Source organism: Nocardiopsis sinuspersici, assembly GCF_001998325.1.
Taxonomy (GTDB): Bacteria; Actinomycetota; Actinomycetes; order Streptosporangiales; family Streptosporangiaceae; genus Nocardiopsis; species Nocardiopsis sinuspersici.
This window is the reverse complement of sequence record NZ_MCOK01000001.1, coordinates 3207246-3322588: the sequence shown is the minus strand read 5'-3', so window position 1 is coordinate 3322588 and position 115343 is coordinate 3207246. Positions and strand designations below refer to the sequence as shown.

The window sequence follows — 115343 nt, the reverse complement described above, 5'->3', positions numbered from 1 at the left end:
AGGCCCTGGAAACGGCCGGGCGGCGGGTGATCGGGCCTGATCTGCGGGGCCACGGCACCAGCGACAAGCCGACCGACAGCGCTCTCTACCTGCCCGAACACTTCGTCGCCGACCTTCTCGCCATGCTCGACGAATCGGGTGTGGACAAGGTCGACGTGGTCGGTTACTCGATGGGGTCGCGTCTGGCCTGGGAGCTGGCGTCGACCGCGCCCGAGCGGGTCAGACGTGTGGTTCTCGGCGGTTTCGGGACGAAAAACGCCTTCGCCGGAACGGACCTGTCCGACCCCGGTTCCGGGGACACCCCCTTCGACACCGTCTACCGCACGGTGGCGGCCCTGCCCGGCAACGACGCCGCCGCGCTGGCCGCCTGCGCGCGCGGCCAGGCCGCACGCCCCTTCGAGGCGGAGCCGCCGCTCACGGGGATCCCCCTGATGGTGGTATCGGGCGCCAGGGACGCGCTCGCCGAGGGCGCGGCCGAGCTCGCCGAGCGCTGCGGAGGCACCCACGTGGAGATCCCCGGCCGCGACCACGCCAACGCCGTCTCCTCCCGGGCCTTCCGGCAGGCCGTGCTGGACTTCCTCGCGGGCTGAGTCCGCCGCCCGCCGCCCGACACGGCCGGTCCGGTCTAGACCGGCTGGCCCCCACGTGCTGGTGTGACAACGTGTGAGCGCGTGTGAACCACACGTGGTAATGCCGTGTCGGCGCGGCGGAGGCGGGGCGAAGAACGCAATCCCGAAACGGGGCCGACCGCCTCGGGCGCGCGTTTGCCGACTTCCGGGTAAGGCCCCGTGTCGCTCCGCTCTCGCCTTCATAACAACTCCGCCCGTTGGTTCGATGTACTTTCGGCCACCGGATATCGTCCGGCTGCAGAACTCAGTTCGGTCGCGCGAGAATGCTGGCCGCTGAGAGTGCGTAAGGGGAGTGAAAGTGAAGCGCAGCAACGCAGTCAGGTTCGCCGCGGTCGCGGCGGCCGGTGTGCTCGCCCTCACCGCGTGTGACAGCGCGGCGGAGGAAGGCGGCGACGGCGGCGGCGAGGAGTCCGCCTCCGCCCTGCAGGTCGGTCTGGCCTACGACGTCGGCGGTCGCGGTGACCGCTCCTTCAACGACTCGGCCTATCGGGGACTGTCCCAGGCGGCCGAGGAACTCGGTGTCGAGACCACCGACTTCGAACCCAGTGACGGCGAGGCCGACTCCGCCAAGGAGCAGCGCCTGGCCACCATGGCCGAGGAGGGCTTCGACGTCGTCATCGCCGTCGGCTTCGCCTACGCCGAGCCGCTCCAGACGGTCGCCGCCGAGTACCCGGACGTCCACTTCGCCATCGTGGACTCCGAGATCGAGGGCATGGACAACGTCACCAGCCTGGTCTTCGCCGAGGAGCAGGCCTCCTTCCTGGCCGGTGCCGCCGCGGCGCTGACCACCGAGGAGGACCACGTCGGCTTCATCGGCGGTGTCGAGACCCCGCTGATCCACAAGTTCGAGGCCGGGTACGTCGCGGGCGCCGAGCACGTGAACGAGGACGTCGACGTCGAGATCGACTACCTCAGCCAGCCGCCGGACATGAGCGGCTTCAGCGACCCGGCCAAGGGCCGCGAGCTCGCGCAGGCCCAGTACGACCGCGGCGCGGACGTCATCTACCACGCCGCCGGCGCCTCGGGCAACGGCGTCCTGGAAGCGGCCGTCACCAACGACTTCACCTTCATCGGCGTCGACAGCGACCAGTACGAGAACGCCGAGGAGAACCAGAAGCCGCACGTGCTCACCTCCGCCATCAAGCAGGTGGACGTGGCCGTGTTCGAGCTGATCAAGGCCGCCTCCGAGGGAGGGGTCGAGGGCGGCATCCAGCGCTTCGACCTCGCCGACGGCGGCGTGGACTACACCCAGTCCAACGAAGAGGCGATCAGCCCGATCCAGGACGAGCTGGAAGAGATCAAGCAGCAGATCATCGACGGCGAGATCGAGGTCCCGACCAAGCCGTAGACAGTGTTTCTTCGGACCCGCGCTTCGCTCTGGTCCCAGGAAGCACAGCCGCCGCGGGGCGGGACCCGCGGCGGCCGCATCCACGGGCGGTACCGGACCGGGTGACCCCGGACCGGTACCGCCCCGGTTGCCGTTTCGCGACGGGGGCGTCCGGCAGCGGCCGCAATCCGGCCCCTCCGGCCCGCACCACGCCGCAAGTTCACGAGGAGACAGATGAGCAGCACGCCATCGGGCGACGGGGCCCTGGCGCCCCCCGCCGTTGAGCTGCGCGGGATCACCAAGCGTTTTCCCGGAGTCGTGGCCAACCACGACATCGACATCACCGTGGCTCCCGGTACCGTGCACGCCATCGTCGGCGAGAACGGTGCGGGCAAGTCCACGCTGATGAAGACCCTGTACGGCATGCACCGGCCGGACGAGGGCCACATCCACGTCAGGGGCCGGGAGGTGCGCTTCCACTCGCCCTCCGACGCCATCCGCAGCGGCATCGGCATGGTGCACCAGCACTTCATGCTCGCCGACAACCTGACCGTGCTGGAGAACGTGGTCCTGGGAGCGGAACGCCGTTTCGGCATCGGCAACCGCGCCCGCACGCGGATCCGGACGCTGTCCGACCAGTACGGGCTCGGGGTCGACCCCGACCGCCTGACGGCGGACCTGGGCGTCGGCGAGCGCCAGCGCGTGGAGATCCTCAAGGTCCTCTACCGCGGCGCGCAGACCATCATCCTCGACGAGCCCACCGCCGTCCTGGTCCCGCAGGAGGTCGACGAGCTGTTCGACAACCTGCGCGAGCTCAAGCGCGAGGGCCTGACCGTCATCTTCATCTCCCACAAGCTGGACGAGGTGCTCTCGGTCGCCGACGAGATCACCGTGATCCGCCGCGGCACCACCGTGGCCACCGCGGACCCGGGCACCACCACCGCCCAGGACCTGGCCACGCTGATGGTCGGCGGCGAACTGCCCGTGCCCGAGCTGCGCGAGTCCACCGTCACCGACCACGTCGTGCTGTCCCTGGACGGGGTCACCGTGCAGTCCCCCGACGGCCGGGCCGTCGTGGACGGGGTCAGCGTGGACATCCACCGGGGCGAGATCGTCGGTATCGCCGGCGTGGAGGGCAACGGCCAGTCCGAGCTGATCGAGGCCATCATGGGCATGCGCCCGCTGGCCTCGGGGCGCGTCTTCCTGGAGGAGCACGACGTCACCGGCTGGTCCACGCTGCGGATCCGCGAGGCGGGTGTGGGCTACATCCCCGAGGACCGGCACCGGCACGGCATGCTGCTGGAGTCCCCGCTGTGGGAGAACCGCATCCTGGGCCACCAGACCAAGGAGCCCAGCGTGCGCGGCCCCTGGATCAACAGGACCGGTGCGCGCACCGACTCCGAGCGCATCGTCGCCGAGTACGACGTGCGCACCCCGAACATCGACGTGGTCGCCGACGCACTGTCCGGCGGCAACCAGCAGAAGTTCATCATCGGCAGGGAGATGAGCGGATCCCCGCGCTTCCTGGTCGCGGCGCATCCCACCCGCGGTGTGGACGTGGGCGCCCAGGCGGCCATCTGGGAGCAGCTGCGCGACGCCCGCGCCGCCGGCCTGGCGGTGCTGCTGGTCTCCGCCGACCTGGACGAACTGATCGGCATGTCCGACACCCTGCACGTGATCCTGCGCGGCCGCCTGGTCGCCCAGGCCGACCCGACCACCGTCACGCCCGAACAGCTGGGCTCGGCCATGACCGGTGCCGGACTGGGCGGCGCCGACGAGAGCACGGAAGGCGAGGGCGGCACGCATGAGTAGGATCCCCCGTCCCAACACGAGCCTGCCCGCACCCGCGGCGCTGGGCGCCTCCCTGGTACTGGGAACGCTGCTGACCGTCGCCCTGGACACGGGGCTGCTGTGGTGGGTGGCGCTGGTCGTCGGCGTCGTGGCGGCCTTCGCCGCCGTGGCCTGGAGCGGACCCCTGGTGCCCGGCGGGCGCGGAACGGGCGCCGACGGCACCCGCGAGGAGAGCACGGTCCTGAACACCACCCTGGTCGTCCCGACGGCCCTGGTGCTGTCGGTGGCCTCGGGCCTGCTGACCGCCTGGTTCCTGGACCTGTCCCTGATCGAGCCGGTCGCCGCCGCCCTGGGCGCCCTGGTCGGCTCCGCCATGGCGTTCCTGCTGTTCCACCGGCTGTCGACGATGCTGGCGCTGTCCTTCGCCGCGGTCCTGGCCGCCGGCGTCATCGCCGTCGCGGTCACCGCGGCCGTGCTGTACTTCAGCGACATCCCGCCGCTGGCCACGTTCGAGCGGATGATCGAGTACGGCACCAGGCCCGACAGCCTGGTGCGGATCATCAACGACGGCACCACCTACTACCTGGCCGCCGTCGCCGTGGCGATCGGCTTCAAGATGAAGCTGTTCAACATCGGCGTGGACGGCCAGTACCGGCTCGCCGCGCTGCTGGCGGCCGCCGTGGGCGGCTACCTCGTGCTGCCTCCGGTCCTCAGCCAGATCGTCATCGTCGTCACGGCCGTGGCCGTCGGCGGAGCGTGGGCCGGTATCGCCGGCTACCTCAAGGTGACCCGGGGCGTGTCCGAGGTGATCTCCACGATCATGCTCAACTCGATCGCCACCGGCATCACCGCCTACCTGCTGAGCACCGACCGCCTCGCGGTGGAGATCAGCACCAACAACATCGGTACCCCGCCCATCCCCGAGTCGTCCTGGGTGCCGGGCATCTCCGCGGCCTTCCTCGGCTCCGACCACAAGATCTTCGGCTTCGTGTTCCTGGCCGTCGCGGTCGGCGTCGGCTACTGGGTGATGCTCAACCGGACCCGCTTCGGCTTCGAGCTGCGGGCCACCGGTGAGTCGCAGACGGCGGCCGAGGCCAGCGGCGTGGACGTCAAGAAGATGGTGTTCCTGTCCATGCTCTTCTCGGGCATGGTCGCCGGACTGGTGGGCCTGCCCCAGTTGCTGGGCAGCTCCCACTACTACGCCCTGGACTTCCCGACCGGTATCGGCTTCATCGGTATCGCCATCGCCCTGCTGGGCCGCAACCACCCGGTGGGCATCGTCTTCGCCTCCCTGTTCTGGGCCTTCCTGAGCCAGGCGTCGGGCATCCTGCCCTTCGACGGCGTTCCGCAGGAGATCGCGGTCATCTCGCAGGCCACCATCGTGCTCACCGTCGTGGTGGTCTACGAGGTCGTGCACCGCTGGGGCCGCCGCTACCAGCAGCAGCAGATCGGCAAACAGCTCGGCGCCACCGCCGGGACCAGTACACAGGACACGGAGACCGCGCCCCCAGCACCCGGGGGCGGGACCGCCGACGGCGGGGGCACCGTTCCCGGATCCGACGGCAAGCGCGGCGGGGAGGCCCAGTGACTCAGGAAATCTACGTGGCGGAGCCGGTGAAGGCCCCGCTCCGGCCCCGGGGGTGGGCGCTCTGGCGCCTCCTCAGCCTGTCCGGTGCGGTGCTGGTGTCCCTGGCGGGGCTGCGTGTCATCACCGGCCACGACATGCTCACCGACTCGGGCACCATCAACACCACCATCACCTTCGCGGTGCCCATCGGACTGGCCGGCCTGGGCGGACTGTGGTCCGAGCGGGCGGGCGTCATCAACATCGGCCTGGAAGGCATGATGATCCTGGGCACCTGGTTCGGTGCCTACTTCGCCTGGTCCACGGACAACCCGTGGATCGGCCTGCTGGCGGGCGTGCTCGCCGGTATGGCGGGCGGTCTCCTGCACGCCGTGGCCACGGTGACCTTCGCGGTGGACCACATCGTCTCCGGCGTGGCGATCAACATCCTCATGCTCGGCGCCATGCGCTACCTGTCGATCCTGGTCTACTCCGACGTGCCCGGAGCGGGCGCGGCCCAGTCGCCGATGGCGCCGTCGTTCCCGGTGTGGGACCTGCCCTTCGTCGCGGACGTGCTCGGGCCGGTGGCCGACAGCGGAGTCTTCCTGGTCGCCGACCTGGCCTCGCTGGTGGTCGGCGTGACCACGCACATGCCCGCGCTGACGGTCGTCGCGATCCTGATGGTCCCGCTGACCTACCTGTTGCTGTGGCGGACCACCTTCGGCCTGCGGCTGCGCTCGGTGGGCGAGAACCCCGACGCCGCCGAGTCCCTCGGTGTGCCGGTGTACAGCCTCAAGTACGTCGCGGTGACCGTCTCCGGCGGCCTGGCCGGTATGGGCGGCGTGTTCCTGGCCATCGTGGCCTCGCAGATCTACCAGGAGGGGCAGACCGGCGGCCGCGGCTTCATCGGTCTGGCCGCGATGATCTTCGGGAACTGGCGCCCGGGCGGAGTGGCCATGGGCGCGGGCCTGTTCGGCTACACCGACGCGCTCCAGGTACGCGGCGGCGGTGCGGCGGTCCACGCCCTGCTGCTGCTCCTGGGGGTGACCCTGCTGGCCGTGGCCCTGTGGCAGGTGCGCAGGGACCGCAAGGGACTGGCCGTCTTCGGCGCGCTCGTCGCGGTCCTGCTGCTCGCCTGGTACTTCTCCACCGACTCGCTCCCGCGCGAGCTGGCCACCTACAGCCCGCACATCACCACCCTGCTGGTGCTCTCGCTGGCCTCCCAGAGGCTGCGGCCACCCGCGGGTATCGGCAAGCAGTGGAGGGCGAGCCGGTCATGACGGACGGACCCATGGACCCCGAGGCCGTGGACTGGGCGGCGCTGCGGACCGCGGCCCGCCAGGCCATGGCCCGGGCCTACGCGCCCTACTCGAACTATCCGGTGGGCGCGGCGGCCCTGGTCGACGACGGCCGGGTGGTCAGCGGCTGCAACGTGGAGAACGCCTCCTACGGGGTGGGCCTGTGCGCCGAGTGCGGCCTGGTCAGCGCCCTGTACGCCTCCGGCGGAGGCCGCCTGAGGGCGTTCAGCTGTGTGGACGGACGGGGGGAGGCCCTCATGCCGTGCGGACGCTGCCGGCAGCTCCTGTTCGAACACGGAGGACCGCACATGCTGGTGGACACCCCCGAGGGGGTCCGGACCATGGACCAGGTCCTGCCGCAGGCGTTCGGCCCGGACAACCTCGCATGACCAGTGTTTCACCGGGGCTCCGCCCCGCGCCGTGCCCGCATCATCGGTAGAGCATCAGCACACCCGTCTCCCCGGCCGCCCCGCGGCGACCGGGGAGACGTGTTTTCCCGCCAGGAAGGACATGACATGGACGTCATCGAGGTCATCCGAGCCAAGCGCGACGGGGGCGAGCTCACCCCCGGGCAGATCGACTGGGTGATCGACGCCTACACCCGGGGCGAGGTGGCCGAGGAGCAGATGTCGGCGCTGGCCATGGCGATCTTCCTGCGCGGGATGAACCGGGCCGAGGTCAGCCGCTGGACCGAGGCGATGCTGGCCTCCGGGGAGCGCCTGGACTTCTCCGACCTGGACCGGCCCACCACCGACAAGCACTCCACGGGCGGGGTGGGCGACAAGATCACCCTGCCGCTCACCCCGACCGTCGCGGCGTGCGGCGCGGCCGTGCCGCAGCTGTCAGGGCGGGGGCTGGGCCACACCGGCGGGACCCTGGACAAGCTGGAGTCGATCCCCGGCTGGCGGGCGTCGCTGTCCACCGCGCAGATGCGGCGGGTGCTGGACTCCACCGGAGGGGTGATCTGCGCGGCCGGGGCCGGGCTGGCCCCGGCCGACCGGAAGCTGTACGCGCTGCGCGACGTGACCGGGACCGTGGAGTCCATCCCGCTGATCGCGGCCTCCATCATGAGCAAGAAGCTCGCCGAGGGCACCGGCTCGCTGGTGCTGGACGTCAAGGTGGGGTCGGGCGCGTTCATGAAGGACGCCGAATCCGCCCGCGAGCTGGCCCGCACGATGGTCGGCATCGGCAACGACCACGGGGTGCGCACGGTCGCCCTGCTCACCGACATGGCCACGCCCCTGGGCCGCCGGGTGGGCAACGCGCTGGAGGTCGCCGAGTCGGTGGAGGTCCTCGCCGGCGGCGGGCCCGCGGACGTGGTGGAGCTGACCGTGGCACTGGCCCGGGAGATGCTGGCCGCGGCCGGGCTGACCCCGGGGTCGAAGGGGGTCAAGGACCCCGCCGAGGCCCTGCGGGACGGCAGCGCCCTGGCCTCCTGGAAGCGGTTGGTCCGGGCCCAGGGCGGCGACCCGGAGGCACCGCTGCCGGTGGCGGCCGAGCACCGGGTGGTGCTCGCCCCGGCATCGGGCACGGTCACCCGGCTGGACGCCTACCAGGTGGGGCTGGCCGCGTGGCGGCTGGGCGCGGGCCGGGCCCGCAAGGAGGACGCGGTGTCCTTCGGGGCCGGAGTGACCCTGCACGCCAAACCGGGCGAGGAGGTCGCGGCGGGGGAGCCCCTGTTCACCCTGCACGCGGACGAGGAGGAGCGCTTCGAGCGGGCGGCGCAGGCGCTGGAGGGCGCCTTCGACATCGAGGCCGGGGCCCGCTACGAGCCCCGGCCGCTGGTGATCGACCGCATCGCCTGATCCCGGCCCCGGGCGTCCACGGCCGTGGGGCGGCCACCGGGAGACCGGTGGCCGTCCTCAGAACGGGGGCTGCTGCATCTCCGTGCCAGCAGGCATCAGGATGTACGTCACGACCGCCAGGAGTACCAGCAGCAGGCTCACGATCAGTGCCGTGGTGGCCACCCACCGCGCCCAGGGACGGGTCCCGGCACGGGTCATGAGGAGCGAGATCCCCGCCACCAGCGCCGCGACGGCGGCCGACAGGCCGCTGATGATCACCTGGATGGAGAACTGCGTCACCTGGTCCACGGGAACCGGCTGGTCGCCGATGAGGACCATGGTGGTGAAGAGCTGGAGCAGCTGGCCCGAGAACACGGTCACGGCGAGCAGGACCAGCGCGGTCAGGGCGAGGGTCTCCGCCGAGAGGGCGCCGCCCGGGCCGGGCTCGGTGGGAGCCTCCCCCTCCCCCCGCGGGGCGGCGGCCTCGGCTCCCGAGTCCTCCCGTGGCGCGAAAGAGGGTTCGGTCCCGGTGCCCTCCTGCGGCGTGAACGAGGGCTCGGCCCCGGTGGTCGGTGCGTCGTCGGCGGCTCGGGCGCCTTCGGCGTCGCGAGCGCGGTCGTTCGGTTCGCGGTCTTCCGGTGATGTGCTCACGTGGCCAACGTATCCGCGGAAGCACCAAGGGAAGTTCTGTGAAACGCCTATTCGGGTATGTGGTGTGGCAACGACGGGCAAGGGGCCTCCCCGCCGGCCGGCACCGCACCCCGGAGCCCGGGCCCGCCGACCGCGGCCGGAGGGCTCAGGGGGCCCCGGGCAGGCTCACGAAGACCAGGGCCGAGACCAGGAGCAGCAGGGCGCCCGTGATCACGGTCGCCGCGGCGGCCCAGCGGGCCCAGGCCCGGGTGGCGGCGTTGCCCCGGAACAGCGCCACGGCCCCGGCGAGCACGGCCAGGGCGCTCAGGCCGCCCGCCGCGGTCACCTCGCCCGTGTACATGCTAATCTCCCCCTGGTTGCGCACCGTCGGGATCCCGCCCACGAAGAACCAGCCGAAGAGCTGGAGGAGCCGGGTGTTGAGGGCGACCAGGGCGAACAGCATCAGTCCGATGACGCTGAAGGTCTCGGCGGAGAACAGCCCGCCCGTCGCGGGGGCCGTCCCCATCGGTGTGCCCGCGAGGAAGGCGTCGCCCGCCCCGGTGTCCGGGGAGGAGGCCTCGGTCGCGGTGTCCGTGGAGGGGGCCGCGGCGGACTCGTCCGCGGGGGAGGAGCGGTCGGCGGGGTTCTTGTCTTCTGGAGAGGTACTCACGGCGCCAAAAATACCGCGCGCGTATCCCGGTTCGGAGGGGAGATAACACACGCTCCGTGGCCACTTTCGGCCATATCGTGATCAGTCGCCCGTTCCGCTGCTCGAAGGGCGAAGCCGGGGCCCGGCTCCCGGAGGGCCGGGCCCCGTGCCCGGGCGGTCATCCCGTCGGCATCATGGGGGGCTGCTGCGCCACCCCGGCCGGTACCTGGAGATAGGTCAGGACCGCCACGACCACGAGCAGCAGGCCCGTGATCAGGACGGCCGAGGCGGTCCAGCGAGCCCAGTCCCGGGTCCCGGTACCGGAGAGGACGAGGGCGAGGGCGGCCGTGAGCGCGCTGGCCGCGGCCAGCGTGCCGCTGACGGTGATCTGCGTGTTGAGCTGGGCCACCTGCGCCACGGTCACGGGCTGGTCGCCGATGGAGCTCACGGTCGTGAGCAGCCCGATCAGCTGGCCGGAGAACATGGTGATGGCGAGAAGGAACAGGGCGACCAGGCCGAAGGTCTCCGTGGAGAGCACGCCCCCGGGTCGGGGGTCGGCCATGAAGGCGGACTCCTCGGCGGCCTCCGCCTCCGTGGCCTCGTCGTGTTCCACGGCCTCGCCGGGCTCGTCGGTCTCTGGGCTGTGGTCGGTCGGGCCGGTGTTTTCCAGTGAGGTGCTCAAGCGGCCAACGTACCCGTGGCCCGGCGTAAAGGGCACCTAAGGCTCTCTCCCGGCCGGCGCGCGCCCCTGGACGGTGGCCGCGGTCAGCCCCGAGCCGGCGTACCGGCCGCCCCGGAGGTTCGGACCGAAGCACACGCTGATCGCTTCCGGCGGCATCAGGGCCGGCCGCCTCCGGCGTCACGGCTGACTCGCGGGTCCGCGAGAAGGGAGCCGGGAGAGGAGGCGGGTGCGGCGCGCATACCGTGACCGCCCCCGGCCCCGCCGTGGCCGGCCGCCCGTTCCCATAAAACAATCACACGTGCTTGTTTTATCGTGTGGTCGGTGTCACGCTCGTGTCCATGACTGCGACACCGGTGCCCCCGCTGCGGGTCGGGAACGCCTCCGGCTTCTACGGAGACCGCTTCTCCGCCATCCACGAGATGCTCACCGAGGGACCCCTGGACGTCCTCACCGGTGACTACCTGGCCGAACTGACCATGGCCATCCTCGGCCGCGACCAGCTCGGCGACCCCGGCCGCGGCTACGCCCGCACCTTCCTGCGGCAGATGCGCGACAGCCTGGAACTGATCATGGAGCGCCGGATCCGCGTGGTCACCAACGCGGGCGGCCTCAACCCGCGCGGGCTCGCCGACAGGCTCACCGAGCTCGCCGAGGGACTCGGCCTCGAACCGCGCATCGCCTGTGTGACCGGCGACGACCTCATCGACCGGGCCGAGGAGCTGGGCCTCGGCTCCCCGCTGACCGCCAACGCCTACCTGGGCGCCTTCGGTATCGCCGCGTGCCTGGACGCGGGCGCCGACATCGTCGTCACCGGCCGTGTCACCGACGCCTCCCTGGCCGTGGGCCCCGCCGCCTCCCACTTCGGATGGTCCCCCGACGACCTGGACGCCCTGGCCGGGGCCACCGTCGCGGGACACGTCATCGAGTGCGGCACCCAGGCCACCGGCGGCAACTACGCCCCGCCGGCCGGGAAGCGGGACGAGGTGGGCGATCCGGACCGCCCCGGCTTCCCGCTCGCGGAGATCCACGCGGACGGCAGCGCGGTCATCACCAAGCACCCCGGCAGCGGCGGCGCCGTCACCACGGGGACCGTCACCGCCCAGCTCGTCTACGAGGTCTCCGGGCCCCGCTACGCCGGTCCCGACGTCACCGCCCGCCTGGACACCGTCCGCCTCACGCAGGAGGGGCCCGACCGCGTCCTGCTCAGCGGGGCGCGCGGAGAGGAGCCGCCCGCCGACCTCAAGGTGGGCCTGACCAACATCACCGGCTTCCGCAACGAGGTCGAGTTCCTTGTCCCCGGGCTGGACGCCGAGGCCAAGGCCGCACTGGCCGAGCGCCAGCTGCGCGCCGGGCTGGCCGCGCGCGAGCCGCAGGACCTGCGCTTCACGTTCGTGCCCGCCGAGGACCCCCACGGCCCGACCCAGGACGCGGCCACCGCCCGGCTGCGCGTGGTCGCCCGCGACCACGACCCCGCCGCCATCGGACGCTCCTTCGGCGCGGCCGCCGTGGAACTGGCCCTGGGCAGCTACGCCGGTTTCCACCTCACCGCGCCGCCGCGCGACGCCCGGCCCGACGGGGTCGCCGCCACCCACGTCCTCGTGCCCGCCACCGAGGTGGAGCACACCGCGATCCTCCCCGACGGCCGGCGGATGGCCATCGCACCCGCGCCCCGCACCCGCGACCTGGCCGAGGTCCCCGAACCCCCGCTGCCCGAGCCCCTGCCGGAGGGCCCCACCCGGTCCGCGCCCCTCGGCCTGGTCCTGGGCGCGCGCAGCGGCGACAAGGGCGCCGACGCCAACCTGGGCGTGTGGGCGGACACCGATCCGGCGTGGCGGTGGCTGGCCACCACCCTCACCGCCGACCTGCTGCGCGAGCTGCTCCCCGAGACCGCCGACCTGAGGGTCACCCGGTACCTGCTGCCCCACCTGCGCGCCGCCAACTTCTGGATCGAGGGCATGCTCGCCCCCGGCACCGCCCGACGCGAGGGAGCCGATCCGCAGGCCAAGGGGCTGGGGGAGTGGCTGCGCGCGCGGAGGGCGCCGGTCCCCGAGGCGCTGCTGCCGGAGGTGGAGCGGCCGTGAGCACCCTGGGAACCCGGCTCGACACCGCCTCGCCCGACTTCGCGCGGTCCCGCGAGGCCATGCTCGCCAAACTCGCCGAGATCGACGCCGAACACGCCAAGGCCATGGCCGGAGGCGGCGAGCGCTACGTGGAGCGCCACCGCGCCCGGGGCGGGCTGCTGGCCCGCGAGCGGATCGAACTCCTCCTGGACGAGGGCAGCCCCTTCCTGGAACTGTCGCCGCTCGCCGCGTGGGGCAGCGACTTCCACGTGGGCGCCGGCGTCGTCACCGGCGTGGGCGTCGTCTCCGGCGTGGAGTGCGTGCTGGTGGCCAACGACCCCACGGTGCGCGGCGGATCCAGCAACCCGTGGACCCTGAAGAAGTCCGCGCGGGCCGCGGAGATCGCCGAGCACAACCGGATGCCGCTGATCAGCCTGGTGGAGTCCGGCGGCGCCGACCTGCCCACCCAGAAGGAGATCTTCATCCCCGGGGGCCGCACCTTCCGCGACCTGACCCGCCTGTCCGCCGCCGGGATCCCCACGATCGCCCTGGTCTTCGGCAACTCCACGGCCGGAGGCGCCTACGTCCCCGGCATGAGCGACCACGTGGTCATGGTGCGCGATCGCTCCAAGGTGTTCCTGGGCGGTCCGCCGCTGGTCAGGGCCGCCACGGGGGAGGAGAGCGACGACGAGTCGCTGGGCGGCGCGCGCATGCACGCCGAGGTGTCCGGGCTCGCCGACCACCTGGCCGAGGACGAATGCGACGCGATCCGTATCGGTAGGCGCGTCGTCGCCCGGCTCAACCACCGCAAGGAGGGCCCCGGGCCGAAGGCGGGCGCCCGCGCGCCCCTCCACGACCCCGAGGACCTGCTCGGCGTCATGCCGCCCGACCTCAAGGTGCCCGTGGACCCGCGCGAGATCATCGCCCGGATCGTGGACGGCTCGGAGTTCGACGAGTTCAAGCCCTCCTACGGCGGCGGTCTGGTCACCGGCTGGGCGAACCTGCACGGCTACCCCGTCGGCGTCCTGGCCAACGGCAACGGCGTGCTGTTCAGCGCCGAGGCCCAGAAGGCCGCCCAGTTCATCCAGCTCGCCAACCGCGCCGACACCCCGCTGGTGTTCCTGCACAACACCACCGGCTACATGGTCGGCCGCGAGTACGAGCAGGGCGGCATCATCAAACACGGCTCGATGATGATCAACGCCGTCTCCAACAGCACCGTCCCGCACTTCTCGGTGCTCGTGGGCGCCTCCTACGGCGCCGGCCACTACGGGATGTGCGGGCGGGCCTACGACCCCCGCTTCCTGTTCGCCTGGCCCAGCGCGCGCTCCGCCGTCATGGGTCCCCGGCAGCTCGCCGAGGTCCTGTCCATCGTCGCCCGCCAGTCCGCGGCCAGGAAGGGACAGCCCTACGACGAGGAACAGGACGCCGCGGTCCGGGAGATGGTCGAGAACCAGATCGAGGCCGAGTCGCTGCCGCTGTTCCTGTCCGGGCGGGTCTACGACGACGGCGTCATCGACCCCCGCGACACCCGTACCGTCCTGGGGCTGTGCCTGTCCCACGCCCACAACGCGCCCGTCCGCGGCACCGACCGCTTCGGCGTCTTCCGGATGTGAGCGGAGAGGAAACCTTGAACGACGTGCCCTTCACCACGGGCCGGGAAGGGGGGCCGCCCGCCGCCCACCGGCCCGTCGCCTCCCTCCTGGTCGCCAACCGGGGCGAGATCGCCCGCCGGATCATGCGCACCTGCCGCCGCCTCGGCGTCACCACGGTCGCGGTCCACGCCCCCGGCGAGGAGGCCGCCGCGCACGTGGCCGAGGCCGACACCGCCGTGCGCCTGCCCGTCCCCGACGGGCGCGGACCCGTGGACGCCTACCTCGACCCCCGCGCCGTGGTCGGGGCCGCCCTCGCCGCCGGCGCCGACGCCGTCCACCCCGGCTACGGCTTCCTGTCCGAGAACCCCGGCCTGGCCCGCGCCGTCACCGGCGCCGGACTCACCTGGGTCGGCCCCGCCGCCGAGGCCGTCGAACGCATGGGGGCCAAGACCCGTGCCAAGCGGATCGCCCGCGAGGCCGGGGTGCCCGTCGCCGACGCCCTCGCCCCCGAGGACGTGCGCGCCGAACACCTGCCCGTGCTGGTCAAGGCCGTCTCCGGGGGAGGCGGGCGCGGCATGCGCGTGGTCCGCGACCTCGCCGACCTGCCCTCCGAGGCGGACGCCGCCCGCGCCGAGGCGGCCTCCGCCTTCGGCGACCCGGCCGTGTTCTGCGAGCCCTACGTCCCACGGGGCCGCCACGTCGAGGTGCAGGTCCTGGCCGACGCCCACGGCACCGTCTGGACACTGGGCGAGCGCGACTGCTCCGTCCAGCGCCGCCACCAGAAGGTCATCGAGGAGACCCCCGCCCCCGGCCTGCCCGACCCCCTGCGCCGGCGCCTGTACGAGGCCGCCCGCCGCATGGCCCGCGCCATCGACTACACCGGAGCCGGAACCGCCGAGTTCCTCGTGCCCGTCTCCGCTGGGGGCTTCGGTGATCCCGTCTTCCTGGAGATGAACACCCGCCTCCAGGTCGAGCACCCCGTCACCGAGTGCGTCACCGGGCTGGACCTGGTCGAGTGGCAGATCCGGATCGCCGAGGGAGAGCCCCTGCCCGAGGGCGGCCCGCCCGCGCCGCGCGGCCACGCCGTCGAGGCCCGCCTGTACGCCGAGGACCCCCGGGAGGAGTGGCGCCCCCGCACCGGCACCCTGCACGCCTTCGACGTCCCCGCCGCCACCGCCCGGTTCGCGCCCCTCACCGCTCCCGGGGTGCGCCTGGACAGCGGCGTCGAGCCCGGCGACACCGTCGGCACCGACTTCGACCCCCTGCTCGCCAAGGTCGTCGCCCACGGGCACGACCGCCGCGACGCGGTCCGCCGCCTGGCCTCCGCCCTGGCCACCGCGCGCGTCCACGGGGTGGGCACCAACCGCGACCTGCTCGTACGGACGCTGCGCGACCCCGCGTTCGGGGCGGCCCAGAGCCGTCCCGAGCAACTGCACACCGGCTACCTGGACGGCGGGCGGCGCACCGAACTGGCCCGGCCCCTGGCCGGCCCCGCCACCGAGCGCCTGGCCGCGCTGGCCGCGTCCCTGGCCGCCGCCGAGGACGCCCGTACCGGCGCCACCGTCCCCGCCGGCATCCCCGCCAACTGGCGCAACCTGGCCTCCCAGCCGCACGTGCGCCGGCACGTCGTCGCGGGGGGAGGGGAGGTCACCACCGCCTACCGCGCCCTCCGGGGCGCCTACCTGCCGGAACAGGACGGGGTCCGCGTGCTCTCGGCCGCGCCCGGGCTGGTGGTCCTGGAGGAGCACGGCCTGCGCCGCGCCTTCCACGTCCACCGCGGCGGCGGCGACGTCCACGTCGACTCGCCCCTGGGGCCGGTCACCCTCACCCCCGTCGACCCCCTCCCCGAACCCGAGGCCGCGGTCGACCCCGGCGCCCTGCCCGCGCCCATGCCGGGCACCGTCACCGCCGTGGACGTCGCCGTGGGGGACCGGGTCGCCGAGGGCCAGACCCTGCTGCGCATGGAAGCCATGAAGATGGAGCACCGCGTCACCGCCCCCGCCGCCGGTGCCGTCCGGGAGATCCCGGTCGCGGCGGGGCAGAGGGTGCCCGCCGGGGCACCCCTCGCCGTACTCGACTACGAAGGGGTCCGAACGTGACCGGTGCCATGACCTTCAACGAACCCGCCGAGCGCGTCGAACTGCGCGCCGCCGTGTCCGCGTTCGCCGCCGGGTACGGGCCCGACTACTACCGGGACAGGGCCCGGGAGGGCGCCTACCTCACCGACCTGTGGCGCGAGGCCGGCAAGCTCGGCTACCTGGGCGTCAACATCCCCGAGGAGTACGGCGGCGGGGGCGGCGGCATCGGCGACCTGGCCGCGGTCCTGGAGGAGCTCGGCGCCGCCGGGTGCCCCACCCTGATGATGGTGGTCTCACCGGCCATCTGCGGCACCGTCCTGTCGCGCTTCGGCACCCCCGACCAGCAGCGGCGCTGGCTGCCCGGACTGGCCACGGGCGAGACGATCATGGCCTTCGCCATCACCGAGCCCGACGCGGGCTCCAACGCGCACCGCATCACCACCACCGCGCGCCGCGACGGCGACGGCTGGGTCCTCAACGGCCGCAAGACCTTCATCTCGGGCGTGGACGTCGCCGACGCCGTCCTCGTCGTCGGCCGGGTGCAGGACGAGGACACCGGGCGCCTGTCCGCCGCGCTGTTCGTGGTGTCCACCGACACCCCCGGATTCGAGGCCCGCCGGATCGAGATGGACCTGGTCAGCCCCGACCACCAGTTCCAGCTCTTCATGGACGACGCGCGCCTGCCCGCCGACGCCCTGGTCGGCGACCCCGAGGCCGGGCTCCTCCAGCTCTTCGCGGGGCTCAACCCCGAGCGCGTCATGGCCGCGTCCCTGGCCACAGGCAGTGCCCGCTACGCCCTGGACAGGGCCGTCGCCTACGCCAAGGAGAGGAGGGTGTGGCGCGACACCCCCATCGGCGCCCACCAGGGGCTGGCCCACCCGCTGGCACAGGTCAAGATCGAGCTGGAGCAGGCCCGGCTGATGACCCAGCACGCGGCGCTCCGCTACGATTCCGGCGACGACGCGGGAGCCGGGGAGGCGGCCAACATGGCCAAGTACGCCGCCGCCGAGGCGTGCGTGCGCGCGGTCGACCAGGCCGTGCAGACCCTCGGGGGCAACGGCCTGGCCAGCGAGTACGGCCTGGGGTCGGCGATCGCCGCCGCCCGCCTGGCGCGCATCGCCCCGGTGAGCCGGGAGATGGTGCTCAACTACGTGGCGCAGCAGTCCCTCGGCCTGCCCAAGTCGTACTGACCGGAGGAACCCCGCCGCGGACGCCCGCAGGAGCGTCCGCGCGGTGTAGTGGGGAGAGGCGACACGTGGACACCGGGGCCGACCGCGAGCCGCGCCAGGAGCGCAGCCGCGCCACCCGCGCCCGACTGCTGGAGGCCGCCGTGGCCTGCCTGGCCGAACACGGCGCGGCCGGTGCCACCGTGGGCGCGGTGGCACGGCGGGCCGGGGTGTCCCGGGGCGCGGCCCAGCACCACTTCCCCACCCGTGAGGACCTGTTCCTGGCCGCGCTGCGGCACATGCTCGACAGCAGGGGAGAGGAGCTGCGGCGCGGTGCGGCCGCCGTCCCCGAGGGGCCGGGGCGCACCGAGGCGGTCGTGCAGATGGTCGTGGACGCGTTCACCGGCGTGGACTTTCGGGCCGCCCTCCAACTGTGGTCGGCGGCCGCGAGCGACCCGGTCCTGCGCGAGCGGATCATCCCCATGGAGGAGCGGATGGGCCGGGAGGTCCACCGGTCCGCCGTGGCGCTGCTGGACGTGGACGAGACGGTGCCCGGGGTCCGCGAGACCGTACAGGCGACCCTGGACCTGGCGCGCGGCCTGGGACTGGCCAACCTGCTCACCGACGACGAGCCCCGGCGGCGCCGGATCGTGCGCCAGTGGGCGCGCACACTCGACGAGCAGCTCGGGGAGCGGACCGGCTGAACCGGCTACCTAGACGGTACGGAGCGTGTCTATGATCGAAGCAGCGGGCGCGGGCCCGCCGAACGTGTCATCGGGGACGGAGAAGGCGGTGCGAGGGTGAGTGCGGATGCGGGCAGGGATCTCCCGGGCCTGGCCAAGCGGGCACTGGACGCCTTCGCGGAGAGCGCCTCGCGCCGCAGGGACCGCGACGCCCTGATGGACAACGCCTTCGCCGCGCTCTTCGACCTGTACCGTGCGACCTCCTCCGCCCACCGGCGCTCCCCGGGAGGGCGGAACTTCAGCGCCACCCTGGCCGAGCTGCTGACGAGCGGCAACAACCCCGACCGGCTCAGCCTGTACGTGATCCGCAGCCAGACCGCGGCCGAGAACGGCCGGCACGAGGCCTACCGACCCGCCTGCTGGCGCCGGTCCATGCTGGAGCTGCTCGGCGAGGAGTTCGTGCCCTGGCGGGACTTCCTGCGCCCCGGCGACCTGGAGGCCATCCAGCGCGTGGACGAGGCCCTCGTCGAGGTGGCGGGCAGCGCCCGTCCGGTCAACGAGGAGGAGATCCCCGCCTGGGTGCCCGAGTCGCACTGGTGGTGGTGGGAGCCCGCCCGCCAGCGCGGCGAGGAGGCGCCGGAGCGACACGGCAGCGGCTCCCTGGACGCGGTCGGCGACTGAGCGCCGGACCGGTGGGCGCCGGGCCCCAGGCACGGGCCCGGGGTCGGGCGACCGGGTACCGGCAGGGGTGGCACCCGCCTTCCTCCGGGGGCCGGGAGGAGTGTCAGGCCACGCCCCTGATCCGCCACACCAGCGCCCCGCCCAACAGGCTGAGCAGTCCGCACACGGCGTACAGGACCGGGTATCCGCCCAGGTGGACGACGATCGGACCGGCCAGGGCCGGGCCGATCACCTGGGGGCCGGCGCTGGCGATGTTGACGATCCCCAGGTCCTTGGCGCGGCCTCCGGCATCCGGCAGGACCTCGGTGACCAGGGCGTTGTCCACGGACAGGTAGACGCCGAAGCCGACCCCCAGCACCGCCGCGCACGCCAGGACCACCGTCCACGTGGGGAAGGCGGCGAGCAGGAACGCGGGTACGGCCGCCACCGCACCCGCCAGGCACACCATGCCCCGGCGGCGGCCGATGCGGTCCGAGACCAGCCCGGCGACCACGGTCGTGGCCACGACCGCCGCCGTGTAGACGGAGATGAGCACCAGGAGGCCGTCCGCGGCGGAGGACCCGGGGAACAACTCCTCGTAACCCACCTCGTCGGTCAGGAAGTAGAGCAGGTAGAGGGTGGCCATGGCGTTGCCCGTCTGCATGAGGAAACGGGTCAGCCACGCCCATCCGAAGTCGGGGTACCGGCGCGGGGACACCCACATGCCGCGCACGAACGCGCTCCAGGATGGGCGCGCCTCGCGGGGCAGCGGGGGATCGGGCGCCAGCAGCGCGAACGGCAGGGCGCAGGCGATGGTCAGCACGCCGACGAGGGCGTAGCCGGGGGCCGTGCCCGTGACCACCACGGTCACCAGCAGCACCGCGACCACCACTCCCGCCGACTGCGGTATGCCGATCCACCCGGAGACCACACCGCGCTGGCGGACGGGCACGCGGTCGGGCACGGCGGCGAGCAGGGTCGCGTTCAGGCAGGACAGTGCGGCCTGTACGAACGACCACCCCAGCAGCACGCCGAGGACGCCGTCCTGCCGGCCGAGGACCACCAGGCCCAGGCCGCCCAGGACCGCACCGGCCAGGATCCACGGGCGGCGCCGCCCGAACCGGCCGGTGGTGCGGTCCGACAGCGCCCCGGCCAGCGGGGTGGCCAGGGTGGCGCAGGCCGCGCCCACGCCGGTCACCCAGGCCAGGGTGGTCTCCTTGGAGCCCGGGTCGAGCAGGCCGACCTGCTCGGGCAGCAGGACCTGGAGGGGGCCGAAGAAGGCCACCCACATACCCAGGTTGGCCAGGCTGATCCCGGCCACCCACATGCGGCGGACGGGGCGTGTGGGCTCGGCGAGCGCCTCGGGGACGCCGGGCCGGTGCCGTGGCGGTGGGCCGGGGGAGGGCGGTGGCGCCGGGGGTGTGCGCACGTGTGACCTGCCTAACATGAATTTGTCTCATGTTAGGGCGATCGCGTGGACGGCGAAAGTCCCGCCGGGGGACGGCTCGCACGGTGCGGCGCGCCGCCGGGCCGGGGCGTGCCCGCGGGCGGAGCCGGCGCGCCCCTGCATGTAGTCAAGTTTGACCAGTGGTCGGGGAAGGGCCTACCCTCGCAGGTAATCAAACTTGACTAATAGGAGGCGCACGTGGCCGGAACGGACACCGCGCGAGCCGGCGGCGGAGCGGACGGGGCCGCCGGGCGGCGGGGGCCGGAGGCGGCCGGGACGCGGGCCAACGAGACGACCGTGCCCGTGCTGCCGTGCGTCTCGGCCGAGGCCACCCTGGAGTTCTACCGTGCGCTCGGCTTCGAGGTCACCCACGAGCAGACCAGGCCCTACCTGTACCTGGCGCTGCGCTGGAGCGGCTTCGACCTGCACTACGGCCGCACCCCGAAGGAGCTGGACCCCGCCCGGGAGAACAGCGGCGGCTGCCTGGTCATGGTCGACGCGGTCGCGCCCTACCACGCCGCCCTCACCCGGGCCATGCGCCGGGCCTACGGCAGGGTCCTGGCGAAGGGGCTGCCGCGCCTCACCCGGTACCGGCCCGGCGCCAGCCGCTTCACGCTGATGGACCCGTCGGGCAACTCGATCATCTTCATCCAGCGCGACGAGCCCGGGAAACCGGAGTACGGCGGTTCCAAGGGACTCGACGGGCTCGCCCGCGTCCTGGACGACGCACGGACCCTGCGCGACTTCAAGACCGACGACCCCGCCGCCTTCCGGCGGATCCGCTCCGGCCTGCGCAGGCACGGCGACACCGCCCCCGCCGCGGACCGGGCGCTGGCGCTGGTCATGCTGATCGAGCTCGCGGTCGCCCTCGGGGAGGACGACCGCGTCGGGGAGTGGCGGGCGGACCTGGACGCGATCGAGCTCACCGGACCGGAGCTGCGCAGGGTCGAGGGCGAACTGCGCAACGCCTCCGACCTGCGGCAGTGGCTCCGAGGGGAGGCCGGGGAGCCGGACGTGGACTGAGGTGGCCGCCGCCCGGCCGCCTCAGGGGGAGGGTGCCGCGCCCGGATGCTCCTCCGCGAGGACGCCCTCGTAGGGCCTGCCGCCCTCACCGGCGAAGGAGTAGGCGCCGCCCTCGATCCGCCGGATCAGCGCGCGTGTCCACTCCGCGTCCGCCTCCGCCGAGTGCACCCACATGTCCATGATCTCGCCGATGTGGCCCATCTGGCCGGGCCCCTCCTCCGGCGTGTAGTACCCGACCACCCCGCGGCGCCACTCCTCCAGGCCCTCGACGCGCCGCCCGAGCAGCTCGACCGCCTCCTCCCGGGACAGGTCGACGATGAAGCCGAGGCCCGCCGAGAGCACGTCCAGCCGCTCGCCGTACGAGGACACCGCCGCGCGCAGCAGGGCGAAGTACTCCCGAGTGCCCGCCTCGGTGACCTCGTACTCGGTCCGGGGCGGCCCTCCGGCGGTGGACGGCGCGACCTCGTGGGCGTGCAGCAGGCCCTGTCCGGCCATCTGCTTGAGCGCGTGGTAGATCGACCCCGGCTTGGCGCTGGACCACTCGTGCGCGCCCCACAGCTCCAGGTCGCCGCGTACCTGGTAGCCGTGCGCACGCCCGTGCAGGCGGACCGCTCCCAGGACCAGCAGCCGGATGGCCGACATCCGCAACCCCTCACGCGTGATCTCCGCTGTTGGACTGCGACGAGGATATCCCCGCGCGGAGGAGGCCGGCACGGGCCGTCAGCCTCGCCCGGGTGCCGGGTCGCCCTGGCGCGCGTGCTCGGCGCCCAGCGCGATCGGCGCCGACAGCCACTCGTCGCGCAGCCCGAACGCGTCCACCAGCTGCACGGCGTAGGGCCGCAGTCCCCGGCACAGGTCGTTCACCGCCTGCGTGACCGCCTTGGCCCTGTTCGTGGACAGGCGCTCGTGCTCCAGGAACCAGGCGCGGTCCTCCTCCACCACCGACATCACGTACAGGTCGCACAGCCGGTTGAGCAGCTTGGCCGTCGAGGTGTCGCCGCAGCGGTCGATCCCCGCCACGAACGCCTCCAGCACCACCCGGTCCATGTGCGCGCGGCCCGCGGTGAGCACGTGGTCCTGGGCGCGGTTGAACGTCTCGAAGGCGTCGTTGCCGTCCTTCCCGGACCTGCGCAGCCGTGCGGCCAGCCCCTCGACGACGTGCTTCTCGCGGTCCTCCAGCAGCTCCAGCTGCCAGCCCCGGTTGTACAGGCCGGCCTCTTCCCCGCGTCCCGGGGCGGCCGCGACGAGCCGGTCGATCAGCGGGATCGCGGCGGTGCGCTCGATGACCGTCTCGAAGACCTTGCCCGCCATGAAGCGGACCAGTCCCAACTGGTCCAGGTCGCCGAACGAGTCCTGGAAGTTGGTCAGCAGGCTCTTGGTGAGCTGCTGCATCAGGACCGTGTTGTCGCCCTCGAACGTGGTGAAGATGTCGGAGTCGGCCTTGAGCTGCGGAATGCGGTTCTCCGCCATGTACCCGGCGCCGCCGCACGCCTCGCGACACATCTGGATGGTCCTGGTGGCGTGCCAGGTGGCCACCGCCTTGAGCCCGGCCGCCCGCGACTCCAGCTCCCGCTGGGCGCGGTCGTCGTGCTCGGAGGACAGGGACAGGTCGTGCAGGCGGGTCACCAGCTCCTCCTGCGCGAAGTGCAGCGCGTAGGTGCGGGCCAGCGCGGGCAGCAGCTTGCGCTGGTGCGCCAGGTAGTCCAGGACGCGCACCTCGCGCTCGGGCTCCCCGTCGGTCCCGGGACGCCCGAACTGGCGGCGGGTGTCGCCGTAGCGCACCGCGATGGCCAGCGCGGCCTTGGTGGCGGTGCCCGAGCCGCCCGCGACGCTGATCCGGCCGCGGACGAGCGTGCCGAGCATGGTGAAGAAGCGCCGGTTCTTGCTCTCGATGGGGCTGGAGTAGGTGCCGTCGGGAGCCACGTCCCCGTACCGGTTGAGCAGGTTGGCGCGCGGCACCCGGACGTGGTCGAACTCCAGGCGGCCGTTGTCCACTCCGTTGAGCCCGGCCTTGACGCCGCAGTCCCCGATGCGCACGCCCGGCATGGGCTCGCCCCGCCCGTCGCGGATCGGGACCATCAGGGCGTGCACGCCGTGCTCCTCGCCGTCGGCGTTGAGCTGGGCGAAGACCACCGCCATGCGGCCGTCGCGCGCGGCGTTGCCGATGTAGTCCTTGCGCGCCGACTCGTCGGGCGTGTGGACCACGAACTCCTCGGCCCCGGGGTCGTAGGTGGCCGTGGTGCGCAGGCTCTGCACGTCCGAGCCGTGGCCGGTCTCGGTCATCGCGAAGCAGCCGGGCAGTTCCAGCGACATCACGTCGGGCAGGTACTCGGTGTGGTGGCGTTCTGTGCCCAGGGCGCTGATCGCCCCGCCGAACAGCCCCCACTGCACGCCCATCTTCACCATGAGGGACAGGTCGTTGACCATCATCTCGAAGCCGACCACGGAGGCTCCGACGTCGCCGCGGCCGCCCACCGACTCGGGAAAGCCGTAGGTGGGCAGGCCGCTCTTGGCCAGGGCCTCGAGCTGGGCGAGGGTGCGGGCGCGGTGCTCCTCCACCGACAGCCCGTGGACGGGGGCGAACAGCTCTCCCCGGAGGACGTCGCGGGCCTGCTCGCGCACGTGGGCCCAGCGTCCGTCGAGGAGGCCGCGCAGTTCGGCCTCGTCCAACCGCAGTGCCTGTTCGGTCATGTGGTCCCCCTGTTGGTCCTCGTCGGCGCGGCCCTGTCCCCGTGACTACCACCGCCGGCGGAGCGGAAACGGCGCGGACACGCCCGGGCCGCGGATACACGACCAACGGTAGGGGCAGGAGCGGCGAGGTCCCGATCCCCGCCGGACGGTTGAGCCGTCTCCACCTGAGGTAGTCCAGTCACCGGGCCTCCGTGTGAACGGAGCCGGGTACGCCGTAGTCGACGAAGCAAGGGGAGACCGTGGAACAGCGCACGCCCGAGGTGCCGGACGACCGGGCACGGGTGCTCCTGGCCGGATGGTTCTCGTTCGTGGACGGGGAGGCCACGGCGGGCGACGTCGGGGCGGTGGAGGCGGTCTCGGCCGCGCTGCGAAGGGACGGTGTCGTCCACGACGTCGCGTGGAGCCCCGGGTTCCGCTCTGAGGGGCCCTCCCTCGGCGAGGTGGACCCGTCCGCCTACTCGCACCTGGTCTTCGTGTGCGGCCCGGTCAGCGGACGCCAGGTCGAGGACCTCCACCGGACCTTCGCGTCCTGCCGGCGGATCGCGGTCGGCGTGTCCGTGACCGATCCCCGCTCCCCGGCCTTCCTCGGCTTCCACACCGTGCTGTCCCGCGACGGAGCGGGGGAGGAGTCGCGGCGCGACCTCGCCGCGGGCGCCCCCGCGGGCCCTTCGGTACCGGTCGTGGGAGTGGCCACCGCGCCGGGCCAGGGCGAGTACCGGGACCGGTCGGCCCACGCGGGTGTGCACCGGTCCCTGGAGAGGTGGCTGGTGACCAAGGACTGCGCGCGCGTGCCGGTCGACACCCGGCTGGACACGTCCGACTGGCTCCACTGCGCCGAACCGCACCAGTTCGACGCCCTGGTGCGCCGGATGGACCTGGTGGTGACCACCCGTCTGCACGGACTGGTGCTGGCCCTGCGCAACGGGGTTCCCGCCCTGGTGGTGGACCCCGTCGCGGGCGGTGCCAAGGTCGCGGCCCAGGGCCGGGTCTGGGACTGGCCGGTGGAGACGGTCCGCCACCCGGAGGAGGAGCTCGACCCCGGGCGCCTGGACCGGCTCTGGAAGTGGTGTCTGGGCTCCGGCCCCCAGGAGGCCCGGTCCCGGTCGGGCGACCTCGGCTCACCGCTGGTCGGCGCGTTGTCGGAGGCCCTGCGGGCACACCCGAACGGCCGTGGCCGCGCCTGACGGCGGCCACCGCACGGCTTCGGGCGCGCGGTCAGACCGCCAGCGGGGCGGGCACGGGTTCCCCCGCGGGAGCGTCGGCGCGCACACGGTGCAGGAGGTCGTCCAGGGACAGGCCGAGCGCGGTGGCGATCGACGCGACCGTGAAGAACGCCGGGGTGGGGATGCGCCCGCCCTCGATCTTGCGCAGGGTCTCGACCGAGATCCCGGCCCGGTGCGCGACGTCGACCATCGTGCGCTCCCCGCGGGCCTGCCGGAGCAGGCCCCCCAGGAGGCGGCCGCGCTCGATCTGCTCTGCGGTCAGCGGTTCTCGAACCATGGGGGGATTCTAGCCGCTCCGCGTCGGCGGCCCGTGGGAGTAGCGGTACGGCCCCCGGCGTGGGGCGCGGGACGCGCCGAGAGCGTCAGGGGCCGACGGGGTGGAACCCGGGACCTCTCCGGCGAGGCCGGGGCCACGCGCACGGCCGGGCGGGTGCCCACCGCCTCCCGGGCGGACCTCACGCCAGCCCCGGAACGGCCAGCTCCAGGCTGCCGTCGTCGGCGTCGAGCAGCGCCGGGACCCCCAGCGGCACGGTGAGCTGGGCCGAGCAGTGCCCGAACTCCAGACCCCACAGCACCGGCACCCCCAGCGGCTCCAGGCGGTCGCGCATCAGTGCGGCGATCATCCCCGGATCGGGCGGGCAGTCGGTCCACGTGCCCAGGGCCACCCCGGCCACCCCGTCCATCCATCCCGTGCGCAGCAGGTGGGTGAGCATCCGGTCGAGGCGGGCCACGTCCTCGCCGATGTCCTCCAGCAGCAGGATGCCCCCCGACGCCGACAGGCGGCTGTGCGGAGTGGCCAGGCCGTCGTTGAGCAGGCTCAGGTTCCCGCCGAAGGTCACGCCCTCGGCCCGGCCAGGCACCAGCGCGTGCGCGCCCGGCGAGGTCAGCAGGACCCGCCGCTCGGGGTGGAACAGCGTGGTGCGCAGTTCCTCCTGGGCCGCCGCGTCGCCCACGAAGTAGCGGGTGCCGACCACCGGCCCGTGCACCGTGGCCACCCCGAGCTCCACCGCGAACGCCTCGTGCACCGCGGTGACGTCGCTGAACCCGATCAGCGCCTTGGGGCCGGCCCCGCGCATCGCGTCGAAGTCCAGCAGGTCCAGTGTCCGGTGCGCCCCGTCGCCGCCGCGCACGCAGAACACCGCGTCCACGTTCGGATCGCACCAGGCCGCCTGCAGGTCGGCGGCCCGTGTGGCGTCCGCTCCGGCAAGGTAGGGCAGTCGCGGATGCCGCTCGCGCACGTGCGGGGCCGGTTCCACCTCCAGGCCCCAGCCGCGCAGTGCCTCCACCGCCGCGTCCAGCTGCTCCGCCGGGACCGGGCTGCACGGGGCGACCAGCCGTACCCGGTCGCCCTTCCGCAGCCGGGGCGGTCGGACCAGCTCCGGCACACCCCGCGGACGCGGAGCCCGAACCGCCGCGTCCGCCACCTCGGTCATCGCCTCTCCCACGCTGCGCCCTCCATGATCGTCCGCGTCGCCCGACACGGACACCGCCTTCGCGGCCCGGTCACCAGGACCGCCAGTTTCCCAGCCGAGCGGGGATCCGAGCGTTCAGGCGCGCAGGAACGTGTCCAGAACCCGCACGCCGAACCGCAGCCCTTCCAGCGGTACCCGCTCGTCCACGCCGTGCAGCAGGTTCGTGTAGTCCAGCCCCTCGGGCTGCGCCAGGGGGGAGAAGCCGTAGCACTCGATGCCGAGCCGGGCGAACACCTTGGCGTCCGTGCCCCCGGCCAGGCACACCGGCACCACGTGGGCGCCGGGGTCGTGGAACAGCAGGGCCTCGCTCAGAGCCGCGAAGGAGGGGGAGTCCACCGGCGCGACCACGGAGGGCGAACCGTGCGCGTACTCCCAGGTCACATGGTCGCCGGTGAGCTCGTCCATGGTGGCGGCGAACTGCTCCTCGCCACCGGGCAGCACCCGGCCGTCCACGCTCGCGACGGCCTCGCCGGGCACCACGTTCACCTTGTACCCGGCCGAGAGCATGGTGGGCGTCGCGCCGTTGCGGGTGGTCGGACCGATCAGCGGCGCGGCCGTCCCCAGCTTCTCCACCAGGGCGGCCACCGTCTCGTCGGTGTCGGTGTCGCCGGGCACGCGCTCGATCTCCAGGGCGGCGGCGATCGCGTCGATCGACGCCCGCGTGACGGGGGTCAGGTACAGCGGCCACTCGTGGCGGTTGATGCGGGCGACGGCCTCGGCCAGGGCACCGACCGCGTTGTCGCCCGGAGGCCGGGACCCGTGCCCGGCCGTGCCCCGGGCGCGCAGGGTCAGCCAGGCGCTGCCGCGCTCGGCCGCGCCCACCGGGTACAGGCGCACCGGCTTCCCGGAGGCGCTGTGGGCGTGGATGGTCTCCCCGCCGCCCTCGCCGATCGCGGTGGTGCAGCCCTCGAACAGCCCGGGATGCTCACGGACCAGGTAGTCGGCCCCGTAGGCGGCGCTGTCCTCCTCGTCGGCGACGAACGCCAGCACGATGTCGCGCCGGGGCCGCAGGCCGTGCCGCGCCCAGTGGCGCACCACGGCGGTGACCATGGCGATGGAGTTCTTCATGTCCACCGAACCGCGCCCCCACAGGGCGGGCACGCCGGTGACGGGGCAGTCGGCGATCTCCCCGGCGAAGGGCGGCACCGTCCAGTCGGCGGCGTCGGCGGGCACCACGTCCAGGTGGCCGTGCACCAGCAGCGCGGGCGCGGTGGGGTCGGTGCCGGGCACGCGGACGACCACGTTCGCGCGCCGGGGGGCCGACTCCAGGATCCGGGGATCCAGTCCGGCGTCGCCGAGCGCCTCCGCGACGTACTCGGCGGCGGCGCGTTCGTCGCCCCGGCCGCCCCCGTGGTTGGTGGAGTCGCGGCGGACGAGTCCGCGGGCCAGCCGGACGGCGTCCTCCCCGGCCGCCGCGAGGTCGTCGGTCCGACCGGGAAAGGAGGTGGCGGTGTGGCCCACGTGCGCGGCCTCGCTCTCGACTGCAGGATGTCAGGGAAGGAGGGGAGCGTGGTGACGCGCTGCTCCCCAGCATATTTCTACCAGTTCCGCACGGGGTGCCCGGGCATTGCGCGGGTGGCGGGCCGCCGTTCGGCGGACCGCCGCTCCCCGAGGGGCCGCCGCCCCGGGGAGACCTCAGCCGTAGTTCGCCTCCATGGCGTTGGAGATGAGCGTGGTGACCGCCTTGAAGCAGCGGATCATCTCGTAGGCGTCCGGGGAGACGTAGCGGACCCGCCGCACCCCCACACGCGTGACGCCGGGGACGATGGCGGCGGCCTGGGCGAGCTGGGCGGAGTCGACCTCGACCTCCACGGCCCTGGGAGCCGGCTCGGCGGGGTCCAGGCGCCCGGCCAGCATCATGGCGGCGCGGGCCCCGGCCCGGATGTCCCGTGCGGTCCTGAGCGGGGGACGGCAGCGGGCCGCGTACCGGCTGACGTGGTCCTTGACCGCGACCGTCCGCGCGAACGGGGCGTAGGAGGCGGCGTCCTCGCAGGCGCGGTCGTCCCCGGTCACCAGGATGACGGGGGTGCCGTACTCGGCGACCACGGCGGCGTTGAGGCGGCCCTCCCCGGCGGGCTCGCCGTCCAGCCACACGCCGGTCACCGCGTTGGGCAGGTAGGTGTGGGCGAGGACGCCCTCGTCCCCGGCGCCGCAGTGGTAGCCGAGGAACACCACGCCGTCGCAGTCGCCGGACTGGACGCCCTCGACCATGGACAGCTCCTTGTGCCGCCCGGTGATCATGGTGGCGTCGCCGTTCAGCTCCTCCAGCAGGAGGTTGCGCATGGTCGCGTGCGCCTCGTTGACCAGGACCTCGGTGGCGCCGCCCTCGAACAGTCCCTCGACGGCGGCGTTGACGTCGCTGGTGAACATGGACCGGCAGCGCTGCCACTGCTCGGTGCCGGGCTCGACGTCGGCGGGCCAGGTGACGCCCGTGGCGCCCTCCATGTCCGCGGAGATGAGGATCTTCACCCGCAAGACCCTACGCCCCGTGGCGGGCCGGTACACCTAGGCGGTGTTTCCCTGAGGCTCCGCCGCGCTTCGCCTCGTGCCCGGACGCCGGAGGTGGCCGGCGCCCCCGCCACCCCCGGCGGCACAGGACCGGGTCCACCGAACAGGACCTGGGGCATGTATGGCGGATACTCACCCTGCTGCGCGGCGCCCCAGCGGCACCCTCGCCGCGTTCTCATCAGTCAACAGCCGAACCAGGATGACTCCTTCTTCGGCCTTGCGAGGCCACCACCGGATACGCCGCTCGCGACGGGCGGCACCCACCACACACGCCCTAGGTGTACTGCCCTGAGAGGTTGGTGACGCGGGAGGCGGGAGGGCCACCGAGCGCGGTGTGGAACCGGTGGTGATTGTAGTGATGCAACCACCCCGGGAACGCCTCCCGCCGCTTGGCCTCTGACGCATAGGGGCGTGCGTAGGCCCACTCCTGGACCAGGGTCCGGTTGAAGCGTTCCACCTTGCCGTTGGTCTGGGGCCGGTAGGGACGGGTGCGCTTGTGCTTGACGCCCTGGTTACGGACCAGATCACGCCACAGACGCGAGCGGTAGCAGGACCCGTTGTCGGTCAGTACCCGCTCCACCGTGATCCCCACCGACGCGAAGTAGGCGTGCGCACGCTCCCAGAAGGAGACGGCGGTCTCCTTCTTCTCATCGGGAAGGATCTCGGAGTAGGCCAACCTGGTGTGGTCGTCCACGGCGTTGTGCAGGTAGGCATAGCCCGCACTGGAGCGGTGCTTGCGCCCCCGGGGGCGTCCCAGCGCCTTGTGGCCGCCGCCGTGGGGGATGTTGCCGAGCTTCTTGATGTCCACGTGCACCAGCTCCCCGGGGCGTTCGCGCTCGTAGCGGCGCACCACCTGACCGGTGGCCCGATCGGTGTGGGCCAGGCGGGCACACCCGTAGCGGGTCAGGATCCGGTGCACGGTCGAGGCGTGCATGCCCAGGTGGCCGCCGATACGGGCCGGGCCCCACCGGCGCAGGTGGCGCAGCTTGATCACGCGGCGCTCACGTCGGGGTGGGGTGCGCCGTGGTGAGCGGGCCGGGCGGCTGGAGGCATCGACCATCCCGGCCTGGCCCAGGTTGCGGTAGCGCTCGGCCCAGCGTTTGGCGGTGGTGGTGCTGGTCTGGAAACGTTCAGCGGCACGCCGCAGCGGCCACCCCTGGTCGATGACGCAGCGGGCCAACGCGAGGCGTCCTGCGGGAGTCAGACGAGCGTTGGCGTGGGTAGTGTGGGGCATCGAGGGCCTTCTGGTGAGTCGGGTAGATCTCGCAATCCACACCGATACCGAAGGCCCTCTTCGTGTGTGTCAGCCGGGGTGGGTGTTACCAACCTCCGTGATCAGTACACCTAGGGCAGGGTGAGGATCTCCGCGCCGGAGTCGGTGATGACCAGGGTGTGCTCGAACTGGGCGGTCCACCTGCGGTCGGCCGTCACGGCGGTCCAGCCGTCGTCCCACATGTCGTATTCCACGCCGCCGAGCGTGATCATCGGCTCGATCGTGAAGGTCATGCCCGGCTCCATGACGGTGTTCGCGCGCGGGTCGTCGTAGTGCGGCACGACCAGGCCCGAGTGGAACTCCAGGCCCACGCCGTGGCCGGTGAAGTCGCGGACCACGCCGTAGCCGAAGCGCTTGGCGTAGGACTCGATGACCCGGCCGACCACGTTGATCTGGCGGCCCGGACGGCACGCCTTGATCGCGCGCATGGTCGCCTCGTGGGTCCGCTCGACCAGGAGGCGGTGCTCCTCGGTGACGTTCCCGGCCATGAAGGTGGCGTTGGTGTCGCCGTGCACACCGTCCCTGTAGGCGGTGATGTCGATGTTGACGATGTCGCCGTCGGAGATCACCGTGTCGTCCGGGATGCCGTGGCAGATCACCTCGTTGAGCGAGGAGCACAGCGACTTCGGGTAGCCCTTGTAGCCCAGCGGACTGGGGTAGGCGCCGTGGTCCAGCAGGAACTCGTGGCCGACCCGGTCCAGCTCGTCCGTGGTCACCCCGGGCTCGACGTGCTTGCCGACCTCCTGTAGGGCCTGCGCCGCGATCCGTCCGACCACCCGCATCCGCTCGATGGTCTCGGGGGTCTGCACGTCGCCGAGGACGCCTTCCACGGGATGCTTCCGTCCGACGTACTCCGGCCGGACGATGTGGGAGGGAACCGAACGTTGTGGCGAGATTCGCCCAGGAACCAGCGGAGTAGTCATGGGCACTGATTGTAGTTCGTGGGCGGGCCCGACGGGCCTCGGCGGAGCCCTCCCCGGAGAGTGTGAGGAAGCACCCGGCCTGGGTAGGTCGCACGGCGGGAGAACACGTTCCCACCGCGGGCAGCGCCCCGGAGGAAGGGAGTGAGAGTGAGCGAGGACACACCGCAGGACGGCAAGTGGTGGTACTGCCTCAAGCACAACCGGGTGGAGCACGGAGCGGGCTGCCCCAACAAGGTGCGCATGGGCCCCTACCCGGACGAGGCCACGGCCGCCAGCGCGCTGACCATCGCGTCCGAGCGCAACGAGGCGTGGGACGCCTCCGACGAGGAGGAGGAGCTGTGACCCGCGCTCCCCGGTGGCCCGGCCCCCCGGGCCGGCCACCAGGGAGCGGGGGCGGGAGGCGCGGGGCCGTGGACGGGCCGGGGCCGGGGCCGCCTCCGCACCGGTGCCTCTGACAGGATCGACGCATGACTGAACAGAGCACACCCGAGGGCGTGGACACCGCCGAGCTGACCGTCGCCGTCCTGGGCGGGACCGGCGACCAGGGGCGCGGCCTGGCCCGCCGTCTCGCCCTGGCCGGGCACACCGTCATCCTCGGCTCCCGCAGCGCCGAGCGCGCGGAGAAGGCCGCCGAGGACCTGGTGCAGGGCGAGTCCGTCCCGATCGACGTGCGCGGCCTGGACAACGCCGGGGCCGCCGCCGGCGGCGACGTCGTCATCGTCGCCGTGCCCTGGGAGGGGCACAGGGAGCTGCTGGAGGGCCTGGCCGGACCGCTGGCGGGCAAGATCGTCGTGGACTGCGTGAACCCGCTCGGATTCGACAAGCGCGGCCCCTTCGCGCTCGACGTCGCCGAGGGCAGCGCCGCCGAGCAGGCCGCCGAGGTGCTGCCGGACAGCCGCGTCACGGCCGCCTTCCACCACGTGTCCGCGGTGGTCCTGCTGGACCCCGAGGTCGAGGAGGTGGACCTGGACGTCCTGGTCCTGGGTGAGGACCGCGCGGCCACCGACGTGGTGCGCGCCCTGGCCGACCGCATCCCCGGGGTGCGCGGCGTCTTCGGCGGGCGCCTGCGCAACGCCCACCAGGTCGAGGCCCTGACCGCCAACCTCATCGCGGTCAACCGCCGCTACAAGACCCACGCGGGCATCCGGATCACCGGTCTGTAGCCGGGCGCCCGCCTGTCGTGCGGCGCCGCCCGCCGGGAGGCCGCACGCCTCCTGAAGACGCGCGAGCCGGGAACGCGTGCGGCGCCGGTCCCCGCGCGGGGACCGGCGCCGCACGGGCGGGAGGCCGCGGTCAGCCGCAGTAGACCGAGCGCTCCTCGTCCGTCATCGGCCTCGTGGACTGGGTGACGGTGCTGCCCTGGTCCTCGGCGGGCCCCTCGGCGGTGAAGGGCGCGTACCAGACGTAGTGGCCCCACTCGCGGTCGGGGAAGTGCAGCTCGTAGGTGCCGTGCACGCGCTGCATCCGGGGCCCGTAGTACACGCGGGCCACCTCACCCGGCTGGGCGACGACCTGCGTGCGCTGGCTCTGGGTGTGCGACGAGCTCCACTCGTGGCCGTAGGAGACGCTGAAGCTCTGCTTGAAGACCGCGCCGAACGTCGCCGTCATGGACAGGTTCACGCTGTTGGACTCGCCCGTGGTCTCGGACCACTGCACCATGGACAGCTGTTCGTGGTCGGTGCAGTTGTAGACCGGTGAGCCGACCGGCTCGGAGGCGTTCTGGAAGTACTCCGGCTGGCCGGACGGGTGGAACTCGCACACATCGGTGCCCTCACCGCACCGCTCCAGCAGCTCCCGGACCGTCGGGTTGCGCTCGTGGTCGGCCGCGGCCGGTGCGGGGGTGAGCGCCAGGACGGCGGCCGCCAGGCCCGCCGCGGTGCCCGCTGCGAGGGTTCTCATCGCTCCTCCTTTCGTGGGGGGTCGGGGGATCACGGGCACGCGGCCCGCTCGGCGTCGGTCATCGGGCGCACGTTCTGCGTGACGACGTCGTCGGGGGAGCCGGGGACGGGTCCCTCCACCGTGAAGGGCGCGTACCAGACGTAGTGGCCCCACTCGCGGTCGGGGAAGTGCAGCTCGTAGGTGCCGTGCACGCGCTGCATCCGCGGCTGCCGCTCGACCCAGCCCACCTCGCCGGGAGCGGTGTTGACGTAGGTGGTCTGCGTCTCGGTGTGCGAGGTGGTCCAGGTGTGCTCGAACGACTGCTCGTAGGACACCGAGAAGACCTCGCCGAACCCGGCCTCGGTGGTCAGCGTCAGGCCGACGCTGTTGCTCTGGGACGTGGTGTCGGACCAGATCACCGCCATGTCCTGGCGGCCGGAGGTGCAGTTGAACACCTCCGAGCCCACCACGCGGCTCGGGGCGGCGAAGAGCTCGGGCTCGCCGCCGGGGTGGAACTCGCAGACGTCGGTCTCCACGCCGCACAGTTCCAGCAGTTCACGGATCGTGGGCGTGCCCTCGTGGTCGGCGTACGCGGCGGTCGGGGACACCGCGATCGTGCCCGCCGCGGTGACGGCGGCGGCGCACAGCACGGCGTACTTGCGTTTCATGTCGGTTTTCCCTTCGAGCGGGGGCAGGGGAAAAACGGGGTCGTTCAGCCCAGGGTGGTGGAGACGGCGCGGTCGTTCATGTAGTCGCCGACGTAGTTGGTGTTCTCGCGGTAGGGGCCGTCGCGGTCGCCGGTCCCGTCCGGCCCGGAGTGCAGCCACAGGGCGCAGGTGGCCCAGGGCTGGGCCGAGGAGATCAGGTTCTGCCAGTCGTCGGGGAAGGTGAACCAGAACTCGGTGTCGTCGCCTCCGGTGCACAGGTCGTCGCCGTACAGGGTGAACGTGGCCCCGCCGAAGTTCTCGTGCTCGAAGTACGTGCCGATGATGAGGCCCGCGCCGGCCGCCCTGAGGGAGGCACCGCTCCCGTCCAGAGCCCGTTCCTGCTCCTCCAGGGTCCGGCCGGTCTCCTTCTCCGCTGCCGCGATCGCCTCGTCGAAGGAGGCGAAGCAGCGCTCCTGGCCGGTGCCGGTGTCGCTGATGCAGTGCTGTCGGGTGTCGGCCGAAGCCGGGGCGGGTGCGGCGGCCGTCGTGGTCACCGAGGCCATCGCGGCGGCCGCGGTGACGAGGACCAGGGCGGCGGCCCTCGGCCGTCCGTGTGGTGAGGTCATGCGTTCTCCGTGCTCGTCTGGGGGTGAGACGTGACTTAACGCAGGTTAACGGAACTCTGAGGTCTTGTTTGGTGACTGTCCGTATATGACCCACCATGGGGTGGAAATTCGCCGCAGAAAGAATTTTTTCTTCCGTCCCGTGCCCTCCGGGGGAAGGTTTTCTCCTGCATCGGTCCGGTGATCGGTTGTTTACCGCATTGGGAGGCGCTCGTGCGAAAGGGGGTGCTCCGGCCTGCGGATCCGTGTCCTTCCGGCGCCGCGTCCGGGTCCGTTTCGGCCGAAAGGGGTCACGGGGGCCGGGCAGCCGGAGGATTCTTCCGGTGACATGCGTCACGGACCTGTGTTCGATCGCCTTCCGCGGTCCCGGGATTATTACTCTGAGTGCACGGAATCGGGAGGTGTCCGTGTGGGAAACACACTTCACCCTTCGAGTGAGGCCGGAGTGTCGCGGTCCAGTAGGAAGTGGTTCCCTGTTCCATTTTCCGGGAGTGCGGCCCGCGAAGCGGATGCTTGCGAGGGTTGGGAACACGGGTCTTTGTGTGTGTTCCTGTGGGGATCGGTCACTCCGCGTTCGCGGTCGGCGTTCCGGAGTCCCCGGGGCGGCTCCGCACGGGGGCGCGGAGCCGCCGACCCCTCCGGCGGGGGACGGGGGTGTGCTCGGCGGGCACGCCCTAGGACACCCAGTCCTTCACCTTCCCGATCAGCGCGGCCGGGTCCTCGCCCATGGGGATCACGTTGAGCTGGGTGACCCCCGCGTCGCGGAAGGCCTCCACCCGCTCGCGCACGTAGGACTCCGGGCCGACCATGTTGGTCAGCTCCACGAACTCCTCGGGAACGGCCGCCGCGGCCTCGTCCTTCTTGCCGTCCAGGTACAGGTCCTGGATCTTCTCCGCCGCCTCCTCGTAGCCGTAGCGGCGGGCGACCGTGTTGTAGAAGTTCTTGCCCTTGGCGCCCATGCCGCCGACGTACAGGGCGATCATCGGCCGCACGAAGTCGAGCAGCCTCTTGGTGTCCTCGCCCTCGCCGATGGCGAGCAGCCCGCCCGCGGAGACCTCCAGTTCGCCCAGGGAGGGATCCCGCCTGGCCCTGCCCTCGGCCAGCGCCTCGCCCCACACCGTGTCGGCCTTCTCCGGGATGAACAGGTGCGGCAGCCAGCCGTTGGCGATCTCGGCGGTCATCGCCACGTTCTTGACGCCCAGCGACGCCACGTAGATCGGGATGTCGGGGCGCACGGGGTGGTTGATGATCTTGAGCGGTTTGCCCAGGCCGGTGCCCCGCTCCGGGGGCAGGGGAAGCTGGAAGACGGTGCCGTCGTGGGTGAGGCGGTCCTCCCGGGCCCAGATCTTGCGGCAGATCTCGATGGTCTCGCGGGTGCGTGCGAGCGGCTTGACGTAGGGCACCCCGTGGAAGCCCTCGATGACCTGCGGGCCGCTGGCGCCCAGGCCGAGGATGGCGCGCCCGCCGGACAGGTCGTCCAGCCCGGCGGCGGTCATCGCGATGAGGGAGGGGGTGCGGCTGTACAGCGGCAGGATGGCCGAGCCGATCGCCACGGTCTCCGTGCGCGCGGCGATGAAGCCCATCAGGGTGGGGCTGTCGAACCCGTAGGCCTCGGCGACCCACACGGTGTCGAGTCCGGCCTGCTCCAGTTCGACCACCTGGTCGACGGCGGCCTTGGGGTCGCCCGCGTACTGGAGCGGCGTCGAGATGCGCATCTGTCCTCCCGGGAGGGCCGGACACCCGGCCCCTTAGGTGCTGGATACGGTGCGACTCTACTCCCGAGTACGGTTCGGCCCGCTGACCGGCCGCACGGGCGGTGCCCGTGTACATGGAACCGCCGGCCGGGGCGGGCCCCGACCGGCGGTCCGTGCGGTCCTCGGCCCCGGACGGGGGCCGCTCCGGCGGTCAGCCGGTGTAGGAGTGGCGCTCCTGCGGGAACGTCCCGCCGACGACCTCGTCGGCGTAGGCCGAGGCCGCCTCACGCAGCGTCTCGTTCAGGTTGGCGTAGGTCTTGACGAACTTGGCCACGCGCGGGCTCAGGCCCGCCATGTCCTGCCACACCAGCACCTGGGCGTCCGTGGACGGACCGGCGCCGATGCCCACGGTCGGGATGGCCAGCTGCTCGGTCACCTGTGCGGCCAGCTCGGCGGGCACGCACTCCAGCACCACCGAGAAGGCGCCCGCGCGCTCCATCTCCTTGGCGTCCTTGAGCAGCCCGGCCGCGGCCTCGCCGCGTCCCTGCACCCGGTAGCCGCCCAGGGTGTTCACCGACTGCGGGGTCAGGCCGAGGTGCGCCATCACCGGCACACCCGCCGACACCAGCAGTTCCACCTGGGGAGCCACCGCGTGGCCGCCCTCCAGCTTCACCGCCTGGGCCCGGCCCTCCTTCATGAAGCGGGACGCCGACTCCAGCGCCTGCTGGGGCGAGGCCTGGTAGGAACCGAACGGCAGGTCGGCCACGACCAGCGCCCGCTGGGTGGAGCGGGACACGGCCGCGGTCAGCGGAACCAGCTCGTCCACCGTGACCGGAAGGGTGGTGTCGTAGCCGTAGACGACGTTGGCCGCCGAGTCGCCGACCAGCAGGACCGGGATGCCGGCCTCGTCGAAGACCCGCGCGGTGAGCGCGTCGTAGGCGGTCAGCATCGGCCAGCGCTCGCCGCGCTCCTTGGCGGCGGCCAGGTCGCGGACGGTGACACGCCGGTTGGTGACCCCGCCGTACAGGGCGTTGCCGTTCGGGGCGGGGGGGTTGCCTGAGGTGTTCATGATGTACGTTCCTCCGTTGTCTCGAAGCACCTCGGGGGTGTCTCCGGACGTGTGGACGAATGATGGTGTCGCGCTCGCGCGCTGGGCGGCCGCGGGGGCCGCGGGCGGTCCGCGGGGGGACCGGACGTGTGCGGGGTGGAGCCCGGCGCCGGATGGCGAAGGACCGGCCGTCGCACGCGAGTATCATCGCACGCCCCCGCCCGTACCACTTCTTCGGGATACAACCGGATTGCACCTCCGGATGTTTCCGGGTAGCTGTGGTGAACACAAGGGCCATCGGGGGGAGGCCGGCGCACCACACGCACCACCGGGACCACACCGGCGGCGCCCGTGTGCCGCGGCCGCGCCCCGAACGTGTGCCCCGGCGACGGAGGTGGTTCGTGGACGCGCAGACGGCTTATCGGCGCAGGTGGGGCGGGCTCGCGGTACTGGTCATCTGTCTGCTGGTGATCGTCGCCGACAACACGATCCTCAACGTGGCGCTGCGGGTGTTGTCCGACCCCGGGCAGGGCCTGGGCGCCAGCCAGTCGCAGCTGGCCTGGGCGATCAACTCCTACACCCTGGTCTTCGCCGGACTGCTGTTCACCTTCGGCGTGCTCGGCGACCGGTGGGGCCGCCGCCGTCTGCTCATGCTGGGGCTGGCGGTGTTCGGCGCGGCGTCGGCGCTGTCGGCCTACTCGCAGAGCCCCGAACAGCTCATCGGGGCCCGAGCGGTGATGGGGCTGGGCGCCTCGATGGTGATGCCGCAGACCCTGTCGATCATCACGAACGTGTTCCCGGCCGAGCAGCGCGCACGCGCCATCGGGATCTGGGCGGGCTCGGTCGGGATGGCGATGGCCATCGGTCCGTGGGCGGGCGGCCTGCTGCTGGAGAACTTCTGGTGGGGCTCGATCTTCCTCATCAACGTGCCCTTCGTGGTGCTGGGCCTGGCGCTGATGCTCGTCCTGGTCCCGGACTCGCGGGACGAGGACCCGGGAAGACCGGACCTCCTGGGCGTGCTGCTGTCCGTCCCGGGCCTGGTGCTGCTCATCTACGGCATCATCACCGCCGGCGAGAGGGCCTCCCTGGCGGACTGGGACGTGTTCGGCGCCCTGGTCGGCGGTGCGGGCGTGATCGTGCTCTTCCTGGTGCACGAGTCGCGTACCCCGTTCCCCTCCCTGGACGTGCGCTTCTTCCGCGACCCGAGGTTCAGCGTCTCCATCGCCATCGTCATGGTGCTGTTCTTCAGCATGGCCGGGATCATCTTCTTCCTGAGCTTCTACTGGCAGAGCGTCCGGGAGTTCTCCCCGTTCGTGGCGGGGCTGCTGGTGCTGCCCGCCGCCCTGGGGCAGATGATCATGGCGCCGCTGAGCCCGACGCTCGTGCGCTGGGCGGGACCGCGCGTGGTCGCCACCGCCGGCGTGCTGGGCGTGTGCTCGTGCTTCCTGTTCTTCACCCGGCTGGAGGCGGACACGCCGCTGCCGCTCATCATCGGGTTCTTCTTCCTCCAGGCCGGCTCGATGGCGGTGGTCCTGACCCCCGCCACCAACGCGATCATGTCCTCGGTGCCGCCGGGCAGGGCCGGTTCCGCCTCCGCCGTGCAGAACACGGTCCGCCAGGTGGGGACGGCGATGGGCGTCGCGGTCCTGGGCGCGGTCATCTCCTTCCGGTACCGGGCCGAGGTCACCCCGGTCCTGCGGGAGGCGGCCGAGGAGGAGGGCGCCGGGGCCCCGAGCCCGGAGGAGCTGCGCTCGGCCGGTGAGTCGATCGAGGCGACCATGGCCCTCGCCCGCCGCATGGGGGAGGAGGGCCGGGCGCTGGTGGCTCCCGCCAAGGAGGCGTTCCTGTCCGGACTGCACACGGCGGCGACCGTGTCCCTGTGCTTCGGGCTGGTCGGGCTGGTCGTGATCCTCATCTGGATGCCGCGCGAGACCGGCCGCCACCGGCCCGCCGACGAGCCCGGCGGGCGCGGCCCGGAGGGGGCGGGCGGCGCCGAGGACACGGGCGGCCCAGGTGGGAGAGGGGAGTCCGGGAGAGAGGAGACCCCTCGGGGCGGAAGGCGGTCCCCGCGGGGCGGGGAGGGGCCTTCGGGGGACGGGGGCGCCCGCTGAGGCCTCGCCGGGCGCGGCCGTCGCGGGAGGCGGCCGCGGGGACCGGACCGGCCACACGAAGCGGTCACGGGAGTTGGTCGCCTAGGTTTGGTGCATGCGCCTGACCGCTTTCACCGATGTCTCACTGCGACTGGTCATGCGGCTCGCGGTCGCGGAGGACGGTGAACTCCTCACCACCAGGGCCGCCGCCGAGATGCTCTCCGTGCCCTACACGCACATGGCCAAGGCCGTGGCCCGCCTGTCCGACATGGGGCTGGTGGAGGCCCGGCGCGGCCGGAACGGCGGCCTGCGGCTGTCCGGGAGGGGAAGGCGGGCGTCGGTCGGGTCGATCGTGCGGGAGCTGGAGGGAGGGGAGGACCTCGCCGGGTGCGAGGACGATCCGCCCTGCCCGCTCCGTGCCGCCTGCCGGTTGCGCGGTGCTCTGCGCGAGGCGCGCGAGGCCTTCTACTCCTCGCTCGACGGCGTCACCGTGGAGTCCCTGGTGGCACAGCCCGCCCGGGACACCCTGACCCTGTTGCGCCCGGGGTAGGCGCGGCCGGGAGTACCGCCCCCCGCCTGCGGTCCGAGGGGAAGCGGACCCCGAACGGGGGGTTCCCGTGAGCAGATTTAATATGCATCTCAGATGACAATTTTGCTCCGGGACGGCCGTCCCGTGAAGGAGGACGCATGCTCTCGACCGAATCCGCCGCCACGATCCGGGCCACGATCCCCGTGGTGGCGGAAGCCCTGGACCCCATCACCGCCCGGTTCTACGACACGATGCTCGGTGAGCACCCCGAGCTCCTCGACGGCATGTTCAACCGGGGGAACCAGGCCTCCGGTGAGCAGCGCAGGGCCCTGGCCGGATCGATCGCCGCCTTCGCCGCCATGCTCCTCGAACGGCCGGACGAGCGCCCCGACGCGCTCCTCTCCCGCATCGCCCACAAGCACGTCTCCCTCGGCGTCACCGAGGACCAGTACGTGATCGTGCACAAGTACCTCTTCGACGCCATCGCCCACACCCTCGAAGACGCGGCCACCCCCGACGTCGTCCGGGCCTGGGACGAGGTCTACTGGCTCATGGCCGGGACCCTCATCGCGATGGAGGCCCGCCTGTACGCCGGTCACGGGCGCACGGGCCAGGAGGTGTGGCGCCCCTGGCGGGTCGCCGAGCGCCGTGAGCAGACCCCCGACACCGTCTCCCTCACCCTCGAACCCGAGGACGACGAGCCCGTTCCCGCCTTCCGGCCCGGCCAGTACGTCAGCGTCCGCATGCGTATGGCGGACGGTGTCCGCCAGGCCCGCCAGTACTCCCTGACCGGCGGGGAGGGCCGGCGCCGCCGCATCACCGTCAAGCGCCTGCGCGCCGGGAAGACCCCCGCGGGCGAGGTCTCCACCATGCTGTACGACACCGTCGTCCCCGGCGACACCGTCATGGTGTCCGTCCCGGCGGGCGACGTGGCCCTGGCCGAGGGCGGCCACCCCCTCGTGATGGCCTCGGCGGGTATCGGCTGCACACCGATGGTCGCCATGCTCGACCGGCTCGTCGAGAAGGGGAGCGAACGCGAGGTCCTCGTACTGCACGCCGACCGTAGCCCGGGGGACCACGCCCACCGGGACGAGGTCCAAAGCCTGGTCGAGGCGCTCCCCAACGCGACCTCGCGGTTCTGGTACGAGACCGGGGGCGACGGCGGCCGGGGGCGGATGGACCTGAACGGGGTGCGGGTCCCCGAGGGCGCCGAGGTCTACATGTGCGGGCCGCTGCCGTTCATGCGCGACGTGCGCGCCCAACTGCTCGGGGCCGGCGTGCCCGCCCGCCTCGTCCACTACGAGGTGTTCGGCCCCGACCTGTGGCTGGGCACCGACTGATCCGGTGTGCCATACGGGCGCGTCCTCCCTCCGGGCGCGCCCCGGGCCGTGGAACGGGTCCGCGGGCACCTCAGGGGGAGAGGCGCATGAGGGCCCCGGAGCCGTCCAGGGCGACCAGGACGATGGTGAAGCCGTTCATGACGAAGGAGTGGTGGGGCTCCTCCCCGTCCGGCGGCGGGAGGTGGCCCGAGAGCATGACGCCGGCACCGTGTCCGCTCACGCTCAGTCCCTCCTCGTCGACCGCGTCGACCACGAACCGGTCCACGCCGTAGGTGCCGTCCATGGCGAACTCGTCGCCCTCCTCCACCAGGACCTCGCAGTCGGCGTCGGCGCAGGCCTCCAGGTCGGTGCCGTCGGCCGCCTCGGGCGGGACCGGGCCGGTGTGCGGGGGCGAGGAGCGCGCGTCCTGGTCCGAGGGGCTCGCGTCGGCCTCGACGGGGTCCCGAACGGTCGGAGTGGCGGCGCAGCCGCCGAGCAGGAGGACCGCGGCGGCGGCCAGGGCGGGGGTGGAACGCGGAGGGGAGGTGCTCACGAATGCCTCGTCCGTGGTTCGGCCGCGCGTGGAGACGGGGAGTCCGCGCGACGGTGACCTTGCCGCCGAGGGTGTGACCCCGGCCGCGTACGACCCTATCCTCCGGAGCCGGTCCCGTCCCGGGATTCGTCCTCGTCCGCACGGACGCGCCGCGGGGCCCGGGCACCCGAGCGACTGTCAGCGTTCGGCCGTATGGACGACGGTGTGTACGTGGGCAACGCGGGCAGGGACGCGGCGCTGGACCGGGGGTGGCTCCTCGGCCACTTCAGGGACGCCGGCGATCCCCGCCACAGCGAGGACGTGGAGGTCAAGTGGGGCGTCCACCCGCGTGGAGACAGAAGAAGGCAGTGGGTGAGGGGCGAGCGGCGGACGGCTCTCCTGGTACTCGTCAGCGGCCGCTTCCGGGTCGAGCTCCCCGATCGCGACGTCGTCCTGGAACAGCAGGGTGACTACGTCGTGTGGGGCCGTGGGACCGACCACTCCTGGGTCGCGGAGGAGGAGTCGGTGGTGCTGACGGTCCGGTGGCCGTCCGTGCCCGGTTACTCGGTGCCGGACGGCCGGACGAGCAGGTCCGAGAGCCGTTCGGCCTGACGGTCCGCGGTACCGGGCGGGTTTCGCCGCTCCGACCTCTCGTCACGGCACAGCAGCAGCAACCAGACCAGGGCGAGGAGGCGTCGGCACTCGGAGAGCCGGAAGGACTCCGCCGGGGTGAGGTCGAATCCGCCCAGGAAGGCCGCCACGTCGAGGGGCGTCTCCACCCAGCTCCCGACGTGCTCGGTGATCTCCGCCAGTTCGAAGGCCCGGTCGCTCGACCCGGAGTCCTCGAAGTCGACGACTCGGACCCGGGTCCCGTCCCAGAGGTAGTTGGCGAGGTTGCCGTCTCCGGGGCCGAAGGCCGGTGGGACACGCGGCCTTGCGGCGTTCTCCAGGGTGGAGCGGGCCAACCATGACAGTCCCGCGTCCATGGCCCGGGCCACACGGTCGCCGGCCCCGGAACGGACCCACGGGGCCCAGGTGCGCACGAACGCGAGAACGCCCTGCTGCTGCTCGGGGCGTGGCGGAAGGTGGGCGAGTACGTCCGCGGGCACCGCGGTGTGGAGTTCGGCCACGGTCTCGGCCAAGGACGCGGTGCGCACGGTGTCCAGGACCTGGCCACGCAGCGGCTCGCCGTGCAGCCGGGACATCACCACCACGGGCTCGGTGGCCTCGAAGTCGACCGCCAGGGGTTCGGGGGCCATCCCCGGCGCATGCGTGGCGAGAAGTGTGAGCGCGCGCCACTCCCGCGCACACCGGCCGCGTGCCCCGGGACGGAACCGTTTGGTCACGATGTCCGGGCCGAATTCGACCGTGTGGGTGTTCCACGGGGCAGGTGCCATGAGCGGAGTCCTCCCTTCGAGGCGTGTTTCGCGGGTGCTTCCCACCGTCCGTCCCTTGTCCCCGACCCGGTGCCGGACGGTTGTCCACAGGCGTCAGCGGAACGGCCGGGAAAGTCGTAGGCTCAGGAGTTACCAACCGTCCACCGACCCTCATGGGGGCACCCCGGTCATGGCCGACTCCTTCGCCCATCTACACGTCCACACCGAGTACTCGATGCTCGACGGGGCAGCGAAGCTCAAGCCCCTGTTCAAGGAGGCGTCGAGGCTCGGCATGCCCGCGGTCGCCATGACCGACCACGGCAACATGTTCGGGGCCTACGAGTTCTACCAGCAGTCCAAGGGCTCGGGAGTCAAGCCGATCATCGGCATCGAGGCCTACGTCGCGCCCGAGTCGCGCTTCCACAAGAAGCGGGTCTTCTGGGGGCGGGCCAGCGGGTCCGACGACGCGGCGGCCGAGGGCGGCAAGGACATCTCCGGCGGCGGGCGCTACCTGCACATGACGATGCTGGCGCAGAACGAGACCGGTCTGCGCAACCTCTTCAAGATGTCCTCGCTGGCGTCCATCGAGGGCTACTACATGAAGCCCCGCATGGACCTGGACCTGATGGCCGAGAACAGCGAGGGCGTCATCGTCTCCACGGGCTGCCCCTCGGGCGGCGTGCAGACCCGCTTGCGCCTGGGCCAGGAGAAGGAGGCCATCGGGTACGCGTCCCAGCTCCAGGACATCTTCGGTAAGGACAACGTCTTCCTGGAGCTGATGGACCACGGCGTGCCCATCGAGAAGGAGGTCCGCGACGGCCTGCTCAGGGTCGGCCGCGAGCTGAACATCCCGCCGCTGGTCACCAACGACTCCCACTACGTCTACGAGAGCCAGGCCTCCGCGCACGACGCCCTGCTGGCGGTGGGTGTGGGCAAGAACCTGGACGACCCCACCCGGTTCCGGTTCAACGGCTCGGGCTACTACCTCAAGAGCGCCGACGAGATGCGCGGCATCCTCAACTTCGACGAGTGGGAGCAGGGGTGCAGGAACACCCTGCTCGTCGCCGAGCGCATCGACCCCGGGGCCTACGACGCGGTGTTCGCGCACCGCGACCTGATGCCCGTCTTCCCGGTGCCGGAGGGGGAGACCCAGGCCTCCTGGCTGGCCAAGGAGATCGAGCGGCTGCTCCCCACGCGCTACCCGGACGGAGCGGGTGACGAGGTCCGCAGGCGGGTCGAGTTCGAACTGGGCATCATCAACGAGATGGGCTTCCCCGCCTACTTCCTGGTGGTCGCCGATATCTGCCAGTACGCGCGCAAGGCGGGCATCGCCCTGGGCCCGGGCCGCGGCTCGGCGGCCGGATCGATGGTCGCCTACGTCCTGGGCATCACCGACCTGGACCCGCTGGAGCACGGCCTGCTGTTCGAGCGGTTCCTCAACCCCGAACGTGTGAGCATGCCCGATGTCGACCTGGACTTCGACGAGCGTCGGCGCGGGGAGATGATCGAGTACGTCACCAGGCTCTACGGCGACGAGCGCGTCGCGCAGATCCTCACCTTCGGCACCATCAAGGCCAAGGCCGCCGTCAAGGACTCCACCCGGATCCTCGGCATGCCCTACTCGGTGGGCGACCAGATCACCAAGGCCTTCCCCGCGGCGGTGGGCGGCAAGGAGATCCCGCTGGAGGCGGTCTCCAACCCCGACCACGAGCGCTACGGCGAGACCACGGAACTGCGCAACCTCGTCGAGAACGACCCGCAGGTCAACAAGGTCATGGAGACCGCCCGGGGTATCGAGGGCCTGACCCGCGGCACCGGCGTGCACGCCGCGGGCGTCATCCTGTCCAAGGAACCCCTGCTCGACGTCATCCCGCTGCACAAGCGCGACACCGACGGCGCCATCATCACCGGCTTTCCCTACCCTCAGTGCGAGGACATGGGACTGCTCAAGATGGACTTCCTGGGCCTGCGCAACCTGACGATCATGGACGACGCGGTCAAGAGCATCAAGGAGTCCGAGGGAATCGACATCGATCTGGGGAAGCTGTCCCTGGACGACAAGAAGACCTACCAGCTGCTCGCGCGCGGCGACACCCTGGGCGTGTTCCAGCTGGACGGCGGCGCCATGCGCAACCTGCTCAAGCGGATGGAGCCCAAGAAGTTCGGTGACATCGCGGCCGTGCTGTCTCTGTACCGGCCCGGCCCGATGGCCGCCAACGCGCACAACGACTACGCGGACCGCTCGAACGGGCGCCAGGAGGTCACCCCGATCCACCCGGAGCTCAAGGAGGCTCTGGACCCGATCCTGGGGGAGACGTACCACCTGATCGTCTACCAGGAGCAGATCATGGCCATCGCCCAGCAGTTGGCCGGGTACACGCTGGGCGGCGCGGACCTGATGCGCCGCGCGATGGGCAAGAAGAAGAAGGAGGCGCTGGAGGAGGAGGAGGCCAAGTTCTTCCCCGGCGCCATGGAGCGCGGCTTCTCCAAGGAGGCGGTCCAGGCCCTGTGGGACGTCATGCTCCCCTTCGCCGGGTACGCGTTCAACAAGTCGCACGCCGCCGGGTACGCGCTGGTCTCCTACTGGACCGCCTACCTCAAGGCCAACCACCCCGCCGCCTACATGGCCGCGCTGTTGACCTCGGTCAGCGACGACAAGGACAAGATGGCGGTCTACCTGGCCGAGTGCCGCACCCAGGGCATCAAGGTGCTGCCGCCGGACGTCAACGACTCGGGTCTGCGCTTCACCCCGGTCGGCCAGGACATCCGCTTCGGCATGGGCGCCGTCCGCAACGTCGGTGCCAACGTGGTCAACTCGATCATCAAGACCCGCACGGAGAAGGGCAGGTACACCTCCTTCACCGACTTCCTGTCCAAGATCGAACTGGCCGCCTGCAACAAGCGCGTCATCGAGTCGCTGATCAAGGCGGGCGCGTTCGACTCCCTGGGCCAGCCGCGCCGTGAGCTGTACCGCCACCACGAGACGGCGGTCGAGGGCATGATCAGCTCCAAGAAGCAGGAGGCGCACGGCCAGTTCGACCTGTTCGGCGGCGGCGACGAGGAGGACTCCGCCCCGATCGGCCTCAACATCAACTGGGGCGACGAGGAGTGGGACCGCAAGACCAAGCTGGCCTTCGAGCGGGAGATGCTGGGCCTGTACGTGTCCAGCCACCCGCTGGCCGGCGCCGAGCGCGTGCTGGCACGCTCGCGCGACACCTCCATCGCGCAGGTCGTCGCCGGCGAACTCAGCCGCGAACGCGGTGAGGTGCGCATCGCCGGCCTGATCTCCAAGGTGGACAAGCGCACCAACAAGGCGGGCAACCAGTGGGCGATCGCCACGGTGGAGGACCTGGACGCCAGCATGGAGGTCCTGTTCTTCCCCAAGACCTATCCGCTGTACGTGGACGCCCTGCTGGAGGACACCGCGGTCACCGTCAAGGGCCGGCTGAACGACCGGGACGGCACGTGGTCGATGTTCGCCTCCGAGATGTCGATCCTGGACATCTCGCACATCACCGAGGGCGAGCCGCCGGTGCTGCTGACCGTGGACGAGCGGAGGCTGACCCCCGAGCTGATCGGTGACCTGCGCCAGGTGCTGGCCACGCACAAGGGGGAGACCCCGGTGCGGATCCGGGTGGACAACCCGGTCCGGTCCAGGATCTACGCCGTGGACCGCTACTCGGTGCGCATCTCCCCGGAGTTCAGCGGTGAGATGAAGAGCCTGCTGGGGGCCTACGCGGTCGACTACTGACCGCTCCCGACCCAGGTCCCCGGGCGCCCCGCGAAGGGCGCCCGGGGACCTTTTTCGTGCCCGGGATTTGTCTTCGGAAAGTTAGCGATATATCTTTGAGCTATCGAAACACAGGATGACAGTCTCTGTGTGTCGCTATTTGCGAAGGAGAACACCATGAGCGCCATGGCACTTCCCGGCCCCTGGTCCTGGGACGCGCGCGGCCCGCGCCGTGCGCGCCGCCCCTGGGGCCGGCGCTCCGACACCGCCCGCTCCGGGCGTCCCGGGCGCCACGGAACCGGACACCGCGGAAACGGGCACGGCGGTGAGCGGGCCGAGTTCGGACCGGTCCCGCCCGAGCCCCCGACGCCGCCCGGGGTCCCGCCGTGGGGAGGCGGGCAGTTCGGGCCCGGCCACCCCTTCGGCGGCTTCGGCCCCGGCGGGGGTCTCGGCCCCGGCGGAGGACGCGGCGGGCGCGGCGGAGGTAGGCGCGGGGGCGGACACCGCGCCAAGCGGGGCGACGTGCGCACCGGCATCCTGCTGCTGCTCGCCGAGGAGCCGCGCAGCGGGTACGAGATCATCCGCGAGGGCCGCGACCGCAGCGGCGGCATGTGGCGGCCCAGCCCCGGCTCCGTCTACCCCATGCTCCAGCAGTTGGAGGACGAGGGCCTGGTAGCCCGGCAGAAGGGCGAGGGGCGGCGGCGCCCCTACGCGCTCACCGAGGAGGGCGCCGCCCACCTGGAGGAGCACGGCGCCGGCCTCACCCCGCCCTGGGATGCGGGCGCCGACGCCTACGCCGACAGCCGGTCCCGGTACGAGGAGGTCGGCGCGCTGGCCTACCAGCTCACCGCCGCCGCGGCACAGGTCGCCCAGGCGGGCAGCGCCGACCAGTTGGAGCGCGCCAAGCGCCTCCTCGCCGAGACCAGGCGGGGCCTGTACCTGATCCTCGCCGAGGAGGACGAGGACCCCGGGGGCGGGGACGACGACACCGGGCTCTGAACCGCACCAGTGGCGCCCGCGACGTACCCGTCCGCGGGCGCCGCGCCTGCTCCTCCGGGCGCTCCCGCTCCACGCTCCGCGCGCGGGAGCCGACACGTGTCAGGAGGTGTGCGGCACCTCGGCGTGCCGCATCCCGTGCACGGTGGTGGTCCGGTCGAGGAAGTCGGCAGCCGCCCGGCCCCCTGAGCACTCGTGCCGGTGGCCGGGCGCGGTGCGGCCTACTCGCCGGTGGTGCCGTCGGCGAGTTCGCGCAGGAGGTCCAGGTGGCCGTTGTGGCGGGCGGTCTCCTCGATCATGTGCAGCAGCACCCAGCGCAGCGTGGTGGGGTCCTCGTCCTGACGCGGTGAGGCCGCCACGGCGTCCAGCTCCAGCTTGGCGGTGATCTCGCGCGAGCGGGCGCACTGGTCCTCGTACTCGTCGAGCAGCCGGCCCAGGGGTACCTCCCCGCCCCTGCGCCACTCGGCGTCCGGGTCCTGCGGGGTGGCGTAGCCCTGATCGGGCAGCCCCATCAGGACCATCTCGAACCAGGCGTGCTCCACCCACCGCAGATGGGACACGACGGCGCCCACGCTCATCAGCGGCGACGTCGGCAGGGGCGTCGCCACGGCGTGCTCGGCGGACAGGTCCGCGCACTTGGCGTGGACCGTGGCCCGGTGCCACTCCAGCCACGTGGTGAGCATCGTGCGCTCGTCGGCCGACTTGGGCGGGGCCACGCGGCCGGGCACGGACGGGGATGCGTTCTCATCGCTCATTCGGGCATTCTCCCGTTCACAGGGTCCGGCATCCACCGGTTTCACGAATCTCGGCGGGCCGCTTCCGCCCGGAGGGCGACAAGGGCACCGGTGGAGCGCGGTCCGCGCCACCCGACGCCGTGGAGGACGGGCCTACTCGCCGGTGGTGCCGTCGGCGAGTTCGCGCAGGAGGTCCAGGTGGCCGTTGTGGCGGGCGGTCTCCTCGATCATGTGCAGCAGCACCCAGCGCAGGGTCGGTTGGGGGCGGGTCCGCCGCGCGCCCGAGCCCAGTTCCAGCTTGGCGGTGATCTCGCGCGAGCGGGCGCACTGGTCCCCGTACTCGTCGAGCAGCCGGCCCAGGGGCAGTTCCGCGCCCAGACGCCACTCGGCGTCCGGGTCCTCCTCGCTGTAGGGGGCCAGGTCCGGCTGGTTGAGCATCACGGCCTCGAACCAGAACGCCTCCACCCAGCGCAGGTGGCACACCACACCGCCCACCGTCATCAGGGGGGAGGTCGGCAGCGGCGCCCTCGAGGACAGGTCCGGGGACAGCCCGGCGCACTTGGCGTGGACCGTGGCGCGGTGCCAGTCCAGCCAACTGGTGAGCATGGTGCGCTCGTCGGCGGCCATGGGCGGGTCGACACGCTGGGGCGCGGGGGCGGCCGGGGGACTGCTCTCGTCACTCATGCCGGTATTCTCCGTTCCGGCCGTGCCCGTATCCACTGGTTTTTCTCACAGGCCGGGGCGGGGCGGAGAGAGTGGGGGAGATGGCGGACCAGAAGCGGTCGGGCACGTCGGCGGTGAAGCGCCAGTCGGCGGCGGGGGCGTGTGTCCTGGGGGCGCTGCTCCTGCTGGGCGCGCTCCTGGGCCCCCTGTGGTGGCAGATCGCGCCCCGGGCGGAGGGCGCCGCCCTGGGCGGAGGCGAGGTCTTCACCGGTACCACCGAGGCCGTCTTCGCGGGGGAGGGCTACTTCGTCCTCATCACCGGCCTGGCTGGCCTGGTCACCGGCTACACCGCCTACATGGCCCAGTTCCCTCTGGCCCGCCGCCGCTTCCAGGACCTGCGCATGGCCTGCCTGGTCGCGGGCTGCCTGGGCTCGCTGGGCGGGGCTCTGCTCACGTGGCGCACCGGCGTGGCCCTGGACGGCCCGGCGCACGCCGCCGTGGCCGCCGCCGAGCGCGGCGCCACCGTCCAGACCGGGCTCCAGCTCGACGCGACCGCCTTCCTCCTGGTCTGGCCGCTGCTGTTCGTCCTGCAGTACGGGCTGCTCGACGCGATCAGCTTCGTGCGCCGCGACCAGCCCGGTGTACCCGACCCCGTGCCCGGACCGGGCATGACGGAGCCGGAGCCGGAACCTGAGTCCGAGCCGGAACCGGAGACGGAGCCGGAGGCGGGTCCGGGACCGGAGCCGGGGGCGGACCCGCGAGGCACCGGTCCGCGCCCCGGCCAGGCACCGCCGGCCCGCCCGGTCCCGGCCGAGGACCGGGCGCGGCCGAAGGACCCTCCCCGCTGATCCCGCACCGCCTCACAGGGTCTGGACTGTGTCCTCGTACATGCCGTCGAGCAGCTCCCGGTACTTGTCCTCGACCGCCCGCCGCCGCATCTTGAGGCTGGGCGTGATCTCGCCCTCCTCCACCGTCAGGTCGTTGGGCAGGATCGCGAACCTCTTGACGGTCTCGTGCCGGGGCAGCTCCCGGTTGAGCTCGTCGACGGCCTCCTGCACCATCTCCCTGACCTTCGGCTCACGGGTCAGACCCGCGTAGTCGAGGCCGCCCAGGCCGTTGTCGGCCGCCCACGTGCCGATGGCCTCGGAGTCCAGGGCCACCAGCGCCACGCAGTAGGGGCGCCGGTCGCCGTGCACCACCAGGTTGCTCACGTAGGGGCACAGCGCCTTGAAGCGGCTCTCGATGCCCTGCGGCGCCACGTACTTTCCGCCGGAGGTCTTGATCAGCTCCTTCTTGCGGTCGGTGATGCGCAGGTGCCCGCCCTCCAGGACGCCGATGTCGCCGGTGGCGAACCAGCCGTCCTCGGTGAGCACCTCCTCGGTGGCGCCGGACAGGTTGTGGTAGCCGCGCATCACGCCGCCGCCGCGGATGAGGACCTCGCCGTCCTCGGCGATCCTGACCTCGGTGCCCGGCATGGGCAGTCCGACCGTGCCGAACCTGACGTCGCCGGGCCGGTTGACGAATGTTCCGGCACTGGTCTCGGTGAGCCCGTACCCCTCCAGGATGGTGATCCCGGCACCGTAGAAGAACCGCCCGATGTCGGGGGACAGCGGCGCGCTGCCGGAGATGAGGAACTTCAGACGCCCGCCGAAGAGCGCCCGCAGCCTGGCGAACACGAGCCTGTCGGCGAGCTTGTGCTGTAGGGCCAGCAGGCCGGAGGGCTCCCCGCCCGACTCCCTCCGGCGCGCGACGCGGTCTCCCACGCCCACGGCCCACCGGAAGACCCGGTACTTGGCCGCGCCGCCCTCCTTGGCCTGCAGGACCACCCGGTTGTAGACCTTCTCGAAGATGCGCGGGGCGGCGGCCATGAAGGTGGGACGCACGACGGCCAGGTTCTGCACGATCCTGTCGACCCGGCCGTCCACCGCGGTCTTGAACCCGATCCGCAGCTGGCTGACCTGCATGACCTTGCCGAAGACGTGCGCCAGCGGCAGCCACAGGTACTGCACGTCGTCGATGTTCATGAGGTCCCAGCCCTGCTGGCGCAGTTCGGTGTCCAGCTCCTCCATGGACCGGGCCTCGTAGAGCCAGTTCGCGTGGTCCAGGCGCACGCCCTTGGGCCTGCCGGTGGTACCGGAGGTGTAGATCAGCGTGGCCAGGTGGTCGGGCCGCACACCCGCCACCAGCTCCTCGAACAGGTCGGGCCGCTCGGCGTGCAGAGCGGCGCCCGTGGCCGCCAGCTCGTCGAGGGTCATCACCCAGTCGTCGTCACCGCCCGCGGCGCCCTCGAAGGCGATCACCTTGGACAGCCCCGGCATCTGGGCGCGCTGGGCGACCAGTTTGGCGACCTGCTCGTCGTCCTCGGCGAAGGCCACCATGCTGCCGGAGTCGGAGACGATGTAGGTGCAGTCGGGCGGGGTGGAGGAGGGGTAGATGGTCGTGGAGGCGCCGCCCGCGCACAGCACGGCCAGATCGGCCAGGATCCACTCGATCCGTGTGCTGGAGGCGATCGCGCACCGGGCCTGGGAGGTCACACCCAGGGAGTGCAGGCCCAGTGCGAGGTCGCGCACACGGTCACGGGTCTGGGACCAGGTGAGGGTCTCCCACTTCTCCTGGGCGCCGCCCGGGTCGGGGAGGGGGTAGCTGAAGGCCTCGGCGCCGCCGGACTCGGCGACGCGGGAGAGGAACATTCCGGGGACCGACTGGAAGGGGGATGCAGTGTTACCCATGTCACGAAACTACTCCTGGGTAGGTGAGGCGGCAACAACGTGTGCGGGGCTTCGCCTCGCAGGATCTCCGCCGCGCCGCCCCGCCCCGCGCCGGCTCCCCCGGTGCCCGCCGTCCCGCTCCGGTTCCTCCCGTGCCCGCCGCCCCGGCCCCCGCCCCGGTCCTCCCGCGCCCGCGGCCCGGGTCAGGAGGAGCCGATCGGCGCGGTGACCGCCTCGGTGAGCTTGATCAGGTCCTGGGGCTTCAGTTCCATCTGCAACCCCCGCCGCCCGGCCGAGACGTAGACCGTGGACAGGACGGTCACCGATGCGTCGATCACGGTGCGCAGCCGCTTGCGCTGGCCCAGCGGGCTGATCCCGCCGCGCACGTATCCGGTGGCCCTCTCCGCCATGGCGGGGTCGGCCATGGAGGCCCTCTTGCCGCCGACCGCCGCGGCCAGCGCCTTGAGGTCGAGCGTGGTGCTGACGGGGACGACCCCCACGGTGAGCCGGCCGTCCACGTCGGCGATCAGGGTCTTGAAGACGTGCTCGCGGGGGACGCCCAGCGCGTCGGCGGCGTCGGTGCCGTAGGAGTGCCCGTCCGAGGCGGCGTCGACCTCGTAGGGATGCAGCGTGTACGTGGTCTTGGTCCGCCCCGCGGCCACGGTCGCGGGTGTGGCTTTTGCGCTCATCGAGTACCTGGTTCCTCTCCTGCGCGTGAACGCGCTGGTGCGTGCGTCACGAACACACCCGGGTCGAAGCCCCGGGCACGCGGCACCGGTTCGCACAGCAGGCTAGGTGACCAGAGCCGCGAGTGCGTGGGGGGACGTGCGGGAAAGGTGGTGTTTTCGCCGTCCCAAGCCGATCTCGGGACCTTTGTCCCATGTCCCACGCCCTCAGTTGAACGAGACTCCGTTGTCGAGGAAGGGGCCCGCGGGGAGGTTGGGCAGTGTGGGAGCGGCCACGATGCGGTTCTCCCTGCGCAGGAACCGGGCGGTGACGGCCAGCCGGGTCGCTGCGTCCTCCGCCTCCAGCAGCCGCTGCTTCTCCGACTGGTCCAGGACCGTGGAGGCGGCCACGCTGTAGGACAGCGCGATGGGGTCCTTGGGCAGGTCCGGCGAGGCGTCCGGCGACATCCCGATCGACGCCAGGCGCTGGGAGTAGGTCGTGAACAGGTCCCTCACCCGCTCGGCGTGCTCCTCGACGTCCGGGCCCAGCGGCTCGGGCAGGAGGGCCACCGACGCCGTCGAGTACTCCTCCGGCGATGAGGCGTCCACCTCGGCCATGTCGGTGATGGCGAACCGCGCGCCGCCCTCCACGACCAGGTCGTAGCGGCCGTCCTCGTAGGTGCGCACGTCGCGGACCAGCGCGGTGCACCCGGTCGTGCTCACCCGGGGCAGCGAGGTTCCCGCGCCGCCGGTGACGGGGACCCCGGTGTCCGCGCCCTCCGCGCTCTGCCCGGACTCGGAGGCCACCTCGTGGCCCAACTCGATCCACACCACCCCGAACCGGCGGGGCCCGCGCTCGGGACCGGTCAGCTCACCCTGGGCGAGGGTGGGGCCGAGCAGTTCCGAGACCAGGTGGCGGTACCGCCGCTCGAAGACGTGCAGGGGGACGGTCATGCCGGGGAACAGCACGGTGTTCAACGGGAAGATGGGCAGGGCCAAGGGCATGGTCCCAGTATGCCCCTCATGCCGGGAACGCGGGCGCCGGCGGCACGCCCGGCGCGGGATTTACCGTGGTGGGCCGCCGACGGCCTCCCGGCGGTGTCCCACACGGAGCGGCCCGGGCCCGGCGCCCGTGTTCCCCCCTCTTGGAACGGGCGCCCGGGTCCCGGGCCGTGGGAGCGGCCGCCCGGAGGCGGCCCGTGGTCAGGTCCCGCCTCAGGAGACGGAGGGGCCGGCGGTGCCGGGCGCGCCCTGGCCGCCGTTGTCCTCACTGGGCATGTCGCGGGCGACGAAGGTCTCCACGTCGAACAGGTTGCCGTTGGAGCGGTCCACCACGTTGAGAAGAGTGGACATCTTGGCGACCTCCTCGGTCTGCTCCTGGATGAACCACTGCAGGAACTGCTCGCCGGTGTAGTCGTCCTCGTCGCGGGCGACCTTGGCCAGCCGGTGGAACTGGTCGGTCACCTCACGCTCCTGGCGCAGGGCCAGGGCGACCAGGTCGCGGGTGGCGAAGAAATCGGTCTCGATCTCGTCGATGCCCGGCAGGGCGAAGGAAACGTCGTTGTCCAGGAGGAACCGCACGATCATCATCGCGTGGTCGCGCTCCTCCAGGGCCTGCTCGTAGAAGACCCGCGCCAACTGGGGCAGGTCCTGGTCGTCGAACCAGGCGGCGATGGCCACGTACTGGTGGGAGGCCGTGAACTCGTGCCGCACCTGGTCGACCAGGAGACGGTGGAACTTGGAAAGGCCGATATCGCTGCTCTTGCTCGAAGTCATGGCTCCACGATAACGCATGAAAAAGCTTTTTGCGAAACGTGTGCTGCGCTCATTAATTTGTTAGGCAAGCCTTTCTGAAGATTAATAAGGTTAGGTGTCCCAAACTTAGGCGAAGCTTAATAGTGGCCTTTGTCGCGCCCTGTTCTCCCGTGACCCGGGGGACGTGTCCCCGCCGGTGGAGCCGGTGTGGTGTCCATCATCCGGACAACACCACCCACTGAATGGGCGCCTCCCCCTAGACTGGGACCGTGATCAGTCGAATCGACCTCCGAGGCACCCAGGGCGACCCCCGCCAGGCCCTTCCGCGCGCGGAACTGGACGTGGCAGCCGCCGTTGACCGAGTACGTCCCATCTGCGAGGACGTACGCCATCGCGGGGTCGAGGCGCTGACCGAACTCACCGAACGCTTCGACGGCGTGCGCCTGACCGACATCCGCGTCCCCAAGACCGCGATCGACGCCGCCCTGGCCGACCTCGACCCCTCCGTGCGCGCAGCGCTGGAGGAGTCCGTCCGCCGCGCCCGCGCGGTACACCGCGACCAGCGCCGCACCGACCACACCACCCAGGTCGTGCCCGGGGGCACCGTCACCGAGAAGTGGATCCCCGTCGACCGCGTCGGCCTCTACGTGCCGGGCGGCCGGGCCGTCTACCCCTCCAGCGTCGTCATGAACGTCGTCCCCGCCCAGGAGGCGGGGGTGCGCTCCCTCGCGGTGACCTCGCCGCCCCAGAGCGAGTTCGGCGGACTGCCGCACCCGACCATCCTCGCCGCCTGCGCCCTGCTCGGCGTCGACGAGGTCTACGCCGTCGGCGGCGCCCAGGCCGTGGCCATGTTCGCCCACGGCGCGGGCCCCTGCGAGCGCACCGACATGGTCACCGGCCCCGGCAACATCTGGGTGGCCGCGGCCAAACGCCTGCTCAAGGGCGTCATCGGCATCGACGCCGAGGCCGGTCCCACCGAGATCGCGATCCTCGCCGACGCCACCGCGAACGCCGACTACGTCGCCGCCGACCTGATCAGCCAGGCCGAGCACGACGTCGTCGCCGCCTCCGTCCTGGTCACCCCGGACGAGGCCCTGGCCGAGGCGGTCACCCAGCGCCTCGCCCTCCGTGTGGAGGCCACCAAGCACAGCGACCGCGTCCGCGAGGCCCTGTCCGGCCCGCAGTCCGGCATCGCCCTGGTCGACGACCTCGACCACGGCCTCGCCGTCGTCGACGCCTACGCCGCCGAGCACCTGGAGATCATGACCGCCGACGCGGCCGCGTGGGCCGCGCGCGTGCGCAACGCGGGCGCGGTCTTCGTCGGCGACTTCTCACCGGTCTCCCTCGGCGACTACGCCGCCGGGTCCAACCACGTACTGCCCACCGGCGGCTGCGCCTGCCACACCGGCGGCCTGAGCGTGCAGACCTTCCTGCGCGGGGTGCACATCGTCGAGTACGACCGTGATGCGTTGGCCGACGTCGCCCACCACGTCATCACCCTGGCCAACGCCGAGGACCTGCCCGCACACGGCGAGGCCGTCGCCGCGCGCACGGACCAGGCCTGACCCGAAGGCCAGCCAGCCCGGCGGGAACCGGGCGCACCGCGACCCCGGCCGCACCGGCCGGGGAGCCGCGCCCGCCCGCCCACAACCGACCATGAGCGTGGAACCGTGAGCTTCACCCTGAACGACCTGCCCCTACGCGACGACCTGCGCGGCCGCTCGCCCTACGGCGCGCCACAGCTGGACGTCCCGGTGGTGCTCAACACCAACGAGAACCCGCACCCGCCCTCGCCGCGCCTGGCCAAGGCCCTGGCCGACGCGGTCGCCGACACCGCCCTGGGGCTCAACCGCTACCCCGACCGGGACGCGGTCCGCCTGCGCGAGGGCCTGGCCGCCTACCTCGGCCACGGCCTGACCACCGACCAGGTGTGGGCCGCCAACGGCTCCAACGAGGTCCTCCAGCAGATCCTCCAGGCCTTCGGCGGACCCGGACGCGTCGCGATGGGCTTCGAGCCGTCCTACTCGATGCACCCGATCCTCTCCCGGGGCACCGGCACCGCCTGGGTGCCCGTACCGCGCGACGCCGACTTCCGTGTCGACGTGGAGGCGGCCCTCACCGCGATCGCCGAGCACCGGCCCAGCGTCGTCTTCCTCACCTCGCCCAACAACCCCACCGGCACGGTCCTGGAACCGGCCGACATCGAGCGCCTCGTCCGGGCTGCCCCGGGGGTCGTGGTCGTGGACGAGGCCTACGCCGAGTTCCGCCGCGAGGGCAGGCCCAGCGCCCTGAGCCTGCTGCCCGACCACCCCACGCTGATCGTCTCGCGCACCATGTCCAAGGCCTTCGCCCTGGCCGGGGCGCGCGTGGGCTACCTGGCCGCCCACCCGGCCGTGGTCGACGCCCTCCAACTGGTCCGCCTGCCCTACCACCTGTCCGCCGTCACCCAGACCGTCGCGCTCGTCGCGCTCGACCACGCCGACGAACTCCTCGCCGCCGTCGCCGAGCTGCGCGCCGAACGCGACTCCCTGGTCGCCTGGCTGCGCGGACGGGGCTTCTCCGTCGCCGACTCCGACGCCAACTTCGTCATGTTCGGCGAGTTCGAGGACCGCACCCGGGTGTGGCGGGACATGCTCGGCCAGCAGGTCCTCATCCGCGAGACCGGACCGCCCGGCTGGCTGCGCGTCACCGTCGGCACCTCCGCCGAGATGGACGCCTTCCGGCGGGCCCTGCTCCACGCCACCGGGCGCTGAGCGGCGGACCGCCGGCCGCGGTCCGCCACCGGGACCGGCCGCGGACCCGCCCCGCACCCGCCCGGCGACAACCACACCACCGAGAGAGTGAGGCCCCCATGAGCCGCACCGGACGCGTCGAACGCGCCACCAAGGAAACCAAGGTCCTGGTCGAGATCGACCTGGACGGCACCGGCGTCGCCGACGTCTCCACCGGCGTCGGCTTCTTCGACCACATGCTCGACCAGCTCTCCAAGCACGGCCTGTTCGACCTGACCGTGCGCACCGAGGGCGACCTGCACATCGACTCCCACCACACCATGGAGGACACCGCCCTGGCCCTGGGCGCCGCCTTCCGCGAGGCCCTGGGAGACAAGCGCGGCATCCGCCGGTTCGCCGACGTCAAGGTGCCCCTGGACGAGGCCCTGGCCGAGGTGACCGTCGACGTCTCCGGACGCCCCTACCTGGTGCACAGCGAGCCCGAGGGCATGGCCCCGGTGATCGGCCGCGACTACGACACCACCATGACCCGCCACATCCTGGAGTCGTTCGTGGCCCAGGCCCGCGTGGCCCTGCACGTCCACGTGCCCTACGGCCGCAACGCCCACCACATCGTCGAGTGCCAGTTCAAGGCGCTGGCCCGCGCCCTGCGCGCCGCCACCGAGAACGACCCCCGCGTCAGCGGAATCCCCTCGACCAAGGGCGCGCTGTAGATGGACACCGACCTGTGGGGCATACTCCTCGTCGTGCTGGGAGGCTTCCTCGCCGGAGGCGCCTACACGGTGTGGAGGGCCAACCGGACCATCGCCGTCGCCCTGGGCGCGTGCGCGGTGCTCGCGGTGGCCTCCGGTGTGCTCCGACTGGGCTACTTCTAAGAGGAAGGGCAGCTTCATGGCCTCACGTGTGGTCGTCTTCGACTACGGCTCCGGCAACCTGCGCTCGGCGCAGCGCGCCATGGAGCGCACCGGCGCCGACGTCACCGTCACCTCCGACCCGCACGCCGCCCTGGACGCCGACGGCCTCCTCGTCCCGGGCGTGGGCGCCTTCAGCGCCTGCATGACCAGCCTCAGAGCCGCGGGCGGCGACCGGATCATCGGCAGACGCGTGGCCGGGGGCCGCCCGGTCCTGGGCATCTGCGTGGGCATGCAGGTGCTCTTCGACCGGGGGGTGGAGAGCGCGGACCCGGGCGCCGGAGCCGAGGCCGAGGTGACCGGGGGCTGCGGCGAGTGGCCCGGCACCGTGGACCGCCTGCGCGCGCCCATCGTGCCGCACATGGGCTGGAACACCGTCCGCCCGCCCGAGGACACCCGGCTCTTCGCCGGGATCGGTCCGCGGGAGCGCTTCTACTTCGTGCACTCCTACGCCGTACGCGAGTGGGAGTTCACCTCCGCCAACGAGCGCATCCCCGCGCCGAAGGTGACCTGGTCCGAGCACGGCGAGCCGTTCGTGGCCGCCGTCGAGAACGGGCCCCTGTGGGCCACCCAGTTCCACCCGGAGAAGTCCGGCGACGCGGGCGCCCGCGTCCTGGCCAACTGGGTCGACACCCTCTAGGGAGCGCCGGCCCGTCCGCCGAGCCTCCGACCGACCTCCGCCCGACCGAAACGAGAAGGACCATGACCGGCGAGACCACCACCCCCGTACTCGAACTGCTGCCCGCCGTGGACGTGGCCGGAGGCCAGGCCGTCCAGCTCGTCCAGGGAAGGGCGGGCTCGGGCGGGCAGTACGGCGACCCCTTCGAGGCGGCCACGGCCTGGCAGGACGCCGGCGCGGAGTGGATCCACCTGGTGGACCTGGACGCCGCCTTCGGCCGCGGCCACAACCGCGGCCTGCTGCGCGACATCGTCGGACGCCTCGACGTGAAGGTGGAGATGTCCGGCGGCATCCGCGACGACGAGTCGCTGGCCGCCGCCCTGTCCACCGGCTGCGAACGGGTCAACATCGGCACCGCCGCCCTGGAGAACCCCGAGTGGTGCGCCAAGATCATCGCCGAGCACGGCGACCGGATCGCGATCGGCCTGGACGTGCGCGGCACGACCCTGGCCGCGCGCGGCTGGACCCGCGAGGGCGGGGACCTGTTCCAGACGCTGGAGCGCCTGGAGTCGCAGGGCTGCGCCCGCTACGTCGTCACCGACGTCAACAAGGACGGCACCCTCAAGGGCCCCAACCTGGACCTGCTGCGCACCGTGTGCGAGCGCACCGACAAGCCGGTGGTGGCCAGCGGCGGCGTGTCCAGCCTGGAGGACCTGCGGGCGATCGCCACGCTGGTGCCGCTGGGCGTGGAGGGCGCCATCATGGGCACCGCCCTGTACGAGGGCGCCTTCACACTGCGGGACGCCCTGGCCGTGGTGCGCGAGACGGGGAGGACGGACCAGTGAGCGTCGCGGTACGCGTCATTCCCTGCCTGGACGTGGACGCCGGGCGGGTGGTCAAGGGCGTCAACTTCGAGAACCTGCGCGACGCGGGCGACCCGGTGGAGCTGGCGGGCACCTACGACGCCGACGGCGCCGACGAGCTCACCTTCCTGGACGTCACCGCCTCCAGCGGCGACCGGGAGACCACCTACGACGTGGTGCGCCGCACCGCCGACCAGGTGTTCATCCCGCTGACCGTGGGCGGCGGCGTGCGCACCACGGACGACGTGAACAGGCTGCTGCGCGCGGGTGCGGACAAGGTGGGCGTGAACACCGCCGCGATCGCCCGCCCCGAACTCATCGGGGAGATCGCCGAGCGCTTCGGACGCCAGGTGCTGGTGCTCTCCGCCGACGTGCGCAGGGTGCGGCCGGACGGACGGCCGACACCGAGCGGATTCGAGGTCACCACCCACGGCGGGCGCCGGGGCACCGGGACCGACGCCCTGGAGTGGTGCGAGCGCGCCGCCGAGCTGGGCGCGGGGGAGATCCTGCTCAACTCGATGGACGCCGACGGCACCAAGGCGGGCTTCGACCTGGAGCTGATCGGGGCGGTACGCGCCCGTGTGGAGCTGCCGCTGATCGCCTCCGGCGGCGCGGGAGCCGTGGAGCACTTCGCCCCGGCGGTGGAGGCGGGCGCGGACGCGGTGCTGGCCGCGACGGTCTTCCACTTCGGCGAGTTCACCATCGCCGACGTCAAGAAGAGCCTGCGCGAGGCGGGCCACCCGGTCCGCTAGGGCCCGCGCCTCCCACGGGCCTCGGCCCCAGGGGCCGATCCGGGTGCCCACGGGGTTCCGGAGGCGCCGGACGCGGGTTCGCGGGAGAACGGGCCGACCCGCCGCAGGCACCGGGGGCTCCCGTTCCCGGGACGCCCGAACGCGGGCCGAGGCGAGGCGCAGGCCCGAAGAGCACCGTGGCCTCCGGGGACGGGACCCGTCCCCGGAGGCCACGCGCGTGCCCGGGGCCGCTCGGCGCGGTTCCCACGCACCGGCCACCGAAGCGGTTGGCGGGCACAGCCGCGAAGGAGGCCAGAGGATAGGGAAGTGTGTCCTTTCAGTGGTATCGGCTTCCGTTTTGTAAACGTGATGCGCGTCTCACACATCCAACCCTGTGTGGCACGCCCACCACGCGGATCGCATACGGCGAAAGGACGACCCCATGTCCACCACGATCAGGCGGAGCGCCTCCCTGCTCGCGGCCACCGCCCTGGCCACGGTGACCGCCCTGGCCACCGCACCTCCCGCCCTCGCGGACGACCTCGACCAGACCTCTCCCGAGACCCTCGCCGCCATCGAGTCCCAGGTGTGGCCCGAGTACACCGTCGGTGACGTCGACATCGACGTCTACGCCGCGAAGATGCTCCTCACCTACGGGGAGATCAACCCGGGCGAGCTGGACCCGGAGTTCGACCAGGAGCTCCACGACACCCTCGTCACCTACCAGGAGGCCTTCGGCCTGCACGACGACGGCGACCTCAACCCCGACACCTGGGAGAACTTCCAGGAGTCCGTCTTCGGCCAGCACCAGTTCCACCGAGGCGACCGGGGGCCGGTCGTGACCATGATCCAGCGCGAGCTCAACGCCAAGTTCGACGCCGGCCTCGCCGCCGACGGCGTCTACGGCCCCAGGACCGAACAGGCCGTGCGCGAGGCCCAGGAGTTCTTCGGCATCGGCGTCGACGGCGTCTTCGGCCCCGTCTCCTTCCACGCCGTGATCAGCTACCAGGACTACGCCCGTTGACCGGGCCCCCACCCGTCGGCCACCGCCGCGCCCGGTGTCCGGACCCCCGTGGCCCGGACACCGCCGCTCGTCCGCCCCGTCCCCGTCCACGTGTCCACCCGCCTTTCTGACCGGAACCGGCCCTGCCACGCCCCGGAACTGGACGGAATAGCCCTGTCGCGTCCGGCGCTGAAACAATCTGGTGGAACCTGTCGGTACCGCTGGATAGGTTGACACGGCACGCGCACTCCACGGCCCCTCGGCATGCCCGGGGGCCGCCGTGCGTCTGTCGGGCTGCGCCGGGCCCGCCCCGGCCAGAGAAGAGAACGGGGAGCGCATGGCGCAGGGCACGAGTACCAGGGACCCGGAAACGGAAGGGGGCACGGCCCCACCCGGAACCGGAGAGGGCGGCGGGGACGCCGAACCCCGGAAACGGCCCCGTGCGGACGCGCACACCGGCGTCTTCGGCCGGGGGATGCGCGTGCTGGGGACCGCCATCCGCACCGAGCCGTGGATCTTCCTCGTCGCCGTCGTCGGCGCCATGCTCCACGCCGCCGTCAACGTCGGCTCCGCCTCCGTGCTCGGCTACCTCACCGACACCACCATCCTCCCCGCCTTCGAGCGGGGGACCACCACCGCGGCCGCCCTCACCACCGCCGCGGCACTGCTCATGGCGGTCGGGCTCGGCAAGGCCACCGGCATCGCCATGCGCCGCATGCTCGCCGCGCTCATGCAGTTCCGCATGCAGGCCCGCTACCGGCGCGCCGTCGCCCGCAAGTACCTCGGCCTTCCCCTGTCCTGGCACCACCGCCACCCCACCGGACAACTGCTGTCCAACGCCAACTCCGACGTCGAGGCCGCCTGGCAGCCCCTCGCACCGCTGCCCATGGCGGTCGGCAGCGTCTTCATGCTGGTCATCGCCGCCGTCGCCATGGTCACCACCGACCCGGTGCTCGCCATGGTCGCCTTCGTCGTCTTCCCCGTCCTGGCCGTCGCCAACGTCGTCTTCCAGCGCCGCGTCTCGCCCATGGCCTCCCGCGCCCAGGCCCTGCGCGGCGAGGTCAGCGGCGTCGCCCACGAGTCCTTCGACGGCGCCCTGGTCGTCAAGACCCTCGGCCGCGAGGACACCGAGACCGAACGCTTCACCCACGCCGCCCACCGCCTGCGCGACGCGCTCATCCAGGTCGGCCGGATGCGCTCGATGTTCGACCCCGTCATGGAGGCGCTGCCCAACTTCGGCGTGCTCGCCGTCCTGCTCCTGGGCATGTGGCGGCTGTCCACCGGTGACATCGACCCCGGCGGCCTCGTGCAGATCGCCTACCTGTTCACCCTGCTGGCCCTGCCCATCCGCTCCTTCGGGTGGATCCTCGGCGACCTGCCCCGCAGCGTCGTGGGCTGGGACCGCGTCCAGTCCGTCCTGAAGTCGGGCGGCGCCATGGAGTACGGCACCCGGACCCTGGAGGACACCCCGACCGGCATCGCCCTGCGCGCCCGAGGCGTCACCTTCTCCTACGCCGACTCCTACGACGCCGACGGCGACGGCGGACGCGACCTCATGGACGAGGACCCCGACGCCGCCCGCGCCACCGTCCTCAACGGCGTGGACCTGGACATCGCCCCCGGGCGCACCGTCGCCCTGGTCGGCCCCACCGGAGCGGGCAAGTCCACACTCACCACCGTGCTCATGCGCCTGGTCGACGCCGACTCGGGCACCGTCACCCTCGACGGAGTCGACGTGCGCGACCTGGAACGTGACCAGATCCCCCGGCACGCCGCCCTGGTGCCCCAGGGCACCTTCGTGTTCGAGGACAGCGTCCGCGAGAACATCACCCTGGGCGCCGACATCGACGACGACCAGGTCTGGGCCGCCCTGCGCCTGGCCCGCGCCGACGGCTTCGTCGGCGAGCTGGAGGGCGGGCTCGACGCCCGGCTCGGGGAGAAGGGCACCACCCTGTCCGGCGGCCAGCGCCAGCGCCTGGCCCTGGCCCGCGCCATCGTGCGCCGCCCCCGGCTGCTCATCATGGACGACGCCACCTCCGCCGTCGACCCGCAGATCGAGGCGCGGATCCTCGCCGGCCTGCGCGAACGCGACGACGCCGCCACCGTGGTCGTGGTGGCCTACCGGCGCGCCACCATCGAACTCGCCGACGAGGTCGTCTACATGGAACGGGGGCGCGTCCTGGCCCGCGGCACCCACGACGAACTGCTCACCACCTCGCCCGGCTACACCAGGCTCGTCACCGCCTACGAGCGCGCCTCCGCCGAGAACGAGTCCGAGTACGCGGCCGTCCCCGAGGAGCCCGGACCACCCGAGCCCGCCCGACGCGGCGACGACACCACCGAGGAGACCAGCCGATGAGCGCACCCGCCCGGACACGCGCCGACCAGCGGCCCGACCCCGGAGCGCGGCAGGAGCGTGAGGACGGCGCCGCCGACCCGGTCCTGTTCCTGCACCGCTCCTCCGAGGGCGCGATGGACACGCTCAGGCGCGGCCTCAGGCTCTCCCCGGAGTTCGCACGGGGACTGTGGCTCACACTGGCCTTCGCGGTCGTGGCCACCGCGGGCAAGGTCATCGTGCCCGTCGCCGTCCAACAGATCATCGACAACGGACTCACCGGGAACGACGGCCCCGACCTGGACTTCGTCACCCGCATGGTGACCGTCTGCGCCGCCCTGCTCGTGGTCACCATGGTCTGCTCCTACCTGATGAACGTGCGCCTGTACCGGGCCACCGAGTCCGGCCTGGCCACGCTGCGCCGCAAGGCGTTCCGGCACGTGCACGACCTGTCCGTGCTCACCCAGAACAGCGAGCGCAAGGGCGCCCTGGTCTCCCGGGTCACCAGCGACGTCGACCAGATCAGCACCTTCATGCAGTGGGGCGGCATGCTCCTGCTGGTCAGCAGCGGCCAGCTCCTGGTCGCCACCGTCCTGATGGCGGTCTACTCCTGGCAGCTCACCCTCGTGGTGTGGATCTGCTTCCTGCCGCTGCTGTTCGGCGTGCGCTGGCTCCAGAGGCTGCTGTCCAAGGCCTACCTCAAGGTCCGCGAGAACACCGGCGACATGCTCGGCGTCATCGGTGAGACCGTCACGGGCGCCGCCGTCATCCGCGCCCACGGCATCGAGCGGCGCACCGCCGAGCGCATCGACACCACCGTCCTGACCACCCGCCGCTCCCAGATCCGCGCCCAGCGGCTGTCCGTGGCGGTCTCGCCCTTCGCCGAGATCATCGCGGCCGTCGGCAACACCGCCGTGGTCCTCATCGGCGTCTGGCTCGGCCTGGGCGGCGACCTGACCGCCGGCCAGCTCATCGCCTTCCTGTTCCTGATGACCCTGTTCATCCAGCCGATGATGATGGCCACCGAGATCTTCAACGAGGCGCAGAACGCCATCGCGGGCTGGCGCCGCGTCCTGGGCGTGCTCGACACCGTCCCCGACATCGCCGACCCCGGTGAGGCGGGCCGTGAGCTGCCGCGCGGACCGGTCCGGGTCTCCTTCGAGGAGGTCACCTACTCCTACCCCGAGGGCCCCGTCGTCCTGGACGACGTCAGCGTCGAGGTCACCCCCGGCACCCGGTTGGCCGTGGTGGGGGAGACCGGCTCGGGCAAGACCACCTTCGTCAAGCTGCTCACCCGCCTGATGGACCCCGACGAGGGCACCGTCCGGCTCGACGGCGTCGACCTGCGCGAGGTGGCCTTCTCCTCCCTGCGCGGCCGGGTGGTCATGGTCCCGCAGGAGGGCTTCCTCTTCGACAGCTCCCTGGGCGACAACATCCGCTTCGCCCGACCCGAGAGCACCGACGCCGAACTGGAGGCGGCCATCACCGAACTGGGGCTGTCGGACTGGCTCGACGGCCTCGCGCACGGGCTGGACACCCCGGTGGGCCAGCGCGGCGAGTCCATGTCGGCGGGGGAGCGGCAACTGGTGGCCCTGGTGCGCGCCTACGTCGCCGACCCGGACCTGCTGGTCCTGGACGAGGCCACCTCCGCCGTGGACCCGCACACCGAGGTGCGCATCCAGCGCGCCCTGGACCGGCTCACACGGGGACGCACCTCGGTGACCATCGCGCACCGCCTGTCCACCGCCGAGGCCGCCGACCGGGTGCTCGTCTTCGACGCCGGGCGCATCGCGCAGAGCGGCTCCCACACCGAGCTGGCCGCCCAGCCGGGCGTGTACGCCGACCTGTACGCCTCCTGGGTGAGCTCCTCGGCCTGATCGTGCTTGCTATGGGGCTCTGCTCCGCCCGCCCGTCGCCCGCCGTCGCCCGTTGGGGGCGCTGCGCGCCGGGCGGGCCACCACCCTCAACGGACGCCACGCGCGGTACTTTCCGGGTTCGGGCGCCCAGTGACGGGTCGGCGGTCATCAGACGGACAGTGTCATCGGCCGCGCCACCAGTGCGCCGCCAGCAGCTCCGCCACCAGCGGTTCCACCAGCAGGCTCACGTCCGGGTCGGAGTCGCCCGGATAGCGCACCGTCAGCTCCGCCCCCGGCACGCGCTCGCGGCCGGGGGTGGGGCCCACCGCCACGAACGCGCCCCGCAGGTGCCGCAGGTGCTCGGAGAACCGCTCGTCGTAGGCCGACCCCGCGAACAGCAGCGCCCGGTAGTCCGTCACCGCCGCCAGGTAGCGGTCGGTGTGCGACCACTCCCCGGTCTCGCACGTGTGCGCCACCCGTACCGGCCCCTTGCGCAGCGCCTGCACCCCCTGCCCCGCCGACGCCAACCGCTCGGCCGGGGCCACCAGGTGCACACCGTGCGGCGAGTCCAGGACCCGGGCGGCCCGGGGCACCCACTCCGGGGCGCTCTCCAGCAGTGACACCGTCGCGTTGGCCGCCCGGCGCAGCAGCCCGGGGAGGTTCCGGCTGTTCCCCGACACCGGCGCGCCCAGGCGGTGCCCCAGCAGCAGGAGCAGGGCCAGAGCGTGCTGGTAGGCGCGACAGCCCAGGCCGCTCGCCTCCTCGCCCGCGTGCAGCGGCACCAGCAGGTCCGCCTGGCGTCCCACCACGGCGTCGACGGACGGAGCCAGCACGATCACCGGAGACCGCGCCACATAGCGGTCCAAGGCCGTGTACAGCTCCCGCTGCCCGCCGCCCAGGCTCACCGCCACCACCAGCGTCTCCGGGCCCGCGGGAGGCTCCTCCACCGAGGAGGAGAAGTCCGCGGTCGCCGCGATCCCGGCCCGGCGCAGGCGCGCGGCCGCCACCTCGCACGCGTGGCGCGCCGCGCCCAGGCCCAGGAAGCGCACCGACGCGGGCTCGTCGTCCAACAGGGCGGGCAGCGCGGCGTAGGGATCCCAGCGCGGGAAGCGGTCGGCGAGCGAGGCCAGGGCCTCGGGCTTGCCCGCGAGGTCGGCGGACAGGGACTCGGCGGTCACGGAACCCCCAGGAGGAAGGAACGAGGCGGTGACGGTACGGACGCACGAACTCTAGGACATCTCCCGCCTCCCCTCCCTCCCACCGCCCTCGGGCCCTCGGACACCACCCGGTGCGGGACGCTCCGCGCCCGGCCATAACCTGGAACGCATGAGTGTCACCAGCCTCGACCCGGACATCGCCGCCCGCCTGAAGCGGAACCCGGACGGCCTCCTCCCCGCCGTCGTGCAGCAGCACGACACCGGGGAGGTGCTCATGCTCGCCTGGATGGACGACGAGGCGCTGCACCGCACCCTCACCACCGGCGCCGCCACCTACTGGTCGCGCAGCCGCGGCGAGTACTGGGTCAAGGGGGCCACCTCCGGCAACACCCAGCGTGTGGTGTCGGTCGCACTCGACTGCGACGGGGACACCCTTCTGGTCCGCGTCGACCAGAGGGGCGCCGCCTGCCACACCGGCGACCGCACGTGCTTCGACGCGGGGAGACTCCTGTGAGCTCCTCCACCCCTTCGGCGCGCACGGGACGGGAGTACGGCCTGGCCATGCTCGTCCTGGCCGCCGGAGCCGCCCTGCTGCTGGCCGCGGCCGGACGCCACTGGGTGACCGGCCAGCTCGAAGCCCCCGGACCGGTCGCCCCCGCGCCCGTCGAGCTCACCGGCACCGACCTCACCGGCGCCCTGAGCGGCATCGGCTGGGCCGGGCTGGCCGGGATCGCGGGCCTGTACGCCGCCCGGAACCGGGCCCGCCGGGCGATCGGCCTCCTCGTCGCCGTCGGCGGCGCGGCGGCCCTCGGCGCGGTCTGGGACGCCACCCGACCCGACACCCTCCTCGCCGCCGTGTCCGAGAACACCACCGCCGCGGCCGGCAGCGCGCAGGTGGCCGCCGCCCCCCAGCTGTCCGCCCCCGGTCCCGCCATGGCCGTGGCGGGCGCCGTGCTGCTGGTGGCGGCGGGCCTGTTCGCCGTGGTAAGGGCCCCCGCCTGGCCGGGCATGGGAACCCGGTACGATCGAGACGCCGCACCGCGTGCGACCCGGGCCGAGACATCCTCCGACCTGTGGAAATCGCTGGACGCCGGTGACGACCCCACACTCGACGCCCCCGGAGGCGCCGCGTCCGGAGACGCCGCGGAAACGTCCGGGGACGGCACGGAACACGCATCGCTGGCAGCACGGCCAGCCGAACCGAAGGAGAATCCCTGATGGCCGACGAACACCACGAGGACCACGGCAACACCGTGTCCGCCTGGTTCCTCACCATCTCCTGGATCGTGGTGTGGAGCGCGGCGGCCTTCGTCATCGTCTTCTCCGGCGGTGACGTGCTGCTGTGGACCGCCGTCGCCCTGGGCGTCAGCGTCGTGCTCGCCGCGATCGCCGGCGCCATGAAGAAGGCCGGGCTGGGCCGCAAGGAGCCCCGTCCCGTCCCGCCCACACGCGAGGAGTGGGAGGCCGGCCGTAAGGCCGCCGCCGCCCAGGCCGAGCCCGCCGCGGCCCAGCCCGGCCCCGCCCTCGACCCCGACGCCGAGTCCGCCAGGGCCTGAACCCGATCCCGGCGAAACCACAGCTCACCACGAGTGCGCGGCAGAAAATGGACGAAGGTCGTACAGGACGGGTAGATTCACTCCACCGGCCCTGACTGTCGCGTTGGTTCCATTCGGTGGGACTCCCACTGGTCTGGAATCATTCGTTCCTGCCCGCGGCGTACGCTGCCGGTGATCCGGCCCTGCCCCATGCCGGATCGGCGTGCCGTCGGCACGCCGCGCCAAATCCCTTGTCCTCTTCTGAAAGTTGTACCGAGCATGAGTTATGGTCCCCCGCCCCCAGGCAACCCCGGCGGCCCGCCCCCCGGCGGCGGCTACGGTCCCCCCAGCGGCGGCTACGGCCCTCCCGGCGGCGGTTACGGCGCCCCCGGCGGCCCCCCGCCGGACAACGGCCTCACCTGGGCCATCGTGGCGATCTTCTGCTGCTGGCCCTTCGCCATCCCGGCCATCATCAGCGCCACCAAGGTCAACGACCTGTGGAACCGCGGTGACCAGGCCGGCGCGATGGAGGCCCAGGCCCAGGCCAAGAAGTGGACGAAGCTCGCCTTCATCCTCGGCAGCATCGCCTACGTGCTGAGCATCGGGTTCTACATCCTGATGATCGTCATCGCCGCGTCGGCCAGCAGCCCGACGTACTACTAGAAGGCACCCGCCCTCCAGTACCACGTCTGCCCCCGAGCGCCCCGGCACTCGGGGGCAGAGTCCTTCCGGTCCCCAAAGCCCTAAGCTGGTCGCGTGCACCCACACCACGAAAAGCCGTCGGAGAGCCCTTCGCCCCCGCCCCCAGCGGCACCCTCCCCGGCCGAACGGATCAGGCGCCGGGCCGAGAGGCTGCACCCGGTCGTGTGGCCCGTGGGCCTGGGCGTCCTCGGCCTGACGGGAGCCGCGCTCCTGCACCTCGTGGACCCCAACGAGCCGGGCAACTACCCCACCTGCCCCTGGCTCCTGCTCACCGGTACCTTCTGCCCCGGCTGCGGCAGCATGCGCGCGATCGCCCTGCTCACCCACGGCGAGGTCCTCGCCTCCATCAGCATGAACCCCCTGGCGTGGCTGCTGGCCCCCTACATCGCGTGGACCTACACGCTCTGGCTGGTCCGAACGGTCCGGCCGCCCACGAAGCCGCCCAAGCTCACGCCCGGCTGGTTCCTGTGGGGGCTGCTCACCGTCATCATGGGGCACTGGATCCTGCGCAACCTGCCCTGGTTCTCCTTCCTGGCCCCCGAGACCCCGCTGTTCCCCGGCTGGTAGAGGGAACCAGAACCGGCCCGGCGCAGTCTGATCCGATGAGCGCGGCCACCTCCTCCGCGCGGCACCAAGACACCTCCACCTTCCGGAAGGTTTGATCACATGAGTTACGGACCCCCGCCCACCGACGGTTACGGCCCTCCCGGTGGCTACGGAGGCCCTCCCGGATACGGTGGACCGCCGCCCGGGGAGCCGCCCAAGACCTACCTGGTGCACAACATCCTCGGCATCCTGAGCTGCCTGCCGGTCATCGGCATCATCGGCCTGGTCTTCTCCCTCCAGATCAACAGCAAGTGGCAGATGGGGGACTACCTGGGCGCCGAGTCCGCGGCCCGCACCGCCAAGACCATGGGCATCATCGGCCTGGTGCTCTTCATCATCGGCGTGGTCTTCGTCGTGCTCTACATCGTGTTCATCGTCGTGATGATCGCCTTCTACGGGACGACCGCCGGCACGGTGGACACCACCTACGACACCTACTGACACGGGCCCCGCTCCGTCCCCGCGGGCCGGGACGGAGCGCCCCTCCCTCCGCGTCCTCCGCCCGTGTTCCCGGACTCCCACGGAGTGTCACGCGGGGTCGCCGACCACGCGGCCCCGGCGGGTGGATACGATGACCAGCGACACGGTGCGACGGCGGTGTCCGGTCCCGTCGCGCGACTGTGGGCCGCCCCAGGGCGGACCACCACCGCGACCGGCCCACTTTCACGAGGGAGCAGTAACTGGTGAGCGTGCTCGACGAGATCCTCGACGGAGTACGCGCTGACCTGGCGCAGCGGCAGGAGGCCCTCCCCCTGGACCGCCTCAAGGCCCAGGCCGGGGCGACACCCACCCCGCAGGACGCCGAGGCCGCCCTGCGGCGCCCCGGCGTGCACGTCATCGCCGAGGTCAAGCGGGCCAGCCCCTCCAAGGGCCCCCTCGCTACCATCACCGACCCTGCGGCCCTGGCCCGCGACTACGAGGCCGGCGGCGCCGCCCTGATCAGCGTCCTCACCGAGCAGCGCCGCTTCAACGGCAGCCTCGCCGACCTGCGGACGGTCCACCAGGCGGTCGAGACCCCGCTGCTGCGCAAGGACTTCGTGGTCAGCTCCTACCAACTGTGGGAGGCCCGCGCCTTCGGGGCCTCCGCCGTACTCCTCATCGTCGCGGCCCTGTCCCAGGAGGCCCTGGTGTCCCTGGTCGAACGTGCCCGCTCGCTGGACCTGACACCGCTGGTGGAGGTCCACGACGAGGAGGAGGTCTCCCGCGCCCTGGACGCCGGGGCCACCGTCGTCGGCGTCAACGCACGCAACCTCAAGACCCTGGAGGTGGACCGGGACACCTTCTCCCGGCTCGCCCCGCTCATCCCCTCCGACGTCGTCAAGATCGCCGAGTCCGGAGTCCGCGGCCCGCACGACCTGCTGGCCTACGCCGGCGCCGGTGCCGGCGCCGTCCTCGTCGGTGAGAGCCTCGTCCGCGGCCGGAACCCGCGCGAGGCCGTCGCCGACCTGGTGACCGCCGGGGCCCACCCCGCCCTGCGAGACCGGAACTAGGGGCACACCGTGACGGGAACGACGCAGGTGCCGGGCGCGGCCACGGTGCGCCCCGGCCTCCGATGGCGATGGCTCTAGGGAGCCCGCAGGCGTGAGCCGCGGGTTCCCGACGCCGCGTTGACCCACAGTCCGAACGCGCCGCCGGAGCCAGGCGGCGCACAGCCGGTCGGCGCGCGGACCCCGCGGCGCAAGGTCCGGGGAAGCCACGCGGTCGGCCCTTCCCAGGAGAACTTCCCATGAGTCACGACCAACCACTGCCCGACCCGCACGGGCACTACGGCCGCTTCGGCGGCCGCTTCGCCCCCGAGGCGCTCATCGCCGCCCTCGACGAGGTCACCGCCGAGTGGGAGAAGGCCAAGCAGGACCCCGAGTACCAGGCCGAGCTCGCCGCACTGCTCAAGGACTACACCGGGCGGCCCAGCGCCCTGAGCGAGGCCCGCAACTTCTCCGAGCACTGCGGCGGCGCCCGCGTCCTGCTCAAACGCGAGGACCTCAACCACACCGGCTCGCACAAGATCAACAACGTGCTCGGCCAGGCCCTGCTCACCAAGCGCATGGGCAAGACCCGCGTCATCGCCGAGACCGGCGCCGGCCAGCACGGCGTGGCCACCGCCACCGCCTGCGCCCTGCTCGGCCTGGAGTGCGTGATCTACATGGGCGAGGAGGACACCCGGCGCCAGGCGCTCAACGTCGCCCGCATGCGCATGCTCGGCGCCGAGGTCGTCCCCGTCACCATCGGCAGCCGCACCCTCAAGGACGCCATCAACGAGGCGTTTCGCGACTGGGTCGCCAACGTCGACCGCACCCACTACCTGTTCGGCACCGTGGCCGGTCCCCACCCCTTCCCCAAGCTGGTGCGCGACCTGCACTTCGTCGTCGGCCAGGAGGCGCGCGAGCAGGTCCTGGAACGCGTGGGCAGGCTCCCCGACGCGGTCGCCGCGTGTGTGGGCGGCGGCTCCAACGCCATGGCCGTCTTCGCGGCCTTCATCCCCGACGAGGACGTGGCCCTGTACGGCTTCGAGGCCGGGGGAGAGGGCGCACGGACGACCCGCACCGCGGCCTCCATCACCGCGGGCAGCACCGGGGTCTTCCACGGGGCGCGCACCTTCGTGCTCCAGGACGAGTACGGGCAGACCCTGCCCAGCCACTCCATCTCCGCCGGACTCGACTACCCGGCGGTGGGCCCCGAGCACGCCTACCTCGCCGACACCGGCCGCGCCACCTACGAGCCGATCACCGACGCGGAGGCCATGGAGGCCTTCCGGCTGCTGTGCCGCACCGAGGGCATCATCCCGGCGATCGAGAGCGCGCACGCACTGGCGGGCGCCCGCAAGCTCGGCGAGCGACTCGGCCCGGACGCCGTCATCCTGGTGAACCTCTCCGGGCGCGGCGACAAGGACGTTGACACCGCGGCCGCCTACTTCGGCCTCGTGGACCCGGAGGGACAGGCATGACCGCCACCGCACTACAGCACAGGCTGGCCGAGACCCGCGAGGCCGGACGGGCAGCGCTGATCGGCTACCTGCCCGCAGGGTTCCCGGACGTCGAGTCCTCGATCAGGGTCGTCGAGGCCATGGTGGAGGGGGGCTGCGACGTCATCGAGGTCGGCCTGCCCTACTCCGACCCCATGATGGACGGCCCCACCATCCAGCGCGCCGCGGACCGGGCCCTGGCGGCCGGGACCACCACCGACGACGTGTTCCGCGTGGTCGAGGCCACCGCCGCCACGGGCGCCGCCGCCGTGGTCATGTCCTACTGGAACCCGATCGAGCGCTACGGCGCGGAGCGCTTCGCCAACGCCCTGGCCAAGGCGGGCGGGGCCGGGGTGATCACCCCCGACCTCATCCCCGAGGAGGCCGAGGAGTGGGTCGCCGCCTCCACCGCCTCCGGGCTGGACCGTGTGTTCCTGGTCGCGCCCTCCTCCACCGACCGGCGGCTGGCCCTGACCACCCGGACCTGCAGCGGCTTCGTGTACGCGGCCTCGCTGATGGGCGTGACCGGCACCCGCACCCAGGTCGCCGACACCGCCGCCGAACTGGTGCGGCGCACCCGGGAGGCCACCCGCGGATCCGGACTGCCGGTCTGCGTGGGCCTGGGCATCTCCACCGGCGCCCAGGCCGCCGAGGTGGCCGCCTACGCCGACGGGGTGATCGTCGGAGCCGGGTTCTGCCAGCGGATCCTGGACGCGCCCGACCTGGAGACCGGACTCGTCGCGGTCCGCTCCTTCGCCCAGGAACTGGCGGAGGGGGTGCGCTCGGGCCGCACCTGAGCACCGGGGCGTCCCGGCGCCCCGACACAGGCGGGAGGCCGTCCCCTGCGGGGCGGCCTCCCGCTCTGCCCGTGGTCCTCGCCACCCGGACCGCGTCCGTCGCCCCCGCTCCGGGCAAGGGAACGGTTAAGGCGGTGAGAATCGGGTGAGAGCCTCCCCGGAAAGCCCCGCGAGGCCCCCGCGACCAGGTATCCATGGAGGCGGCGGTGACGCCCGTCGCCCGAGGGCGGCGACCGCTGCGCCCGAGATTCCGGACGCAGGGTCACGCACTCGACACAGGCAGTAGGATCTGACGCGACACGAAGAGCGGCGAGGCGCACACCCGAAGCGATGATCCGCCCCCTATCTCCCCGAAGGCCCGAGTGATGGACACACCCGACCAGACTGTCGCCCCCGACTCCGCACGCGGATCGCGCTGGGAGGCCGTCCAACCCTGGCTCACCCTCGCCTGCCGGGTCGGACTGGCCGCCGTCCTGTTCTACGCGGCGGTCTCCAAGTTCCCCCCGGCCCTGTCCGTCCAGGCGGTGGAGGCCTACGACCTCTTCCCCGTCGACGTCGCACGGCTCATCGGCTACACCCTCCCCCTGTTCGAGATCGCCCTGGCCGTCCTGCTCCTGGCCGGACTCGCCACCCGCTACGTCGGCGCCGTCAGCGCACTGCTCATGGTCGTCTTCATCGCCGGGGTCGTCTCGGCCATGGCGCGGGGCCTGAACATCGACTGCGGCTGCTTCGGCGGCGGCGGGCAGGTCGAGCCGGGGGAGACCAAGTACGGGCTCTCCATCGCCCGCGACATCGCCTTCGCGGCCCTGGGCGGCTTCATCGCACTCTGGCCCCGTTCGCCCTTCGCCATCGACCGCGCCCTCGGACTGTTCCGGTGAGCCCCCGAAACGGGCCCGGTCGGCCGTATCCAGCAGCAGAAACAGGGGAAAGCATGGGGAGTGAAGCGCGCAGGCGCTCCCGCGAGAGGATCAGGGAACAGAGGGAGAAGGAGAAGCGGGCGGCCAAACGCAACAGGACCCTGCTCGTCGTGGGCGCCGCCGCGGTGGTGGTCCTGCTCATCGTCGGCATCGGCTACCTCGTGCTCAACGCCGACCGCCGGAGCTCGGGGTTCGAGGGCGCACTGCCGCCCCGGACCCTGCAGGAGGACGGCAGCGTCGTCATGGCCCAGGAGGGCGTCGAGGCCCCCGTCGTCGAGGTCTACGCCGACTACCAGTGCCCCGCCTGCCGCCAGTTCGAACTGCTCAACGGCGACGTCCTCAAGGAGAACGCCGCCGAGGGACAGGCCATCGTCCACTACCGGCCGGTGAGCATCTTCGCCCAGCAGCCGCCGCCCATCAGCAGCAACTCGCTGCGCGCCGGGGCCGCCGCCCGCGCCGCCGCCGACCACGACCGCTTCGTCCCGTACAACGACATCCTCTTCGAGAACCAGCCCACCGAGGGCGAGGAGGGCTTCGCCGTCGAACAGCTCCAGGACTGGTTCGCAGAGACCGACCCCACCGAGCAGCAGCAGGAGCAGTTCGACCAGCGCGTGGAGGAGGAGGCCGAGGTGGTCACCCGGTTCACCGGGGAGTTCCTGCCCGCCCTGACCCAGGACGCCCAGGAGCAGCTCGGCCAGGAGAGGCTGGGCACCATGGTCCTGTCCGACCTGCTCGCCTGGGGCGAGGAGAACGGCCACGACTCCTCGTTCCTGGACGGGACGTACACGGGCCAGATCATCGAAGCCACCGGGAACGCCTACACTCGCTACAGCGGAGACAACGCCTTCCGCGCGACCCCCTCCGTCTACGTCAACGGTGAGTTGCTCGACAACAACACCGCGATGACCGCCCGGGGCCTCGACGAGGCGATCGACTCAGCCGAACCCGGCGAGGTCGACACCCGGCCCATGGGCGACGGGGGTGGTGCGGAGTAGCCACCCCTGAAGACATCCCCGCACGCGGGGCGAACCCGAGAGCAGACCAGTGACATTGTCGTCGACAGCTTCCGAGGGCGCGGTCGAGTCCGGCCGTGCCCTCGCGGCCTTCCCCAGCCCACAGGTCAACTCCATCCCCATCGGGCCACTGGAGATCCACTTCTACGCCCTGTGCATCCTCGCCGGCGTCATCGTCGCGGTCCTGTGGAGCGAGCGCAGGTGGGCCGCGATGGGCGGTGAGAAGGGCACCATCATGGACATGGCCGTGTGGGCCGTGATCCTGGGCCTGATCGGCGGCCGTCTCTACCACGTCATCAGCGACGCGCAGCTGTACTTCGCCGAGGGACGCGAGCCCATCCGCGCCCTGTACGTGTGGGAGGGCGGCCTCGGCATCTGGGGCGCAGTCCCCATGGGAGCCCTTGGCGTGTGGCTGGTGGCCCGCAAGCGCGGCCTGTCCATGTCCAAGCTCTCCTTCGCCATCGCCCCCACCATCCCCCTGGCCCAGGCCATCGGCCGCTGGGGCAACTACTTCAACCAGGAGCTGTTCGGGCGGCCCACCGACCTGCCCTGGGCCGTGGAGATCTCCCCCTACCCGAACGGCGTCCTGCGCCCGGGCATGGAGCTCGGCGTCAGCACCTACCACCCCACCTTCCTCTACGAGTCCCTGTGGTGCCTGGCCCTGTCCGTCCTGCTGGCCTGGGCGGGCCACCGCTACGAGCGCTCCCTCCAGGGCGGGCGCCTGTTCGCCCTCTACGTCATGGGCTACTGCCTCGGCCGGTTCTGGATCGAGTACCTGCGGGTGGACCCGGCCAACGACTTCCTGGGCATGCGCCTGAACAACTGGACCTCCATCCTGGTCTTCCTCGCCGCCCTGGCCTACTTCGTCTGGGCGGGCCGGCGCATGGACTCCTTCTCCAGCGCCGTCGTCCCCCACGGCCACGACGCCGGCACCCAGGTGTTCGGTCCCACATCGGACGGCGAGACCACCGACGACAGCACCGTTTACAGCGCCCTGGGCAGCGATGAACCACGGGTCGGAGCGAAGAACGGCAGCTCAGAGGAGGCGGGGACGGAATACCACCCGAGCCCTGAGCGATCTAGTAGCGAGGGCTCGACCGAGCGGGACACCGAAGAGCGAACCGATCCCGGGGCGAAGCCCGAGTAGACACAGGAAAGCCACGTGGACCCGGCCATGCCCGGGCACGGATCTGGGCTCCCCCTGTTACCTTCCGAGCAGACCACGGGTTGACGATTGAGAAGAACCGTGACCAGAGCTGAGTCCGGGTACGGCCGTATGGGCCGTCGCGGCGGCACCCGCCGTGCCGAGCGCGCCTACACCGAGGACCACGCCGACGACTACGGCCAGGACGACTACGAGGACGGGTACGACCCCGAGGAGGACTTCTCCGCGGAGTACGGCCACACACGTCCCGCCGACACCGGGAACCCGGACGACGTCCACGCCGACGACGCCCTCGACGAGGAGCAGGACGGGGCGGGCGAGACCGGCCGCCCCTCGCGCCGCAGGGGCAGGGGGCGCGCGGGCCGCGGCTCCGGCGCCCCCCGCCGCAGGGCCTCCGGCGGCAGGCGCGCCGGGGCGGGCAAGGTCTCGGCCTTCTCCGCCTCCGCCATCAAGAAGGTGTCGGTCCTGGGCGACCGGCCCAACCAGATCGTGTACACCCTCGCCGAGCAGAGCAGGCGCAAGCGCGGCACCGCCGTGCTGGGCGTGCTGCTGGGAGCGTTCAGCATCGCCCTGGTGACCCTGCTGGGCCTGCTGTCCTACCAGCTCTTCGCCGGACCCGGCGGCAACGCCGCGGGCGGTGACGAGTCGGTCGTGGCCCCGCCGGAGGGACACAACACCCTCACCCCGGAGCTGTACCTGTCCGAGCCCAACCGCGAGGACGTGTTCGGCCCCATCAACGAGCGCCCCGAGGGCGCCGAGCCGATGACCGAGGACGCCGTGTTCGGCGGGGTCGAGGAGATCGGTCTGGACGACATGAAGCTGGAGCTGCGCGAGGGCTCGGTCACCGACTCCTGCACCTCCCTGGTGTGGGGCGACGAGCTGGGCCAGAGCCTCGTCGACGGCAACTGCGTCAGGGCGGCCTCGGGCGTGTACACCGACGCCGACGAGCAGTACGTCGCGCAGTTCACCCTGTTCGACCTGGCCGACGCCGAGGAGGCCGCCAAGGTCGAGCGGCAGCTGGACCCGACCAACCCCGAGAGCGGCGCCGGGTTCCTGCTGAGCCAGACCAACGACGAGATCCCCGGCCTGCAGGAAGGCTACAGCCAGGCCAACTCCCAGGTCATGGGCCACTACCTGGCCGTGTTCTGGGTGGCGGAGACCGACGGGGCCGAGCCCGCGGACAACACCGACATGGCGACCCTGAACGTGGCCTCCATGAACGCGGCGCAGCACGTCTACGAGGAGGTCGTCGCGGTGAAGCAGGCCGCGGAGCAGGCCAAGGAGTAGCCGGTCCCGCGCTGTCGGACGCCCCGATAGGATCTCGGGCAGATCGGTCCGCCCTCAGGGCCGCACCAGGTACGGCGAGAGGCCGGCCTGCCGAACACAACCGGTCCGGCCCACGCGCGCGTGGGCCGGACCGCATCCTAGGAAAGGTCCACTGGGTGTCCCCTTCTGAACCGTCGGCGTCCGGACCCGCGGGGCGTCGGAGGAAGAGCAGCGAGTCCGACGACGTGCCCGCGGAGCGGTCCTCGCGGACGGGCGGGCGCCGCCGGTCAGGCGGCCGCAGGAAGAAGGAGTCCAAGCGTTTCGGCCCCCTGATCGGGATCCTGGCCGGGACGCTCGTGGTGGCGCTGGTCGCCCTCGGCGTGGTGCTGTACGTACAGCTCGGCGCGGACGGGGAGACCGGGCAGGCCGCTCCGCAGACCCGCCCGGTCATGTACCGGGTGATCGACACCGGCAGCATGAACGAGGTCCTGGCCACCCGTGAGAAGGACGACCGGCCCCTCAACGAGGGCGAGCTGTTCGAGAACAACAACGCCGAGATCTCCAGCCAGAGCATCGACCTCACCCTGCGCGACTCGGATCTGACCGAGGACTGCGCCGCCGCCGTGTGGGGCGAGAAGATCCAGGCCGCGCTGGCCCAGGCCGACTGCACCCAGGCCGGGCGTGCCACCTACACCTCCGAGACCTACTTCGGTGTCACGGCCGTGTTCAACCTGGCCGACGTCGAGGGCAGCCGCGCCGTCGCCGCCGCCCTGTCCGAGCCCGAGGCACAGGCACAGGAGGGCGGGGAGTCCCAGGAGGGCGACGGATCCGATCCCGGCTTCGTGCTCTCCCCCTCGGGCGCGGAGCCCTTCGACCGCCTGGGCCGGGGCTACAGCGCCAGCGACGCCATCGTCAGCGGCCACTACCTGGTCCTGGTGTGGGTCCAGCCCACCGGCTCGGAGTCGGTGGAGGAGCGGGTCAGCCTCTCCGCCCCGCTCGTGGCGCTGGCGAACTTCCGCGACCCGCTCTACCGGCGGATGGTGCAGCTGGAGGATTCCGGCACCGGATCCGAGCAGGGGTCCGAGGGCACCACCGAGGGCACCGCGGGGGAGGGTTCCCAGGGAACCGGTACCGACGGCGCGGGCACGGGCGGCACCGGGACCACCGGCACCGGCACGGAGGGCACCGGAACCACGGGCACGGGTGGCACCGGGACCACCGGCACCGGCACGGAGGGGACCGGTACCACGGGCGGCACCGGAACCACAGGCACCGGCTGACACGTGTCTCCCCGCGGGGCCCGGAGGAGCCGTCCTCCGGGCCCCGCCCGTGTCCGGCGCGCCGCCCGCGACGGACGGCGGCCACCGCACGCGCCCGGGCCGCGCCACCTCGGCGCTCCGCGCGACCACGGCACCCGCCGCCGCGCTACACCGGGGCCTGCGCCCGGGCGAGGAGGTCGGCGGCCACCTCCCGCAGCTCACCGAGGCGGTGCTCGGGAAGGTCCAACAGGGTGTGTCCGCACACCCACCTCGGAGCCGCGGCCACCGCGTGGCGGGCGGTGCGCTTGTTGACGGGCTCCTCACGCCACGCCGCCACCTCCACCAGCCCGGTCCGCAGGGTCGTGGTGAGCCTGCCGTGCGCCCGCTCCTGCACGTGGCTCAGCAGCCGGTCCACCGCCGACCCCGGGTCCTGGCGGCGGGTCAGCCGCACCGCCGTCAGATCGTTCGCGCCGAACCCGCGCAGGAACCGCACACGGAAACGCGGCTCCACCAGGGCGCGCAGCCTTCGCTGACCCGCCTCGTCGCGCACGTACGCCGCCGACGAGGGCACCAGCACGTACACCGTGTCCCCGGTGGCCGCCAGAGCGCCGCGCGCGGCCAGTCGCTCCCACCCCCCGGTGAGATTGACCACCGAGCACCCGTCGCCGCCGGTGGGCGCCTCCATCCACGTGGACAGGCGCACCCGGCCCGACTCCGCCACCTGGGGCGGCCACTCGCCCACCAGCGTCGGCTCCCGGCCCTCACCGGCCCCACCGAGCTCCCCGGCCACCCGGTCGAGCACGGCACGGGCCCGGTCCGCGTCCAGGGCGCCCCGGGCCTCCTTGGCGTTGGCGCCCTGGCTGTACACGCGCGCGTTCTCCCCCGGGGCCCCGGGCAGGGTGCGCGAGAGGGGCCGCAGCACGTACAGGTCCGAGGCGGCGCCGATCGACTCGGCCCCGTGGTAGCGGTTGAAGCCCGGCCACACCGCCTCCACCAACAGGTCCATCCGCACCAGCCGGGCCTGGGTGGCCGCGGCCAGCCTCGGAGTGGTCTCACTGGCGCCGTAGGCCACCAGCACCCGTCCCCGGCGCGGGTCGGCCATCCCCTCCACGCCGCGCCGCACGAACAGCTCCACCCCGTCGGGGGTGTAGGGCGGATCGGTGAACACCACGTCCGCGCAGCCGCGCACGGTGGAGGGCAGCCCCAGGCGCAGGTCCGCGTGGTGGGTGCGCACCGACAGCCCCAGGGAGTCGGCCAGGGCGTCGATGTGGGCCAGCACGCGCTCGTCGATGTCCACCACCTCCGCCCGGGCCCCCGGACTGACCAGGGCCAGCGCGACCGAGGTCAGGTCGTGGTCGCCCACGCACAGCAGGGTGCGGTCGCTCAGGTCGAAACGGGTGGACAGCAGCAGCGCCCGGCGCAGCGCCGTCTCGGCGGTCGCGGACACGTGGTCCAGGTCGAGGTCGGAGGCGGGGCCCGTGTCCGTGGCGCGCACCAGTTCGGCCATGGCCCGGGTGTACCGGGGCAGCAGGTGGGCCACCGGGTCGGCCGGCTCCTCGGCGGCGCACGCACCGGCGTAGTCCTGGGGCCGGACCAGGCGCACCCTGTCCCGCCCGCCCCCGGCCTCGGCGGTCAGCTCACCGGCCTCCACCAGGGCCCCGACCAGCGCGGACACGAGCGCGTACGCCACGCCGCTGTCCCGCACGAGGTCGTTCGCACTCCACCAGCGCCCGTCCGAGAGCAGTGCCAGCACACGGCGCAGCCGGGGCGCGTCCACGCCGTGGTCGCGCAGCAGCCCGAACGCGGGCTCGGGAAGGGGCGGGGCGCTCTCGCCCGGGGTGGTCGGATGCATACGTCGATCGTCCCACGCACGGCGGGGTACCCGCGGACGGACGCCGCGCGGTTCGCACGGTTCACCGGCGGTGCCGCGCGGCTCGCTCGCGATGGACACGGGGTCCGCGGGCGGCGCCGCGGGGCCGCCCGGCGATGAGGGACAGATCACGCGGCAACGGACTCCCGCACCCCTTGGGAGCAGGGTTAACGCCGGGGTAATGTGGGGGAGCGGTGCGTGGAGCCCGCATGCCCGGAGTGACATCCCCGACCCCGCGGTCGGCGTTTGAGCCACTTTGGGAGGTTTAGCGGGGTTCCTTCGTGGAAAAACCGGCTAGGCCAGCCCTCACCGGAGAACACGCCGGGAGGGACCGTGCCCGCACCCCAGGGGCGGCACGAACGGCGACCAACGGCGCACCGCGGCGCCACATGGTCTAGACCTGCGATTACCGTCGCGGCTGGACCGGCATGTATAAGGGAACCTGCCCGTCGCAGGTGCCCCGCCCGCCACCAGCGGCCACGAGGACGTGGCCGCAGCACGGAGGCGGGCAAGCCACAGCACACACGACGGAAACCGCCGTGACACACGGCGCCACAACTTCATCCGCACGCAGCAGGGCCAACGTCGTCCCGGATGCGCTTTTTCACAAAGCCGAGGAAAGACGACAGGAGGGTAGATGCCTGCTGGCCAGGTGCGGCGTTCGTCCGTCCGAACGAACGCGGAAACCACTTCCCAGGGCCTGTACGACCCCGCCTTCGAGCACGACGCCTGTGGTGTGGGCTTCGTGGCCGACCTCACTGGACGTCGCAGCCACGACACCGTCGAGAAGGCGCTCACCGTACTCCGCAACCTCGACCACCGCGGCGCCTCCGGGGCCGACCCCGACGACGGCGACGGCGCGGGCATCCTCACCCAGGTCCCGCACGAGCTCTACACCGAGGTCTGCGACTTCCCGCTCCCCGAGGCGGGCGCCTACGCCACCGGCATCGGCTTCCTGCCCGCCGACGCCACCGAGCGCACCGCCGCCGTCGAGCGCATCAACGCCATCGTCGCCGACGAGGGCCTGACCCTGCTCGGCTGGCGCGACCTTCCCTTCGAGCCCCAGTACAGCGGCCCCGCCGCCCGCCAGGCCATGCCCTACTTCGGGCAGCTCTTCATCGCCGGCACCCCCGGCACCGCCACCGAGGGCCTGACCGGCATCGACCTGGAGCGCCACGCCTACTGCGTGCGCAAGCGCTCCGAGCACGAGACCGACGTCTACTTCCCGAGCCTGTCCCCGCGCACCATCGCCTACAAGGGCATGCTCACCACCCCGCAGCTGGAGCCGTTCTTCCCCGACCTGTCCGACCGGCGCTACACCTCCGGCCTGGCCCTGGTCCACTCCCGCTTCTCCACCAACACGTTCCCGTCCTGGCCCCTCGCCCACCCGTTCCGCTACGTCGCGCACAACGGCGAGATCAACACCGTCAAGGGCAACCGGAACATGATGCGGGCGCGCGAGGCCAAGCTCGCCACCGACCTCATCCCCGGCGACCTCGACCGGATCTTCCCCATCGTCGACCCCGACGACTCCGACACCGCCTCCTTCGACGACGCCCTGGAGCTGCTGCACCTGGGCGGACGCTCGCTGCCGCACGCGGTGCTCATGATGATCCCCGAGCCCTGGGAGAACCACACCGAGATGGACCCGGCCGTCCGGGCCTTCTACGAGTACCACTCCACCCTCATGGAGCCCTGGGACGGCCCCGCCTCGGTGTCCTTCACCGACGGCACCGTCGTCGGCGCGGTCCTGGACCGCAACGGCCTCCGCCCCGGCCGCTACTGGGTCACCGAGGACGGCTTCGTCGTCCTGGCCAGCGAGTCCGGCGTCCTGGACATCGACCCCGCCACCGTCGTGCGCAAGGGCCGCCTCCAGCCCGGCCGCATCTTCGTCGTCGACACCGCCCAGGGGCGCATCATCGAGGACGAGGAGATCAAGGCCGAACTCGCCGCCGAGCACCCCTACCAGGAGTGGATCGACTCCGGCGTCCTGCGCCTCGCCGACCTGCCCGAGAGCCGACCCGCCCCGGTCACCGAACTCAACCTCTCCCAGCAGGTGTTCGGCTACACCGAGGAGGAACTGCGCGTCATCCTCACCCCGATGGCCCGCACCGGCGCCGAACCCATCGGGTCCATGGGCACCGACACCCCGGTGGCCGCGCTCTCCGAGCGCTCCCGACAGCTCTTCGACTACTTCTCGCAGAACTTCGCCCAGGTCACCAACCCGCCCCTGGACGCCATCCGCGAGGAGATGGTCACCAGCCTGGCCACCCTCCTGGGCGCCGAGCACAACATCCTGGACGCCGCACCCGGCGACACCCAGCGCCTCGTCCTGCCCACCCCGGTCGTCGACCAGGCCGAACTGGCCGCCATCCTCGCCGCGGGCCAAGGCAACCCGGCCCTGAAGAGCTTCACCGTCGACGGCACCTACCCCGTCGACGGCGGCGGCGACGCCCTGTCCACCCGCCTGGAGCAGATCAACGACGAGGTCTCGGCCGCCATCGCCGACGGCGCCCACATCCTCGTGCTCAGCGACCGCGGCGCCGACGCGCACCGCGCGCCCATCCCGTCGCTGCTGCTCACCGGATCGGTCCACCACCACCTGGTCCGCGAGAAGACCCGCACCGAGGTCGGCCTCCTCATCGAGGCCGCCGACGTGCGCGAATGCCACCACGTCGCCCTGCTCGTCGGCTACGGCGCCTCCGCCGTCAACCCGTACCTGGCGCTGGCCACCGTCCGCGACCTGGTCGAGAGGGGCACCATCGGCGGCATCGACGCCGACCAGGCCGTCCGCAACACCGTCAAGGCCTTCGGCAAGGGCGTCCTGAAGGTCATGTCCAAGATCGGCGTGTCCACGGTCAGCTCCTACACCGGCGCCCAGATCTTCGAGGCACTCGGCCTGGGCCGGGAGGTCGTCGACCGCTGCTTCACCGGCACCACCTCCCGCCTGGGCGGCGTCGGCTTCGACGTCCTCGCCGAAGAGGTCGCCATCCGCCACCGCCGCGCCCACACCGCCAACCCGAGCGCCCACCGGCGCCTGGAGGTCGGCGGCGAGTACCAGTGGCGCCGCGAGGGCGAACCGCACCTGTTCAACCCCGAGACCGTCTTCAAACTCCAGCACTCCACCCGTACCCGCAAGTACGACATCTTCAAGGAGTACACCTCCAAGGTCGACGACCAGGCCGAGAAGCTCATGACCCTGCGCGGACTCTTCCGCCTCAAGGAGGGCGTGCGCCGACCCGTGCCCATCGAGGAGGTCGAGCCCGTCTCGGAGATCGTCAAGCGCTTCTCCACCGGAGCCATGTCCTACGGCTCCATCTCCGCCGAGGCCCACCAGACCCTCGCCATCGCGATGAACCGCCTCGGCGGCAAGTCCAACACCGGCGAGGGCGGCGAGGACCCCGACCGCTTCACCCCCGACGCCAACGGGGACCTGCGGCGCAGCGCCATCAAGCAGGTCGCCTCCGGCCGCTTCGGCGTCACCTCGCACTACCTCAGCAACGCCGACGACATCCAGATCAAGATGGCCCAGGGCGCCAAGCCCGGCGAGGGCGGCCAGCTACCCGGCCACAAGGTCTACCCGTGGGTCGCCCGGACCCGCCACTCCACACCCGGCGTCGGACTCATCTCCCCGCCGCCGCACCACGACATCTACTCCATCGAGGACCTCGCCCAACTCATCCACGACCTCAAGAACGCCAACCCCTCCGCGCGGGTCCACGTCAAACTGGTCTCCGAGGCGGGCGTGGGCACCGTCGCCGCCGGCGTGTCCAAGGCACACGCCGACGTCGTCCTCATCTCCGGCCACGACGGAGGCACCGGCGCCTCGCCGCTGACCTCCCTCAAGCACGCGGGCACCCCCTGGGAGCTCGGCCTCGCCGAGACCCAGCAGACCCTGCTGCTCAACGGCCTGCGCGACCGCATCGTCGTCCAGGCCGACGGCCAGATGAAGACCGGCCGCGACGTCGTCGTCGCCGCCCTGCTCGGCGCCGAGGAGTACGGCTTCGCCACCGCGCCCCTCGTCGTCTCCGGCTGCGTCATGATGCGCGTGTGCCACCTCGACACCTGCCCCGTCGGCGTCGCCACCCAGAACCCCGCCCTGCGCGAGAGGTTCTCCGGCCAGGCCGACCACGTGGTGAACTTCTTCGAGTTCATCGCCCAGGAGGTCCGCGAGTACCTCGCCCAGCTCGGCTTCCGCAGCCTGGACGAGGCCATCGGCTCCGTCGACCTGCTCGACACCACCGAGGCCCTCACCCACTGGAAGGCACAGGGCCTGGACCTGTCGCCGATCCTGCACGAGGTCGAGCCCTGGGCGGGCGACCAGCGCACCCAGCGGCGCAAGCAGGACCATGGCCTGGAGAAGGCACTGGACAACACCCTCATCCAGCTCAGCGAGGGCGCCCTGGAATTCGGCCAGCCCGTCAGCCTCGAACTGCCCGTACGCAACGTCAACCGCACCGTCGGCACCATGCTCGGACACGAGGTCACCAAGCGCTACGGCGCCGACGGCCTGCCCGACGACACCATCGACATCTCCTTCACCGGGTCCGCCGGCCAGTCCTTCGGCGCGTTCGTACCCAGCGGCATCACCCTGCGCCTGTCCGGCGACGCCAACGACTACGTCGGCAAGGGACTCTCCGGCGGACGCGTCGTCGTGCGCCCCGACACCGGCTCCCGACTGGTCGCCGAGGACCACATCATCGCCGGAAACGTCATCGGCTACGGCGCCACCTCCGGCGAGATCTTCCTGCGCGGCGTCGTCGGCGAACGCTTCTGCGTCCGCAACTCCGGAGCCACCGCCGTCGTCGAGGGCATCGGTGACCACGGCTGCGAGTACATGACCGGCGGCCGCGCCGTCGTCCTCGGCCGCACCGGCCGCAACTTCGCGGCCGGCATGTCCGGAGGCGTCGCCTACGTCCTGGACCTGGACCGCGAACGCGTCAACCCCGGGATGGTCGACGTCGAAGCCCTCACCGACGAGGACCGCGCCTTCCTCACCGACGTCCTCACCCGCCACCACGCCGAGACCGGATCGGCCGTCGCCGAACGGCTCCTGGCCGACGGCGACACGGGCCTCGACCGGATCGCCAAGGTCATGCCCCGCGACTACAAGCGCGTCCTGCTCGCCCAGGCCGAGGCCGAACGCGAGGGCCGCGACGTCAACGAGGCCGTCATGGCCTCCGCGCAGTCCTGAGCGCCAGCGAACACGAAAGGAGGAAGAACACATGTCCGACCCCAGGGGTTTCCTGAAGATCACCGAGCGCGAGCTGCCCAAGCACCGCCCGGTCGACGTACGCATCCAGGACTGGCGCGAGGTCTACGAGGACTTCGACCGGGGAACCGTCACCAAGCAGGCCTCACGCTGCATGGACTGCGGCATCCCCTTCTGCCACAACGGCTGCCCGCTCGGCAACCTCATCCCCGAGTGGAACAACCTCGTCCACACCCACGACTGGGCCGAGGCGATCGAGCGCCTGCACGCCACCAACAACTTCCCGGAGTTCACCGGACGGCTCTGCCCCGCCCCGTGTGAGTCCGCGTGCGTGCTCGGCATCAACCAGCCCGCCGTGACCATCAAGAACGTCGAGGTCTCCATCATCGACCGCGCGTGGGAGGAGGGCTGGGTCAAGCCCCTGCCCCCCGCCACCCGCACCGGCAAGAAGGTCGCCGTCGTCGGCTCCGGCCCCGCCGGACTCGCCGCCGCCCAGCAGCTCACCCGCGCCGGACACGACGTCACCGTCTACGAACGCGCCGACCGCGTCGGCGGCCTGCTGCGCTACGGCATCCCCGAGTTCAAGATGGAAAAGCGCCACATCGAGCGCCGCGTCGCCCAGATGGCCGCCGAGGGCACCACCTTCCGCACCGGCGTCGACGTCGGCGCCGACGTCACCGTCGACCGGCTGCGCGCCGAGCACGACGCCCTCGTGCTCACCGGCGGAGCCACCGCCTGGCGCGACCTGCCCGCCAAGGGCCGCGAACTCGGCGGCATCCACCAGGCCATGGAGTACCTGCCCCTGGCCAACCGGGTGCAGGAGGGCGACTACGAGCACCCCGCCATCGACGCCCAGGGCAAGCACGTCGTGGTCATCGGCGGCGGCGACACCGGCGCCGACTGCGTGGGCACCGCCCACCGCCAGGGCGCGGCCTCGGTCACCCAGCTGGAGATCATGCCCAAGCCGCCCGCCAAGCGGCCCGACCACCAGCCCTGGCCGACCATGCCCATGCTCTACAAGGTCACCAGCGCGCACGAGGAGGGCGGCAAGCGGCTCTACTCCGTCAACACCGTGGAGTTCCTCGGTGACGAGGACGGCAACGTCCGCGCCCTGAAGCTGGTCGAGGTCAAGCGCACCGACAAGGGCTTCGAACCCGTCGAGGGCACCGAGCGCGAGATCCCCGCCGAACTGGTCACCCTCGCCATGGGCTTCGTCGGCCCCCAGAAGGAGGGCATGATCGAGCAGCTCGGCGTGGAACTGGACGGACGCGGCAACGTCGTCCGCGACGCCGACTACCGGACCACCGTCGACGGCGTCTTCTGCGCCGGCGACATGGGCCGCGGCCAGTCGCTGATCGTGTGGGCCATCGCCGAGGGCCGCTCCGCCGCCGCCGGAGTGGACCGCTACCTCACCGACGACAGCGCACTGCCGGTCGCCATCCCGCCGACCGAGCGCCCGCTGGTCTAGCGACCGGCGAAAACAGGCGACGACGCGCCGGGCCCGGGGGAGAGACCCTCCGCGCCCGGCGCGCCGCCGCCCGCGCCCGGCGAGACGGACACCGAAGCGGGCGGGCGGCCCGGCCGGACACCGCCCCCTCCACAGGCCCCTCGCACCCTGGCCCGACGGGGCGAGGACGGGGATACTGGAAACAGGGGGACCCGCCCCCGCACCATCCACACCCCGCGAGGGCCGCTATGACCTATCGGCTGATCGCCGACACCGCCATGGTCGTGCACCTGGCCTTCCTCGTCTACGTCGCCCTCGGCGGCTTCCTCGCCTGGCTCCGGCCCCGCCTCATCCGGCCCCACGTCGCCTGCGCCCTCTACGGACTCGGCATCACCGTCATCGGCTGGCCCTGCCCCCTCACCCACGTGGAGCACTGGGCCCGCCGACGCGCCGGACAGGCCGGCCTCCCCGAGAGCGGATTCATCGACCACTACCTCACCGGCATCGTCTACCCCGCCGAACACCTGCTCACCGTGCAACTCGCCGTCGCCGCCACCGTCCTCGCCTCCTGGGCCGGCCACGTCCTCCTCACCCGAAGACGCAAACGCCACACCGCCGCGAACCGCACGTAAATATCGCGGATGGATTCGCCCGCCACCCGTTTCGCCCACGCGGACACCGACGTACCGTCGAAGACATGACCGTCGTGACCTGGGACTCCTTCCGCGCAGCAGAGCACTTCACCATGCGCAGCGCCCGGCTGATCGACCGGCACCGCTTCGCCCACCTGTTCCAGAACGGACCCGTCGAACCCGTCCGCGCGGCACTCGCCGCCTACCGCAACATCGACGGCGGCTACGGCAACGGACTCGACCCCGACCTGCGCGGACACGCCAGCCAGCCCGCCGCCACCGGAATCGCCCTGGACTACCTCGACGACCTCGGACCCATCCCCGCCAGCCTCGGCCACGGCATCTGCCGCTACCTCTCCACCGCCACCAACCCCGACGGAGGCCTGCCCCCCGTCCTGCGCAACATCCGCTACACCGAGTCGGCGCCCTGGTGGCAGCGGCACGAGGACTTCTCCAGCAGCCTCGGAACCACCGCACTCATCGCCGGATACCTCCACAAACACCACATCACCCACCCATGGCGCGACAACGCCACCGCCTACTGCTGGAAGCGCGTCGCCGCCCTGCGCTGGACCGACCCCCACGAGGCCATCGGCGTGTGCACCTTCCTCCAGCACGTGCCCGACCGCCACCGCGCCGTCCAGACCGTCAACCGGCTCCGCCCCATGATCCGCGCGGTCGTGGACACCGACCCCGAGCCCGGCACCCACCACCACACCCACAACGCACTCGACCTGGCACCCCGCCCCGGCCACATCGCCCGACCGCTCTTCACCGACACCGAGATCGGACACGGCCTCGACCTCATCGAACGGACCCAGCGCCCCGACGGCGGCTGGGACACCACCGGACGGCACTGGGACACCGCCGCCACCATCGAGAACGAGGGCATACGCACCATCCGGCTCCTCCGCGTCCTGCGCGCCTACGGCCGCATCGGCGCCTTCCTGCCACCGCCACGCCAGGACCACTGACACCCCCAGCCACCACGGCGCCACCGGGCGACGCGGCCGCGAAGCTCCGCCGGGGTGTACCCGGCCAGGGCAGCCCCCGGCCCACACCCACAGCGCCCCCGGTCGGCCCGCTAGCCCAGCGCCAGGAAACGCACCCCCGCCGCCTCCAGGGCGTCGCGGCCCGCGTCCGAGCCGGAGCGCCCCGTCACGGCGCGCACCGCGGCCAACCCGCCGGCACGGTCCGACAGGGCCCCGGGCAGCACCCGCTCCACGGCCCCGCCGCCGCTCCCACCGAACAACAGCCGCACCACCACGGCCAGCGCCTCCTCGGCGCACCACGGACCCCGGCCCAGCGCGTCGGCCAGGTCCAGCCCGTGCACCCCCAGCTCCACCACCCGCGTCACCAGGAAGTCCGTCAACAGCATCGGATCACCGTGCCGGGTCACCACCACCCGATCCACCGGTTCCACCGCCAGCCGCGCGGCCAGCTTCCCCCAGGACACCCCGAGCACCCTCCCCGGCTCTCCCGGGCCCGCCCCGCGCGCCGCCCTCACCGCCGACTCCACCCGGTCGGCGTTCACCTCGGGAGAGAACCGCACGTCCGGCGCGTAGTACCCCGCGGCCGACACCAGCGGCCCCGCCCCCTCCGGGGCGTCGGCGTCCAACATCACCAGAACCCGGTGCAGAGCACCCACCGTGTGCGCCGCCAGGGCCGCCACGTCCCACGGAACACACCGCGTCGGCAGCGCCGCCTCCTCCTCCGACAACCCCAGCAACACCCGTTCCAACACGCCCACCTCTGACGAAATGGCGGAAATCACCACATCACGTCTCCACACGGCACACCTCCCACAGTGGCGACAACCGTACGCACACCGTCGCCACACCACCCCGAACCATCACCCAGGGCCACCGGATTCGTCACCACGCCACCTCACACACACCCACTCGCAACCTGGTTTAGACCACTGCATCCACCAGACGCTCTAGAGTGTTAGGCGTGACACGTCGAGCAAAAATCGTCGCGACCCTCGGTCCCGCCACCTCGAGCCCGGAAGTCCTCCGCAAGCTCGTCGACGCGGGACTGGACGTCGCCCGAATCAACCTCAGCCACGGAACCCACGACGACCACAGCGCCAGCCTCGCCAACCTCCGGCAGGCCGCTGAGTCCGCACACCAGGCGGTCGGCGTCCTCGCCGACCTCCAAGGACCCAAGATCCGCGTCGGCACCTTCGCCGACGGACCCGTCGAACTCACCACAGGCGACGAGTTCACCGTCACCATCGACGACGTCCCCGGAGACGGCACACGCGTCTCCACCACCTACAAGGGACTCCCCGGAGACGTACGCCCCGGCGACCGCGTCCTCATCGACGACGGCCGCATCGTGCTGGAGTGCACCAAGACCACCAGCACCGACGTCCACACCCGCGTCATCTACGGCGGCACCGTCTCCAACCACAAGGGACTCAACCTCCCCGGCGTCGCCGTCAGCGTCCCCGCGCTCACCGAAAAGGACGAGGAGGACCTGCGCTGGGTCCTCCACCAGAACGTCGACATGGTCGCCCTCTCCTTCGTCCGCAGCCCCGCCGACGCAGAGGAGTGCCACCGCATCATGGACGAGGAGGGCGTCGTCGTCCCCCTCATCGCCAAGATCGAGAAACCCCAGGCCGTCGAACGCCTGCAGGACATCATCGAGGCCTTCGACGGAGTCATGGTCGCCCGCGGCGACCTCGGCGTCGAACTCCCCCTCGAAAACGTCCCCATGGTCCAAAAGCGCGCCGTCGAACGCTGCCGCGACAAGGCCAAACCGGTCATCGTCGCCACCCAGATGCTCGAATCCATGATCGGAGCACCCCGGCCCACCCGAGCCGAGACCTCCGACGTCGCCAACGCCGTCCTCGACGGCGCCGACGCCGTCATGCTCTCCGGCGAGACCAGCGTCGGCAAGTACCCCATCGAGACCGTCGAGACCATGGCCCGCATCGTCGGCGCCGCCGAGCAGGAGTCCCTGCGCGCCTCGCACATCCTCAACCGGGTACCCGAGACCACCGGCGGAGCCATCGCCCGCGCCGCCGCCGAGATCGGCGCCACCGTCGGCGCCAAGGCACTGGTCGCCTTCACCATGTCCGGTGAGACCGCCCGCCGCCTGGCCCGCTACCGCTCTCCCATCCCGCTGATGGCCTTCACCACCGAGGAGACCACCCGCGGAAGGCTCTCCCTCACCTGGGGAGTCGAGAGCCACATCGTGCCCTGGGTCGACAACACCGACGACATGGTCCGTCAGGTGGAGAGCGAACTCCTCCAACTCGGTGACTACCACAAGGGCGACAAGATCGTCATCGTGGCGGGCAGCCCGCCCGGAACCGTCGGTTCCACCAACTTCCTGCGCGTCCACCGCCTCGGCGACGCCGTCGCCCTCGCGACACCGTAGGAACCAGGCGCCCCCCACAGGCGCCCACCGACGTGCCGCATCAGGTCCTGCCCGGAGGAAACGGCGTATGAGCCGCGCCGCCCACCGGGCCAGGACCAGGTGCGGCCGACGTCTCTCCGGGCCCCCGAACCCCTCCACGGGCACCCAGGCCCTCCCGGGCCTTACGAGCCCCTCCATGAGCCCGCTGAGCCCCCTCCAGGCCCCCTCGGACACCTCCCGGCCCCGCGGCCGGCGAACCCCGGCTAGGGCTCCTGGCCGAAGGCCACACCGCCCTCGGGCAGCACCCGCTCCAACGGCATGTCCCACGGCAACAGGTTCCACGGGCTCCGCGCGTCCTCCGACAACAGGCCCAGCGCCGCCCACACCCGGTCCGTGCCGCCGTGATCGCCCTCCACACCCTTCTCGGGCCACAACAGGTACCCCGCGTGGAAGGCCGTCGACAACTGCTGCCACGACGAGTACCGGCGCTGAAGATCCGACGCCACCCGCCGCAACAGCGTCTGCGTCTCCACCGGGCTCAGCCAGTCCAGCGACGCGCCACCGCACACCAGCCGGATCACGTGCACCGACTTCCACCACTGGTAGGCACCGATCAGCACCGTCTCGTCCGCCTCCGTCACACCCGTGACCGCGCGCAGCCGGGCCACCTGGTCATCGGTCAGACGCACCCGCGCGCCCGTGGACTCCCCGCCCCGCTCCCGCGGAAGACGCGACCTGGCGACCCCGGCGCGCAGGTCCACCACCAGGTCCAGGCTCGGACCGGTGTGCAGCTCCTCGAACAGGGCCTCGACCGCCTCCCGCAGCGAGTCGCGGTCGGTCACCCCCCACTGGTGCTCCAACATGCGCCGGTAGCGGCGGCGCAGCGAGGGCCGGGCCACCACGTCCCACGGCTCGGCCAGCGCCACCCGGAAGGGCGCCGCCACGGCCGCGGCCCAGCGCTCGGTGCTCAGGGGGGCGTCGGGGTCCTTGGTACGCACCGTCGGGGACTCCCGGGAACCGATCACCAGCTCGGCGAAGGAGCCGGCGACCAGTACGGCCACGGGTAGGAAGGCCCACCCCGGCTGGCCGAGGGCCACGAGCAGGACGATGAACAGCGCTACGGGAGTCAGCAGCCAGGGCTGGCGGCGTTGGGAGCCCCAGGCCACCACAACCCAGGCGCCGATAACCAGTGCGCCGATGACTCCGGCCACCGCGGTCAGCACCCGCTGCTCCTCTCCTGAGAAATCGCCTTCGAACCTCAAGGATCAAGGACGCGCGCCCGCACGGGCGACCGAACCGACGGGTTGTGCTCAGGTTGTGGCCGTGATGTGACCGGTTCAGCCTGGTTGCCCCGGCATAAAGTGACAAAAGGCCTATTTGGGGTGGTACCGGCCGGGTAGTTACGGAGGTTCTGGCCCGTCTGTCCGATCCCTCAGTACTTGGGCCCGACGAAGGCGTCCATCCGCGCCACCGCGGCCTTCTTCGACACCGAGATGATGGTTTGGTCCTGGAACGGGGGCCGGACCCGAGTGTGGCTCTTCCATGGGATGTTGAGGCGATCGAGAGCCGTGGTGAAGAGATGCACGATGTCCGACGACGTGTTGGAGAAGTGGTAGCGCGGATACTCGTAGTACTCGTTCCTGCCCTTCTTCCGGATGCGGTTGAGGATGCGACATCCGTCAGAGTGGACCAGGCCACGGATGAACGGTTCAGGGTGGTCGTCGACGACCTTCTGCTGCCAGGAAGCCAACACGATGGGCCGGGAGTGCTTGTGGCCCTTGCCGTGCTGGGGGAAGAGGCAGGGCCAGTGCTTGGACGCGGCTTTGACGGACGTGCACCCGTTCCTGGACACACGGAAGGTTCCGACGGGGAAGACGGCCTCCATGGCGCTGGCACAAAGATCCATCAGCCCTGGATACTTGTTGTCACAGAACACCCACAGTACGTATACGCCACGTCGCGAGGTCGTGATGTGGCCATCCCCGAGATAGAGCCCTAGCAGATAGGCGTAAGCCTTGTTGTCGAGTCGGGCGTCGTGACACCTGGGGCAATAGACCGTGCGGTTCTGGCGGCGTGCTTCGGTCGCTGGAGCACGCCTGTTGCCGTAGCGCCAGTGCCTGATCGCCTGCACGGAGACACCGCACTGCGTCGAGATGGCCTTGTCGGTCAGTCCCAGAGCCTTGAGTCGGAAGGTTTCATCAACTACGTCGCGTGAGTACATAGCGTGAATATTTGCTCACGCCTGTGACATTCCGTCGATGTGATGACTACGGTGGGTTGATATGCCCGAAATGCCGAGAGCCGCCCTACTGGGGCGGCTCTTCGCGTGGCTGCTGTCGGTGCCGGAAGTGGGATTCGAACCCACACGCTCTTGCGAGCCAAGGCTTTTGAGACCTCTATGTCTACCATTCCATCATTCCGGCTGGTTTGTCCGGTTTGCTCCGGGGGTGTCTGGAGGGGCGCCACTCCGTCAACGGTGATGTCACGATTGACGCGCAGTGCCGGTCCCGACGGTCAGCATCCTAGCGGATCTCGGTAACCTCGTGTACGTGACGAGGACGCAGAGCCGTGTGGTGATCGCGGAAGACGAGGCCCTGATCCGCCTGGACCTCAAGGAGATGTTGGAAGAAGACGGCTACGCCGTCGTGGGCGAGGCCGGTGACGGCGAGACCGCCATCCGCCTTGCCCAGGAGCTCAAGCCCGACCTGGTGATCACCGACATCAAGATGCCGGTGCTCGACGGACTCTCGGCCGCCGAGCGCATCGCGGGGGAGAGGATCGCCCCGGTGGTGATCCTGACTGCCTTCTCCCAGCGGGAGCTGGTCGAGCGGGCACGCGAGGCCGGGGCCATGGCCTACCTGGTCAAGCCGTTCAACAAGACCGACCTCGTGCCCGCAATCGAGATGGCCACCTCCCGCTACGCCGAGTTGGCCGCGCTGGAGTCCGAGGTCAGCAACCTCCAGGACCGCCTGGAAACACGCAAACTGGTCGAGCAGGCCAAAGGACTGCTCCAGAGCCGCCACGGGATGAGTGAGCCCGAGGCGTTCCGGTGGATCCAGAAGAACTCGATGGATCGGCGCCTGACCATGCGCAAGGTCGCCGAAACCGTCGTCGAGACCCTCGGGGAGCAGTAAGCGACGCTTACGGTTCCACCACCGTGAGGCTTGAGGCAGGGGCCGCACCCGACCGGGTGCGGCCCCTGCCGTTGTCCGGGGAGGGACTGTTGCGCCCCTGTCCTCCCCGGGCGGCCACGCCTCCTCCAGGATGCTTATGTGTCCTTCTGAGCACGAAGAGTGCGGAGGGGTATGCAGATCAGCCTGTGTGGGGATGGAAACAAGACAGATTGTTCAGGGTCAATCCGCCCCCGGTACCAGTTTGATCTCGTTTGCGCACAATGGGGTGACGGTTGGGTCACGTGGCTTTAGCGATGCTGAATGACCAGCCTAAATCGGGCTAAACTCACCGCACCGAACAGCAAGGACATGCGGTGTCGAATGTGTTCATTCGGCACTGCCCCCTCAGATGCGCAAGGAGCGCGCGTGCGCACACGCCTCGTGACCGTGCTGCTCGCCCTGATCACCGCCATCCTGGTGATCCCCGGGCCAGCTGCGACGGCAGACGAACAGGGCGGTGAGTCGCTGCACGGTCAGATCCTCAACCCGGAAGATCGGGATCAAGGTGTCGAAGGCATCAGGATCACGGTCTTCGACGGTGAGGACGAGACCGGGGCGGCGGAGACCGACTCTGATGGAATGTGGGAAGTGGAGTTGCCCGGACCGGGCACCTACCGCGTCGTGGTGGACCAGGAGTCCGTCCCCAGTGAGTTCGTCGTACGAGAGGGCCTCATCGTCGACGGTGAAACCGAGGTGGAGGTCGAGGCCGGCGGCCAGCGGCCCCTCATCATCGGGCTGGAGCGGCCGGGCGCGTCCGACGACGACTCCGCCTCCCCCTCGGAGGAGGAGAGCGAGGACTCCGGCGCCGCGGCCGCGGACGACGAGGCCGTCGCGCCCGTGGCGGACAGCGGCGGCTCCTTCGGTGAGCGGTTCGTCCAGCTCGCCGCGGCGGGTCTCCTGTTCGGCCTGGTCATCGCGGTCTCCGCGATCGGACTCTCACTGATCTTCGGCACCACGAAGATGATCAACTTCGCCCACGGCGACATGGTGACCTTCGGCGCGATGGCCGCCCTGGTCTTCAGCTCCGGGGCCGCCGGCCTGGGCAACTCCCTGCTGGCGATCTTCGCGGGTCTGGGGGTGGCGGTCCTCCTCGGCGGTTTCCTGGAGGGCAGGTGGCCCCGGGCGGTGCTGATCACCGCGCAGTGGACGGCGATCTTCGTCGGCATCGCGCTGGCCACCGTCCTCGGGGTCATGGGCGACGCGGTCGGCTGGAGCGTGCCGCTGTGGCTGGCCGCCGGGATCGCGGTCCTCATGGGCGCGGTGCTGGGCGCGTCGATGGAGCGCTACATCTGGCGCCCCCTGCGGCACCGCAACGTCGCGCTGATCCAGATGTTCATCGTCTCGATCGGTCTGGCGCTGGTCGTGCGCCACGTGATCCTGGTGCTCTTCGGAGCGGGGCGTTCGCGCTACGCCGGCTACCAGATCCAGGAGCCGGTGCGGTTCGGTCCCGTGGAGATGGCGCCGCGCGACCTGGTGGTCATGGCCGTGGCGGTCGTGGTCCTGGTGGGGGTGGCCTGCCTGTTGCAGTTCACCCGTATCGGCAAGGCGATGCGCGCGGTCTCGGACAACAGGGACCTGTCCGAGTCCTCGGGTATCGACGTGGACCGGGTCACGCTGTACGTGTGGGGCCTGGGAGGGGGCCTGTCCGCGTTGGGCGGGGTGCTCTACGGGCTCAACCAGGTCGTCGAGTACGAGATGGGCTTCCGTCTGCTGCTGATGATGTTCGCCGCGGTGATCCTCGGCGGTCTCGGCACGGCCTACGGTGCGATGGTCGGCGGTCTGGCCGTCGGCATGGTGGCGATGCTGTCCACCCTGTGGTTCCCGTCCCAGCTCATGCAAGCCTGGGCTTTGGCCCTGATGATCCTCATGCTGCTGATCAGGCCCCAGGGTCTGCTCGGTCGGCGCGAGCGGGTCGGCTAGGAGAGACACGATGGATATTCTTTCGATCCTCGCCGAGTCCACTCGATCGGCGCTCGGTCCGATCGCGGCGATCTACGCGCTCGCCGCCGTCGGCCTCAACTTCCACTTCGGCTACACGGGGCTGCTCAACTTCGGCCAGGTCGGTTTCATGCTGGTGGGTGCTTACGGTGTGGGCATCAGCGTGGCGGTGTTCGACCTGCCGCTGCTGGCCGGTTTCGCGGTGGGCCTGCTGTGCGCGCTCGTGCTGGCGCTGCTGTTGGGTGTTCCGACGCTGCGGTTGCGGGCGGACTACCTGGCGATCACGACGATCGCGGCGGCGGAGGTGTTGCGCCTGGTGTACCGGGCGGGTTTCGCCGAGCCGCTGACGGGCGGTGTGTACGGCCTGCAGAACCTGTCGTCGGGTTTTCGCGCGCTCAACCCGTTCGACGGGGGCACGCGTTACGGCGTGGGTGCGTTGGCCTACAACGGCAACCACATGTGGGTGCTGGTGGTGACGTGGGGCCTGGTGCTCCTGATGGTGGGTCTGACCTGGATGCTGATGCACAGCCCGTGGGGGCGTGTGATCAAGGGCGTCCGGGAGGACGAGGACGCGGTCCGCAGCCTGGGCAAGAACGTGTTCGGGTACAAGATGCAGGCGCTGGTGCTGGGTGGTCTGATCGGCGCGATGGCGGGTTGCATGCTCGCGGTGTACCAGGCCTCGATCCAGCCGGACCAGTTCAAGCCGCAGGTGACGTTCTTCCTGTGGGTGATCCTGCTGCTGGGTGGTGCGGGGCGTGTGTTCGGTCCGGTTCTGGGCGCGATGGCGTTCTGGTTCCTGATGACCTTCACCGACGGTCTGCTCAAGGGGTTCGGTTCCATGGGCTGGCTGCCGTTCCTGTCGGGTCCGGACTACGGCGCGATCCAGTTGGCCTTCGTGGGCCTGTTGCTGGTGGTGCTGATCGTCTTCCGGCCGCAGGGCATCATCGGCGACCGCAAGGAGATGCTGATCAATGTCAAGTGATGAGACGAACGTCGGTGTGGACCGTATGGCCGACGCGGAGCCGGTCCCGGGGTCGGCCAAGCCCGACCCGATCCTGGTGGCGGACGGTGTGCGTCGTTCCTTCGGCGGTCTGACCGCTGTGGACGTGGGGCACCTGGAGGTGCAGCGCGGCACGATCACGGCGCTGATCGGTCCCAACGGTGCGGGTAAGTCCACGCTGTTCAACCTGTTGACCGGTTTCGACCGTGTGGACGGGGGCCGGTGGACGTTCCAGGGCGGGGCGGTCAACGGCAAGAGCGGTCACCGGGTGGCGCGGGCCGGGATGGTGCGGACCTTCCAGCTGACCAAGGCGCTGACCCGGATGACGGTGCTCGACAACATGCTGTTGGGTGCTCCGGGGCAGTTCGGCGAGCGGATGGCCGGTGCGTTCCTGCGTCCGGTGTGGCAGCGGCAGGAGCGGGAGAACACGCGGCGCGCCATGGAGCTGTTGGAGCGTTTCAAGCTGGTCGACAAGCGTGAGGACATGGCGGGTTCGCTGTCCGGTGGGCAGCGCAAGCTGCTGGAGATGGCGCGTTCGCTGATGACCGATCCGGCGATGATCATGCTGGACGAGCCGATGGCGGGTGTGAACCCGGCACTGGTGCAGTCCCTGCTGGGTCACATCACGTCGTTGCGCGACGAGGGCAAGACGGTGCTCTTCGTCGAGCACGACATGGACGTGATCATGGGGATCAGCGACTGGATCGTGGTGCTCGCGCAGGGGCGGGTGATCGCGGAGGGGCGTCCCTCCGACATCCGGTCCAACCAGCAGGTGATCGACGCCTACCTGGGTGCCCAGGAGGAGACGGCCGAGGTCGGGGGGAGTGACGATGACTGAGAACGTGAACCCGCGGCCGGGGCCTGGGGAGGTTCCGGCGGAGGCCGAGGAGGTCGCGGAGGTCCAGGAGCACCGTGAGGAGGTCCTGGAGCACGCCGGCGCCGAGGAGGCGGAGGTGGGTGGTCCGCAGGACTACCTGCTGTTGGCCAAGGACCTGGTGGCCGGGTACGTGCCGGGGGTGAACGTCCTCAACGGGTGCACTCTGACCCTGACCGAGGGCGAGGTCGTGGCGATCATCGGCCCCAACGGCGCGGGTAAGTCCACGTTGATCAAGGCGGTCTTCGGGCTGATTCCGATCCGTGAGGGCGGTCTGACCCTGCGGGGGTCGAGTATCGCGGGTCTGCCCGCGCACAGTCTGGTGGAGCGCGGTGTGGGCTACGTCCCGCAGACGCGGAACGTGTTCCCCTCGCTGACCATCGAGGAGAACCTCCAGATGGGGGCGTTCCTGCGGCCGCGTGCCTTCGCCGAGCGGTTCCGGGTGGTGGCGGGGCTGTTCCCGCTGCTGGCGGACCGGCGCAAGGCCAAGGCGGGGTCTCTGTCGGGCGGTGAGCGCCAGATGGTGGCCATGGGGCGTGCGTTGATGATGGATCCGTCGGTGCTGTTGTTGGACGAGCCGACGGCGGGTCTGTCGCCGATCTACCAGGAGGAGGTCTTCCAGCGGGTCAAGGAGGTCAACCAGACGGGTGTGTCGGTGGTCATGGTGGAGCAGAACGCCCGCCGCTGCCTGCAGATCTGTGACCGCGGCTATGTGCTGGACCAGGGCCGCAACGCCTACACGGGTTCGGGCGCGGACCTGTTGGAGGATCCCAACGTGATCGAGTTGTACCTGGGGACGCTCGCCAAGGGCTGATCCGGGCGGGTGCGGGGCGCGGGGCCGTGTTCGGTTCCGCGCCCCGTCCGTGGTGCCGGTGGTGCCGGTGGCCGTCTCCTGTGCGGTCCGTGTACGGGTGCCGGGGGAGATGGCGTATCGGGACCGGACAAATTACCCTGGTGGAGCGAGCACGTCCGTGCTTGGCCGGGGTCCGTCCACACCGTGGGACCGGGCGGCAGGGAGAACACGGCTGCGGCACGGCGACGCCGGTGGCGGCCGTGCAGGAATGTCGGGCCGGTACCGGGTGTTGGGATCCGTTGAAGGGGACGGGACCCGCCGCGGCGGGCCGGTCCCAGACGCGACCGAGGGGTCGTCAGGCTAGCCGCAACCCCTTTCAGAGGAGCTTTACAACATGACGGTTCAGAGCGAGACCACCGAGGGGATCATCCTCACCGACGAGGCGTCTGCCAAGGTCAGGGCGCTCCTGGAGCAGGAGGGGCGGGACGACCTGCGCCTTCGCGTGGCCGTTCAGCCCGGTGGTTGCTCGGGGCTGCGTTACCAGCTCTACTTCGACGAGCGCGACCTGGACGGCGACGTCGTCACCGACTTCGGTGGTGTGGAGGTCGTCACCGACCGGATGAGCTCCCCCTACCTGATCGGGGCCCAGATCGACTTCGTCGACACGATCGAGAAGCAGGGGTTCACCATCGACAACCCCAACGCCACCGGTTCCTGCGCCTGCGGTGACTCCTTCAACTAGGCGTGCCGGGGGACGGTGATCTGTCCGTCCCGGCTCGGCCGGGACGGTGGTGTCCGGGGGAGGGCGGCTGGTCCGTCCTCCCCCTCCTCGTGTCCGGGGGTGTTCGCGGTCGGCCCGGCCGGGCGGGCAGGCGATGCCCCGGCGGTACTGGATACTCTGGTGCAGTCCGGGCCGGGCGTGTCCCGGCCACATGCCATCGCCCCGTCCGGTCCCAGACCGACACCTCCCACCAAGGAGCCTTCGTCCCGTGCGTATCGCGGTTGCCGGATCCATTGCCACCGACCACCTGATGTCCTTCGAGGGTCGGTTCGCCGAGCAGATCATCCCCGAGCAGATCCAGCAGTTGTCGCTGTCCTTCCTGATCGATGAGCTGGACGTTCGCCGCGGTGGCGTGGCGGCCAACATCTGTTTCGGTATGGGCCGGTTCGGCCTCGACCCGGTGCTGGTGGGTGCGGCCGGGGCGGACTTCGAGGACTACCGCGCCTGGTTGGACCGCCACGGGGTGGACACCTCGGCGGTCTACATCTCCGAGTTGCGCCACACGGCCCGGTTCATCTGCACCACGGACCGGGACCAGAACCAGATCGCGTCCTTCTACGCCGGTGCCATGGCCGAGGCCCGCAACATCGAGCTGCGGCCGATCGCCGACCGTGTGGGCGGGTTGGACCTGGTGCTGATCGGCGCGGACGACCCCGCGGCGATGGTGCGCCACAGCGAGGAGTGCCGTACGCGGGGCATCGCCTTCGCCGCGGACCCCTCCCAGCAGTTGGCCCGGATGGAGGGGCCGAAGGTGCGCACCCTGGTCGAGGGCGCCCTGTTCCTGTTCGCGAACGAGTACGAGAAGGCCCTGGCGGAGCAGAAGACCGGCTGGTCCGACGCCGAGGTGCTGTCCCGGGTCGGTACCCGTGTCACCACGCTGGGGGCCAAGGGCGCCCGTATCGACCGCCGGGGTGAGCCGAGTGTGCACGTGCCCGCCGCCGTGGTCGGTGAGCTGGTCGATCCCACGGGTGTGGGCGACGCCTTCCGCGCGGGTTTCCTGGCGGCCCACTCCTGGGGTCTGTCCCTGGAGCGTGCGGCCCAGGTCGGCAACGCGACCGCGGTGCACTGCCTGGAGGCCGACGGCCCGCAGGAGTACACGCTGACCACGGCTTCCCTGCTGGATCGTCTGGAGAGGTCCTACGGGGCGGAGGCCGCCGCCGAGGTCGAGCCCTTCGTGTAGGAAGGGCCGCGCCCGGGTTCCACGGGTCCGGTGAGGGGGCGCGGGCGGCCCCGTGGCCGGGCCTGCCGCGCGTTCGCTGGTCGTGGTGGTGTCCGCGAGCCCGTAGAGTAGTGAGTCGCGACCCGCACGACCCGGTCCGTGGACCGGGCCGCGCCCCGAACGGCCGCCTCCCCCAGGGGACGGACGGCCCGCACGGGGAGCCCCGTGCCCTCCGGTGCGCTGAAACGCGTGCCGGTGACCCAGCCCAAGCCGTCCGCGCCGGGTCGCCGCGACGGTGGGGAACCCGCCCCGCTTTCCGCGCGCTCCGGCGCGCTGTGGCGGGCTCGGGCGTGTTCAGCGCCTCCCAGATCTAGGCCAGCCTTACCTGGGATTCCCCTGATACATCCTGAAAGGACATTGCATGCGCTACACCGGACCGAAGGTGCGGTTGTCCCGGCGCGCCGGCACCCCGCTGACCCGTAAGGCGGTCAGCTACTTCGAGAAGCGTCCCTACCCGCCCGGTGAGCACGGCCGCCGTGTCCGTCGCAACAGCAGCGACTTCGCCGTCCGCCAGGCGGAGAAGCAGAAGGTGCGCTGGTACTACGACCTGACCGAGAAGCAGCTGCTGCGGATCTACGAGAACGCCAAGAAGCGTTCGGGCCGTACCGGTGAGGAGATGCTCGCCGAGCTGGAGCTGCGCCTGGCCACGGTCGTGCTGCGCTCCGGTCTGGCCGCGTCGGTCTACGCCGCGCGCCAGTTCGTCAACCACGGTCACATCACCGTGGACGGCAAGAAGGTCGACATCCCGTCGTACCAGGTCAAGCCGGGTCAGATCGTCAGTGTTCGGGAGAAGTCCCGCAACATGGTGCCGTTCGTCGAGGCCGCCGAGGGCATCCACGCCGACGACAAGATCGCCGGTTTCCTCGCGGTGAGCCACAAGGACCTGCGTGTGGCGGTCACCGACCGTCCCAAGCGTGAGCAGATCCCGGTGCCCTTCGACGAGCAGCTCGTCGTGGAGTTCTACGCCCGCTAGCCGCTTGGGCGGGCAAGCTCCCGCGTGTGTCCTGAGGGGTGCTCGGGGGAGGTGGGAAGGCCGTGCGGATCCGTCCGCACGGCCTTCTTCGTGTCCGGGGGCGCGTCCTGGTGTCCGGGGACGCCCTCTGATGGTGGGATCCGCCACGTCCCGAATTCGGCGCGTCTTGAATTGTTATCGCACCGGAACCGGAACTGTTTCGGCTCCGTTCGGCGGGGTTCGGGGCCCTTCCGGCGTCAGTACATGCGGCGGATGTGAAAAGCGCTACCCCGGCCCAGGGGCCGTTCCGTGACGAACTCGTGCATCTTCATCCGGCACCAGGCCGGGATGTCGGCGTGTGCGGCCGGGTCGTCCGCGGTGACCGCGATGACCGCGCCGATGGGCACTTCGTGCAGCCGGGCGGCCAGCATGATGATGGGGATGGGGCACTTGCGGCCCACCGCCTCCACGGTGACCGACGGCGTCTGCGACGGGTACTCGGGCACGTGGTGCACCCTCCGTGTGTCGTTGTCCTGATCGTGACCATCCTGACCCGGTCGGGCCCGTAAGGCGAACCCGGTTAAGGGTGTCGTAAACCCAGCGATACGCTCGCCTTGGTCTCTCCTCGTGGAGCGCCCGCGCCGCCCTTCGGGGCGGTGGGGACACGGTCGACGGCGAGAGGGCCCGGGGGGACGCCGGGCCGCGCTCCGTAGCCAGCCGGGAGGTCATCCTCCGCGGGCGAACGGGCCCGGCTCCACGTACCACCGCGCGCTCCGTGCGGGGGCGTCCTGGCAACACGCTGACCAGGCAAGCCCCTGGGCGGGGCGCCGTGCGGTTCGCGATAATGTTTCCCCCTGAAAAGCTTTGGATACTTAGGCCGCCCGTGGAGGATCCACGGGCTACACCGCTGGGAAGGCAATCCGTGAGTCCGACCCGCCAAGAGAATCGGCGCTTCAACCTGCGCCGATGGGCACCACGCGGCGCCGCGCTCGCCGTGCTGGGGCTGGCCGCGACCGGCTGCGCGTCGAACGATCTCACTCGTTTGGGCATGCCGGAACCGATCACCGACCAGGCCGAGCGTGTCATCTCGCTCTGGCAGGGCTCCTGGGTGGCGGCTTTCGCGGTCGGCATTCTCGTGTGGGGGCTGATCGCATGGTCGGTCATCTTCCACCGCAAGCGTTCTGAGCAGTTGCCGCCCCAGGTGCGGTACAACATGCCCATCGAAGCGCTCTACACCGTCCTGCCGATCGTCATCATCTCGGTGCTGTTCTTCTTCACCGCGCGCGATCAGGCGATCCTGCTCGACACCGACGAGCCGGCGGACGTCAACATCCAAGTCGTGGCCTTCCAATGGGCCTGGCAGTTCAACTACCTCGACGAGAAGCAGGAGAACGGCGGGGAGGTGCTCTTCTCCCAGACGGGTGTTCCCAACCCCGACGGCACCGCCGACCCCTCGACCCAGACGACCCTGGTCCTCCCCGAGGGCGCGACCGTCCACTTCGACCTGCACTCGACGGACGTCATCCACTCCTTCTGGGTGCCGACGTTCGGCTTCAAGATGGACGTCATCCCCGGCCGTGACAACGCCTTCCAGGTGGACCTCGAGGAGGGCACCGAGGGCGAGTACATCGGTCGTTGCGCCGAGCTGTGCGGTGTCGACCACGCCCGCATGCTCTTCAACGTCGAGGTCCTTCCCCAGGACGAGTACGACGCGTGGTTCGCCGAGCAGAAGCAGGCCGCCGAGGCGGCCGCGGCCGAAGCCGCCGAGGTCGAGGAGGAGTCGGAGTCCGGAGAGGGCACGGGCGCCAACCGCCCCGGTGAAGAGGGAGCCGGGACCGGCGAAGAGGACGCGGGCTTCGTTGGGTCTGACACCGAGGAGAACGACCACTAATGAGCACCAGGGACACCTCACCCGCGGGCGGCGGCAGAACACCGTCGCGTCCGGGGTCGATGATCGTCAACTGGATGACGTCGACCGATCACAAGGTCATCGGGTACATGTACCTGATCACCGCCTTCCTCTTCTTCCTGCTCGGTGGCATCATGGCGGTGCTCATGCGCACCGAGCTGTTCCTCCCGGGCATGCAGGTCATGTCCAACGAGCAGTTCAACCAGCTGTTCACCATGCACGGCACGATCATGCTGCTGATGTTCGCGACCCCGCTGTTCGTCGGGTTCTCGAACGTGATCATGCCGTTGCAGATCGGGTCGCCCGACGTGGCGTTCCCCAGGATGAACCTGTTCAGCTACTACCTGTTCCTGTTCGGCAGCCTCATCGCCGTCAGCGGGTTCCTCACCCCCGGCGGCGCGGCCAGCTTCGGCTGGTTCGCCTACACGCCCCTCTCGGACGCGGTGCGTTCGCCGGGGCTGGGCGGTGACCTGTGGATCCTGGGTCTGGTCGTGTCCGGTCTGGGCACGATCCTGGGCGCGGTCAACTTCATCACCACCGGCCTGTGCATGCGCGCGCCGGGCATGACGATGTTCCGCATGCCGATCTTCACCTGGAACACCCTGCTCACCAGCGTTCTGGTGCTCATCGCGTTCCCGGTGCTCACCGCCGCCCTGATCGCCCTGGGCGCCGACCGCATGGTCGGCACGCACGTCTACGACCCCGAGCACGGCGGGGCGATCCTGTGGCAGCACCTGTTCTGGTTCTTCGGCCACCCCGAGGTGTACATCATCGCGCTGCCCTTCTTCGGCATCGTGACCGAGGTGCTGCCGGTGTTCAGCCGCAAGCCGATCTTCGGCTACAAGAGCCTGGTGGCGGCGACGATCGCCATCACCGGCCTGTCGGTGACGGTGTGGGCGCACCACATGTTCCCCACCGGCGCGGTGCTGCTGCCGTTCTTCTCCTTCATGAGCTTCCTCATCGCGGTGCCCACCGGCGTGAAGTTCTTCAACTGGATCGGCACGATGTGGCGGGGCCAGATCACCTTCGAGACGCCGATGCTGTTCGTCATCGGGTTCCTGGTGACCTTCCTCTTCGGCGGGCTGACCGGTGTGCTGCTGGCCTCACCGCCCATCGACTTCCACGTCACCGACTCCTACTTCGTGGTGGCCCACTTCCACTACGTGGTGTTCGGCACCGTGGTGTTCGCGATGTTCGCGGGCTTCTACTACTGGTGGCCCAAGTTCACGGGGACGATGCTCAACGAGAAGCTGGGCAAGTTCCACTTCTGGCTGCTGTTCCTGGGCTTCCACGGCACGTTCCTGGTCCAGCACTGGCTGGGAGCCATGGGCTTCCCGCGCCGCTACGCCGACTACCTGCCCGGTGACGGCTTCACCGAGCTGAACCAGATCTCCTCGGTCTCCTCGTTCGTGCTGGCCGCCTCCACGTTGATCTTCTTCTGGAACATCTACGTCACCGCGCGCAGGGCGCCGAAGGTCACCGTCGACGACCCGTGGGGCTACGGCTGCTCGCTGGAGTGGGCGACCTCCTGCCCGCCGCCGCGGCACAACTTCACGTCGCTGCCGCGGATCCGCTCCGAGCGGCCCGCCTTCGACCTCAACCACCCGCACGCCGCGGCCCCGGGCGCCGTCCCGGCGGGCGCCACGAAGGAGTAGGGGCGAATGAAGACGCAGGCCTATCTGTTCATGGGCGTCTCGACCTTCTTCGGTCTTGCCGCCGCCCTGTACGCGTACTGGTCCTGGGAGCACGCCGGTGTGATCGAGTGGACGGGTACCACCGCCCTGGTGGTCTCCATCGGCTTCGGTTGGATGATCGGCTTCTGGCTCTGGCAGGCGGCCCGCCGCAGCGAGCACTACCACGGGCTTCCGCCGGAGGAGCGGCTGGACGGTGAGATCCAGGAGAACGCCGGCGAGTACGGGTTCTTCAGCCCGCACAGCTGGTGGCCGCTGTTCGTCGCGCTGGCCGTGGCCTTCACCGCGGTGGGCGTGGCGATCGGCTGGTGGATGGTGATCATCGGCTCCTTCGCCCTCATCCTCACCGTCCTCGGCTGGGTCTTCGAGTACTACCGCAAGCAGTTCCAGCACTAGGGCGTGTGTGGTGGGTGCCGCCCGTCGCGCAGCAGGGTGAGTATCCGCCATACATGCCCTAGGGGGTGCCCTCGGCCCGCCGGCCGAGCGCCCCGGCCCCGGAGGCCGGGCGGGTCCGCGCGACCCGCCCGGCCTCCGGGGCCTTTTCGTCGTCTCGACACCGCTGTGGGCACACCGGTGCGCTGCCGGGTGAAAGGTAGGCTTTGCGCGGAACCGACCTCACCGTGGCCCCGCGGGCGCGAGCCCGCTCCGTGCGCGCCGGGGTCCCCGTCGCAACGGACGCTGGAGGTCCTTGGCGTGAAGGGACGTTTTTTCCGTCCGGCGCTGTGCCGCCTGGCGGCCGCGGCCGTCGCGGTCGCCGTCGCGGCGACCGCCTGCACCACCGCTCCGGAGCAGGAGCCCCGGGCGGCTCCCGGCCCGGAGCGGCCGACCGGGCCGAAGGTCAGCATCACCCCCGAGGAGGGCTCCGCCGCCGTGGCGCCCGACACCCCCGTGCGGGTGTCGGTGGAGGAGGGCGCCATCACCGACGTCCAGGTCGAGCAGACCACCCCGGAGGGGGACGCCGAGGGCGGTGCGGACCAGGCCGCGGCCGAGGACGGCGGGGGGAAGGGGTTCCGGTTCACCGGGACCCTGAGCGAGGACGGCACCGCCTGGGTCAGCGACTGGAACATGTTCCCGGGAGCGGCGGTCACCGTGCGCGCCACCGCCGAGGACGAGGAGGGTGAGCGCACCGAGGCCGTCGCCGAGTTCGCCACCGAGGAGGCGCCGCCGGGGCAGCGCCTCGAACTGGCCTCCAACTTCCCCAACTCCGGCGACACCGTCGGCGTGGGCATGCCCGTCATCGTCAACTTCGACCTGCCGGTGCTGAACAAGGCCCAGGTCGAGAACTCCATGGTGGTCACCTCCGAGCAGGGGGTCGAGGGCGCCTGGAACTGGGTGACCGACAAGACGGCGGTGTTCCGGCCCGAGGAGTACTGGGAGCCCCACCAGAAGATCGGTGTGGACCTGCGCCTGGCGGGGGTGGAGGCCTCCGAGGGCGTCTACGGCGTCGAGAACCACAGCCTCGACTTCGAGGTCGGCCGCGAGCTGGTCGCCACCATGCACGTGCCCGACCACGAGATGGAGGTGGAGGTCGACGGTGAGGCCGTCCGCACCATCCCCGTGAGCAACGGCGAGGCCTCCGAGCGGTTCAACACCACCACCTCGGGGACCCACCTGACCATGACGAGGTACGAGTCCCTGGTGATGGACGCGGCCACCCTCGGTATTCCCGAGGACTCACCGGACTACTACAAGCTCGACGTGGACTGGGCGGTGCGCACCTCCAACAGCGGCGAGTTCGTCCACGCCGCGCCCTGGAACGACAGGATCGGTTCGGCCGACGTCTCCAACGGCTGCACGAACATGTCGGTGGAGGACGCCCGCTGGTTCTACGAAACGGTCCTGATGGGCGACGTCCTGGAGACCACCGGGACCGACCGGCAGTTGGAGTGGGACAACGGGTGGGGTTTCTACCAGCGCTCCTGGGAGGAGTGGCTGTCCCACAGCGCCACCGGTGAGCCGCAGGTGACCGACGGGTCGGGCACCCCCGGCTCCGTGCACGGCGAGGGACTCTAGGGCCTGTCCGCCGAGTGCCCCTGGGAGCCTCCCAGAAGGGCGTCCAGGCGCTGGGCGGTGTGGTCCCAGGTCCACCTCCGTCTCACCCACTCACGGCCGCGTGCGCCCATCTGGGCGGCGCGGTCGGGGTCTTTCAGTAGCCGGATGAGGGCCCGTGCGGTCGGTCCGGGCAGCGAACCGTCCACGACCAGTCCGGTCCGGCCGTCCAGGACCGTGTCGGGGGCGCCGCCGGAGTCGCCCGCGACCACGGGCAGACCGCAGGCCGCGGCCTCCAGGTAGACCATCCCCAGGCCCTCGGCCTCCAGGCCGCCGCGCCGTGTGCGGCAGGGCATGGCGAACACGTCCCCGGCGCAGTAGTGGGAGGGCAGGTCCCGGGTGGGGACCGGCCCGGTGAAGACCACCGAGTCCATGCCCCGCGCGGCCGAGCGCAGCCGCTGCCGCTGGGGGCCGTCGCCGACGATGAGCAGGGCCGCGTCGGGTACGTCGGCCAGGATCCGTGGCCAGGCGCGGATGAGGGTGTCCTGTCCCTTGCGGGGGACGAGCCGGGACACGCACACCACCACCGGGCGGTCGCCCAGGCCGTGGCGCTCGCGGACCTCCTCGCCGCCGGATCCGGGGCGGAAGTGGTCGATGTCCACGCCGGGTGCGAGCTGGCGCATGCGCGCGGCCGCGTCCGGGGACAGCGCCCGGGCCAGGCGGCGCCGGGTGTACTCGCCCAGGTAGGTGACGGTGTCGGTGGTCTCGCCGATCCGGCGCAGTGCCTCCCGGGGGCCGGGGAGCGCCGCCCACCAGGTCTCGTGGCCGTGGCTGATGGCGACCTGCCGTTCGACGGGGGTGCGCTCGCCCAGCCCGGCGGCGAGCAGTCCCAGGGGGGCCGCGGCGCCGTAGACCACCGAGTCGCAGTCCTCCAGGTCGGCGATGGCGCGGGCCCGCGCGGCCACCCGGGGGGTGGGCAGCAGGACGCGTGCGGCGTCGCGTACCACGGGGAAGGGCTGGTGCAGGTCGAAGTGCGGGTCGGCGGCGGCGTCGGCCGGGGCGGGGGAGGAGCAGTAGACCACGACCGACCCCTCGGGGCGGCGCAGGGCGATCTCGTGGACGAAGGACTCGATGCCCCCGGCCTTGGGCGGGAAGTCGTTGGTGATGATCAGCGTTCGCGGCACGGGGGTGAGTCTAGGACGTGTGCGGCGGACGCGTCCGGCGGCGCGTCGCCGGGCGGGGTTTTCGTCGGCGGATGCGCGCGGACGGGCGGGATGCCCGGATTATGGTGATCTACATCGTCAAGGTGCGGATGCGGCAGTCGTTCCACACGGGGTGAACGGAGCGGTGCCCCGCGACGACGGGCGTCGCGGGGCACCGGAGCCTCGAACCGGTCCGCCGGTCAGGGGCGCACGGCGGTGACGAAGTTGGAGCGGTAGTAGCTGCTCAGGGTCACCGTGCCGATGGGGCGGGACGACGTGGAGGCGTGCACCATGACGTTGTCGCCCGCGTACATGCCCACGTGGTCGGGGCCGTTGCCGCCGGGGTAGAAGAACAGCAGGTCGCCGGGCTGCTTGTTCTCCCAGGAGACCCGCTGGCCCGCGTTGACCTGCTGGTAGGTGGTGCGGGGAAGGTTCACGCCCGCGGCGGCCCAGGCGGCCTGGGTCAGACCGGAGCAGTCGTAGCCGCCCGGCCCGGTGCCGCCCCACACGTAGGGTTTGCCGACCTGCGCGTAGGCGAAGTCCAGCGCGGTCTTGGCGCTGCCAGAGGCGGGACCGGTGTAGGTGGCGCCGCCTCCGCCCCCGCCTCCGCCGCCGGTCTGGCCGACGTTCTCGGTGGCCGCCGCCTGCTCCTCGGCGGTCAGCTCGGAGAGCAGTTCCTCCTGCTCCTGCATGGCGGCCTCGGCCTCCTCGGTGGCCTCCTCCGCCTTCTTCAGGGCCTCGGCGGCCTCCTCCTCGGTCTCGGACGCCTCGGCCTCCAGGGTCTCCAGGTTCTCCAGTTCCAGGACGTACTGTTCGAGGTTCTCGTCGTGCTTCTCGGACAGGTACTCCAGGTCGGCCTGGTGGGCCAGGGCGTCCTCGGGGCCGGTGGAGTCGATCAGCTGGTGGAAGGAGGTGAGGTCGATGCCGGTGTAGGTGGAGCTGGCGAGCTGGCGGGCGCCCAGGCCGAGCTCGTCCACCTTCTTCTGGGCGGTCTCGACCTCCTCCAGGATCTCCTCCAACTTCTCCTCGGCGGCCTCGTGGGTCTCCTTGGCCTCGTTGTAGGTTCCGTTGAGCTCGATGTACTCCTCTTCGAGGCTCTCGATCTCCTCGCGGACCTCCTCGGCCGTGGGTTCGGCGTGAGCCACCGCGCAGGGCAGGAGGAGGGCGGCGAAGGTGAGGGAGGAGAGGGCCGCTGTGCGGCGTCCGCGGCCGCGGCGGGATCCGGACACGTGTAGCACCTTTCTCCCCTTGTCCCAGGCCGTACGGAATCAAGGGATGCACCGGGTGGGGGCTTGGGGCCTCAGCGCGCGGTCCAGGGGCGTGGACACCGCGGACCGAGGGTGGGGAGGCCGTGGCCCCGGGGGACGTTGGGCTCGGCCCGACCCGGGCGCGGCCGTCACCGCCGGGGGGCGGTGAAAAGGAGCGACCGCGCTCGGCGACGAACACTAGTGCATGCGCGGGGACTCCCTCAACCTTTTCGTGACGTTCCACGGATTGGAGTGATGTGTCCGAAACCCTCGGACACACCCCCTCCCGACCGCGGCGGGGCCGCCACCCGGCGGGTGGCGGCCCCGTGGGCTTCGCCGTGGTGCTGCCTGCCGTCTAGGGGCGCACGGCGAACTGGAACTCGCTGCCCCAGTACGCGGCCAGGCCCACGACCTCGATGTTGCGGCCGGTGCGGGGCGCGTGCACCATCTGACCGTTACCCGCGTAGAGGCCGTTGTGGCCCAGGCCCGGGTAGAAGAACATGATGTCGCCGGGCTGTAGGGCGCTCATGTCGTAGATGCGGTGGCCCACCTCGGCCTGCGCGTAGGTGGTGCGGGGCAGGTCCACGCCGCCCGCACGCCACGCGGCCTGGGTCAGGCCGGAGCAGTCGTAGCCGTTGGGGCCGGTGCCGCCGTAGACGTAGGGCAGGCCGACCTTGGAGTAGGCGAAGTCCAGGGCCGCGCCCGCGCTGCCCGAGGCGCCGCCGGTGTAGGACTGGCCGCCGCTGCCGTCGGCGCCCTCGGAGCCGGGGTCGGCGGAGGGGAACTCGGCGAGGAGGTCCTCCTGCTCCTCGATCTTCTCCTCGACCTCCTCCTTGGCCGTCTCGGCCTCCTCGAGCTTCTCCTCCGCCTCCTCCAGGGCCTCCTCCGCCTCGTCCTTGAGGGCGAACAGGCGCTCGGAGGACTCGCCGAACTCGTCCAGCTGGGCCTTCTGGGTGTCGGACAGGTAGTTCAGGTCGGCGTTCTGCTCCAGCAGGGCCTCGGGGCCGTCGGAGGAGAGGATGTTGGCCGTGGAGTCCAGGTCACCGGTCTTGTAGGTGGCGCCGGCGAGCTGCTGCACCTTCGACCGCAGCTCCTCGTAGCGCTCCTCCTCGTCGCCGACCTGCTCCTCGATGTCCTCGTAGGTGGTCTCGGCGACCTCGTGGTCCTCCAGGGCCTGGTTGTAGTCGGCGACGGCGGTCGAGGCCTCTTCGTTGAGCTCCTCGATCTTCTGCTCGACCTCTTCCTTGGTCGGGTCCGCGTAAGCGGTGCCCGGGGCGATCAGGGTGCTGGCGACGACCGCGCTGATTCCGGTCGTTGCAGCGATTCGGCGAGCCGTACGCCGACCACCGGGGTTCGTCATGGCGGTCCACGCTCCTTGGGGTTGGGAAGTACGCACAGGGGCGCTGAGAGAACGGTCACGGGGTCCCGCGCGGGGGCGCGGGAAGGGATGAGTGCGCGGGGTTTCCGCCGGCGGACACAGGAGTGGCGTCCTATCCGATGGAGCACTCACGTTCGGGACGAACTTAGCGGACCGTCCCGCACGGCTCAACCAGGGCCGCACGCGCATCCGTGTCCACGGTGGAGCACACCGTCGACGGGCGGTGCGTTCCACCTGCGGGGGAGGCACGGGACGGCGGGGGACGGGGTCCGCCCGGCCCGGGTGGCCGGCGACACCCGGGTGCGCGGCGCCCCGTCAGCCGTGTGCCTCCAGACGGCGCAGGAAGATCGTGGAGGGCACCGCGCGCGCCCCCGCCCGGCGTACCGCCGTCACGATCTCCTGGTCGGAGGTGACCACCGCGATCGGCCGCCCCGGCGGTTCGGCGCGCACCAGCCGCACGATCAGCTCGTCCGCGGTCTCCCCGGGCGCGCTGAACAGCAGCCGCACCCGGCGGGTCGGCGCCACCACCGGCGGCGTGTCCACGTCGGCGCCGTCGAAGACGCACGTGATCTCGGCCTTGGTGCGGCTGGCCAGCCCCTTCAGCGAGTTCATCAGCCGGGTGCGCTGGTCGGCCAGCGGGAGCGTCCCGTAGCCGGTCTTGGTGACGTTGTAGCCGTCCACCAGCAGGTGCACCCTCGGCACGGTCAGCAGGTGTTCCAGCAGGCCGGGGTCGTCGTCGGGCAGCCCGCCCAGGGAGACACGCCGCTGCTGCTCGGTCTCGGCCACCAGGTCGGCGGGGTCGTCCAGGGCCGCGGGCAGCGCCAGCTCCCGGCGCAGCCCGTGTGAGGCGTCCACCAGCACGTCCAGCAGGACGCGCAGCCGCGCCTCGTCGGCGTTGCGTCCGGCGCGCACCGCGCGGCGGGCGTTCTCCACCTGGGCCTCGGCGTTGGCCAGCCGCGACCGCAGCCGCCGGTTCTCCGACTCCAGGGTGCTGACCTGCCTGGCCGTCTCCGACTCGCGCTCGGTGGTGTCGGCCAGTGTGCGCGAGGCCCGCTCGGTGGCCTCCCGGGCCCGCTGGCGCTCGGTGTGCACCTTGCGCCGCAGCTCGGTGATCTCCGTGCGCTGCGCCCTGATCTGGGACCGCAGCCGTTCCAGCTCCGCCTGGTGTCCGTGCCGGGTCTCGTCCAGTTCGCGGCGGGCGGCGTCGAGCGCCTCGGCGGCCTCGTCCGCCTCCTTGGCGCTGGACTGGCGCTCCAGCTCCCGGTGGACGTCCTCGATGATGTCGGGCCACCCCTTGGGGCGCAGCAGGTAGGCGCATGCCGCCACCGCCACGGGGTCGGCGGCGGGGGGCACCACGCCCGAGCGCAGGCCCTCGGCCAGTTCGGGCCACACCTGCTCGACCCGTTCCGCGACCCGGTCGCGGAAGGCGCCGTCGGTCTCCAGCTGGGCGGCGATCTGGGGTCCGGCGAGTCTGGCCCTGCGCCGGGGCTCGAACCTGGCGACCCTGCGCAGCGGCGGCGGCAGGTCGCCGGCGCGCATGCCGCTGAGCACGTCGGAGCCGTACTCGACGACGCGGGCGCGCACCGGTCCGGGCAGGGGCCGGGCCAGTGCCTCCCCGCCGCGGTCGGTGTCCGTGGCGGGGGCGTCCTCGTCGTACGGGCCGTGGTCCTCGGAGTCGCCGCCCGCCTCCGGGCGGGCGCTCACGACCGACCCGTCGGGCTCTCCGCCGAGGAGCCGGTGGCGGACCGGTCGGCGTCGGGGCGGGCGATGGTCTCCACGCTGTCGGTGGCGCCGCACCAGCGGCACCTGACGTGCTCGACGATCTCGGAGAGCACGGTGTGCTCCTCGACCCGGCCGTCGCCGGCCAGGTCCAGGTGGACGTAGTCCTGCGAGCGGACCGTGCGGGTCACGTCGAACCGCGTGAGGTTGCCGCACCCGGTGCACCGCCACCGCTCACTGTCACCCGGCATCGCGATCCCCACGGTTCCTCCTCGTGCTCGTGCCTTCCGGCGGTGGCCCGCCGGACCAATGTCCCCACATCTTTCCATGTCGGGCAGGTCAGACCGTATCCCGCCAGGTTGTCCCAGCCGCCGACTACCCTGACCGGGTGGTACGACAAGCGGCGCCCGCCGGCGTCCAAACCAGCATCAGCGACCTCGGTACACCGCTGGCCGCGGCGACGTTCGTCGTGCTGGACCTGGAGACCACCGGCACCAGTGCCACCGGTTCCCGGATCACGGAGGTCGGCGCGGTCCGGTGGCGCGGCGGCGAGGTCGTCGGCGAGTTCTCCACCCTGGTCGACCCCGGTGTCCCCATCCCGGCCAACATCACCCTGCTGACGGGGATCAGCCAGTCGATGGTGGCCGGGGCCCCGCCCATGGAGGAGGTGCTGCCCCGCGTCCTGGCCTTCCTGGACGCCGAGCCCGGCACCGCGCTGGTGGCGCACAACGCCCCCTTCGACACCGGTTTCCTCAAGGCCGCGTGCGAGCGCCACGGGGTGGACTGGCCGGGCTACCCGGTCGTGGACACGCTGCGCCTGGCCCGGGCGGTGCTCTCGCGGGGGGAGACGCGCAACCACAGGCTCGCCACGCTCGCCGCCCACTTCGGGGCCTCGGTCACCCCCAGCCACCGGGCCCTGGACGACGCCCGCGCCACCGTGTGCGTCCTGCGGGGGCTGATCGAGCGCCTGCGCCCCATGGGGGTGTCCAGCCTGGAGGAGCTGCGGGCGGTCACCAAGCCGCCCACGAAGGCGCAGCGGGCCAAGCGCCACCTGGCCGACGGGCTGCCCGAGGAGCCGGGGGTGTACGTGTTCACCGACGCGCGCGGGGCCAGCCTCTACGTCGGCAAGAGCAAGAACCTGCGCCGCCGGGTGCGCACCTACTTCACCGCGGCCGAGAACCGTCGGCACATCCGGGAGATGGCGGGCGTGGTGGAGGGGGTCACCCCCATCGTGTGCTCCAGCGAGCTGGAGGCCTCCGTCCGCGAGCTGCGCATCATCGCCGAGCGCAAGCCGCCCTACAACCGGCGCTCGCGCAGCCCCGAGCGCGCCCGCTGGGTCAAGCTGACCACCGACGCCTATCCGCGCCTGTCCGTGGTGCGGGCGGTCGAGGACGACGGCGCGCCCTACATCGGCCCCTACAACTCGGCGGGGGAGGCCGAGCAGGCCGGGGAGGCGCTGTTGCAGGCGTTCCCGCTGCGCCAGTGCGCCCACACCTTCGTCCCGCTGGGGGAGGCGGCGCCCCGGGTCCTGTCGGCGGGCGGCGGGCGCTGGACGGGTGCGTGCGTGCTCTCCCAGCTCGGCCGGTGCGGCGCCCCCTGCGACGGCGGTGAGAGCCTGGCCGGGTACACCGTCCACGCCGAGGCCGCGCGCGCCGCCATGACCGGTGATCCGTCCGCCGTGGTGGAGGCGCACACCGCGCGTATCGCCGAGCTCGCGGCCGAGCTGCGCTACGAGGAGGCCGCGGGTGTGCGCGACCGTCTCACGGCGTTCCTGCGCGGTGCCCGGCGGGCCCAGCGCCTGGCCGCCATCGCCGCCGTCCCGCACCTGGTCGCCTCCCGCCGTACCGGTGGGGGCTGGGAGACGTGCGTGGTCCGGCACGGCCGGCTGGCCGCCAGCGCAGTGCTGCGTCCGGGCACCGACCCGGCGGCCTTCCTGGCCTCGCTGGTCGCCACCGCCGAGTACGTGCCCGCCGGGTACGGTCCCAGCCCCAACGCCGTCCCCGCCGAGACCGAGCTGGTCCTGGACTGGCTCGCCGATCCCGCCACCCGGCTGGTGGAGGTCGAGGGGGAGTGGACATGCCCGTTGCGTAGCGCCGAGGCGCACACCGGGATGACACACTGGGCCCATGGCCGCGCTTCCGCTCAATGACGACTACCCCGTCCGCCGAGCCCCCGTCGTCGCGTACGCGCTGATCGCGGCCAACGTCCTCGTCTACCTGATGTCGCCCCAGGCGGCGACCGCCGTGTGGTACCCGCCCGACGCCTTCGAGCGCTACTGCGCGATCCAGGACTACTTCATGTTCTGGGGCGCGGTCCCGGCCGAGATCCTCGGCCTCGTCGACCAGGTGCCGCACGCGGTGCCCGAGTGCGGCGGGTTCG

Annotated in this window: 103 protein-coding genes and 1 tRNA gene (2 of these 104 cut by a window edge); 67 read left to right on the top strand and 37 right to left on the bottom strand. The window is 71.7% G+C overall.

Annotated features, from left to right (window positions below):
• From NOSIN_RS14285 to NOSIN_RS14255, 7 genes are all read left to right on the top strand, one after another.
• Positions 1 to 590: the 3' portion of an alpha/beta fold hydrolase gene (locus NOSIN_RS14285; RefSeq protein WP_077691222.1), read on the top strand. It extends 142 nt beyond the left edge of the window; the window shows 590 of its 732 coding nt (coding positions 143-732); its start codon lies off the left edge, out of view; its stop codon occupies positions 588 to 590.
• 337 nt (positions 591 to 927) lie between these two features.
• Positions 928 to 1977 (top strand): BMP family lipoprotein, encoded by a 1050-nt coding sequence (locus NOSIN_RS14280; protein WP_077691221.1) that lies wholly within the window; start codon positions 928 to 930, stop codon positions 1975 to 1977.
• Between the two features lie 213 nt (positions 1978 to 2190).
• Entirely contained in the window at positions 2191 to 3768 is a 1578-nt protein-coding gene (locus tag NOSIN_RS14275) for an ABC transporter ATP-binding protein (protein ID WP_077691220.1), read from the top strand.
• Positions 3761 to 5335, top strand: a complete 1575-nt coding sequence (locus tag NOSIN_RS14270; protein WP_077691219.1) for an ABC transporter permease — start codon at positions 3761 to 3763, stop codon at positions 5333 to 5335. The genes NOSIN_RS14275 and NOSIN_RS14270 overlap by 8 nt, the downstream gene beginning before the upstream one ends.
• On the top strand, positions 5332 to 6591 hold the full coding sequence (locus tag NOSIN_RS14265; protein ID WP_077691218.1) for an ABC transporter permease: 1260 nt from the start codon (positions 5332 to 5334) through the stop codon (positions 6589 to 6591). The genes NOSIN_RS14270 and NOSIN_RS14265 overlap by 4 nt, the downstream gene beginning before the upstream one ends.
• Positions 6570 to 6998, top strand: a complete 429-nt coding sequence (locus NOSIN_RS14260; RefSeq protein ID WP_077691217.1) for a cytidine deaminase — start codon at positions 6570 to 6572, stop codon at positions 6996 to 6998. The genes NOSIN_RS14265 and NOSIN_RS14260 overlap by 22 nt, the downstream gene beginning before the upstream one ends.
• Before the next feature lie 126 nt (positions 6999 to 7124).
• Positions 7125 to 8414: a thymidine phosphorylase gene (locus tag NOSIN_RS14255; RefSeq protein ID WP_077691216.1), complete on the top strand. Its 1290-nt coding sequence runs from the start codon at positions 7125 to 7127 to the stop codon at positions 8412 to 8414.
• A 57-nt stretch (positions 8415 to 8471) separates the two neighbouring features.
• On the opposite strand, the gene NOSIN_RS14250 is transcribed toward NOSIN_RS14255, so the two are convergent.
• The 3 genes from NOSIN_RS14250 to NOSIN_RS14240 all read right to left on the bottom strand — a co-directional run bounded on the left by NOSIN_RS14250 (position 8472) and on the right by NOSIN_RS14240 (position 10354).
• Complete coding sequence (locus NOSIN_RS14250; RefSeq protein WP_077691215.1) at positions 8472 to 9044, bottom strand: hypothetical protein; 573 nt, start codon at positions 9042 to 9044, stop codon at positions 8472 to 8474.
• A 145-nt stretch (positions 9045 to 9189) separates the two neighbouring features.
• Entirely contained in the window at positions 9190 to 9693 is a 504-nt protein-coding gene (locus tag NOSIN_RS14245; protein ID WP_077691214.1) for a hypothetical protein, read from the bottom strand.
• 157 nt (positions 9694 to 9850) lie between these two features.
• Positions 9851 to 10354, bottom strand: a complete 504-nt coding sequence (locus NOSIN_RS14240) for a hypothetical protein (RefSeq protein ID WP_269087588.1) — start codon at positions 10352 to 10354, stop codon at positions 9851 to 9853.
• A 314-nt stretch (positions 10355 to 10668) separates the two neighbouring features.
• Between NOSIN_RS14240 and NOSIN_RS14235 the strand changes: the two genes are divergently transcribed.
• From NOSIN_RS14235 to NOSIN_RS14210, 6 genes are all read left to right on the top strand, one after another.
• A complete protein-coding gene (locus NOSIN_RS14235; RefSeq protein WP_077691213.1) occupies positions 10669 to 12435 on the top strand; it encodes an acyclic terpene utilization AtuA family protein in 1767 nt (588 codons plus the stop codon).
• 59 nt (positions 12436 to 12494) lie between these two features.
• Positions 12495 to 14030 (top strand): acyl-CoA carboxylase subunit beta, encoded by a 1536-nt coding sequence (locus NOSIN_RS14230; protein ID WP_227014834.1) that lies wholly within the window; start codon positions 12495 to 12497, stop codon positions 14028 to 14030.
• A gap of 23 nt (positions 14031 to 14053) precedes the next feature.
• The gene (locus NOSIN_RS14225; protein WP_375539664.1) at positions 14054 to 16108 is read left to right on the top strand and encodes an ATP-binding protein; all 2055 of its coding nucleotides are present in this window, start codon (positions 14054 to 14056) and stop codon (positions 16106 to 16108) included.
• The gene (locus NOSIN_RS14220) at positions 16105 to 17277 is read left to right on the top strand and encodes an acyl-CoA dehydrogenase family protein (protein WP_077691210.1); all 1173 of its coding nucleotides are present in this window, start codon (positions 16105 to 16107) and stop codon (positions 17275 to 17277) included. The genes NOSIN_RS14225 and NOSIN_RS14220 overlap by 4 nt, the downstream gene beginning before the upstream one ends.
• A gap of 65 nt (positions 17278 to 17342) precedes the next feature.
• Positions 17343 to 17957, top strand: a complete 615-nt coding sequence (locus tag NOSIN_RS14215; RefSeq protein WP_077691209.1) for a TetR/AcrR family transcriptional regulator — start codon at positions 17343 to 17345, stop codon at positions 17955 to 17957.
• A 96-nt stretch (positions 17958 to 18053) separates the two neighbouring features.
• A complete protein-coding gene (locus NOSIN_RS14210) occupies positions 18054 to 18617 on the top strand; it encodes a hypothetical protein (protein ID WP_171986596.1) in 564 nt (187 codons plus the stop codon).
• A gap of 103 nt (positions 18618 to 18720) precedes the next feature.
• Here NOSIN_RS14210 and NOSIN_RS14205 read toward each other — a convergent pair whose 3' ends face one another.
• A complete protein-coding gene (locus tag NOSIN_RS14205; protein WP_236743367.1) occupies positions 18721 to 20025 on the bottom strand; it encodes an MFS transporter in 1305 nt (434 codons plus the stop codon).
• A gap of 216 nt (positions 20026 to 20241) precedes the next feature.
• Here NOSIN_RS14205 and NOSIN_RS14200 point away from each other — a divergent pair, with 216 nt between their 5' ends.
• The gene (locus NOSIN_RS14200) at positions 20242 to 21066 is read left to right on the top strand and encodes a VOC family protein (RefSeq protein WP_171986595.1); all 825 of its coding nucleotides are present in this window, start codon (positions 20242 to 20244) and stop codon (positions 21064 to 21066) included.
• Positions 21067 to 21087: 21 nt separating this feature from the next.
• Here the strand turns inward: NOSIN_RS14200 and NOSIN_RS14195 are convergent, their stop codons facing one another.
• Positions 21088 to 21708, bottom strand: a complete 621-nt coding sequence (locus NOSIN_RS14195) for a PadR family transcriptional regulator (RefSeq protein ID WP_077691206.1) — start codon at positions 21706 to 21708, stop codon at positions 21088 to 21090.
• 78 nt (positions 21709 to 21786) lie between these two features.
• Complete coding sequence (locus tag NOSIN_RS14190; protein ID WP_077691205.1) at positions 21787 to 23757, bottom strand: acyl-CoA dehydrogenase family protein; 1971 nt, start codon at positions 23755 to 23757, stop codon at positions 21787 to 21789.
• Between the two features lie 239 nt (positions 23758 to 23996).
• Here NOSIN_RS14190 and NOSIN_RS14185 point away from each other — a divergent pair, with 239 nt between their 5' ends.
• Positions 23997 to 24941, top strand: a complete 945-nt coding sequence (locus tag NOSIN_RS14185; protein WP_077691204.1) for a polysaccharide pyruvyl transferase family protein — start codon at positions 23997 to 23999, stop codon at positions 24939 to 24941.
• Positions 24942 to 24972: 31 nt separating this feature from the next.
• Here NOSIN_RS14185 and NOSIN_RS14180 read toward each other — a convergent pair whose 3' ends face one another.
• The 6 genes from NOSIN_RS14180 to map all read right to left on the bottom strand — a co-directional run bounded on the left by NOSIN_RS14180 (position 24973) and on the right by map (position 31156).
• A complete protein-coding gene (locus NOSIN_RS14180) occupies positions 24973 to 25257 on the bottom strand; it encodes a helix-turn-helix domain-containing protein (RefSeq protein ID WP_077691203.1) in 285 nt (94 codons plus the stop codon).
• A 178-nt stretch (positions 25258 to 25435) separates the two neighbouring features.
• The gene (locus tag NOSIN_RS14175; protein ID WP_077691202.1) at positions 25436 to 26413 is read right to left on the bottom strand and encodes a S66 peptidase family protein; all 978 of its coding nucleotides are present in this window, start codon (positions 26411 to 26413) and stop codon (positions 25436 to 25438) included.
• Positions 26414 to 26527: 114 nt separating this feature from the next.
• On the bottom strand, positions 26528 to 27913 hold the full coding sequence (locus NOSIN_RS14170) for a M20/M25/M40 family metallo-hydrolase (protein WP_077691201.1): 1386 nt from the start codon (positions 27911 to 27913) through the stop codon (positions 26528 to 26530).
• A 174-nt stretch (positions 27914 to 28087) separates the two neighbouring features.
• Positions 28088 to 28921 (bottom strand): M55 family metallopeptidase, encoded by an 834-nt coding sequence (locus tag NOSIN_RS14165; protein WP_077691200.1) that lies wholly within the window; start codon positions 28919 to 28921, stop codon positions 28088 to 28090.
• A 313-nt stretch (positions 28922 to 29234) separates the two neighbouring features.
• Positions 29235 to 30194 carry an IS481 family transposase gene (locus NOSIN_RS14160; protein ID WP_077691199.1) on the bottom strand — a complete coding sequence of 320 codons (960 nt, stop codon included), beginning with the start codon at positions 30192 to 30194 and terminating at the stop codon, positions 29235 to 29237.
• Between the two features lie 110 nt (positions 30195 to 30304).
• Entirely contained in the window at positions 30305 to 31156 is an 852-nt protein-coding gene (gene map / locus NOSIN_RS14155) for a type I methionyl aminopeptidase (RefSeq protein ID WP_077691198.1), read from the bottom strand.
• 147 nt (positions 31157 to 31303) lie between these two features.
• Here map and NOSIN_RS14150 point away from each other — a divergent pair, with 147 nt between their 5' ends.
• Entirely contained in the window at positions 31304 to 31498 is a 195-nt protein-coding gene (locus NOSIN_RS14150) for a hypothetical protein (protein WP_077691197.1), read from the top strand.
• 125 nt (positions 31499 to 31623) lie between these two features.
• Positions 31624 to 32319, top strand: a complete 696-nt coding sequence (gene npdG / locus NOSIN_RS14145; protein WP_077691196.1) for an NADPH-dependent F420 reductase — start codon at positions 31624 to 31626, stop codon at positions 32317 to 32319.
• Positions 32320 to 32449: 130 nt separating this feature from the next.
• On the opposite strand, the gene NOSIN_RS14140 is transcribed toward npdG, so the two are convergent.
• From NOSIN_RS14140 to panB, 5 genes are all read right to left on the bottom strand, one after another.
• Positions 32450 to 33055, bottom strand: a complete 606-nt coding sequence (locus NOSIN_RS14140; protein WP_077691195.1) for a hypothetical protein — start codon at positions 33053 to 33055, stop codon at positions 32450 to 32452.
• A gap of 29 nt (positions 33056 to 33084) precedes the next feature.
• Positions 33085 to 33702, bottom strand: coding sequence for a hypothetical protein (locus NOSIN_RS14135; protein WP_077691194.1), 618 nt, complete (start codon positions 33700 to 33702; stop codon positions 33085 to 33087).
• A gap of 44 nt (positions 33703 to 33746) precedes the next feature.
• Positions 33747 to 34307, bottom strand: a complete 561-nt coding sequence (locus tag NOSIN_RS14130) for a hypothetical protein (RefSeq protein WP_077691193.1) — start codon at positions 34305 to 34307, stop codon at positions 33747 to 33749.
• A gap of 671 nt (positions 34308 to 34978) precedes the next feature.
• Positions 34979 to 36019: an LLM class F420-dependent oxidoreductase gene (locus NOSIN_RS14125; RefSeq protein WP_077691192.1), complete on the bottom strand. Its 1041-nt coding sequence runs from the start codon at positions 36017 to 36019 to the stop codon at positions 34979 to 34981.
• 190 nt (positions 36020 to 36209) lie between these two features.
• The gene (gene panB / locus NOSIN_RS14120) at positions 36210 to 37067 is read right to left on the bottom strand and encodes a 3-methyl-2-oxobutanoate hydroxymethyltransferase (RefSeq protein WP_077691191.1); all 858 of its coding nucleotides are present in this window, start codon (positions 37065 to 37067) and stop codon (positions 36210 to 36212) included.
• A gap of 380 nt (positions 37068 to 37447) precedes the next feature.
• Here panB and NOSIN_RS14115 point away from each other — a divergent pair, with 380 nt between their 5' ends.
• The 3 genes from NOSIN_RS14115 to NOSIN_RS14105 all read left to right on the top strand — a co-directional run bounded on the left by NOSIN_RS14115 (position 37448) and on the right by NOSIN_RS14105 (position 41005).
• Complete coding sequence (locus tag NOSIN_RS14115) at positions 37448 to 39157, top strand: MFS transporter (protein WP_077691190.1); 1710 nt, start codon at positions 37448 to 37450, stop codon at positions 39155 to 39157.
• Between the two features lie 94 nt (positions 39158 to 39251).
• Positions 39252 to 39686 carry an RrF2 family transcriptional regulator gene (locus NOSIN_RS14110; RefSeq protein WP_077691189.1) on the top strand — a complete coding sequence of 145 codons (435 nt, stop codon included), beginning with the start codon at positions 39252 to 39254 and terminating at the stop codon, positions 39684 to 39686.
• Between the two features lie 137 nt (positions 39687 to 39823).
• Positions 39824 to 41005 carry a globin domain-containing protein gene (locus NOSIN_RS14105; protein ID WP_077691188.1) on the top strand — a complete coding sequence of 394 codons (1182 nt, stop codon included), beginning with the start codon at positions 39824 to 39826 and terminating at the stop codon, positions 41003 to 41005.
• A gap of 70 nt (positions 41006 to 41075) precedes the next feature.
• On the opposite strand, the gene NOSIN_RS14100 is transcribed toward NOSIN_RS14105, so the two are convergent.
• Positions 41076 to 41537, bottom strand: coding sequence for a hypothetical protein (locus NOSIN_RS14100; protein WP_077691187.1), 462 nt, complete (start codon positions 41535 to 41537; stop codon positions 41076 to 41078).
• Positions 41538 to 41729: 192 nt separating this feature from the next.
• On the opposite strand from NOSIN_RS14100, the gene NOSIN_RS14095 reads away from it, so the two are divergent.
• Positions 41730 to 42128 carry a cupin domain-containing protein gene (locus tag NOSIN_RS14095; protein WP_077691186.1) on the top strand — a complete coding sequence of 133 codons (399 nt, stop codon included), beginning with the start codon at positions 41730 to 41732 and terminating at the stop codon, positions 42126 to 42128.
• Here NOSIN_RS14095 and NOSIN_RS14090 read toward each other — a convergent pair.
• Positions 42077 to 42913 (bottom strand): phosphotransferase family protein, encoded by an 837-nt coding sequence (locus NOSIN_RS14090; protein ID WP_077691185.1) that lies wholly within the window; start codon positions 42911 to 42913, stop codon positions 42077 to 42079. The genes NOSIN_RS14095 and NOSIN_RS14090 overlap by 52 nt on opposite strands.
• A gap of 169 nt (positions 42914 to 43082) precedes the next feature.
• On the opposite strand from NOSIN_RS14090, the gene dnaE reads away from it, so the two are divergent.
• Both dnaE and NOSIN_RS14080 read left to right on the top strand, forming a co-directional pair.
• Positions 43083 to 46643: a DNA polymerase III subunit alpha gene (gene dnaE, locus NOSIN_RS14085; protein ID WP_077691184.1), complete on the top strand. Its 3561-nt coding sequence runs from the start codon at positions 43083 to 43085 to the stop codon at positions 46641 to 46643.
• Positions 46644 to 46799: 156 nt separating this feature from the next.
• Positions 46800 to 47621 carry a PadR family transcriptional regulator gene (locus NOSIN_RS14080; protein ID WP_077691183.1) on the top strand — a complete coding sequence of 274 codons (822 nt, stop codon included), beginning with the start codon at positions 46800 to 46802 and terminating at the stop codon, positions 47619 to 47621.
• A 218-nt stretch (positions 47622 to 47839) separates the two neighbouring features.
• Here the strand turns inward: NOSIN_RS14080 and NOSIN_RS14075 are convergent, their stop codons facing one another.
• Together NOSIN_RS14075 and NOSIN_RS14070 are read right to left on the bottom strand one after the other, a co-directional pair.
• The gene (locus NOSIN_RS14075) at positions 47840 to 48373 is read right to left on the bottom strand and encodes a DinB family protein (RefSeq protein WP_077691182.1); all 534 of its coding nucleotides are present in this window, start codon (positions 48371 to 48373) and stop codon (positions 47840 to 47842) included.
• A gap of 132 nt (positions 48374 to 48505) precedes the next feature.
• Positions 48506 to 49036 carry a DinB family protein gene (locus NOSIN_RS14070; RefSeq protein ID WP_077691181.1) on the bottom strand — a complete coding sequence of 177 codons (531 nt, stop codon included), beginning with the start codon at positions 49034 to 49036 and terminating at the stop codon, positions 48506 to 48508.
• Positions 49037 to 49116: 80 nt separating this feature from the next.
• Between NOSIN_RS14070 and NOSIN_RS14065 the strand changes: the two genes are divergently transcribed.
• A complete protein-coding gene (locus tag NOSIN_RS14065) occupies positions 49117 to 49863 on the top strand; it encodes a hypothetical protein (RefSeq protein ID WP_077693587.1) in 747 nt (248 codons plus the stop codon).
• 12 nt (positions 49864 to 49875) lie between these two features.
• Here NOSIN_RS14065 and NOSIN_RS14060 read toward each other — a convergent pair whose 3' ends face one another.
• The 4 genes from NOSIN_RS14060 to NOSIN_RS14045 form a co-directional block, all read right to left on the bottom strand.
• On the bottom strand, positions 49876 to 51744 hold the full coding sequence (locus NOSIN_RS14060; RefSeq protein ID WP_077691180.1) for an AMP-dependent synthetase/ligase: 1869 nt from the start codon (positions 51742 to 51744) through the stop codon (positions 49876 to 49878).
• 182 nt (positions 51745 to 51926) lie between these two features.
• Positions 51927 to 52412, bottom strand: coding sequence for a Cys-tRNA(Pro) deacylase (ybaK, locus tag NOSIN_RS14055; protein WP_077691179.1), 486 nt, complete (start codon positions 52410 to 52412; stop codon positions 51927 to 51929).
• Between the two features lie 204 nt (positions 52413 to 52616).
• Positions 52617 to 53393 carry an LON peptidase substrate-binding domain-containing protein gene (locus NOSIN_RS14050; protein WP_077691178.1) on the bottom strand — a complete coding sequence of 259 codons (777 nt, stop codon included), beginning with the start codon at positions 53391 to 53393 and terminating at the stop codon, positions 52617 to 52619.
• A 210-nt stretch (positions 53394 to 53603) separates the two neighbouring features.
• Positions 53604 to 54164, bottom strand: coding sequence for a ferritin (locus tag NOSIN_RS14045; RefSeq protein ID WP_077691177.1), 561 nt, complete (start codon positions 54162 to 54164; stop codon positions 53604 to 53606).
• Positions 54165 to 54412: 248 nt separating this feature from the next.
• On the opposite strand from NOSIN_RS14045, the gene hisD reads away from it, so the two are divergent.
• From hisD to NOSIN_RS14000, 10 genes are all read left to right on the top strand, one after another.
• Positions 54413 to 55708, top strand: a complete 1296-nt coding sequence (gene hisD, locus NOSIN_RS14040; RefSeq protein ID WP_206057629.1) for a histidinol dehydrogenase — start codon at positions 54413 to 54415, stop codon at positions 55706 to 55708.
• A 105-nt stretch (positions 55709 to 55813) separates the two neighbouring features.
• The gene (locus NOSIN_RS14035; RefSeq protein WP_077691176.1) at positions 55814 to 56896 is read left to right on the top strand and encodes a histidinol-phosphate transaminase; all 1083 of its coding nucleotides are present in this window, start codon (positions 55814 to 55816) and stop codon (positions 56894 to 56896) included.
• A 98-nt stretch (positions 56897 to 56994) separates the two neighbouring features.
• Positions 56995 to 57588, top strand: a complete 594-nt coding sequence (gene hisB / locus NOSIN_RS14030; RefSeq protein WP_077691175.1) for an imidazoleglycerol-phosphate dehydratase HisB — start codon at positions 56995 to 56997, stop codon at positions 57586 to 57588.
• Positions 57589 to 57750: a hypothetical protein gene (locus NOSIN_RS27235; protein ID WP_170293690.1), complete on the top strand. Its 162-nt coding sequence runs from the start codon at positions 57589 to 57591 to the stop codon at positions 57748 to 57750.
• A 16-nt stretch (positions 57751 to 57766) separates the two neighbouring features.
• Positions 57767 to 58426, top strand: coding sequence for an imidazole glycerol phosphate synthase subunit HisH (hisH, locus tag NOSIN_RS14025; RefSeq protein WP_077691174.1), 660 nt, complete (start codon positions 57767 to 57769; stop codon positions 58424 to 58426).
• A gap of 62 nt (positions 58427 to 58488) precedes the next feature.
• On the top strand, positions 58489 to 59250 hold the full coding sequence (gene priA, locus NOSIN_RS14020) for a bifunctional 1-(5-phosphoribosyl)-5-((5-phosphoribosylamino)methylideneamino)imidazole-4-carboxamide isomerase/phosphoribosylanthranilate isomerase PriA (protein WP_077691173.1): 762 nt from the start codon (positions 58489 to 58491) through the stop codon (positions 59248 to 59250).
• On the top strand, positions 59247 to 60020 hold the full coding sequence (hisF, locus tag NOSIN_RS14015; protein ID WP_077691172.1) for an imidazole glycerol phosphate synthase subunit HisF: 774 nt from the start codon (positions 59247 to 59249) through the stop codon (positions 60018 to 60020). Before priA ends, hisF begins: the two co-directional genes overlap by 4 nt.
• Before the next feature lie 421 nt (positions 60021 to 60441).
• Positions 60442 to 61023 carry a peptidoglycan-binding domain-containing protein gene (locus tag NOSIN_RS14010; RefSeq protein WP_077691171.1) on the top strand — a complete coding sequence of 194 codons (582 nt, stop codon included), beginning with the start codon at positions 60442 to 60444 and terminating at the stop codon, positions 61021 to 61023.
• A 316-nt stretch (positions 61024 to 61339) separates the two neighbouring features.
• A complete protein-coding gene (locus NOSIN_RS14005) occupies positions 61340 to 63361 on the top strand; it encodes an ABC transporter ATP-binding protein (RefSeq protein ID WP_077691170.1) in 2022 nt (673 codons plus the stop codon).
• Positions 63358 to 65214 carry an ABC transporter ATP-binding protein gene (locus tag NOSIN_RS14000; protein ID WP_077691169.1) on the top strand — a complete coding sequence of 619 codons (1857 nt, stop codon included), beginning with the start codon at positions 63358 to 63360 and terminating at the stop codon, positions 65212 to 65214. The genes NOSIN_RS14005 and NOSIN_RS14000 overlap by 4 nt, the downstream gene beginning before the upstream one ends.
• 161 nt (positions 65215 to 65375) lie before the next feature.
• Here the strand turns inward: NOSIN_RS14000 and NOSIN_RS13995 are convergent, their stop codons facing one another.
• Positions 65376 to 66371 carry a phosphoheptose isomerase family protein gene (locus NOSIN_RS13995; RefSeq protein WP_077691168.1) on the bottom strand — a complete coding sequence of 332 codons (996 nt, stop codon included), beginning with the start codon at positions 66369 to 66371 and terminating at the stop codon, positions 65376 to 65378.
• 148 nt (positions 66372 to 66519) lie between these two features.
• Between NOSIN_RS13995 and hisI the strand changes: the two genes are divergently transcribed.
• The 14 genes from hisI to NOSIN_RS13925 all read left to right on the top strand — a co-directional run bounded on the left by hisI (position 66520) and on the right by NOSIN_RS13925 (position 78593).
• Positions 66520 to 66864: a phosphoribosyl-AMP cyclohydrolase gene (hisI, locus tag NOSIN_RS13990; RefSeq protein ID WP_077691167.1), complete on the top strand. Its 345-nt coding sequence runs from the start codon at positions 66520 to 66522 to the stop codon at positions 66862 to 66864.
• A 47-nt stretch (positions 66865 to 66911) separates the two neighbouring features.
• The gene (locus NOSIN_RS13985; protein ID WP_077693585.1) at positions 66912 to 67568 is read left to right on the top strand and encodes a Trp biosynthesis-associated membrane protein; all 657 of its coding nucleotides are present in this window, start codon (positions 66912 to 66914) and stop codon (positions 67566 to 67568) included.
• The gene (locus NOSIN_RS13980) at positions 67568 to 67906 is read left to right on the top strand and encodes an HGxxPAAW family protein (RefSeq protein WP_077691166.1); all 339 of its coding nucleotides are present in this window, start codon (positions 67568 to 67570) and stop codon (positions 67904 to 67906) included. The genes NOSIN_RS13985 and NOSIN_RS13980 overlap by 1 nt, the downstream gene beginning before the upstream one ends.
• A 258-nt stretch (positions 67907 to 68164) precedes the next feature.
• Positions 68165 to 68548 (top strand): CD225/dispanin family protein, encoded by a 384-nt coding sequence (locus NOSIN_RS13975; protein WP_077691165.1) that lies wholly within the window; start codon positions 68165 to 68167, stop codon positions 68546 to 68548.
• A gap of 93 nt (positions 68549 to 68641) precedes the next feature.
• Positions 68642 to 69154: a DUF2752 domain-containing protein gene (locus NOSIN_RS13970; protein ID WP_143832935.1), complete on the top strand. Its 513-nt coding sequence runs from the start codon at positions 68642 to 68644 to the stop codon at positions 69152 to 69154.
• A gap of 99 nt (positions 69155 to 69253) precedes the next feature.
• On the top strand, positions 69254 to 69634 hold the full coding sequence (locus NOSIN_RS13965; RefSeq protein ID WP_077691163.1) for a CD225/dispanin family protein: 381 nt from the start codon (positions 69254 to 69256) through the stop codon (positions 69632 to 69634).
• A 242-nt stretch (positions 69635 to 69876) separates the two neighbouring features.
• Positions 69877 to 70683 carry an indole-3-glycerol phosphate synthase TrpC gene (gene trpC, locus NOSIN_RS13960; RefSeq protein WP_077691162.1) on the top strand — a complete coding sequence of 269 codons (807 nt, stop codon included), beginning with the start codon at positions 69877 to 69879 and terminating at the stop codon, positions 70681 to 70683.
• A 236-nt stretch (positions 70684 to 70919) separates the two neighbouring features.
• The gene (gene trpB / locus NOSIN_RS13955; RefSeq protein WP_077691161.1) at positions 70920 to 72137 is read left to right on the top strand and encodes a tryptophan synthase subunit beta; all 1218 of its coding nucleotides are present in this window, start codon (positions 70920 to 70922) and stop codon (positions 72135 to 72137) included.
• Positions 72134 to 72952 (top strand): tryptophan synthase subunit alpha, encoded by an 819-nt coding sequence (gene trpA / locus NOSIN_RS13950; protein WP_077691160.1) that lies wholly within the window; start codon positions 72134 to 72136, stop codon positions 72950 to 72952. The genes trpB and trpA overlap by 4 nt, the downstream gene beginning before the upstream one ends.
• A gap of 365 nt (positions 72953 to 73317) precedes the next feature.
• A complete protein-coding gene (locus NOSIN_RS13945) occupies positions 73318 to 73830 on the top strand; it encodes a MauE/DoxX family redox-associated membrane protein (RefSeq protein ID WP_077691159.1) in 513 nt (170 codons plus the stop codon).
• A gap of 53 nt (positions 73831 to 73883) precedes the next feature.
• The gene (locus NOSIN_RS13940; RefSeq protein WP_077691158.1) at positions 73884 to 74864 is read left to right on the top strand and encodes a DsbA family protein; all 981 of its coding nucleotides are present in this window, start codon (positions 73884 to 73886) and stop codon (positions 74862 to 74864) included.
• A 55-nt stretch (positions 74865 to 74919) separates the two neighbouring features.
• The gene (gene lgt, locus NOSIN_RS13935) at positions 74920 to 76029 is read left to right on the top strand and encodes a prolipoprotein diacylglyceryl transferase (RefSeq protein ID WP_077691157.1); all 1110 of its coding nucleotides are present in this window, start codon (positions 74920 to 74922) and stop codon (positions 76027 to 76029) included.
• 99 nt (positions 76030 to 76128) lie between these two features.
• Positions 76129 to 77334, top strand: a complete 1206-nt coding sequence (locus NOSIN_RS13930; RefSeq protein WP_077691156.1) for a hypothetical protein — start codon at positions 76129 to 76131, stop codon at positions 77332 to 77334.
• Between the two features lie 155 nt (positions 77335 to 77489).
• Positions 77490 to 78593: a hypothetical protein gene (locus NOSIN_RS13925; protein WP_236743366.1), complete on the top strand. Its 1104-nt coding sequence runs from the start codon at positions 77490 to 77492 to the stop codon at positions 78591 to 78593.
• Positions 78594 to 78738: 145 nt separating this feature from the next.
• On the opposite strand, the gene NOSIN_RS13920 is transcribed toward NOSIN_RS13925, so the two are convergent.
• Positions 78739 to 80424 carry a bis-aminopropyl spermidine synthase family protein gene (locus NOSIN_RS13920; protein WP_077691155.1) on the bottom strand — a complete coding sequence of 562 codons (1686 nt, stop codon included), beginning with the start codon at positions 80422 to 80424 and terminating at the stop codon, positions 78739 to 78741.
• A 655-nt stretch (positions 80425 to 81079) separates the two neighbouring features.
• Here NOSIN_RS13920 and gltB point away from each other — a divergent pair.
• The 4 genes from gltB (at position 81080) to NOSIN_RS13900 (ending at position 88707) form a co-directional block, all read left to right on the top strand.
• Positions 81080 to 85636, top strand: coding sequence for a glutamate synthase large subunit (gene gltB, locus NOSIN_RS13915; RefSeq protein ID WP_077691154.1), 4557 nt, complete (start codon positions 81080 to 81082; stop codon positions 85634 to 85636).
• A 31-nt stretch (positions 85637 to 85667) separates the two neighbouring features.
• Positions 85668 to 87122 (top strand): glutamate synthase subunit beta, encoded by a 1455-nt coding sequence (locus tag NOSIN_RS13910; protein WP_077691153.1) that lies wholly within the window; start codon positions 85668 to 85670, stop codon positions 87120 to 87122.
• Between the two features lie 227 nt (positions 87123 to 87349).
• Positions 87350 to 87733, top strand: coding sequence for a DUF2784 domain-containing protein (locus tag NOSIN_RS13905; protein ID WP_077691152.1), 384 nt, complete (start codon positions 87350 to 87352; stop codon positions 87731 to 87733).
• Positions 87734 to 87807: 74 nt separating this feature from the next.
• Positions 87808 to 88707 carry a prenyltransferase gene (locus NOSIN_RS13900; protein WP_077693583.1) on the top strand — a complete coding sequence of 300 codons (900 nt, stop codon included), beginning with the start codon at positions 87808 to 87810 and terminating at the stop codon, positions 88705 to 88707.
• A gap of 110 nt (positions 88708 to 88817) precedes the next feature.
• Here the strand turns inward: NOSIN_RS13900 and NOSIN_RS13895 are convergent, their stop codons facing one another.
• A complete protein-coding gene (locus tag NOSIN_RS13895) occupies positions 88818 to 89474 on the bottom strand; it encodes a maleylpyruvate isomerase N-terminal domain-containing protein (protein ID WP_227014767.1) in 657 nt (218 codons plus the stop codon).
• A 212-nt stretch (positions 89475 to 89686) separates the two neighbouring features.
• Here NOSIN_RS13895 and pyk point away from each other — a divergent pair, with 212 nt between their 5' ends.
• Positions 89687 to 91120: a pyruvate kinase gene (gene pyk, locus NOSIN_RS13890; RefSeq protein WP_077691150.1), complete on the top strand. Its 1434-nt coding sequence runs from the start codon at positions 89687 to 89689 to the stop codon at positions 91118 to 91120.
• Positions 91121 to 91362: 242 nt separating this feature from the next.
• Here pyk and NOSIN_RS13885 read toward each other — a convergent pair whose 3' ends face one another.
• From NOSIN_RS13885 to NOSIN_RS13875, 3 genes are all read right to left on the bottom strand, one after another.
• Positions 91363 to 92322, bottom strand: a complete 960-nt coding sequence (locus tag NOSIN_RS13885) for a DUF1266 domain-containing protein (RefSeq protein WP_077691149.1) — start codon at positions 92320 to 92322, stop codon at positions 91363 to 91365.
• A gap of 209 nt (positions 92323 to 92531) precedes the next feature.
• Complete coding sequence (locus tag NOSIN_RS13880; protein ID WP_077691148.1) at positions 92532 to 93320, bottom strand: helix-turn-helix domain-containing protein; 789 nt, start codon at positions 93318 to 93320, stop codon at positions 92532 to 92534.
• Between the two features lie 119 nt (positions 93321 to 93439).
• A tRNA-Leu gene (locus NOSIN_RS13875) sits at positions 93440 to 93522 on the bottom strand.
• Positions 93523 to 93669: 147 nt separating this feature from the next.
• Here NOSIN_RS13875 and NOSIN_RS13870 point away from each other — a divergent pair.
• The 8 genes from NOSIN_RS13870 to rpsD all read left to right on the top strand — a co-directional run bounded on the left by NOSIN_RS13870 (position 93670) and on the right by rpsD (position 101850).
• A complete protein-coding gene (locus tag NOSIN_RS13870) occupies positions 93670 to 94233 on the top strand; it encodes an ANTAR domain-containing response regulator (protein ID WP_171986665.1) in 564 nt (187 codons plus the stop codon).
• A 405-nt stretch (positions 94234 to 94638) separates the two neighbouring features.
• The gene (locus NOSIN_RS13865) at positions 94639 to 96192 is read left to right on the top strand and encodes a branched-chain amino acid ABC transporter permease (protein ID WP_077691146.1); all 1554 of its coding nucleotides are present in this window, start codon (positions 94639 to 94641) and stop codon (positions 96190 to 96192) included.
• Between the two features lie 10 nt (positions 96193 to 96202).
• Positions 96203 to 97192 carry a branched-chain amino acid ABC transporter permease gene (locus tag NOSIN_RS13860; protein WP_077691145.1) on the top strand — a complete coding sequence of 330 codons (990 nt, stop codon included), beginning with the start codon at positions 96203 to 96205 and terminating at the stop codon, positions 97190 to 97192.
• Complete coding sequence (locus NOSIN_RS13855) at positions 97182 to 98048, top strand: ABC transporter ATP-binding protein (protein WP_077691144.1); 867 nt, start codon at positions 97182 to 97184, stop codon at positions 98046 to 98048. The genes NOSIN_RS13860 and NOSIN_RS13855 overlap by 11 nt, the downstream gene beginning before the upstream one ends.
• Positions 98041 to 98898: an ABC transporter ATP-binding protein gene (locus NOSIN_RS13850; protein ID WP_077691143.1), complete on the top strand. Its 858-nt coding sequence runs from the start codon at positions 98041 to 98043 to the stop codon at positions 98896 to 98898. The genes NOSIN_RS13855 and NOSIN_RS13850 overlap by 8 nt, the downstream gene beginning before the upstream one ends.
• Before the next feature lie 373 nt (positions 98899 to 99271).
• On the top strand, positions 99272 to 99619 hold the full coding sequence (locus tag NOSIN_RS13845; RefSeq protein ID WP_077691142.1) for a HesB/IscA family protein: 348 nt from the start codon (positions 99272 to 99274) through the stop codon (positions 99617 to 99619).
• A gap of 247 nt (positions 99620 to 99866) precedes the next feature.
• A complete protein-coding gene (locus NOSIN_RS13840) occupies positions 99867 to 100838 on the top strand; it encodes a carbohydrate kinase family protein (RefSeq protein WP_077691141.1) in 972 nt (323 codons plus the stop codon).
• Positions 100839 to 101238: 400 nt separating this feature from the next.
• Positions 101239 to 101850: a 30S ribosomal protein S4 gene (gene rpsD / locus NOSIN_RS13835; RefSeq protein WP_077691140.1), complete on the top strand. Its 612-nt coding sequence runs from the start codon at positions 101239 to 101241 to the stop codon at positions 101848 to 101850.
• Positions 101851 to 102086: 236 nt separating this feature from the next.
• Here rpsD and NOSIN_RS13830 read toward each other — a convergent pair whose 3' ends face one another.
• Positions 102087 to 102335 (bottom strand): sulfurtransferase TusA family protein, encoded by a 249-nt coding sequence (locus tag NOSIN_RS13830; RefSeq protein WP_077691139.1) that lies wholly within the window; start codon positions 102333 to 102335, stop codon positions 102087 to 102089.
• Between the two features lie 377 nt (positions 102336 to 102712).
• On the opposite strand from NOSIN_RS13830, the gene ctaC reads away from it, so the two are divergent.
• From ctaC to NOSIN_RS13810, 4 genes are all read left to right on the top strand, one after another.
• Positions 102713 to 103720, top strand: a complete 1008-nt coding sequence (gene ctaC / locus NOSIN_RS13825) for an aa3-type cytochrome oxidase subunit II (RefSeq protein WP_455430048.1) — start codon at positions 102713 to 102715, stop codon at positions 103718 to 103720.
• Positions 103720 to 105393: an aa3-type cytochrome oxidase subunit I gene (ctaD, locus tag NOSIN_RS13820; protein WP_077691137.1), complete on the top strand. Its 1674-nt coding sequence runs from the start codon at positions 103720 to 103722 to the stop codon at positions 105391 to 105393. Before ctaC ends, ctaD begins: the two co-directional genes overlap by 1 nt.
• A gap of 6 nt (positions 105394 to 105399) precedes the next feature.
• On the top strand, positions 105400 to 105825 hold the full coding sequence (locus NOSIN_RS13815) for a cytochrome c oxidase subunit 4 (RefSeq protein WP_077691136.1): 426 nt from the start codon (positions 105400 to 105402) through the stop codon (positions 105823 to 105825).
• 297 nt (positions 105826 to 106122) lie between these two features.
• On the top strand, positions 106123 to 107442 hold the full coding sequence (locus tag NOSIN_RS13810; RefSeq protein WP_077691135.1) for a L,D-transpeptidase: 1320 nt from the start codon (positions 106123 to 106125) through the stop codon (positions 107440 to 107442).
• Here the strand turns inward: NOSIN_RS13810 and NOSIN_RS13805 are convergent.
• From NOSIN_RS13805 to NOSIN_RS13785, 5 genes are all read right to left on the bottom strand, one after another.
• The gene (locus NOSIN_RS13805; protein WP_077691134.1) at positions 107439 to 108602 is read right to left on the bottom strand and encodes a glycosyltransferase family 4 protein; all 1164 of its coding nucleotides are present in this window, start codon (positions 108600 to 108602) and stop codon (positions 107439 to 107441) included. The two genes, NOSIN_RS13810 and NOSIN_RS13805, sit on opposite strands and share 4 nt — an antisense overlap.
• Positions 108603 to 108820: 218 nt before the next feature.
• Complete coding sequence (locus tag NOSIN_RS13800) at positions 108821 to 109849, bottom strand: C40 family peptidase (protein WP_077691133.1); 1029 nt, start codon at positions 109847 to 109849, stop codon at positions 108821 to 108823.
• A 373-nt stretch (positions 109850 to 110222) separates the two neighbouring features.
• The gene (locus tag NOSIN_RS13795) at positions 110223 to 111227 is read right to left on the bottom strand and encodes a C40 family peptidase (protein WP_077691132.1); all 1005 of its coding nucleotides are present in this window, start codon (positions 111225 to 111227) and stop codon (positions 110223 to 110225) included.
• A gap of 333 nt (positions 111228 to 111560) precedes the next feature.
• Entirely contained in the window at positions 111561 to 112949 is a 1389-nt protein-coding gene (locus NOSIN_RS13790) for an NYN domain-containing protein (protein WP_077691131.1), read from the bottom strand.
• Positions 112946 to 113227 carry a hypothetical protein gene (locus tag NOSIN_RS13785; RefSeq protein ID WP_077691130.1) on the bottom strand — a complete coding sequence of 94 codons (282 nt, stop codon included), beginning with the start codon at positions 113225 to 113227 and terminating at the stop codon, positions 112946 to 112948. Before NOSIN_RS13785 ends, NOSIN_RS13790 begins: the two co-directional genes overlap by 4 nt.
• Positions 113228 to 113352: 125 nt before the next feature.
• Between NOSIN_RS13785 and NOSIN_RS13780 the strand changes: the two genes are divergently transcribed.
• Positions 113353 to 115113 carry a DEDD exonuclease domain-containing protein gene (locus NOSIN_RS13780; protein WP_077691129.1) on the top strand — a complete coding sequence of 587 codons (1761 nt, stop codon included), beginning with the start codon at positions 113353 to 113355 and terminating at the stop codon, positions 115111 to 115113.
• A protein-coding gene (locus tag NOSIN_RS13775) for a rhomboid family intramembrane serine protease (protein WP_077691128.1) crosses the window boundary here: on the top strand, positions 115091 to 115343 show its 5' portion. It continues 512 nt past the right edge of the window; the window shows 253 of its 765 coding nt (coding positions 1-253); the start codon lies at positions 115091 to 115093; the stop codon falls past the right edge of the window. The genes NOSIN_RS13780 and NOSIN_RS13775 overlap by 23 nt, the downstream gene beginning before the upstream one ends.

Bases quoted from the DNA above. Each gene is read 5' to 3' on its own strand.
- NOSIN_RS14275 (WP_077691220.1), top strand. From the start codon at position 2,191: ATGAGCAGCACGCCATCGGGCGACGGGGCCCTGGCGCCCCCCGCCGTT.
- NOSIN_RS14270 (WP_077691219.1), top strand. From the start codon at position 3,761: ATGAGTAGGATCCCCCGTCCCAACACGAGCCTGCCCGCACCCGCGGCG.
- NOSIN_RS14255 (WP_077691216.1), top strand. From the start codon at position 7,125: ATGGACGTCATCGAGGTCATCCGAGCCAAGCGCGACGGGGGCGAGCTC.
- NOSIN_RS14230 (WP_227014834.1), top strand. From the start codon at position 12,495: ATGCTCGCCAAACTCGCCGAGATCGACGCCGAACACGCCAAGGCCATG.
- NOSIN_RS14195 (WP_077691206.1), bottom strand. From the start codon at position 21,708: ATGTCGGCCATCCGGCTGCTGGTCCTGGGAGCGGTCCGCCTGCACGGG.
- NOSIN_RS14190 (WP_077691205.1), bottom strand. From the start codon at position 23,757: ATGACCGAACAGGCACTGCGGTTGGACGAGGCCGAACTGCGCGGCCTC.
- NOSIN_RS14180 (WP_077691203.1), bottom strand. From the start codon at position 25,257: ATGGTTCGAGAACCGCTGACCGCAGAGCAGATCGAGCGCGGCCGCCTC.
- NOSIN_RS14175 (WP_077691202.1), bottom strand. From the start codon at position 26,413: ATGACCGAGGTGGCGGACGCGGCGGTTCGGGCTCCGCGTCCGCGGGGT.
- NOSIN_RS14160 (WP_077691199.1), bottom strand. From the start codon at position 30,194: ATGCCCCACACTACCCACGCCAACGCTCGTCTGACTCCCGCAGGACGC.
- map (WP_077691198.1), bottom strand. From the start codon at position 31,156: ATGACTACTCCGCTGGTTCCTGGGCGAATCTCGCCACAACGTTCGGTT.
- npdG (WP_077691196.1), top strand. From the start codon at position 31,624: ATGACTGAACAGAGCACACCCGAGGGCGTGGACACCGCCGAGCTGACC.
- NOSIN_RS14140 (WP_077691195.1), bottom strand. From the start codon at position 33,055: ATGAGAACCCTCGCAGCGGGCACCGCGGCGGGCCTGGCGGCCGCCGTC.
- NOSIN_RS14135 (WP_077691194.1), bottom strand. From the start codon at position 33,702: ATGAAACGCAAGTACGCCGTGCTGTGCGCCGCCGCCGTCACCGCGGCG.
- NOSIN_RS14130 (WP_077691193.1), bottom strand. From the start codon at position 34,307: ATGACCTCACCACACGGACGGCCGAGGGCCGCCGCCCTGGTCCTCGTC.
- NOSIN_RS14125 (WP_077691192.1), bottom strand. From the start codon at position 36,019: ATGCGCATCTCGACGCCGCTCCAGTACGCGGGCGACCCCAAGGCCGCC.
- panB (WP_077691191.1), bottom strand. From the start codon at position 37,067: ATGAACACCTCAGGCAACCCCCCCGCCCCGAACGGCAACGCCCTGTAC.
- NOSIN_RS14110 (WP_077691189.1), top strand. From the start codon at position 39,252: ATGCGCCTGACCGCTTTCACCGATGTCTCACTGCGACTGGTCATGCGG.
- NOSIN_RS14105 (WP_077691188.1), top strand. From the start codon at position 39,824: ATGCTCTCGACCGAATCCGCCGCCACGATCCGGGCCACGATCCCCGTG.
- NOSIN_RS14095 (WP_077691186.1), top strand. From the start codon at position 41,730: ATGGACGACGGTGTGTACGTGGGCAACGCGGGCAGGGACGCGGCGCTG.
- NOSIN_RS14090 (WP_077691185.1), bottom strand. From the start codon at position 42,913: ATGGCACCTGCCCCGTGGAACACCCACACGGTCGAATTCGGCCCGGAC.
- dnaE (WP_077691184.1), top strand. From the start codon at position 43,083: ATGGCCGACTCCTTCGCCCATCTACACGTCCACACCGAGTACTCGATG.
- NOSIN_RS14080 (WP_077691183.1), top strand. From the start codon at position 46,800: ATGAGCGCCATGGCACTTCCCGGCCCCTGGTCCTGGGACGCGCGCGGC.
- NOSIN_RS14075 (WP_077691182.1), bottom strand. From the start codon at position 48,373: ATGAGCGATGAGAACGCATCCCCGTCCGTGCCCGGCCGCGTGGCCCCG.
- NOSIN_RS14070 (WP_077691181.1), bottom strand. From the start codon at position 49,036: ATGAGTGACGAGAGCAGTCCCCCGGCCGCCCCCGCGCCCCAGCGTGTC.
- NOSIN_RS14065 (WP_077693587.1), top strand. From the start codon at position 49,117: ATGGCGGACCAGAAGCGGTCGGGCACGTCGGCGGTGAAGCGCCAGTCG.
- NOSIN_RS14060 (WP_077691180.1), bottom strand. From the start codon at position 51,744: ATGGGTAACACTGCATCCCCCTTCCAGTCGGTCCCCGGAATGTTCCTC.
- ybaK (WP_077691179.1), bottom strand. From the start codon at position 52,412: ATGAGCGCAAAAGCCACACCCGCGACCGTGGCCGCGGGGCGGACCAAG.
- NOSIN_RS14050 (WP_077691178.1), bottom strand. From the start codon at position 53,393: ATGCCCTTGGCCCTGCCCATCTTCCCGTTGAACACCGTGCTGTTCCCC.
- NOSIN_RS14045 (WP_077691177.1), bottom strand. From the start codon at position 54,164: ATGACTTCGAGCAAGAGCAGCGATATCGGCCTTTCCAAGTTCCACCGT.
- hisB (WP_077691175.1), top strand. From the start codon at position 56,995: ATGAGCCGCACCGGACGCGTCGAACGCGCCACCAAGGAAACCAAGGTC.
- NOSIN_RS27235 (WP_170293690.1), top strand. From the start codon at position 57,589: ATGGACACCGACCTGTGGGGCATACTCCTCGTCGTGCTGGGAGGCTTC.
- hisH (WP_077691174.1), top strand. From the start codon at position 57,767: ATGGCCTCACGTGTGGTCGTCTTCGACTACGGCTCCGGCAACCTGCGC.
- priA (WP_077691173.1), top strand. From the start codon at position 58,489: ATGACCGGCGAGACCACCACCCCCGTACTCGAACTGCTGCCCGCCGTG.
- NOSIN_RS14010 (WP_077691171.1), top strand. From the start codon at position 60,442: ATGTCCACCACGATCAGGCGGAGCGCCTCCCTGCTCGCGGCCACCGCC.
- NOSIN_RS14005 (WP_077691170.1), top strand. From the start codon at position 61,340: ATGGCGCAGGGCACGAGTACCAGGGACCCGGAAACGGAAGGGGGCACG.
- NOSIN_RS14000 (WP_077691169.1), top strand. From the start codon at position 63,358: ATGAGCGCACCCGCCCGGACACGCGCCGACCAGCGGCCCGACCCCGGA.
- hisI (WP_077691167.1), top strand. From the start codon at position 66,520: ATGAGTGTCACCAGCCTCGACCCGGACATCGCCGCCCGCCTGAAGCGG.
- NOSIN_RS13985 (WP_077693585.1), top strand. From the start codon at position 66,912: ATGCTCGTCCTGGCCGCCGGAGCCGCCCTGCTGCTGGCCGCGGCCGGA.
- NOSIN_RS13980 (WP_077691166.1), top strand. From the start codon at position 67,568: ATGGCCGACGAACACCACGAGGACCACGGCAACACCGTGTCCGCCTGG.
- NOSIN_RS13975 (WP_077691165.1), top strand. From the start codon at position 68,165: ATGAGTTATGGTCCCCCGCCCCCAGGCAACCCCGGCGGCCCGCCCCCC.
- NOSIN_RS13965 (WP_077691163.1), top strand. From the start codon at position 69,254: ATGAGTTACGGACCCCCGCCCACCGACGGTTACGGCCCTCCCGGTGGC.
- trpB (WP_077691161.1), top strand. From the start codon at position 70,920: ATGAGTCACGACCAACCACTGCCCGACCCGCACGGGCACTACGGCCGC.
- trpA (WP_077691160.1), top strand. From the start codon at position 72,134: ATGACCGCCACCGCACTACAGCACAGGCTGGCCGAGACCCGCGAGGCC.
- NOSIN_RS13945 (WP_077691159.1), top strand. From the start codon at position 73,318: ATGGACACACCCGACCAGACTGTCGCCCCCGACTCCGCACGCGGATCG.
- NOSIN_RS13940 (WP_077691158.1), top strand. From the start codon at position 73,884: ATGGGGAGTGAAGCGCGCAGGCGCTCCCGCGAGAGGATCAGGGAACAG.
- NOSIN_RS13920 (WP_077691155.1), bottom strand. From the start codon at position 80,424: ATGCATCCGACCACCCCGGGCGAGAGCGCCCCGCCCCTTCCCGAGCCC.
- gltB (WP_077691154.1), top strand. From the start codon at position 81,080: ATGCCTGCTGGCCAGGTGCGGCGTTCGTCCGTCCGAACGAACGCGGAA.
- NOSIN_RS13910 (WP_077691153.1), top strand. From the start codon at position 85,668: ATGTCCGACCCCAGGGGTTTCCTGAAGATCACCGAGCGCGAGCTGCCC.
- NOSIN_RS13905 (WP_077691152.1), top strand. From the start codon at position 87,350: ATGACCTATCGGCTGATCGCCGACACCGCCATGGTCGTGCACCTGGCC.
- NOSIN_RS13880 (WP_077691148.1), bottom strand. From the start codon at position 93,320: ATGTACTCACGCGACGTAGTTGATGAAACCTTCCGACTCAAGGCTCTG.
- NOSIN_RS13860 (WP_077691145.1), top strand. From the start codon at position 96,203: ATGGATATTCTTTCGATCCTCGCCGAGTCCACTCGATCGGCGCTCGGT.
- NOSIN_RS13855 (WP_077691144.1), top strand. From the start codon at position 97,182: ATGTCAAGTGATGAGACGAACGTCGGTGTGGACCGTATGGCCGACGCG.
- NOSIN_RS13850 (WP_077691143.1), top strand. From the start codon at position 98,041: ATGACTGAGAACGTGAACCCGCGGCCGGGGCCTGGGGAGGTTCCGGCG.
- NOSIN_RS13845 (WP_077691142.1), top strand. From the start codon at position 99,272: ATGACGGTTCAGAGCGAGACCACCGAGGGGATCATCCTCACCGACGAG.
- rpsD (WP_077691140.1), top strand. From the start codon at position 101,239: ATGCGCTACACCGGACCGAAGGTGCGGTTGTCCCGGCGCGCCGGCACC.
- ctaD (WP_077691137.1), top strand. From the start codon at position 103,720: ATGAGCACCAGGGACACCTCACCCGCGGGCGGCGGCAGAACACCGTCG.
- NOSIN_RS13815 (WP_077691136.1), top strand. From the start codon at position 105,400: ATGAAGACGCAGGCCTATCTGTTCATGGGCGTCTCGACCTTCTTCGGT.
- NOSIN_RS13795 (WP_077691132.1), bottom strand. From the start codon at position 111,227: ATGACGAACCCCGGTGGTCGGCGTACGGCTCGCCGAATCGCTGCAACG.